At 48.0% G+C, this 114,953-nt stretch carries 114 protein-coding genes and 6 tRNA genes (1 of these 120 only partly in view); 78 read left to right on the forward strand and 42 right to left on the reverse strand.

What is annotated here, in order from left to right; genetic code table 11:
- Nucleotides 1-1,091 carry the 3' portion of an FAD-binding protein gene (locus A1s21148_RS01715; protein ID WP_095670768.1) on the forward strand. Its footprint begins 145 nt before the window's first position, so only the last 1,091 of its 1,236 coding nucleotides appear in the window; the start codon falls outside the window, past its left edge; the stop codon is at nt 1,089-1,091.
- Here the strand turns inward: A1s21148_RS01715 and A1s21148_RS01720 are convergent.
- Both A1s21148_RS01720 and A1s21148_RS01725 read right to left on the reverse strand, forming a co-directional pair.
- Nucleotides 1,088-1,774 (reverse strand): response regulator transcription factor, encoded by a 687-nt coding sequence (locus tag A1s21148_RS01720; RefSeq protein WP_095670769.1) that lies wholly within the window; start codon nt 1,772-1,774, stop codon nt 1,088-1,090. The two genes, A1s21148_RS01715 and A1s21148_RS01720, sit on opposite strands and share 4 nt — an antisense overlap.
- Nucleotides 1,771-2,832 carry a sensor histidine kinase gene (locus tag A1s21148_RS01725; protein WP_095670770.1) on the reverse strand — a complete coding sequence of 354 codons (1,062 nt, stop codon included), beginning with the start codon at nt 2,830-2,832 and terminating at the stop codon, nt 1,771-1,773. Before A1s21148_RS01725 ends, A1s21148_RS01720 begins: the two co-directional genes overlap by 4 nt.
- 101 nt (nt 2,833-2,933) lie before the next feature.
- Between A1s21148_RS01725 and phoU the strand changes: the two genes are divergently transcribed.
- The 6 genes from phoU (at nt 2,934) to A1s21148_RS01755 (ending at nt 8,290) form a co-directional block, all read left to right on the forward strand.
- Nucleotides 2,934-3,584, forward strand: a complete 651-nt coding sequence (phoU, locus tag A1s21148_RS01730) for a phosphate signaling complex protein PhoU (RefSeq protein WP_190276904.1) — start codon at nt 2,934-2,936, stop codon at nt 3,582-3,584.
- 1 nt (nt 3,585) lies between these two features.
- Nucleotides 3,586-4,566, forward strand: coding sequence for a phosphate ABC transporter permease subunit PstC (gene pstC / locus A1s21148_RS01735; protein ID WP_190276905.1), 981 nt, complete (start codon nt 3,586-3,588; stop codon nt 4,564-4,566).
- A complete protein-coding gene (pstA, locus tag A1s21148_RS01740; RefSeq protein WP_095670772.1) occupies nt 4,563-5,603 on the forward strand; it encodes a phosphate ABC transporter permease PstA in 1,041 nt (346 codons plus the stop codon). The genes pstC and pstA overlap by 4 nt, the downstream gene beginning before the upstream one ends.
- On the forward strand, nt 5,603-6,478 hold the full coding sequence (gene pstB, locus A1s21148_RS01745) for a phosphate ABC transporter ATP-binding protein PstB (RefSeq protein WP_095670773.1): 876 nt from the start codon (nt 5,603-5,605) through the stop codon (nt 6,476-6,478). Before pstA ends, pstB begins: the two co-directional genes overlap by 1 nt.
- A 117-nt stretch (nt 6,479-6,595) precedes the next feature.
- Nucleotides 6,596-7,741: a substrate-binding domain-containing protein gene (locus A1s21148_RS01750; RefSeq protein ID WP_095670774.1), complete on the forward strand. Its 1,146-nt coding sequence runs from the start codon at nt 6,596-6,598 to the stop codon at nt 7,739-7,741.
- Between the two features lie 72 nt (nt 7,742-7,813).
- The gene (locus A1s21148_RS01755) at nt 7,814-8,290 is read left to right on the forward strand and encodes a GNAT family N-acetyltransferase (protein ID WP_095670775.1); all 477 of its coding nucleotides are present in this window, start codon (nt 7,814-7,816) and stop codon (nt 8,288-8,290) included.
- Here the strand turns inward: A1s21148_RS01755 and A1s21148_RS01760 are convergent, their stop codons facing one another.
- The gene (locus A1s21148_RS01760; protein ID WP_095670776.1) at nt 8,291-9,733 is read right to left on the reverse strand and encodes an aminotransferase class I/II-fold pyridoxal phosphate-dependent enzyme; all 1,443 of its coding nucleotides are present in this window, start codon (nt 9,731-9,733) and stop codon (nt 8,291-8,293) included.
- A 57-nt stretch (nt 9,734-9,790) separates the two neighbouring features.
- Here A1s21148_RS01760 and gabT point away from each other — a divergent pair, with 57 nt between their 5' ends.
- Genes gabT through A1s21148_RS01775 form a run of 3 tightly spaced genes read left to right on the forward strand, consistent with a single transcriptional unit; the run spans nt 9,791 to nt 12,339 of the window.
- The gene (gene gabT / locus A1s21148_RS01765) at nt 9,791-11,131 is read left to right on the forward strand and encodes a 4-aminobutyrate--2-oxoglutarate transaminase (RefSeq protein ID WP_095670777.1); all 1,341 of its coding nucleotides are present in this window, start codon (nt 9,791-9,793) and stop codon (nt 11,129-11,131) included.
- Between the two features lie 32 nt (nt 11,132-11,163).
- Entirely contained in the window at nt 11,164-11,775 is a 612-nt protein-coding gene (locus A1s21148_RS01770; RefSeq protein WP_095670778.1) for a trimeric intracellular cation channel family protein, read from the forward strand.
- The gene (locus tag A1s21148_RS01775) at nt 11,776-12,339 is read left to right on the forward strand and encodes a GNAT family N-acetyltransferase (protein WP_095670779.1); all 564 of its coding nucleotides are present in this window, start codon (nt 11,776-11,778) and stop codon (nt 12,337-12,339) included.
- Here A1s21148_RS01775 and tgt read toward each other — a convergent pair.
- Nucleotides 12,336-13,589, reverse strand: a complete 1,254-nt coding sequence (gene tgt / locus A1s21148_RS01780) for a tRNA guanosine(34) transglycosylase Tgt (RefSeq protein WP_190276906.1) — start codon at nt 13,587-13,589, stop codon at nt 12,336-12,338. The two genes, A1s21148_RS01775 and tgt, sit on opposite strands and share 4 nt — an antisense overlap.
- A 32-nt stretch (nt 13,590-13,621) precedes the next feature.
- Here tgt and A1s21148_RS01785 point away from each other — a divergent pair, with 32 nt between their 5' ends.
- Complete coding sequence (locus A1s21148_RS01785; RefSeq protein WP_095670780.1) at nt 13,622-14,863, forward strand: MFS transporter; 1,242 nt, start codon at nt 13,622-13,624, stop codon at nt 14,861-14,863.
- Nucleotides 14,864-14,907: 44 nt separating this feature from the next.
- Here A1s21148_RS01785 and A1s21148_RS01790 read toward each other — a convergent pair whose 3' ends face one another.
- Complete coding sequence (locus A1s21148_RS01790; RefSeq protein ID WP_095670781.1) at nt 14,908-15,444, reverse strand: hypothetical protein; 537 nt, start codon at nt 15,442-15,444, stop codon at nt 14,908-14,910.
- 68 nt (nt 15,445-15,512) lie between these two features.
- Between A1s21148_RS01790 and A1s21148_RS01795 the strand changes: the two genes are divergently transcribed.
- The 5 genes from A1s21148_RS01795 (at nt 15,513) to A1s21148_RS01815 (ending at nt 21,550) form a co-directional block, all read left to right on the forward strand.
- Nucleotides 15,513-16,499, forward strand: coding sequence for an ABC transporter permease (locus A1s21148_RS01795; protein WP_095670782.1), 987 nt, complete (start codon nt 15,513-15,515; stop codon nt 16,497-16,499).
- 145 nt (nt 16,500-16,644) lie between these two features.
- A complete protein-coding gene (locus A1s21148_RS01800) occupies nt 16,645-18,399 on the forward strand; it encodes an ABC transporter substrate-binding protein (protein ID WP_095670783.1) in 1,755 nt (584 codons plus the stop codon).
- Between the two features lie 156 nt (nt 18,400-18,555).
- Nucleotides 18,556-19,551: an ABC transporter permease gene (locus tag A1s21148_RS01805; protein ID WP_095670784.1), complete on the forward strand. Its 996-nt coding sequence runs from the start codon at nt 18,556-18,558 to the stop codon at nt 19,549-19,551.
- Nucleotides 19,548-20,582 (forward strand): ABC transporter ATP-binding protein, encoded by a 1,035-nt coding sequence (locus A1s21148_RS01810; protein WP_095670785.1) that lies wholly within the window; start codon nt 19,548-19,550, stop codon nt 20,580-20,582. Before A1s21148_RS01805 ends, A1s21148_RS01810 begins: the two co-directional genes overlap by 4 nt.
- Complete coding sequence (locus tag A1s21148_RS01815) at nt 20,579-21,550, forward strand: ABC transporter ATP-binding protein (protein ID WP_095670786.1); 972 nt, start codon at nt 20,579-20,581, stop codon at nt 21,548-21,550. The genes A1s21148_RS01810 and A1s21148_RS01815 overlap by 4 nt, the downstream gene beginning before the upstream one ends.
- Before the next feature lie 2 nt (nt 21,551-21,552).
- On the opposite strand, the gene A1s21148_RS01820 is transcribed toward A1s21148_RS01815, so the two are convergent.
- Both A1s21148_RS01820 and A1s21148_RS01825 read right to left on the reverse strand, forming a co-directional pair.
- Entirely contained in the window at nt 21,553-22,707 is a 1,155-nt protein-coding gene (locus A1s21148_RS01820) for a zinc-binding dehydrogenase (RefSeq protein WP_095670787.1), read from the reverse strand.
- A 29-nt stretch (nt 22,708-22,736) separates the two neighbouring features.
- Nucleotides 22,737-24,689 carry a M13 family metallopeptidase gene (locus A1s21148_RS01825; protein WP_095670788.1) on the reverse strand — a complete coding sequence of 651 codons (1,953 nt, stop codon included), beginning with the start codon at nt 24,687-24,689 and terminating at the stop codon, nt 22,737-22,739.
- 76 nt (nt 24,690-24,765) lie between these two features.
- Between A1s21148_RS01825 and A1s21148_RS01830 the strand changes: the two genes are divergently transcribed.
- Nucleotides 24,766-25,248 (forward strand): MarR family winged helix-turn-helix transcriptional regulator, encoded by a 483-nt coding sequence (locus tag A1s21148_RS01830; protein WP_095670789.1) that lies wholly within the window; start codon nt 24,766-24,768, stop codon nt 25,246-25,248.
- 44 nt (nt 25,249-25,292) lie between these two features.
- On the opposite strand, the gene A1s21148_RS01835 is transcribed toward A1s21148_RS01830, so the two are convergent.
- The 3 genes from A1s21148_RS01835 to panB form a co-directional block, all read right to left on the reverse strand.
- The gene (locus A1s21148_RS01835) at nt 25,293-25,679 is read right to left on the reverse strand and encodes a hypothetical protein (RefSeq protein ID WP_095670790.1); all 387 of its coding nucleotides are present in this window, start codon (nt 25,677-25,679) and stop codon (nt 25,293-25,295) included.
- A 232-nt stretch (nt 25,680-25,911) separates the two neighbouring features.
- Entirely contained in the window at nt 25,912-27,192 is a 1,281-nt protein-coding gene (locus A1s21148_RS01840; RefSeq protein ID WP_095670791.1) for an MFS transporter, read from the reverse strand.
- Nucleotides 27,193-27,197: 5 nt separating this feature from the next.
- Nucleotides 27,198-28,016, reverse strand: coding sequence for a 3-methyl-2-oxobutanoate hydroxymethyltransferase (gene panB, locus A1s21148_RS01845; protein ID WP_095670792.1), 819 nt, complete (start codon nt 28,014-28,016; stop codon nt 27,198-27,200).
- Nucleotides 28,017-28,107: 91 nt separating this feature from the next.
- On the opposite strand from panB, the gene A1s21148_RS01850 reads away from it, so the two are divergent.
- The 7 genes from A1s21148_RS01850 to A1s21148_RS01880 all read left to right on the forward strand — a co-directional run bounded on the left by A1s21148_RS01850 (nt 28,108) and on the right by A1s21148_RS01880 (nt 36,279).
- Entirely contained in the window at nt 28,108-29,772 is a 1,665-nt protein-coding gene (locus tag A1s21148_RS01850; RefSeq protein WP_095670793.1) for an NAD+ synthase, read from the forward strand.
- A gap of 79 nt (nt 29,773-29,851) precedes the next feature.
- Entirely contained in the window at nt 29,852-31,144 is a 1,293-nt protein-coding gene (locus tag A1s21148_RS01855; protein WP_095671794.1) for a glutamine synthetase family protein, read from the forward strand.
- Nucleotides 31,145-31,180: 36 nt separating this feature from the next.
- Nucleotides 31,181-31,945, forward strand: coding sequence for a heliorhodopsin HeR (heR, locus tag A1s21148_RS01860; RefSeq protein WP_095670794.1), 765 nt, complete (start codon nt 31,181-31,183; stop codon nt 31,943-31,945).
- 30 nt (nt 31,946-31,975) lie between these two features.
- Nucleotides 31,976-32,929 carry a Gfo/Idh/MocA family protein gene (locus A1s21148_RS01865; RefSeq protein WP_190276907.1) on the forward strand — a complete coding sequence of 318 codons (954 nt, stop codon included), beginning with the start codon at nt 31,976-31,978 and terminating at the stop codon, nt 32,927-32,929.
- 162 nt (nt 32,930-33,091) lie between these two features.
- A complete protein-coding gene (gene leuA / locus A1s21148_RS01870) occupies nt 33,092-34,819 on the forward strand; it encodes a 2-isopropylmalate synthase (RefSeq protein WP_095670796.1) in 1,728 nt (575 codons plus the stop codon).
- Between the two features lie 14 nt (nt 34,820-34,833).
- A complete protein-coding gene (gene recO, locus A1s21148_RS01875) occupies nt 34,834-35,565 on the forward strand; it encodes a DNA repair protein RecO (protein ID WP_095670797.1) in 732 nt (243 codons plus the stop codon).
- Nucleotides 35,566-35,568: 3 nt separating this feature from the next.
- Nucleotides 35,569-36,279: an isoprenyl transferase gene (locus tag A1s21148_RS01880; protein WP_095670798.1), complete on the forward strand. Its 711-nt coding sequence runs from the start codon at nt 35,569-35,571 to the stop codon at nt 36,277-36,279.
- A 70-nt stretch (nt 36,280-36,349) separates the two neighbouring features.
- Here the strand turns inward: A1s21148_RS01880 and A1s21148_RS01885 are convergent, their stop codons facing one another.
- A complete protein-coding gene (locus A1s21148_RS01885) occupies nt 36,350-37,087 on the reverse strand; it encodes a ZIP family metal transporter (RefSeq protein WP_095670799.1) in 738 nt (245 codons plus the stop codon).
- A gap of 32 nt (nt 37,088-37,119) precedes the next feature.
- Between A1s21148_RS01885 and A1s21148_RS01890 the strand changes: the two genes are divergently transcribed.
- The 10 genes from A1s21148_RS01890 to A1s21148_RS01935 all read left to right on the forward strand — a co-directional run bounded on the left by A1s21148_RS01890 (nt 37,120) and on the right by A1s21148_RS01935 (nt 46,172).
- Entirely contained in the window at nt 37,120-37,395 is a 276-nt protein-coding gene (locus A1s21148_RS01890; protein ID WP_095670800.1) for an antibiotic biosynthesis monooxygenase family protein, read from the forward strand.
- Nucleotides 37,396-37,454: 59 nt separating this feature from the next.
- Nucleotides 37,455-38,834, forward strand: a complete 1,380-nt coding sequence (locus A1s21148_RS01895) for a glycine--tRNA ligase (protein ID WP_095670801.1) — start codon at nt 37,455-37,457, stop codon at nt 38,832-38,834.
- Nucleotides 38,835-38,837: 3 nt separating this feature from the next.
- Entirely contained in the window at nt 38,838-39,974 is a 1,137-nt protein-coding gene (dusB, locus tag A1s21148_RS01900) for a tRNA dihydrouridine synthase DusB (protein WP_095670802.1), read from the forward strand.
- Nucleotides 39,971-40,594, forward strand: a complete 624-nt coding sequence (locus A1s21148_RS01905) for a YdcF family protein (protein WP_095670803.1) — start codon at nt 39,971-39,973, stop codon at nt 40,592-40,594. The genes dusB and A1s21148_RS01905 overlap by 4 nt, the downstream gene beginning before the upstream one ends.
- A 4-nt stretch (nt 40,595-40,598) precedes the next feature.
- Nucleotides 40,599-41,828: a deoxyguanosinetriphosphate triphosphohydrolase gene (locus A1s21148_RS01910; RefSeq protein ID WP_095670804.1), complete on the forward strand. Its 1,230-nt coding sequence runs from the start codon at nt 40,599-40,601 to the stop codon at nt 41,826-41,828.
- A 28-nt stretch (nt 41,829-41,856) separates the two neighbouring features.
- Nucleotides 41,857-43,704 carry a DNA primase gene (dnaG, locus tag A1s21148_RS01915; protein ID WP_095670805.1) on the forward strand — a complete coding sequence of 616 codons (1,848 nt, stop codon included), beginning with the start codon at nt 41,857-41,859 and terminating at the stop codon, nt 43,702-43,704.
- A gap of 55 nt (nt 43,705-43,759) precedes the next feature.
- Nucleotides 43,760-43,835: transfer RNA gene (locus A1s21148_RS01920), tRNA-Asn, on the forward strand.
- A 37-nt stretch (nt 43,836-43,872) separates the two neighbouring features.
- Complete coding sequence (locus A1s21148_RS01925) at nt 43,873-44,727, forward strand: Rieske 2Fe-2S domain-containing protein (protein ID WP_095670806.1); 855 nt, start codon at nt 43,873-43,875, stop codon at nt 44,725-44,727.
- 56 nt (nt 44,728-44,783) lie between these two features.
- Nucleotides 44,784-45,899, forward strand: a complete 1,116-nt coding sequence (locus A1s21148_RS01930; RefSeq protein WP_095670807.1) for a S1C family serine protease — start codon at nt 44,784-44,786, stop codon at nt 45,897-45,899.
- Nucleotides 45,900-45,935: 36 nt separating this feature from the next.
- Nucleotides 45,936-46,172 carry an ACT domain-containing protein gene (locus A1s21148_RS01935; RefSeq protein ID WP_095670808.1) on the forward strand — a complete coding sequence of 79 codons (237 nt, stop codon included), beginning with the start codon at nt 45,936-45,938 and terminating at the stop codon, nt 46,170-46,172.
- On the opposite strand, the gene galK is transcribed toward A1s21148_RS01935, so the two are convergent.
- Genes galK through glpK form a run of 3 tightly spaced genes read right to left on the reverse strand, consistent with a single transcriptional unit; the run spans nt 46,169 to nt 49,940 of the window.
- Nucleotides 46,169-47,302 (reverse strand): galactokinase, encoded by a 1,134-nt coding sequence (gene galK / locus A1s21148_RS01940; protein WP_095670809.1) that lies wholly within the window; start codon nt 47,300-47,302, stop codon nt 46,169-46,171. The two genes, A1s21148_RS01935 and galK, sit on opposite strands and share 4 nt — an antisense overlap.
- Nucleotides 47,289-48,401, reverse strand: coding sequence for a galactose-1-phosphate uridylyltransferase (galT, locus tag A1s21148_RS01945; RefSeq protein ID WP_095670810.1), 1,113 nt, complete (start codon nt 48,399-48,401; stop codon nt 47,289-47,291). Before galT ends, galK begins: the two co-directional genes overlap by 14 nt.
- 39 nt (nt 48,402-48,440) lie before the next feature.
- A complete protein-coding gene (glpK, locus tag A1s21148_RS01950; RefSeq protein ID WP_095670811.1) occupies nt 48,441-49,940 on the reverse strand; it encodes a glycerol kinase GlpK in 1,500 nt (499 codons plus the stop codon).
- A 50-nt stretch (nt 49,941-49,990) separates the two neighbouring features.
- Here glpK and A1s21148_RS01955 point away from each other — a divergent pair, with 50 nt between their 5' ends.
- Entirely contained in the window at nt 49,991-51,652 is a 1,662-nt protein-coding gene (locus A1s21148_RS01955) for a glycerol-3-phosphate dehydrogenase/oxidase (protein ID WP_095670812.1), read from the forward strand.
- Here A1s21148_RS01955 and A1s21148_RS01960 read toward each other — a convergent pair.
- From A1s21148_RS01960 to A1s21148_RS01975, 4 genes are all read right to left on the reverse strand, one after another.
- A complete protein-coding gene (locus A1s21148_RS01960) occupies nt 51,649-53,271 on the reverse strand; it encodes a glycoside hydrolase family 25 protein (RefSeq protein WP_095670813.1) in 1,623 nt (540 codons plus the stop codon). The two genes, A1s21148_RS01955 and A1s21148_RS01960, sit on opposite strands and share 4 nt — an antisense overlap.
- The gene (locus A1s21148_RS01965; protein WP_095670814.1) at nt 53,268-53,540 is read right to left on the reverse strand and encodes a hypothetical protein; all 273 of its coding nucleotides are present in this window, start codon (nt 53,538-53,540) and stop codon (nt 53,268-53,270) included. Before A1s21148_RS01965 ends, A1s21148_RS01960 begins: the two co-directional genes overlap by 4 nt.
- A 37-nt stretch (nt 53,541-53,577) precedes the next feature.
- Complete coding sequence (locus tag A1s21148_RS01970) at nt 53,578-54,252, reverse strand: response regulator transcription factor (protein ID WP_095670815.1); 675 nt, start codon at nt 54,250-54,252, stop codon at nt 53,578-53,580.
- Nucleotides 54,253-54,333: 81 nt separating this feature from the next.
- Nucleotides 54,334-55,173, reverse strand: coding sequence for an ADP-dependent NAD(P)H-hydrate dehydratase (locus A1s21148_RS01975; protein ID WP_095670816.1), 840 nt, complete (start codon nt 55,171-55,173; stop codon nt 54,334-54,336).
- Nucleotides 55,174-55,229: 56 nt separating this feature from the next.
- On the opposite strand from A1s21148_RS01975, the gene A1s21148_RS01980 reads away from it, so the two are divergent.
- Both A1s21148_RS01980 and A1s21148_RS01985 read left to right on the forward strand, forming a co-directional pair.
- A complete protein-coding gene (locus A1s21148_RS01980) occupies nt 55,230-56,207 on the forward strand; it encodes a Gfo/Idh/MocA family protein (RefSeq protein ID WP_095670817.1) in 978 nt (325 codons plus the stop codon).
- A gap of 3 nt (nt 56,208-56,210) precedes the next feature.
- Complete coding sequence (locus A1s21148_RS01985) at nt 56,211-58,103, forward strand: acetoacetate--CoA ligase (RefSeq protein ID WP_095670818.1); 1,893 nt, start codon at nt 56,211-56,213, stop codon at nt 58,101-58,103.
- On the opposite strand, the gene A1s21148_RS01990 is transcribed toward A1s21148_RS01985, so the two are convergent.
- The 4 genes from A1s21148_RS01990 to iolC are packed head-to-tail and all read right to left on the reverse strand — an operon-like array spanning nt 58,084 to nt 62,018.
- Entirely contained in the window at nt 58,084-59,253 is a 1,170-nt protein-coding gene (locus tag A1s21148_RS01990) for a Gfo/Idh/MocA family protein (protein ID WP_095670819.1), read from the reverse strand. The genes A1s21148_RS01985 and A1s21148_RS01990 overlap by 20 nt on opposite strands.
- A complete protein-coding gene (gene iolB, locus A1s21148_RS01995; RefSeq protein WP_095670820.1) occupies nt 59,254-60,153 on the reverse strand; it encodes a 5-deoxy-glucuronate isomerase in 900 nt (299 codons plus the stop codon). It abuts the gene before it with no gap.
- A 15-nt stretch (nt 60,154-60,168) separates the two neighbouring features.
- The gene (locus A1s21148_RS02000) at nt 60,169-61,062 is read right to left on the reverse strand and encodes a Cgl0159 family (beta/alpha)8-fold protein (RefSeq protein WP_095670821.1); all 894 of its coding nucleotides are present in this window, start codon (nt 61,060-61,062) and stop codon (nt 60,169-60,171) included.
- Nucleotides 61,059-62,018: a 5-dehydro-2-deoxygluconokinase gene (gene iolC, locus A1s21148_RS02005; RefSeq protein ID WP_095670822.1), complete on the reverse strand. Its 960-nt coding sequence runs from the start codon at nt 62,016-62,018 to the stop codon at nt 61,059-61,061. Before iolC ends, A1s21148_RS02000 begins: the two co-directional genes overlap by 4 nt.
- A gap of 71 nt (nt 62,019-62,089) precedes the next feature.
- Between iolC and A1s21148_RS02010 the strand changes: the two genes are divergently transcribed.
- From A1s21148_RS02010 to dgoD, 4 genes are read left to right on the forward strand one after another with little or no spacing between them, the layout of a single operon-like run.
- The gene (locus A1s21148_RS02010) at nt 62,090-63,088 is read left to right on the forward strand and encodes a Gfo/Idh/MocA family protein (protein WP_125932380.1); all 999 of its coding nucleotides are present in this window, start codon (nt 62,090-62,092) and stop codon (nt 63,086-63,088) included.
- A gap of 4 nt (nt 63,089-63,092) precedes the next feature.
- Nucleotides 63,093-63,953, forward strand: coding sequence for a 2-dehydro-3-deoxygalactonokinase (locus A1s21148_RS02015; protein WP_095670824.1), 861 nt, complete (start codon nt 63,093-63,095; stop codon nt 63,951-63,953).
- On the forward strand, nt 63,950-64,585 hold the full coding sequence (locus A1s21148_RS02020; protein WP_095670825.1) for a bifunctional 4-hydroxy-2-oxoglutarate aldolase/2-dehydro-3-deoxy-phosphogluconate aldolase: 636 nt from the start codon (nt 63,950-63,952) through the stop codon (nt 64,583-64,585). The genes A1s21148_RS02015 and A1s21148_RS02020 overlap by 4 nt, the downstream gene beginning before the upstream one ends.
- 49 nt (nt 64,586-64,634) lie before the next feature.
- Nucleotides 64,635-65,819 (forward strand): galactonate dehydratase, encoded by a 1,185-nt coding sequence (dgoD, locus tag A1s21148_RS02025; protein ID WP_095670826.1) that lies wholly within the window; start codon nt 64,635-64,637, stop codon nt 65,817-65,819.
- Nucleotides 65,820-65,822: 3 nt separating this feature from the next.
- Here dgoD and A1s21148_RS02030 read toward each other — a convergent pair whose 3' ends face one another.
- The 3 genes from A1s21148_RS02030 to A1s21148_RS02040 all read right to left on the reverse strand — a co-directional run bounded on the left by A1s21148_RS02030 (nt 65,823) and on the right by A1s21148_RS02040 (nt 69,008).
- On the reverse strand, nt 65,823-66,713 hold the full coding sequence (locus A1s21148_RS02030; protein WP_223299409.1) for a carbohydrate ABC transporter permease: 891 nt from the start codon (nt 66,711-66,713) through the stop codon (nt 65,823-65,825).
- A complete protein-coding gene (locus A1s21148_RS02035) occupies nt 66,700-67,581 on the reverse strand; it encodes a carbohydrate ABC transporter permease (RefSeq protein WP_223299410.1) in 882 nt (293 codons plus the stop codon). The genes A1s21148_RS02030 and A1s21148_RS02035 overlap by 14 nt, the downstream gene beginning before the upstream one ends.
- Before the next feature lie 101 nt (nt 67,582-67,682).
- Complete coding sequence (locus tag A1s21148_RS02040) at nt 67,683-69,008, reverse strand: ABC transporter substrate-binding protein (protein ID WP_095670827.1); 1,326 nt, start codon at nt 69,006-69,008, stop codon at nt 67,683-67,685.
- A gap of 232 nt (nt 69,009-69,240) precedes the next feature.
- On the opposite strand from A1s21148_RS02040, the gene A1s21148_RS02045 reads away from it, so the two are divergent.
- Complete coding sequence (locus tag A1s21148_RS02045) at nt 69,241-70,266, forward strand: LacI family DNA-binding transcriptional regulator (RefSeq protein ID WP_095670828.1); 1,026 nt, start codon at nt 69,241-69,243, stop codon at nt 70,264-70,266.
- Nucleotides 70,267-70,282: 16 nt separating this feature from the next.
- Here the strand turns inward: A1s21148_RS02045 and A1s21148_RS02050 are convergent.
- From A1s21148_RS02050 to A1s21148_RS02080, 7 genes are all read right to left on the reverse strand, one after another.
- Nucleotides 70,283-70,359: transfer RNA gene (locus A1s21148_RS02050), tRNA-Ile, on the reverse strand.
- A 29-nt stretch (nt 70,360-70,388) separates the two neighbouring features.
- Nucleotides 70,389-71,015, reverse strand: coding sequence for an HAD-IA family hydrolase (locus A1s21148_RS02055; protein ID WP_095670829.1), 627 nt, complete (start codon nt 71,013-71,015; stop codon nt 70,389-70,391).
- The gene (locus A1s21148_RS02060; RefSeq protein WP_095670830.1) at nt 71,012-71,356 is read right to left on the reverse strand and encodes a lycopene cyclase domain-containing protein; all 345 of its coding nucleotides are present in this window, start codon (nt 71,354-71,356) and stop codon (nt 71,012-71,014) included. Before A1s21148_RS02060 ends, A1s21148_RS02055 begins: the two co-directional genes overlap by 4 nt.
- A 179-nt stretch (nt 71,357-71,535) precedes the next feature.
- A tRNA-Ile gene (locus A1s21148_RS02065) sits at nt 71,536-71,612 on the reverse strand.
- Nucleotides 71,613-71,641: 29 nt separating this feature from the next.
- Nucleotides 71,642-72,268, reverse strand: a complete 627-nt coding sequence (locus A1s21148_RS02070; protein ID WP_095670829.1) for an HAD-IA family hydrolase — start codon at nt 72,266-72,268, stop codon at nt 71,642-71,644.
- Entirely contained in the window at nt 72,265-72,609 is a 345-nt protein-coding gene (locus A1s21148_RS02075) for a lycopene cyclase domain-containing protein (protein ID WP_095670830.1), read from the reverse strand. Before A1s21148_RS02075 ends, A1s21148_RS02070 begins: the two co-directional genes overlap by 4 nt.
- On the reverse strand, nt 72,606-72,923 hold the full coding sequence (locus tag A1s21148_RS02080) for a lycopene cyclase domain-containing protein (protein WP_095670831.1): 318 nt from the start codon (nt 72,921-72,923) through the stop codon (nt 72,606-72,608). Before A1s21148_RS02080 ends, A1s21148_RS02075 begins: the two co-directional genes overlap by 4 nt.
- Before the next feature lie 102 nt (nt 72,924-73,025).
- On the opposite strand from A1s21148_RS02080, the gene A1s21148_RS02085 reads away from it, so the two are divergent.
- Nucleotides 73,026-73,976 (forward strand): Brp/Blh family beta-carotene 15,15'-dioxygenase, encoded by a 951-nt coding sequence (locus A1s21148_RS02085; protein WP_095670832.1) that lies wholly within the window; start codon nt 73,026-73,028, stop codon nt 73,974-73,976.
- A gap of 20 nt (nt 73,977-73,996) precedes the next feature.
- A complete protein-coding gene (locus A1s21148_RS02090) occupies nt 73,997-74,560 on the forward strand; it encodes a M23 family metallopeptidase (protein ID WP_095671797.1) in 564 nt (187 codons plus the stop codon).
- A 55-nt stretch (nt 74,561-74,615) separates the two neighbouring features.
- Here the strand turns inward: A1s21148_RS02090 and A1s21148_RS02095 are convergent, their stop codons facing one another.
- Nucleotides 74,616-74,819 carry a cold-shock protein gene (locus A1s21148_RS02095; protein WP_017955223.1) on the reverse strand — a complete coding sequence of 68 codons (204 nt, stop codon included), beginning with the start codon at nt 74,817-74,819 and terminating at the stop codon, nt 74,616-74,618.
- A 286-nt stretch (nt 74,820-75,105) separates the two neighbouring features.
- Between A1s21148_RS02095 and A1s21148_RS02100 the strand changes: the two genes are divergently transcribed.
- From A1s21148_RS02100 to A1s21148_RS02110, 3 genes are read left to right on the forward strand one after another with little or no spacing between them, the layout of a single operon-like run.
- Entirely contained in the window at nt 75,106-75,630 is a 525-nt protein-coding gene (locus tag A1s21148_RS02100) for a DUF3145 family protein (RefSeq protein WP_095670833.1), read from the forward strand.
- Nucleotides 75,631-75,669: 39 nt separating this feature from the next.
- Complete coding sequence (locus A1s21148_RS02105; RefSeq protein WP_095670834.1) at nt 75,670-76,434, forward strand: SIMPL domain-containing protein; 765 nt, start codon at nt 75,670-75,672, stop codon at nt 76,432-76,434.
- 9 nt (nt 76,435-76,443) lie between these two features.
- Nucleotides 76,444-76,986 (forward strand): cupin domain-containing protein, encoded by a 543-nt coding sequence (locus A1s21148_RS02110; protein WP_095670835.1) that lies wholly within the window; start codon nt 76,444-76,446, stop codon nt 76,984-76,986.
- A gap of 3 nt (nt 76,987-76,989) precedes the next feature.
- On the opposite strand, the gene A1s21148_RS02115 is transcribed toward A1s21148_RS02110, so the two are convergent.
- From A1s21148_RS02115 to A1s21148_RS02155, 9 genes are all read right to left on the reverse strand, one after another.
- The gene (locus tag A1s21148_RS02115) at nt 76,990-78,381 is read right to left on the reverse strand and encodes an acyl-CoA carboxylase subunit beta (protein WP_095671798.1); all 1,392 of its coding nucleotides are present in this window, start codon (nt 78,379-78,381) and stop codon (nt 76,990-76,992) included.
- Nucleotides 78,382-78,391: 10 nt separating this feature from the next.
- Nucleotides 78,392-79,627, reverse strand: coding sequence for a beta-ketoacyl-ACP synthase II (gene fabF, locus A1s21148_RS02120; protein WP_095670836.1), 1,236 nt, complete (start codon nt 79,625-79,627; stop codon nt 78,392-78,394).
- A gap of 9 nt (nt 79,628-79,636) precedes the next feature.
- Entirely contained in the window at nt 79,637-79,885 is a 249-nt protein-coding gene (locus A1s21148_RS02125) for an acyl carrier protein (protein WP_095670837.1), read from the reverse strand.
- A gap of 117 nt (nt 79,886-80,002) precedes the next feature.
- The gene (locus A1s21148_RS02130) at nt 80,003-81,025 is read right to left on the reverse strand and encodes a beta-ketoacyl-ACP synthase III (RefSeq protein WP_095670838.1); all 1,023 of its coding nucleotides are present in this window, start codon (nt 81,023-81,025) and stop codon (nt 80,003-80,005) included.
- Between the two features lie 16 nt (nt 81,026-81,041).
- The gene (locus tag A1s21148_RS02135) at nt 81,042-81,956 is read right to left on the reverse strand and encodes an ACP S-malonyltransferase (RefSeq protein ID WP_095670839.1); all 915 of its coding nucleotides are present in this window, start codon (nt 81,954-81,956) and stop codon (nt 81,042-81,044) included.
- 72 nt (nt 81,957-82,028) lie between these two features.
- On the reverse strand, nt 82,029-84,080 hold the full coding sequence (glgX, locus tag A1s21148_RS02140; RefSeq protein ID WP_223299438.1) for a glycogen debranching protein GlgX: 2,052 nt from the start codon (nt 84,078-84,080) through the stop codon (nt 82,029-82,031).
- Nucleotides 84,017-84,952 carry an SGNH/GDSL hydrolase family protein gene (locus A1s21148_RS02145; RefSeq protein WP_223299412.1) on the reverse strand — a complete coding sequence of 312 codons (936 nt, stop codon included), beginning with the start codon at nt 84,950-84,952 and terminating at the stop codon, nt 84,017-84,019. Before A1s21148_RS02145 ends, glgX begins: the two co-directional genes overlap by 64 nt.
- Nucleotides 84,953-84,954: 2 nt before the next feature.
- Nucleotides 84,955-86,109 carry a glycosyltransferase gene (locus A1s21148_RS02150; RefSeq protein WP_095670841.1) on the reverse strand — a complete coding sequence of 385 codons (1,155 nt, stop codon included), beginning with the start codon at nt 86,107-86,109 and terminating at the stop codon, nt 84,955-84,957.
- The gene (locus tag A1s21148_RS02155) at nt 86,106-87,290 is read right to left on the reverse strand and encodes a glycosyltransferase family 4 protein (RefSeq protein ID WP_095670842.1); all 1,185 of its coding nucleotides are present in this window, start codon (nt 87,288-87,290) and stop codon (nt 86,106-86,108) included. Before A1s21148_RS02155 ends, A1s21148_RS02150 begins: the two co-directional genes overlap by 4 nt.
- Nucleotides 87,291-87,420: 130 nt before the next feature.
- Here A1s21148_RS02155 and A1s21148_RS02160 point away from each other — a divergent pair, with 130 nt between their 5' ends.
- The 31 genes from A1s21148_RS02160 (at nt 87,421) to A1s21148_RS02305 (ending at nt 114,884) form a co-directional block, all read left to right on the forward strand.
- A complete protein-coding gene (locus A1s21148_RS02160) occupies nt 87,421-88,203 on the forward strand; it encodes an electron transfer flavoprotein subunit beta/FixA family protein (RefSeq protein WP_095670843.1) in 783 nt (260 codons plus the stop codon).
- A complete protein-coding gene (locus tag A1s21148_RS02165; protein WP_095670844.1) occupies nt 88,200-89,153 on the forward strand; it encodes an electron transfer flavoprotein subunit alpha/FixB family protein in 954 nt (317 codons plus the stop codon). The genes A1s21148_RS02160 and A1s21148_RS02165 overlap by 4 nt, the downstream gene beginning before the upstream one ends.
- A 26-nt stretch (nt 89,154-89,179) precedes the next feature.
- Nucleotides 89,180-90,313: a cysteine desulfurase family protein gene (locus tag A1s21148_RS02170; RefSeq protein WP_095670845.1), complete on the forward strand. Its 1,134-nt coding sequence runs from the start codon at nt 89,180-89,182 to the stop codon at nt 90,311-90,313.
- A complete protein-coding gene (mnmA, locus tag A1s21148_RS02175; protein WP_095670846.1) occupies nt 90,310-91,383 on the forward strand; it encodes a tRNA 2-thiouridine(34) synthase MnmA in 1,074 nt (357 codons plus the stop codon). Before A1s21148_RS02170 ends, mnmA begins: the two co-directional genes overlap by 4 nt.
- Complete coding sequence (ligA, locus tag A1s21148_RS02180; RefSeq protein WP_095670847.1) at nt 91,380-93,404, forward strand: NAD-dependent DNA ligase LigA; 2,025 nt, start codon at nt 91,380-91,382, stop codon at nt 93,402-93,404. Before mnmA ends, ligA begins: the two co-directional genes overlap by 4 nt.
- Before the next feature lie 9 nt (nt 93,405-93,413).
- Nucleotides 93,414-93,551: a hypothetical protein gene (locus A1s21148_RS07505; RefSeq protein WP_190276908.1), complete on the forward strand. Its 138-nt coding sequence runs from the start codon at nt 93,414-93,416 to the stop codon at nt 93,549-93,551.
- A 24-nt stretch (nt 93,552-93,575) separates the two neighbouring features.
- Entirely contained in the window at nt 93,576-94,130 is a 555-nt protein-coding gene (nadD, locus tag A1s21148_RS02185) for a nicotinate (nicotinamide) nucleotide adenylyltransferase (protein WP_095670848.1), read from the forward strand.
- Complete coding sequence (rsfS, locus tag A1s21148_RS02190) at nt 94,117-94,494, forward strand: ribosome silencing factor (RefSeq protein ID WP_095670849.1); 378 nt, start codon at nt 94,117-94,119, stop codon at nt 94,492-94,494. Before nadD ends, rsfS begins: the two co-directional genes overlap by 14 nt.
- Entirely contained in the window at nt 94,484-95,152 is a 669-nt protein-coding gene (locus A1s21148_RS02195) for a histidine phosphatase family protein (RefSeq protein ID WP_095670850.1), read from the forward strand. The genes rsfS and A1s21148_RS02195 overlap by 11 nt, the downstream gene beginning before the upstream one ends.
- A 21-nt stretch (nt 95,153-95,173) precedes the next feature.
- Nucleotides 95,174-95,246, forward strand: a tRNA-Ala gene (locus A1s21148_RS02200).
- A 48-nt stretch (nt 95,247-95,294) separates the two neighbouring features.
- Complete coding sequence (locus tag A1s21148_RS02205) at nt 95,295-96,209, forward strand: oxidoreductase (RefSeq protein WP_095670851.1); 915 nt, start codon at nt 95,295-95,297, stop codon at nt 96,207-96,209.
- Nucleotides 96,210-96,228: 19 nt separating this feature from the next.
- Nucleotides 96,229-98,709, forward strand: a complete 2,481-nt coding sequence (gene leuS / locus A1s21148_RS02210; protein ID WP_095670852.1) for a leucine--tRNA ligase — start codon at nt 96,229-96,231, stop codon at nt 98,707-98,709.
- A gap of 69 nt (nt 98,710-98,778) precedes the next feature.
- The gene (locus tag A1s21148_RS02215) at nt 98,779-99,393 is read left to right on the forward strand and encodes a ComEA family DNA-binding protein (RefSeq protein ID WP_095670853.1); all 615 of its coding nucleotides are present in this window, start codon (nt 98,779-98,781) and stop codon (nt 99,391-99,393) included.
- Between the two features lie 62 nt (nt 99,394-99,455).
- On the forward strand, nt 99,456-101,567 hold the full coding sequence (locus A1s21148_RS02220) for a ComEC/Rec2 family competence protein (protein ID WP_095670854.1): 2,112 nt from the start codon (nt 99,456-99,458) through the stop codon (nt 101,565-101,567).
- Nucleotides 101,568-101,614: 47 nt separating this feature from the next.
- Nucleotides 101,615-102,565 carry a DNA polymerase III subunit delta gene (holA, locus tag A1s21148_RS02225; RefSeq protein ID WP_095670855.1) on the forward strand — a complete coding sequence of 317 codons (951 nt, stop codon included), beginning with the start codon at nt 101,615-101,617 and terminating at the stop codon, nt 102,563-102,565.
- Nucleotides 102,566-102,696: 131 nt separating this feature from the next.
- Complete coding sequence (gene rpsT, locus A1s21148_RS02230) at nt 102,697-102,966, forward strand: 30S ribosomal protein S20 (protein WP_095670856.1); 270 nt, start codon at nt 102,697-102,699, stop codon at nt 102,964-102,966.
- A gap of 49 nt (nt 102,967-103,015) precedes the next feature.
- A complete protein-coding gene (gene lepA, locus A1s21148_RS02235) occupies nt 103,016-104,893 on the forward strand; it encodes a translation elongation factor 4 (RefSeq protein ID WP_095670857.1) in 1,878 nt (625 codons plus the stop codon).
- A 2-nt stretch (nt 104,894-104,895) separates the two neighbouring features.
- Nucleotides 104,896-106,014, forward strand: coding sequence for a radical SAM family heme chaperone HemW (gene hemW, locus A1s21148_RS02240; RefSeq protein ID WP_223299413.1), 1,119 nt, complete (start codon nt 104,896-104,898; stop codon nt 106,012-106,014).
- 22 nt (nt 106,015-106,036) lie between these two features.
- A complete protein-coding gene (locus tag A1s21148_RS02245; RefSeq protein WP_095670859.1) occupies nt 106,037-106,375 on the forward strand; it encodes a DoxX family protein in 339 nt (112 codons plus the stop codon).
- A gap of 34 nt (nt 106,376-106,409) precedes the next feature.
- A complete protein-coding gene (locus A1s21148_RS02250; RefSeq protein ID WP_095670860.1) occupies nt 106,410-107,150 on the forward strand; it encodes an HrcA family transcriptional regulator in 741 nt (246 codons plus the stop codon).
- On the forward strand, nt 107,151-108,251 hold the full coding sequence (gene dnaJ, locus A1s21148_RS02255; protein WP_095670861.1) for a molecular chaperone DnaJ: 1,101 nt from the start codon (nt 107,151-107,153) through the stop codon (nt 108,249-108,251).
- Nucleotides 108,251-108,970 (forward strand): RsmE family RNA methyltransferase, encoded by a 720-nt coding sequence (locus A1s21148_RS02260; RefSeq protein WP_095670862.1) that lies wholly within the window; start codon nt 108,251-108,253, stop codon nt 108,968-108,970. Before dnaJ ends, A1s21148_RS02260 begins: the two co-directional genes overlap by 1 nt.
- Nucleotides 108,971-108,986: 16 nt before the next feature.
- Nucleotides 108,987-109,334, forward strand: coding sequence for a histidine triad nucleotide-binding protein (locus A1s21148_RS02265; protein ID WP_095670863.1), 348 nt, complete (start codon nt 108,987-108,989; stop codon nt 109,332-109,334).
- An 18-nt stretch (nt 109,335-109,352) separates the two neighbouring features.
- A complete protein-coding gene (locus A1s21148_RS02270) occupies nt 109,353-110,336 on the forward strand; it encodes a PhoH family protein (RefSeq protein ID WP_095670864.1) in 984 nt (327 codons plus the stop codon).
- Nucleotides 110,337-110,349: 13 nt separating this feature from the next.
- Entirely contained in the window at nt 110,350-110,787 is a 438-nt protein-coding gene (gene ybeY / locus A1s21148_RS02275; protein ID WP_095670865.1) for an rRNA maturation RNase YbeY, read from the forward strand.
- Nucleotides 110,784-112,064, forward strand: a complete 1,281-nt coding sequence (locus tag A1s21148_RS02280) for a hemolysin family protein (protein ID WP_095670866.1) — start codon at nt 110,784-110,786, stop codon at nt 112,062-112,064. Before ybeY ends, A1s21148_RS02280 begins: the two co-directional genes overlap by 4 nt.
- Entirely contained in the window at nt 112,057-112,395 is a 339-nt protein-coding gene (locus A1s21148_RS02285) for a cytidine deaminase (protein WP_125932381.1), read from the forward strand. The genes A1s21148_RS02280 and A1s21148_RS02285 overlap by 8 nt, the downstream gene beginning before the upstream one ends.
- A gap of 9 nt (nt 112,396-112,404) precedes the next feature.
- Nucleotides 112,405-113,193: a fumarylacetoacetate hydrolase family protein gene (locus tag A1s21148_RS02290; protein ID WP_095670868.1), complete on the forward strand. Its 789-nt coding sequence runs from the start codon at nt 112,405-112,407 to the stop codon at nt 113,191-113,193.
- Entirely contained in the window at nt 113,190-114,662 is a 1,473-nt protein-coding gene (gene gltX / locus A1s21148_RS02295; protein WP_095670869.1) for a glutamate--tRNA ligase, read from the forward strand. Before A1s21148_RS02290 ends, gltX begins: the two co-directional genes overlap by 4 nt.
- Nucleotides 114,663-114,691: 29 nt before the next feature.
- Nucleotides 114,692-114,763, forward strand: a tRNA-Gln gene (locus A1s21148_RS02300).
- A 48-nt stretch (nt 114,764-114,811) separates the two neighbouring features.
- Nucleotides 114,812-114,884, forward strand: a tRNA-Glu gene (locus A1s21148_RS02305).
- Nucleotides 114,885-114,953 lie beyond the last annotated feature (69 nt).

The following is a 114,953-nucleotide window of genomic DNA, read 5'->3' on the forward strand; positions in this document are numbered from 1 at the left end:
ATACTTCTGCAACGGCGATCACCTTTGAGAACATGCCTTCAGATATTGATATCAATAAAGAGAAGAAAACTGTCCGAGTTCCAGCAGGAATGAAATACGGAGAGCTAGCAGTTGCTCTACACGATCGAGGCTGGGCGATACATAACATGGCTTCGCTTCCTCATATATCTGTTGCTGGTGCTGTTGCGACAGCAACCCACGGATCTGGCGTTGGAAACGGTAATCTTGCGACAGCGGTTGAAAGCCTAGAACTAGTTTTACCTGATGGATCGCTCAAGCGAATTTCTAAAGGCGATGCAAGTTTTGAAGGTTCTGTAGTCGGCCTAGGTTTAACTGGCGTTGTAGTTAATTTAGATCTGGCAATTGAGCCGACATTTAATATTGCACAAACTGTTTATCGCGGAATGTCTCGCGAAAGTTATGCCGCAAACTTAGATGAAATCATGAGCCTTGCCTACAGCGTTAGTTACTTCACCACCTGGGCTGCTGCAGGCGGGGGAGAAGTCTGGGCAAAGTTTAAAGCTGGAACTACTGCACCAACAGACTTTTTTGAGGCGTATCCAGCAACATCAAACCGACATCCACTGCCAGGGCTTGATCCAGAACCGTGCACCGAACAGATGGCTGTAAGTGGACCATGGCATTTGCGTTTGCCGCATTTCAAGATGGAGTTCACCCCAAGTGCTGGTGATGAAATTCAGAGCGAGTTCTTCGTTGCACGTAAAGATGCACCTGCGGCGATCGCTGCACTTGAGAAAATTGCGCCACAGATAAATGAGATTCTCTGGGTAACCGAGATCCGCGCCATTGCCGCAGATGATCTCTGGATGAGCCCGCACTACCAGCGCGACTCAATTGGAATTCATTTTACGTGGAAGAAAGTTGATGCGGTCTATGAAATGGTTAAAGTTGTCGAAGCAACGCTTGCGCCATTTGGCTATCGCCCACACCTAGGTAAGGTCTTTTCGGCTAGCCCTGATTACTTTAAATCGGTTATGCCGAAGTTCGATGATTTCAAGAAGCTCGTAACGGAAATAGATCCAACTAATAAATTTGGTAACGAGTTCACTAATCGGCTGATCGGCCGTTAAATCTCGAGTTTGTAACCTAAGCCTCGGATTGTATGAATAATCTTGGGATTTGCTGGATCTTCCTCGATTTTCGCGCGCAAGCGCTTGATGTGTACATCCAAAGTTTTGGTATCGCCGAAGTAATCATTACCCCAGACGCGATCAATCAACTGGCTACGAGTCAGAACTCGGCCGCTATTGCGCATTAGAAACTCAAGAAGCTCAAACTCTTTGAGTGGGAATGTGACCGCGACTGAATTAACTGTTACTTGGTGCTTATCCAAATCCATGCGCACTGAACCAGCAGTTAAGAGTGCACCTTCTTCGATTCCAGCGCTCTCTCCAGAGTTACGGCGCATTACCGCTTTCATTCGCGCCAGCAATTCTCGCGAAGAGTATGGCTTTGTTACGTAATCATCGGCGCCTAGTTCCAGCCCGACGACCTTATCGATCTCAGAATCTTTGGCGGTCAACATAATTATCGGTACTTGTGAAGTTGAGCGAATTACGCGACAGACTTCAGTACCAGAAACCTCAGGAATCATCAGATCTAAAAGAATCAGATCTGGATTAAAGGTTTGGAAGCGCTCAATTGCTTCGGCGCCATTTACCGCTACTTCGACTTCATAGCTCTCTTTTTTAAGAAGATACGCCAGAGCATCGGAGAAGGAGATTTCATCTTCAACAATCAGAACTTTTGTCATGCTTCATCCTCTTTAATTGATTGAATTGGAAGCCGGATTGAGAATGTGCTTCCCACATTCTCTGAACTCCAGACTGAAATTTCTCCGCCGTGCTTTGAAATGATGTGTTTAACAATTGATAACCCCAAACCGGTTCCACCGGTCTCGCGTGATCGAGCAGGATCTACACGATAGAAACGTTCAAAAATTCTTTCAATTTCAGCATCGGCGATACCGATTCCTTGATCTGCCACTGAAACGGTCACAATATTCTGATCAATACTTGTACTTACAGAAACTTGAGTATCTGGTGGTGAGTAATTAACCGCATTCTCAATCAGATTATGAACCGCCATAGTTAGCTGCTCGCGGTCTCCCAAAACACGACAATCAGCACCTTCAGCAAACGTTAGAGCGATTTTTCTAGAATCCGCGGTAGTTCGGCATTGGTCTAGCGCTTCTTTCAATAAGTCATTAACCGAAAGCGACTGTGCTTCTTGCAGTGGATCAGAATCTTGAACGCGGGAGAGTTGAATAATCTCTTGCACCAAATCAGTTAAACGTTTTGCTTCAATTTGCATTCGGCTAGCAAATTTAGTTACCGCTTCTGAGTCATCCTTGGCGCCGAGCACCGCTTCACTAAGCAAAGAGAGAGCGCCAATTGGTGTCTTTAGCTCATGGGAAATGTTTGCCACAAAATCTCTACGAACTTCATGGACACGTTGTGCTTCACTTTCGTCACGAAGCAGTACAAGTACTAAGTTGTCTTCGGAAAGTGGAATTACATTTACTGTGATCTCGCGCTTTCCTTCACCAATTGGCCCGCGTGCAATCTCAACGGTGCCGGTCTGCTTTAAATTTGTACGTCGAACAACACGGATCGAGGCCAGGAGCTCTTCACTCTGAATTCGGCCATCTTTCAAAACTCCAAGATTTTCTGCTTCGTCGTTGGCATATACGGGGATCTCACCCGGGGCGAGAATAAGGCTGGCGCCATCGAGCTGGCTTAGGGTTCTGAGCAATAACTCAGGCAGTTCACGCCCGTCGTGTTCAGCCAAACTCTTCTCGCGGCGCCACATGTCTAAACTCTATAGCCCCAGCGCATCTGATTCTAAGCAGTTCACCTTGCGTTAACCATCTCTTGGGCAGCCGTTAATCCCTTGCGCCTAGCGTGCGCACCATGCCTTTAATTAGATCTACATTCCAGGACGAACTAGATGGCGTCTCCCAAACTCTCTTTGACCTAAGCGTCATGGTCTCCGACTCAATGGCGAAAGCAACTCGCGCCATCATGGAGAAGAATTTGCCGCTTGCCGAAGAAGTCATTTCTTTTGACGAGAACATCGACACCATCCAACATGATTTAGATGCGCGAATTATCGACATCATTGCGCGTCAACAACCAGTGGCGTCAGATCTTCGCGCACTAATTACCGCGCTGCGCATGTCTGCAGACCTAGAACGTATGGGAGATCTTGCACATCACGTTGCGAAGATTGTGCGCTTGCGCCATCCAGAGCCAGCCGTGCCGGATGCCGTATTGAAATTGGTTGAAGCTATGGGTGTTGCCGCAGAGAAAATCGCAACAAAGACCGGAGTCGTTATTTCAACTCGCGACACCGTGATGGCTGCTCAGCTTGAAAAAGACGACGACGAAATGGACTTGCTCCATCGCCAATTGATCTCAGCTCTAATCGCTCCAACTTGGGAACATGGAGTTGAAACTGCCATTGATTTAACTTTGCTGGGTCGCTACTACGAGAGATATGCAGATCATGCGGTTTCAGTTTCACGCCGCGTAATCTTTTTGGTAACTGGAAAGTTTGCCTAAAGTGTCACAAACAAAAACGATTCCAAGCCCTCGAGAACTTTCAACCGAACCCCGTCGTTCGGATAAGGTATTTCGTGGAATTGTTACTAGTGGAGGTCTTTCTTCGCTAGTAATTTTAGGATTGATTGCGCTCTTCTTGTTCTATCGCGGCTATGAAGTCTTGCGCGAAGAAGGCTTGAGCTTCATAACAAGTGCAGATTGGTCGATCACGCTCGATGAGTCGGCCAATGTTGTCGAAAGTAATTTTGGTCTTTCTGCAATGCTCGTTGGAACCATTCTCTGTGCGCTGGTTGCCGTTGTAATTGCTGTGCCAATCTCGGTTTTTTCAGCTCTATTTTTGAACTTTTACGCACCACAGTGGATGAAGAAGATCCTGGTTGCGGTCATCGACATGATGGCTGCCTTTCCTTCAATTCTCTTCGGTATCTGGGGCTTCTTAGTTTTAATGCCTAGCGTTGAATACTGGGGAAAGCTAATAAACAAGTACTTAGGTTGGATTCCTCTCTTTGAAGTAAATCCATATTTCTTTACGCGCTCACCATTTGTTGCAGGTGTAGTTCTGGCGATCATGATCATTCCAATCATCACATCTGTCTCACGCGAAATATTTGCCCAGGCACCGCTTGATCGAATCCAAGCAGCATTTGCACTTGGTGCAACTCGTTGGACAATGATTAAAGCCGTTGTGATTCCGCATGGTCGAAGCGGTGTAGTTGGTGGAGCGATGCTCGGCCTGGGTCGCGCAATGGGAGAAACTGTCGCCGTATTTACAGTGCTAAATATTGTCTTCCAGATTAACTGGTATGTCTTGCTTGGCGCAGGTGGAAACGTTGCATCGCTAATTATTCTTAAGTTCAACGAAGCTAGCGAGTATGAAATCAAAGCTCTAATGGCTGCTGGTTTGGTGCTCTTCTTCCTTACTCTTTCAGTAAACGCAGTCGCAAATGTGATTGTTAAGCGAACAGGAAAGTCCGGACGATGAGCGCTGTAGCTACTCCACAGAAGCCTTGGGCGAAGAAGCCTGCTGATCGCATTCGCGAGATCTCATTTCTTATCGGCTCGTTAGCTTTCTCGTACGGATTTGTTGCCGCAACCGAGATGAAAGGAAAGTTGGCCTACGGCTTTATCTTCTTCGTGGCTTATGCAGTGCTTTCATCTACTTACTCTTTTCTTACCAGAGGCGCACCCGCGGCCAAAGATGCTTTTGTTAGAACACTCGTTGCCTTAGGCGCAGTCTTAACAATCATTCCAATCGGCAGCATTCTCTTTACTGTGCTCCAAAAAGGCCTGCCAGGCCTGCATTTCGGGTTACTTAGCAATGACATGTCTATGGCAACTTCGACAGATCCAATTGCCACAGGTGGCGTCTTGCACGCAATCACTGGAACGCTAACTTTGGTTGCACTTGCCTTGGTAATGAGCGTTCCGCTTGGAATTTTGACAGCGCTTTATCTAACTGAAATTAAGGGCAAATTTGCTGGACCAATTAGATTCTTGGTTCAAGCAATGTCGGGTGTCCCTTCAATTGTCGCCGGCCTCTTTATTCTCTCTGCCGTTCTCTATCCAATAACAAAAGGTTTTTCTGCGTTGATGGGCGCTTTAGCGCTGACTATCTTGATGATCCCAACGATTGCTCGAACATCAGAAGAAGTTTTATTGCTTATTCCAAATGATCTCCGTGAGGCCGGGACAGCATTAGGCGGAACTCAGTGGCGCACGGTTGCAATGATCGTCCTGCCCGCAGCGCGAAGCGGATTGATGACTGCAGTGATTTTGGGTGTTGCTCGTATCGCTGGCGAAACCGCCCCACTCCTATTGTTAACAGGTGGTGGCGACAAGGTAAATCCAAATCCATTTAACGGCTCGGTTGGATCTCTTCCTTATTACATCTGGAAAGCCTTTAACGCTGGTTCTCCTGAAGCGATTACACGCGCTTGGGCGGGGCTATTAGTTCTGATGATTCTAGTTTTGCTCCTCTTCACAGCAGCACGCGCCCTAACTTCACGAAAGGTTTCCTAATGATCCAGACTCCGGAAAGTGAGAAAGAAATGTCAACTCCTGCGCAACCTAGTTCGCTAGCAAGTGTGGCTAATGCAAAGGCGCCACGGACTCAAGCCAGCACCGCGCAAGGCACTGGTCTAGAAACTCGCGGCATTCACGCCTGGTTTGGAAAGAACCACGTTCTCTCAGATATCAACCTAGATTTCACAGCAGGATCAGTGACAGCGCTGATCGGACCTTCTGGTTGCGGCAAGTCAACATTTATCCGCACGATCAACCGCATGCACGAATTTATTCCTGGCGCAGCGATGGCAGGTGAAGTACGACTCGATGGCAAAGATATTTATGCACCGGGCGTTGATGTTACGAAGATTCGTCTACAGATCGGCATGGTTTTCCAGAAGCCAAACCCATTCCCATCAATGACTATCGGTGAGAACGTACTTTCTGGTTTAAAGCTGGCGCAACTTAAGGTAGATAACAAGGAAGAACTTCTTGAGTCTTGCTTAGTTCGTGCTGGGCTTTGGAATGAAGTAAAAGATCGTCTTGATGCACATGGTGGATCACTCTCTGGCGGTCAGCAGCAGCGTCTCTGCATCGCTCGTGCGCTTGCAGTAAGCCCGCAGGTACTTCTGATGGATGAGCCTTGCTCGGCTCTTGATCCAGGATCAACCTTGCGCATTGAAGAAACCATCCGCGAACTCTCAGATTCAATGACAATCGTGATCGTGACTCACAATATGCAGCAGGCAGCTCGCGTATCTGATTACACAGCATTCTTCTTATCCGATGGTGGACCTGGCGAGATGATCGAAGTCGCCCGCACAAGTGAGATCTTCTCCCAGCCAAAGGATCAGCGCACGGAAAATTACGTCACCGGCCGCTTCGGTTAGTAGTTACCTGCTGTTCACCTAAAGGTTGACCAACGTTTGCCTCAAAGAACCAAGTAGTTAACCCGGGATACATAGTTTTCTCCTTGTTCGTCACCTATTTCAAACAAGGGGAAATTAATGAAAGTTTCAATGCTCGCAAAATCTGCAGCAGTAGCACTTGCCTTTGGGTTGGTAACTTCAACTCCAGCTCACGCAGTTGATCTATCAGGTTCAGGCGCATCATTTCCTGCGCTTCTAATCGAAGCTTGCAAGGCTCCATTTGCAACAGCTTCAGGACATTCATTTACATACGCATCATCTGGTTCAGGTGCAGGTCGCACGAACTCAGATAGATCTGTCGGAGATTTCTGGTTCTCAGATGCAGCACACACAGCAGCAACCAAGCGCGCGAGCATTATTCACGCACCAGTAGTTGCAGCACCAATTGGAATTCTTCACAATCTTCCATCACGTAACACACTTTCACTTTCAGCATCGACAATCGCTGGAATTTTCTCCGGAGCAATCACACGTTGGAACGATCCAGCGATCGTGAGAGATAACAACCGTGCATACGACAAAATTGTCTACAAGACAAAGAATGGCGCTGTGGTTAAGGATTCAAAGGGCGACCCAATCGTTGCCAAGAAGATCGCAACTACAACTCGCTACACACTTCCAGATAAGCCAATCAAGGTTGTCTACCGTTCAGATTCATCAGGTACAACAGAGAACTTCACTAACTACCTAAATAAGTCAGCCCCAACAGTTTGGACTAAGGCTAAGGCTGCAGTCTTCACAACTTCATTCCCAGGAAATATCAACTCACCCGAGAACTTGGGCCGCATCGTTGGTGCTGCATCGTCAACTGGTGTTTCACAGCTTGCTGGAAAGACACCTTACTCAATCACATTCGCTGAAGTTAATTACGCTGTTGCAAATAGACTCAAGGTTGCAAACGTAATTAACCCAGCAGGCAATGCTGTTGAGCCAACATCAGTAACAACATCTGCATTCTTGTCACAGGCAACAATTGATGCCAACGGAATCATGTCATTTGATTACGCGACAAAAGAGGCTGGTGCCTACACGCTAGGTATTGTCTCGTACATGTTGGTTGATACAAACTACCCAGATAAGAACAAGGCGGCTGCTGTTAAGTCACTTGCATCATTTATCTTGAGCCCAGCATGCGCTAAGGACAAGGGAGAAGCACTTGGCTTCAGCGTTCTAGATGGTGAATTCCTAAAGAAAGCTCAGTCACTAGTAGCAAAGATCGGTTGATTTTTAACCTATCCACGAGGGGAGAACGGCCAGGGAAACCTGGCCGTTTTTCTTTTCCCCTAAACTCAACTCATGCTTATCCGCCTAGCAACACCTGAAGACACATCAGATATTCACCGCTTGATATATGAGCTTGCGGTCTACGAAAAAGCACCTGATGAGATGGTTGCAACGATTGAGCAAATAGAGCAATCCTTATTTAACAGCCACCCAGTTGCCTTCTGTCACGTTGCTGAAGTTGAAGGAAAAATTGTTGGCATTGCGCTCTGGTTCTTAAACTACTCAACCTGGCTCGGCAAACCTGGCATTTATCTAGAAGATCTCTTCGTGCAGCCGGAATATCGCGGCCATGGAATCGGTAAAGGATTTATGAAGACCTTGGCTCAGCTCTGCGTTGAACGCGGCTATGAGCGTTTCCAATGGTGGGTGTTGGATTGGAATGCCCCATCAATTGATTTCTACAAATCACTTGGTGCTGTGGCGATGGATGACTGGACTGTCTTTAGACTGTATGGAGATGCGTTAAAGAAATTTGCAAGCCAGGCGTAATTACTTCTTTACGACTCTGTAACTCTTTAGCGTTGGATCAGTGGCGTAAGCAATGCGAACGCCCGCTTTTTGAGAGGCACTTAGCCCGCTAACAATCTGCTCTGTTAGAACTTCACCTGGAGCAACAACTGCCACCCCTGGTGGATATGGAGCGATGAGATCTGCTGAGATCCGACCAATCGCATCACTTGAGCTAACCATTTCGGTCTTTGCAAAATAAGCATCACGCATCGAAGTTGCAATCTGTGGCACAACTGACCAACTAAGCGCGGTTGCGCTCTGTCGAGGTGCGTTCTGTAATTTTTTAAGAATTGGTACTAGCGTCATGGCAAGTGCCTGGAAATCTTCTTTGGTATCGGCCAAGGTTGCTAAGAAAACTATGGTGTCGTTATCTGCCATTTCAACGCGAATGCCTTGCGCAATCAGCGCGCGCTCTATTTCTACCCCTGCAGCGCCAAGTTGTTGCACGCGAAGCACGATCTTTGCCGGATCGAATCTTCCCGCAGGAAAGTCACTTGGATTTAAGAAAATTGGTAGGTCAAAGTTTGCCTGTACCGCTAATTTAAATTGCGCCACATTTTCAATCAGGGCGCCTAGTAATTCAGGGCCGCGAGTTTGTAGCAGCGCCCTCACGGCATCAATTGATGCCAGGGGGGCACCAGCTGGAGAAGTCGTGTGCGTAGTTTCAAAGCTCTGCTCAAGTCTTTCGGCGCTAATAAATTTAGTTTTAGCAAGCAGCAACGCAGAGGCGCTATATCCAGGCAGCGCCTTATGAACGCTAGTAATTAAAGCATCTGCACCCTGTGCAATAACGTGCTGTGGCAGGTCGGGATGGAATCCAAAATGTCCACCCCAAGCGGCATCAACGATTACTGGGATTGATTTTTCATGCGCTGCGGCAATTAAAGGTTTTAAGTCAGAGAGTGTTCCGAGATAACCAGGTTCGGTTAACAAAATTGCGATTGGGCTCTCTTTGAGAACGCGTTGTAATTCAGTTACGGCAATTCCAATTGGCACACCTGAGGCGCCATCAAGTTCGGGGTTCATCCAAATTGGTTCAAGCCCTGCAAGTACTAACGCGCTGAGAACTGAGCGATGAGCGGTGCGCGATACCGCAACTTTATCTCCAGGTTTTCCAAGCGCCAGGATCACTGCTTGATTGGCGTGGGTTGAACCACCTGTTGAAAAACGGGCAAAATCTGCGCCCCAGAATTGCGCTGCAATCTTTTCTGACTTTGCCAAAATCTGATTGGTTAATTTGATTTCATCTAAGCCACCGTAAAGTGGAATATCAGAATCAACGACGGCGCCTAATCCGACATCAATTTGGGAGGCTCTTTGTTTATGTCCAGGGATTGTGAAGGGAGTGTGATCTGCCTCAAAGTAAGTCAGGTATGCATCAAGCAGCGGAGCGCTGCGACGTAGTTCATTTCTCTTCTCCACTATCCGAGCCTAACTCGTTGCGCCGCAGAAGTTAAAAAGAGGCTCTACAATTTATCCATGACCGCAAAGGACCCTCTCCCGCAATCACGTCACTTGGCTACCGCTATTCCAGGGCCAAAATCGCAGGAGTTAATTGCTCGTCGTAAAGAGGCAGTTTCAGCAGGGTTAGGCATGGCAATCCCAGCGTTTATCGAACGCGGTGAAGGCGCAATCCTGCAAGATGTAGATGGCAATCGCATTATTGATCTGGGTGCAGGAATAGGCGTTGTAAACGTTGGAAATGCTGCACCGCGCGTTGTGAATCGCGTGGTTGATGCCGTGCAGGCGTTTACACATACCAACTTCACGACCGCTCCATATATGGGTTATGTCGAAGTCTGCGAGGCGCTTAATCGTTTAACGCCAGGCACACACAAGAAGAAATCTATTTTGCAAAACTCTGGCGCCGAAGCTGTTGAGAACGCGATCAAGATTGCGCGCCATTCAACTAAGCGCCCAGCAATTATCGTCTTTGAACATGCCTATCACGGCCGCACCAACTTAACGATGGCTCTAACCGCCAAGAACGTTCCTTACAAAGAAGGTTTTGGTCCTTTCGCCAACGAGATTTATCGCATGCCGATGCCTTACTCATTCCACTATGAAGGCAACCTGGCAACTATGGCGCAGGATTACCTGGATATCGTGACTTCAAAGATTGAAAAAGAAGTTGGCGCTCATAACGTTGCAGCAATAATTATCGAACCAATCATGGGCGAAGGTGGATTTATCGTTCCACCTAAGGGATTCTTGTCAGGACTTTCAAAGTTTGCAACTGATCACGGAATCGTCTTTATCGCTGATGAAGTTCAGACAGGTTTTGCGCGCACCGGCAATATGTTTGCCTGCGAAGATGAAGGCATTGTTCCTGACATGATCGTTACCGCAAAGGGAATCGCAGGTGGTTTGCCACTTGCTGCTGTTACTGCGCGCGCGGAAATTATGGATTCATCACACGTTGGTGGACTCGGCGGAACTTACGGTGGAAACCCAATCGCATGCGCAGCAGCTCTCGGCGCGATCGAAACTATTGAAGAAGAGAAACTTGTCGAACGTGCACGTCACATCGGAAAGATTCTTAACGAATCACTGACTGCGCTGGCCAAGAAGTATCCAATCATTGGTGAAGTCCGCGGACGCGGTGCAATGCAGGCGATCGAACTTGTTGAAGCCGGAACAAAGACCCCAAACCCTGCTGCAATGGCTGCGGTAATCAAGTATTGCCAGAGCAAAGGCGTTCTCATTCTCACCGCCGGCACATATGCAAATGTGATTCGCTTCTTGCCACCGATCGTCATTAGCGATGAATTGCTCAAGGATGCACTTGGGGTTTTAGAAGAAGCTTTCGCAAGCCTCTAATTAATTGCGATTAACGCACTTATACTCTTTCAGTGGATCTAGAACTCTTAGTAAATATCCTTGACCTGGCTGGCACCTTTGCCTTTGCCCTGGTTGGTGCGCGTATCGCCGCGGATAAAGGTTTGGATTACGGTGGCATCGCATTTATCGCCGCTATCGCATCACTTTCAGGTGGAACTTTCCGCAACCTGCTTTTGGGGGAGCGGCCACCTTGGGTTTTACACACCTGGTTATTCGCAGGCGTTGTAATTGCAGTCTTAATTACTTTAGTCATTAAACGAACCAATCCAGTAGGTCGATTTGTACTTACTCTCGACACAATTGGTTTAGCAGTTTGTTCAGTTTCAGGTGCGCAATTTGCACTAACCCACGGAGCGCCATTTCTGGCGGCGGTATTCCTCGGGCTTATTGGCGCCGTAACCGGCGGTTTGCTGCGAGATGTACTTTGCCAAGTTGAGCCAGTTTTGCTGCACCGTGAAACTATCGGCACATCTTGTTTAGCAGGATCACTCGTCTACGTCACAGGCGACTACTTTGAATTGAACTCTGGTTTTGTCGCACTTTCAGCAGGCCTAGTTGTAATAATTGTTCGTGAACTTTCTATCCGCTTTGACTGGCATCTGCCAAAGGTGGGCGCGCGTTAAGTGAATTTGAAAGAACCGGTTATCTCAACAGCAAGACTTGAACTGCACCATATCTCAGCGGATCGACTGATAGATCTCTTTGAAAAACGTGACGACACCTTCGCTCTCGTCGGTGAAACTTTCACTAATCCGCTTCGCAACTTAATTGACTTTCAAGGACCACTTGCTTGGCGCGTTCCACAAGTAAAGGCAGATCCAGCAACTAATAAATGGTTTGTGCGTTGGATTGTTCTAAAGGAGAACCGCGAAGTCATCGGAAGCACCAGTTTTCATGGCACACCGGATGCGCAGGGAATGATGGAGATCGGTCTTGGCATTGAGACCCAATATCAGAACCAGGGATACGCGAAAGAAGCGCTGTTGGGAATGTGGCGCTGGGTCTTAACTTTTCCGGAAGTGAAGACGCTGCGATACACGGTCAGTCCCCAAAATCTTCCCTCAATAGCAGTGATCAAATACTTCGGTTTTGACTTCAAAGGACAGCAGATTGATGAAGAAGATGGTCCGGAAGATATTTACGAGATGGATCGTGAAACTTTCTTAAAAAAGTGGGGCGCTAATTAATCGCGAGATTGACCGGATCTATGGGTGTAGCGCCCTAAGAATTCATTCTTCATATCTATAAAGTTGCCATCAATTAACGCCTGACGCATCTGATCAACTAAGCGAACCACAAAACGTTCGTTATGGATTGTGGCTAGAGTTGCAGCAACCATCTCTTTACCGCGGAATAAGTGGCACAAGTAAGCACGCGTGAAATTGGTGCAGGTATAACAATCGCACTCGTCATCAATCGGATTGAAGTCGCGTACGTATGGTGCATTAGAGAGATTAAAGCGACCTTGCATTGTGTACACAGCGCTAGAACGTGCGATACGTGATGCAAGAACACAGTCGAAGGTATCTACGCCATTTTCCACTCCGACAAATAAATCTTCTGGCGCACCAATGCCGAGTAAGTGTTTCGGCTTATCTTCCGGCAAGGTGCTATTTACCCAACCAACGATTGTGCCAAGAGATGATTTATCTAGCGCTCCACCAATACCGAAGCCATCGAATTCGATTCCTGAAGATGACATCGTTCCTAAATCGTGCGCTGCTTTCTTACGGAGATCTTCATATTGCGCACCTTGAATAACGCCAAAGAGCGCCTGGTATGGCTTATCGCTGCGGACATCAGTTAAACGCTTATGTTCATCTAAGCAACGAATCGCCCAGTCGTAGGTGCGCTCCATCGCGAGCTCTTGGTAAGGACGGGTGTTGTGCAACGTTGTGCATTCATCGAAAGCGAAGATTATGTCAGCGCCAATTTTATGTTGGATCTGCATGGAAATTTCAGCGGTGAAGCGATGCATCGAACCATCGAGGTGCGATTTAAAGGTAACTCCATCATCGTCTACGTGGGCTAAACGCTCTTTATTTCCAGCGATAACTTGATCTGATCGGAAAGTCTTGGCATCCATCGCTAAAACTTTTTTAAATCCAACACCGAGTGAGAGGACTTGAAAGCCTCCGCTATCGGTAAAGGTTGGCCCTGGCCAATTCATAAATTGGGCTAGGCCACCTGCCTCATCTAGAACATCAGGGCCGGGCTGTAAATAGAGGTGATAAGCATTGGCCAATAAAGCTTGTGCGCCAAGATCTTGCATCGCTGCAGGTAGAACTGCTTTAACGGTGGCCTTTGTGCCAACTGGAATAAATGCTGGAGTTTGAATATCGCCATGTGGAGTAGAAAGTGTGCCAACGCGCGCCAGAGAATTTTCTGCTCTCTTCTTTATCTCAAATGAGAAGTTTTTTGCTGCTGGAGTCGACACAAGCGTTATTGTCTCAGATATAGACTGCCCTGATGTTCGCAGGAAAAGCGCCCTTTCAAGAGTTCACTTCTCTTTTAAATCCGCATTCGCGACGCATTGTTGCGGGAATCGCTCTCAGCGCTATCGGTCGCGGTATGACGCTTTCGCTCTTGATGGTTTATCTCCACGATATCCGGGGTTTCTCTATCGCATTTGGCGGCGCAGTAATGGCGTGGGGCGCACTCTTTGGGATTATCTGCACCCCACCACTTGGGTCACTGGTCGATCACATCGGACCAAAGAAAGTAATGCTCGCCGGTCTTGTGATCTCCGGATTTTCAGCCCTTGCCTTCGCTTTCGTAACAACTCAAGCACATGCGTTAATTGCAATAACTTTATTCGCTTTTGGTGGTCAATGTGTTTGGCCTTCGCAGATGGTGATTTTAACTCGCGTTACTCCACTAAAGGATCGAACCAAAATCTTTGGTTTTAACTTTATGTTGATGAACCTTGGTCTCGGTATCGGTGGATTTATATCGGCTCTGATTATTCGCGAAGATTCGATTCTCTCTTATCAAATTATGTACTTTATTGATTCTCTTACTTATTTTGTCTTTATCTTCTTTATTTGGGGGCTTAACACCCCTCATGCCGGCAAATATGTTGCGAAAGAGCATGAGCCCGAGAAGGGGAGCTATCGAGAGCTATTTGCGATCAAAGAGTTGTCGATCCTGACTATCGCAGGAATCATACTTTTAACGTTCGGCTACGGACCTTTGCAATCAGGGCTACCAATTTATGCGACGCAATATCTTGATTTGGCGCCGAATTGGTTGGGGATCATCTTTGGCGTAAATACCTTTGCAATTGTGGCCTTCCAGCCGCTAGTTCTAAAGTTGATCGCTAATTATTCGAAGTACACCGCGCTGATTTCTGTAGGAGTTATTTGGGCGTTTTCTTGGCTAGCCGTTGGTATTTCGCCATACCTGTCAATGTTTATGGCCGGGATCGCACTTTGTGTAAGTCAATTGATCTTCGCCTTCGGTGAGATGGTCCACGCACCAACTAGCCCGGCGTTAACGCAAGAACTTGCTCCTGAACATATTCGTGGTCGCGCAAGTGCGCTAACTAGTTTGCAGTGGGGAATTTCTGGAATTGCAGGTCCAGCCGTTGCCGGACTAATGATCGGTGCAAATCTAGAACAGCTCTGGGTTTTAACCATGGCGATCGGGGTACTTGCACCAATTCCTTTATTTGCTTACTTAAAGCGCTCCACAAATAAGGCAAAGAAATAGCCCGCTCACGCAGATCGCGTGAACGGGCTAAGTTCCCTAAAAATTTAAGCGAGTTTTCCAGTAACTTCAATTACATTTGTTAGGCCGTTAGAAAGCGTTACTGAGATTTCTTCGCCACCCTTACCTGGGCAAGAAAGTCCCCAAGAGAACTTGGCAGTTGCACCAGCAGCAAGCGGAGTAGTTGGTGCGCCCTCCATCTGATTATCGCCATCGAAGATATCGACACATTCGCCAGTGGTTGTTGAACCCTTAACAATTAGCGTTGCTAAATCTAAATCTGCAGCTGAGCCATTTTCAACGGTTACGTTGAATCGCTCGTTGGTCTGGCCAGGCAGCATTCCGGAAGCGAATTTTCCAGGTGTGAAGCTAGAAGGTGAGGAAAGTGTGTATGAAACTTTGTCTGGAGTTACGACAGGAGCATCAAATCCGCCAGTTGCTTGCGGTGCTTCTTCAACTTCGGTAACGAGCGTTTGATCGTCGACCTGAGCTGCCTCATCAGATCCACCGCATGCAGAGAGGGTTAGCGCTAGGACGATAGCTGCGCTGGCAGTTGCAAAGTTCGTAGATTTAGCATTAAACATTGAGGCCTCCAAGAGAAATTTCATTACGCAGGTGACTATTTACTAGCCCTAAGTATAGAGTAGCCCGCATGTCTCTCAACTCAGCAACTAACTCAGAAGTTGATGCACCAATTAGCGCTAGCCCTGCAATCGCTGGCCGTAGCCCGCGCCAGATCGCATGGAGCCGCTTTAAGCGAAATAAAGTAGGCATGACAGCAGCAGGAATCAGTATTTTCCTGCTGAGCATGTCGCTCTTTGCGCCAATCGTGTGCCGAGTTTTGGGGATCAATCCGAACGACCTAAACCTTGAAGGTTTAAATAGCAGTGGTATTCCAACGGGTGATTTAGCCGGCTTTAGCATGGAACATCCACTTGGCGTAATTCCCGGAACGGGTCGCGATTTACTGGCCCAACTTCTTTACGGTTCACGTATCTCATTTATGATCGCAATTCTTACAACTGCAACTGCGCTAACTATTGGTTTCTTCGTAGGAATTGTTGGTGGTTATTTCCGCGGCCGCGTTGATGGATACCTCGGTCGCTTTACTGACTTCCTTCTCGCATTCCCAGCTTTCTTTATGATCGTTGCACTTAGCGAACCAATGGTCGATCGCATTGAAAAATTCGGAATTGCAGAAGGCAATGGCGCTCGCGTTCTCTTCTTAATCCTCTTCTTATCTTTCTTCGGATGGCCGGGATTTTCTCGACTAATTCGTTCACAGGTTCTCTCACTTCGTGAACGCGAATTCGTAACCGCTGCACAAGCAATGGGTGCAACCCGTCGTCGAATTATTCTGAAAGAACTTGTCCCTAATCTTTGGGCGCCGGTAATTGTGGTTGTCTCGCTTTCACTCCCTGGCTACCTCGCATCGGAAGCGGTCTTCTCATTCCTAGGTCTGGGTGTTCAACCACCAGCATCTACTTGGGGCATCCTGCTTTCTAATGCCACCCGCTTCGTAACCGTTATGCCGAGCTTCTTCCTAATTACAGCAGCCTCCCTAGTCATCGTAGTTCTGGCCTTTAACTTGGTCGGCGATGCGCTGCGCGATGCGCTAGACCCAAGAGCCGACAAATAACAACCGCGTAACGATTTATCTAGGGGGCTTAAATCACCCCTGCTCCTACCGCCGAGTATTCACTTTTCGGACATTTTCTGCTTAACTCAATCCACTCGTAGTGCGGGTTTGCCCGCCACTACATCCCAATCGAAAGGATTACGGAATGAGCCCTCGTTATGCTCTTCGTCGTGCCGTAGTTGTTGCATCTGCAAGCGCTTTGCTTCTTGGAACCGTTGTGGTTGCTGGAACAAACGCTGCATCTGCTGCAACAACACCAAAGACAGGTGGAATTCTCACTTTTCTTGAGCACGAACCACGTCTTGATCACCTAGATCCAAGCCGTATCTACACCGGACGCGACCTCGCGTTTATGAATTCATTTCACACTCGTACTTTGGTTGCATACAACCCAGTCCCAGGTGCTGCAGGAGCAAACCTTGTTCCAGATCTAGCAACAAACACTGGTGTTCCAAGCAACGCTGCTAAGACATGGAAGTTCACACTTCGTCCAGGCACAAAGTTTGAAGATGGAACTCCAATTACATGTGAGCATGTCCAATACGGTACATCTCGTGTATTCGCACAAGATGTAATCAACAACGGACCTACTTACTTGCTTTCATGGCTTGATATTCCAAAAGATAAAGATGGAAATTCAATCTATGTTGGTCCTTACAAGAGCACCAAGGCAGCACAAGCTGCTTACAACAAGGCAGTCTCTTGCTCAAGCGACAACCGCACAATTACTTTCCAACTGAACAAGTCAATTGCTGACTTCAACTACTTGGCTACATACGGTGTTATCTCACCTATCCAAAAGAAGAAGGACACAGGCGATAAGTACGACCTAAACCCACAGGCAACAGGTCCGTACAAGATCGTTGAAAACAGCAAGACACAGCTTCGTATGGTCCGTAACGCACAGTGGTCAAAAGCATCTGACCCAGTACGTACTCCATACCCAGATGAAGTAATCATCCAGTTCGGTCTTGATGAAGAAGTAATCGACCAGATCATGTTGGAAGACACAATTCCTTCAGCAATGAACTTTGGTGGACCACTTCCTTCAAATAAGGACAAGTTCTTCACCGACGCAAAGTTCAAGAACCGTCGTATGAACAACTCAGATCCATACGCCATCTACATCGCATTTAACGTGAAGGCAATGCCTTGCTTGGAAATCCGCCAAGCGATGTACCACTCACGTGATGCGAAGGCTCTTCTTGACTACGCAGGCGGCCCAACTTATGCAGGTTCATATGCAACCGGCGTAATTAGCCCACTCGTAGCAGCTGACTACGCACCTACCAAGGTCGTAGGTCCAGGAAGCCCAGATTTCAAGCCTGAAGGAAATATCGTTAAGGCGAAGGAATTGATGGAAATCGCAAAGACCAAGTGTCCTGCTGATTACAAGAAGGCAACTGAAGAAGGCATCACAATGGATGTTCGTCAGTCTGTAACACTTAACGACACAATTCCAATCAACGAGGCTGCATACGCTCGCGCTGGAATCAAGGTTAAGTGGAACATCATCAGCTCTGGTTACTACTCAACAGTTATGAACCCTGACAAGCAGAAAGATATGTCTGCTTCTGGTTGGGGTGCTGACTGGGCAAATGCTTCAACAGTTATTCCAGAACTATTTGCATCATTCGGTGGATTTAACCTTTCACAGAACACTGCAGATCCTGCTTACAAGGCCTTTGAAGATAAGGTCAACATTGCGATGAAGACAACCGATCGCAAGAAGCAAGCAGTAATGTGGAAAGAACTAGATGCATATGCAATGAAGCAGATGTGGGTATTGCCAACAACGTTTGGTAAGGCTCAGGAAGTTTGGGGCTCACAGCTTGCAAACGTCTTCTTCTGGGTACCTCAGGGTAACCCTGCATACGGAAAGATCTGGATTAACAACTAATCCAAATCTTTACCTGCAAGCGCTTTAAATAGCGCAAATAGCAGTAGAGACAGGTACTTCCGGCGCTAAGCAATTGGCGTCGGAAGTACCTTCTTACTGGTAGGTTCAACTTTCTTAAAAGTTAAAAATTAATACACGCAAGAAGGGATTGAAGAGATGTTGAAATTCATCGGGCGCCGCGCAATATTTGCAGCGTTCACAATCCTGATCGTCTCAGCCGTTGTCTTTGGAATATTCTCTCTGCTCCCATTTGATCCAGCCGCTCTGACTTGTGGTCAGCGTTGTACAGATCAGATCGTTGAAGCAAATCGAGTTCGTCTAGGTTTTGATAAACCAATTTACGAGCAATATTGGCTCTTCCTCTCTGGAATCTTTCTCGGACGCACTTATGGCGCCGGAAGTGCAGCCTTTACTTGCCCAGCACCATCCTTTGGATATTCATTTAACGAAAATGCTTGCGTTACCAACATGCTGGTTGAGGCTCTGCCAATCACAATCAGCTTGGCAATCGGTGCGCTTCTGCTCTGGCTCACAGTTGGAATTGGCCTGGGCATCGTTGCAGCTAAATTTAAAAACCGTTGGCCTGATACAAGTTCATCAGTTTTCGTACTTCTAGCAACATCACTTCCTACTTTCGTTACAGGCCTTGCTCTACTTATCTGGGTTTCTATCAAGTGGAAGCTAATTCCCCTTTCCTTGCAGGGTTACACCTCAATCCTCGATAACCCATTTAAATTTGTTGAGTATTTCATCTTGCCGTGGATCACCTTGGCAATCGCCTATGCCGCGATCTACACCCGCTTTACACGTGCTGCACTTCTTGAAACGCTGGGCGAGGATTACATCCGCACCGCTCGCGCTAAGGGCGTTGGCGAACGCGTCGTCTTCTTTAAGCACACACTTCGTGCGGTGCTGGCCCCTTTGATCACCTTGGCTGGTCTCGACTTTGCCGGACTAATTGGTGGAGCGATTATTACCGAAACGATCTTTAACCTGCCAGGACTTGGCCGCCTTACGCTTCGCTCGGTTTACGAATTCGATCTATCTGTTGTTCTTGCAACAACTATCTTGGCAGCAGTAGTTGTCATCGTAATGAACTTGATCGTAGATATGTTGTATGCAGTTCTTGATCCACGGGTGCGCATCACATGACCGAGCTTCTTCATATTCAGGACTTACACGTCTCCTTTAAAACCGATGATGGCTTGGTCCGCGCCGTAGATGGCGTATCGCTAACTCTAAATGCCGGTGAAACCGTTGCCATCGTGGGCGAATCTGGCTCCGGTAAAACCGTTACCAGCCTTTCTGTGATGGGGCTTCATAAAAAAGGATCAGCCCAGATCTCGGGATCAATTTCACTAAATGATGGCGGGACCTTTAAAGATGTTGTCTCGCTAAACGATGATGCGATCCGCGATATCCGTGGGCGCGCAGTTGCGATGATCTTCCAGGATCCCATGTCCTCACTCCATCCTTTTTACAAGATCGGCAGCCAGCTTGCTGAGGCTTACTTGGTTCACAATCCAGGTAAGAAGAAAGAGGCGATGGCCCGCGCAGTTGAGATGCTTGATCTCGTTGGAATTCCAGAGCCAGCAAAGCGCGCTGTTGAATTTCCACACCAATTTTCGGGCGGTATGCGCCAGCGCGTAATGATTGCAATGGCTTTGATGAACTCACCACAAATCTTGATCGCCGATGAACCAACAACCGCTCTAGATGTAACGGTGCAGGCTCAGATCTTGGCGCTACTTTCCAAGCTTAAGAAAGAATTTAACATGGGTATCTTGTTGATCACCCACGACCTCGGTGTTGTTGCACAAGTGGCCGATCGCGTAAATGTTATGTATGCAGGGCGCATTGTTGAAGAAGGCCCAGTAGATGACATCTTCTACTCACCACTTGCTCCTTACACACTCGGACTCCTTAAATCAGTGCCACGAGTTTCATCAAAGAACGAACGCCTCAAGGCGATTCCAGGACAGCCACCTTCACTAATTAACCTGCCAGTTGGTTGCCCATTTGCACCACGCTGTGAGTACAAGCAACATTCATCAGAATCTGGTTGTAACTCAACTAAGCCGGAACTAATCGGCACCTCAGCAACTCATCGTTCTCGCTGCCATATCCCTGAAGCCCTGCGCAATGATTTATTTGCTAAAGAGTTAAAGGAGTTACAGTCATGAGCGATGTAATTCTAAAAGTTGATAATTTGGTCAAGCACTTCCCAACTGGCAAGGGCAAGCGTGGCGAAAAGGAAGTTGTAAAGGCTGTCGACGGCATCTCCTTCGATTTAAAGGCTGGCGAAACTCTTGGCCTGGTAGGCGAATCTGGTTGCGGTAAGACAACTGCCGGCCGCACAATTTTGAAGCTAACTGAACCAACTTCTGGAAAGTTAATCTTCGAAGATCAAGACATCACCGATTACAGCGCAACCAAGATGCGCGCAATCCGCGCCCAGATGCAGATCATCTTCCAAGATCCATACTCTGCGCTAAATCCGCGTCAGACAATCGGCAAGATTATTTCTGCACCATTTGAAATCCAAGGAATTACTCCACCGGAAGGCGTTAAGACTGCCGTGCAAAACCTAATGGCGCGCGTTGGTCTAAACCCAGAGCACTACAACCGCTACCCACACGAGTTCTCAGGCGGACAGCGCCAGCGCATCGGTATCGCTCGTGCAATCGCGTTAAAGCCACGTTTTATCGTTGCCGACGAACCTGTTTCAGCACTGGATGTTTCGATCCAGGCCCAGGTAATTAACTTGTTAGAGGATCTGCAAGAAGAAGAGAAGATCAGCATGGTCTTTATCGCCCACGATTTATCTGTGGTGCAACATATTTCAGATCGCGTGGCAGTTATGTACCTCGGCAAGATGATGGAGATTGCAGCGACTGCTGATCTTTACGATAAGCCGCGCCATCCTTACACAACAGCGCTTCTATCTGCGGTGCCGCTGCCAGATCCACGATCTGAACGCACCCGCGAACGCATTATCTTGACCGGTGATCTACCTAGCCCAATTAATCCACCATCGGGTTGCGTCTTTAATACCCGTTGCTGGAAGGCGCAAGATAAGTGCCGCACCGAAGTGCCACAGTTGGTACAGCTCGGGGCTTCACAAGTGGCCTGCCACTTCCCTGAAAACTAGTTTTAAAGCCAGGGATTGATTACAACTTTTCCTGATTGCGGCGACATCGACATCTGCATCGCTTCATCTGCCTGATCTAATCCAAATTCATGGGTCACCAAATCTGCAAAAGGATATTGCTTGGCGTATTTATCAAAGAGTTTCAGTGACGGCCCATAAGCATTAATAGGGTGGTTAGAAAGCCCGATCAATCTGACATTTTTACTCAGCACATGGCGGTGCATGCTTATCGATACTTCTCCAGTATCCGCGAAGTTACCCATCTCAAGGAGTGTGCCACCGCGGCGTAGCATCTCGATTCCTTCAATAACCGGTTCTGGACGATTGGTCATATGTAAAACCACATCTGCTCCGATGCCACCAGTTAGTGAATGGATAAGTTTTAGACGCTCGCTCTGACTTGTCTTATCTACATTGATTGTTAAATCGGCCCCAAATTTCTTAGCAAGATCTAAGCGGTAGTCAGATTTATCTATACAGATAACTTTTCCGGCACCCATGATTCCCAATTTAGCCACATGCAATAGCCCCAGTGGTCCTACGCCAAAGACCACAACGGTATCGCCACTAGTAAAACCTTCAATTGAGTAAGAACTAAAATCCTTTAATTTATCTAACGATGCAGCACAGGCCATTAACTCAGCAAGAACCGCTACTTTTGGCGAGATATTCTCGGGAACCTTATAAAAGAACGTTCCTGGCTTGAAATACATGTATTCGGCCCAACCGCCCAACAGGTGCGGCCATTGCGCACTTGTAAAACTATTTCCGTAGCACTGGGATTTAGAACACCAGCTATAGCCTTGGATATGAGTGCAGTAATAACATTTTCCGCAGATCATGTCTGGGCACATGACAATTCGATCACCGACTTTTACAGGCGCTTGGTAGAAATCGCCTGATTCCTCAATGGCTGGGCTTAACTCTTCAATAACTCCAACATTTTCATGGCCTTGAATAATTGGAAACGGGGTATCGGTCTCTGATTCGGTACCGGCATATTGTTTGGTCTCACCTTGGTAGGTGTGCTTATCGGTGCCGCAGATGCCAGAGAGCTCCACTCGCATAAGTAGCGCCCCATCTTCTAACTTGGGGCGGTCAAATGTTTGAACCTCATAACGGCCCGGAGCTACTAGAACGGCGGCGCGAATCTTCATACCGATAAGTTAGACCTTTTGTGAGGCTGTTACCAGATTTCTACGCGATCCTTTTCAGCCAGCCATAACTTGTCGCCTGCGGTTACTTCAAAGGCTTCATAGAAATCGCTGATATTGGCAACGATCGCGTTGCAACGAAACTCATATGGAGAATGCGGATCAGTTGCGATGCGACGGCGCAGTTCTTCGGCACGAACCTTGCCGCGCCATGCTTGCGCCCACGATAAGAAGAAACGTTGTTCTCCCGTTAAACCATCGATTACAGGCGCTGGAGCGCCCTTTAGAGCCAATTTATAAGCCTTAAAGCCGATTGCAAGGCCGCCCAGGTCTCCAATGTTTTCTCCGACCGTTAGAGCGCCATTTACATGGATATCTGGGGTCTCTTCTGGATAAAGGGCATCAAATTGTTTGATCAACATATTGGCGCGCTTTTCAAATTCGGTGCGATCGGATTCGGTCCACCAATCGATCATGTTTCCATCGCCATCGAATTTAGAACCTTGGTCATCAAAGCCGTGGCCGATTTCATGGCCGATAACCGCGCCGATTCCGCCGTAATTGGCTGCGATATCGGCTTCCAAATCGAAGAACGGTGGCTGCAAGATAGCGGCCGGAAAGACGATCTCGTTCTGGATCGGGTGGTAATACGCGTTAACAGTCTGTGGGGTCATTAGCCATTCGGACTTATCAACTGGCTTACCGATCTTGGCTAATTCGATATCGCGCGAGAACTTGGTGATCCGGCCAATGTTTCCAAAGAGGCCATCGCGGGTAATAGTTAGCGCCGAATAATCGCGCCACTTATCGGGATAGCCGATCTTTGGTGTGAACTTTCCTAACTTATCTAAAGCCTTGGCTTTGGTTTCTGGGCTCATCCAAGAAAGTTCGTTAATGCTGATTCGGTAGGCCTCGATCAAGTTATCAACTAGTTCGAGCATTGCGGTTTTAGCTGCCTCTGGGAAATGGCGCTGTACATAGATGCGGCCGATGGCTTCGCCAAGTGCGCCTTCTACAAAGGAGATAGCGCGCTTCCAGCGAACCCGGATTTCAGGGGTGCCCGATAAAGTCTTGGCGTAGAAATCAAAGTTCTGATTTACAAATTCGTCAGGCAGGTATGCCGCAGCTCCTGAAATTAACTGCCACTTCATCCACGCCTTCCATGGGTCGGGATCAAAGTTTTCGAGGATGCTAGATAGGCCAGCAAAGAACGGTGGCTGTTGAACAACTAACTCGTCAAAGGCCGCCTTTGGAATCTGGCTGAACTCAAGCCAGGTCGCCCAATCAAAGTGTGGGGCAAGGGCGCAGAGCTCTTTAAAGGTCATCTTGTTATATGTCAGTTCGACATCGCGATCTTTAACCTGATCAAAATGGTGTGATGCAATTTGGGCTTCTAGGGCGTAGATCTTTTCTGCTAAATCTGCACCGTTATCAATCTTGGCCAGCGCAAACATTTTGGCGACGTGGAATTTAAAGGCTTTGCGAATTTCTTCATATTGTTCTTCGCGGTAGTAAGCCTCATCGGGCAGAGATAGGCCACCTTGTCCCAAATAGATAATGTTCATTTCGGAGTTCATGGCATCGCCGTAAATTCCAAGACCAAATGCGCCACCTAGCCCGCGCATTTCTAGATCGGCCATCGTCTTAATAAATTGATCACGAGTTTCGATGCGATCGATTGCGGCGAGATCTTCAAGCAGGGGAGTAATGCCGGCTTTGGTGATCGCATCAGTGTCGAGGAAGCAGTCATATAAATCGCGAATCTTCTGGGCATCGCCTTCGCCTTTGGCGGTCTCGATGATTTCGCGGACCTGGGCTTCAGCCTCTAAATAAAGTTGGTAGGTAATGCCATCGGAGGAGCGATCTTGTGGGATCTCGTGGTCCTTGAGCCAGCGGCCATTGAAGTAGCGGTAGAGATCATCTTGGGGGCGAAAAGTTTTATCGATATGTGAAGGATCGATCCCACTACGTAGCTGCTTAGTCATGACTTCCTTTGTTCTCGTAACCGTCAAATAAGTAGTTGAAAGTTCAACTTTGCGGTAATTAACGTATGATTGCCCAATGGCACGGCAAAACGCTACCTCACCTCGCTGGCTCAACGCTGCTGAAATGAAGGCTTGGCGCCGCTATATCGTGGCTAGCCGGCGATTGCTCGAAGCCCTGGATTTAGACCTAGCCCACCATGAACTTTCGATGGCCGATTACGAGATTTTGGCTCAATTAAGTGATGCCCCAGAACGCCGGATGCGTATGTCAGAGCTAGCCGATGTGGCGATGTTGTCGCGCTCGCGCCTTTCGCATCGCATGAAGGTAATGGAGAAGGCCGGCTGGGTAAAGCGTGAGGCTTGCCCTATAGATAAGCGCGGATATTTTGCGGTGATGACCGCTAAGGGTTGGAAGGCGATCGTTGCTGCGGCCCCGGACCATGTAGATAGTGTGCGCTCACGTTTTGTTGATCATCTATCGAAGGGCGATCAAGCGGCCCTTGCAGAAATTTTTGAGCGAGTATCAGAATCGTTAAGAAAAGATTTAAAAGATAAATAAAAAACCCGCCACATAAAGTGGCGGGTTTTTTATTAAGTAATGAATTACTTAGCTGCTGCCTTCTTGCGGCGGCGCTTCTTTGGAGCAGCTGCTGGAGCTGCTGCCTTCTTGCGGCGACGCTTTGGAGCTGCCTTCTTAGCTGCTGCCTTCTTGCGACGCTTTGGAGCTGCCTTCTTAGCTGCTGCCTTCTTGCGACGCTTCTTTGGAGCTGCCTTCTTAGCTGCTGCCTTCTTGCGACGCTTTGGAGCTGCCTTCTTAGCTGCTGCCTTCTTGCGACGCTTTGGAGCTGCCTTCTTAGCTGCTGCCTTCTTGCGACGCTTTGGAGCTGCCTTCTTTGCTGCTGCCTTCTTGCGGCGCTTCTTTGGAGCTGCTGCTGGAGCTGCTGCCTTCTTGCGACGCTTCTTTGGTGCTGCTTTCTTAGCTGCGGCCACGTACTTCTCCTATCGGAATGGTTCGGATCCGTCACCCAAACCTGTTCGTGGATAAGTGTGACGGAAATGTAAAAATATTGCTAGTACATAGCGCGAAAAAACGGAGTGCGTGTCGCAATTTATTTTTTTATTTTTTTGTGCATTTAAGAAAAAATAATGGAAATGATTTACCGATTGGTAGCCGTTTTTTAAGAAAATCTAGAAAATCTAGAAAAATTGACCCGATTTTTTCCTATTTTTCATCTTCGGCGCGAATTCTGCGCATTTCAACGGCATATTCGTTCGTTTCAGAGTCATATTTTCGCAATTTCGGCAGGCAAAGGGCCAAAATTGCGACCGAAACTATGCAGAGAACCCCTCCAAAAGTTACTGAGAAGTTCAATGTGGTAACCGCCGCCATCGATGCCGCACGCATCTGGCCGGCTAGTGGGCCAATTGAATATGAAAGTAGTTCGATCCCTGCAAGGCGTCCGCGGTATCCATCTGGAATTGTTTGGTTCCAAATTACTCCACGGAAAAGCGCACTGACCATATCGGCGGCCCCGGCCATGGCAAGAAATAGCAGAACCAGAATCAAGGAATTGGATAACCCGGCAAATGCAATCGCTGCGCCCCAACCGATAGCCGCCCAAATAACCGCCCGTCCATGAAAACGATAGGTGCGCGTCCATCCACTTGTCAGAGTTACTGCAACCGAGCCAACGGTTCCGGCGGCATAGAGCAGACCGAGCGCCCAAGGTGCGCCAAGTTGGTCTGCCCAAAAGGGAAAGAGCGCAATTGGCATCGCAAAGAACATCGCTGCTAAATCAACTAGGTAAGTTCCCATTAAATCTTGGCGACTAAATGCATAACGCACACCCTCAATTAACCCTGCCAGAGATGGCTTTTGCGCCTCTGGATTGGCAGGCACGTTTTTAACGCGCATCAGAAATGCGAGAGAGATAAAGAAAGTTGCGATATCTGCGATGTACCCAACTGAAACGGAGAAGGTTGCAATTAAAACTCCACCAATTGTTGGACCGATGATCACACCGAGCTGCCAACGCAGTGACATCAACGCACTTGCCGCCGGAAGATCGGCATGGCCAACTAGCCGCGGCAAGATGGCATCGGCGCTGGGGCGTTGCAGGCCATTGACGGCGGCAAATAAACCGATGACGACATAGATCAGAATTAGATTGGGGTTGGGAGAGATGGCGTTGACCAACAAGATTGCGACCAGTACCAAGGATGCAAACTCGGTCGCCCAGATCATCTTCTTGCGATCGACGTAATCGGCTAAGACCCCGCCATAGAGCCCAAAGAGAATCAGCGGCACGATTTCGACCACCCCTGAGATACCAACTGCGATGTAAGAGTTGGTCATCTCTTTGATCTGAAACGGGACGGCGACGTAAGTAATCATCGACCCGAGGTAGGTAATCAGGCCAGAGGCCCACAAATTTCGAAAATCTGGGTATTTTTTGAGCGGAGTTAGATCAATCGCAAATTTTGAACGCTTATCTTCTTCCACGTGGGTTAGTTAAAGGTATTTTCGGCGCCAGGGAAAGTTCCCCCACGCACATCGGCGGCAAATTCTTGGGCGGCTGCCGAAATTTCAGAACGCAAGTTTCGATAAGCCTTGGCCAACTTTGGTGGATTGGCAGTTAGCCCAACTAAATCTGTCCAGACTAAAACTTGGGCATCGCAGTTAACGCCGGCGCCGATTCCGATAGTTGGAATCGAAAGTGCGGCCGTTATCTTTGCGGCAAGTTCTGCTGGAACGAGTTCTAAGACAATAGCGAAAGCGCCCGCCTTTTCCAGAGCGAGCGCGGCCTGCAAAATCGCCTCCCCATCTTCACGACCTTGGACGCGATAGCCACCAAGTTGGTGAAGTGATTGTGGGGTAAGGCCCAAGTGGCCCATGACCGGAATGCCGGCGGCGGTTAACTTTTCAACAGTTGCCAAATGCGCACCTTCTAGTTTTACCGCCATCGCGCCAGCCTCTTTAAAGAAGCGGATCGAAGTTGCCAGCGCTTGCTCAGGTGATGACTCGTATGAACCGAAGGGAAGATCTGCAACAACAAGTGCGCGCTTTGATCCGCGCACCACGGCGCGAGTTAGCGGAATCATTTCATCGACGGTGACTGGGATGGTGTTCTCTTCGCCCAGAAAATTATTGCCGGCGCTATCGCCGACCAATAGAACAGGTATGCCAGCGGTATCGAAGATCTCGGCGGTCATCTGTTCGTAAGAAGTGAGCATCGCCCACTTTTCGCCGTCGGTCTTGGCCTTCTTTAAATCGAGAATCGTGACGCGACGATGTGCCGCCCCACCGTAAAGGGTCGTTGTACTCATCTGTTCCTCCAGCCTCGAAGCTTCGCGAGAAGTCTCCGGGTCTTATCTATTGAGGGTTCTGGGACTAAGGGTATTCCATTACTCTTGAAGAATGAAGTTGCGAGTAGCCCTCGCCCAGGTCAACCCAACAGTTGGTGATCTGGTGGCCAACGCTGCCTTGGTGCGCACCAACTTCAAGACCGCCCAAGATGCAGGCGCGCATATCGTTGTATTTCCCGAGATGGTTTTGACGGGATACCCAGTTGAAGATTTAGCGCTCCGTCCATCTTTTCAACTAGCCAGCCAGAGAGCCTTAACTGAAATAGCCGGTCAATTAACTGGTGGATGTGTGGCGATCGTTGGTTATTTAGATCAAGTAAATGGCGCCCCACAAAATATGGTTGCCGTCATCAGCGATGGCCAGGTCACAGCGCGCTATGCCAAGTGCCACCTTCCCAACTACGGCGTCTTTGATGAATTCCGCAACTTTGTTCCGGGAGATCAAACTCTGTTGGTGCGCATCCATGGCGCAGATATCGGAATCGCAATCTGTGAAGATCTCTGGATCGATGGAGGAATTACCGCCCAACTTGCTGATCGCAAACCTGGGCTAGTTATCGTTCCTAATGGTTCGCCATATGAACGCGCTAAAGATGACACACGTTTAGCTCTGGTAACCAAGCGCGCTCGCCAAGCCAAGGCGCCATTGGTCTATGTAAATATGACCGGCGGCCAAGATGATCTGGTCTTTGATGGCGACAGCATTGTGGTTGGCGCAGATGGTGCGGTCATTGCGCGAGCACCACAATTTGAAGATGGCATCGCGGTAGTTGATATCGATGTTGCAACCAAGACAAGTTCACCAGATGTGATTATCTCCGAAGATGAAGTCAGCGTTGATCGCGCCCTGATTCCTGGTGTGGCTGTTCGCCTTGATGACCGTGAAGAAATTTGGAACGCGATAGTTGTGGGCTTGCGTGACTACGTTGAGAAGAATGGTTTCCGTAGCGTTGTCGTTGGTTTATCGGGCGGTATTGATTCGGCGTTAGTTGCAGCCTTGGCTGTCGATGCACTTGGTGCCAAGCGAGTAAATGGCGTTGCGATGCCAAGTAAATACTCATCCGAACATTCAATCTCTGATGCCCAAGCTTTCGCCGATGCCACCGGTATTCACTTCCGCACCGTGCCAATTGCGCCGATGGTTGATGCCTATATGAATAACCTGGTTTTAAAGGGCGTTGCTGAAGAAAATCTGCAGGCCCGTGTTCGCGGAACAACGCTGATGGGGATCTCAAATCAAGAAGGTCATTTAGTTTTAGCAACCGGCAATAAATCAGAGCTCGCCGTTGGTTACTCAACGCTTTATGGTGATGCCGTGGGCGGCTTTGCCCCAATTAAAGATATTTACAAGACCGATGTCTGGGCGTTATCTCGTTGGCGCAATGAAATCGCGCGCGCCCGCGGTGAGGCCGAGCCAATTCCGGTTAACTCAATTGAAAAAGAGCCAAGTGCAGAGCTTCGCCCTGGCCAAAAAGATACTGACTCACTTCCTGATTACTTATTGCTAGATCGCGTCTTAACGGCATACGTAGATGATGATCAAGGCTCAGCGGCGTTGATTGCGGCAGGCTTTGATGAGGCTTTGGTTCGTCGCGTAATTGCGATGGTCGATAAGGCCGAATACAAGCGCCGCCAATATCCACCTGGGCCAAAGGTTTCTAAGCGAGCGTTTGGAAAGGATCGCAGACTTCCAATGACTTCGCGCTGGGCTGAATAAGGGCCACGTAACACAGCCGTAACTTTGACTTGGCAAGATCTGGGGTATGACTTCCCACGATTCACATCCTGATTCACAGATGAGCAAGCAACAAGAGTTCGTGCTTCGCACTATCGAAGAACGCAATATTCGTTTTATCCGTTTGTGGTTTACCGATGTCTTGGGATATTTAAAGTCTGTTGCAATTGCACCTGCTGAGTTAGTTAACGCCTTCGAAGAAGGAATCGGTTTCGATGGTTCAGCGATTGAAGGCTTTGCCCGTGTTACCGAATCAGATATGTTGGCAAAACCTGATCCTGCAACATTTTCGATCTTGCCATGGCGCACTGAAGCCCCAGGTGCAGCACGTATGTTCTGTGATATCACCATGCCCGATGGTTCACCTTCACATGCTGATCCACGCAACGTACTTCGTCGCACTTTAAACAAGGCAGCCCAAATGGGTTACACCTGTTACACACATCCCGAAATTGAATTCTTCCTGTTTAAAAATTCACCAGTAAAAGGCGAACAACCAGTACCGGTTGATCAAGGTGGATATTTCGATCACACACCAGCTGTTGTGGGACATGACTTCCGTCGCCAAGCGATCACTATGTTGGAGGCGATGGGAATCTCTGTCGAATTTAGCCACCATGAAGGCGCGCCAGGCCAACAGGAGATCGATCTACGTTATGCCGATGCTTTAAGCACCGCGGATAACATCATGACTTTCCGCCACGTGATTAAAGAAGTTGCACTTGAACAAGGTTTCTACGCATCTTTTATGCCTAAGCCATTTACCGAGCATCCAGGCAGCGGAATGCACACCCACGTCTCGCTCTTTGAAGGCGAGAAGAATGCTTTCTACGATGCATCAGCCGAATTTAATTTATCTAAAGTTGCCCGCTCATTTATCGCCGGCATCTTGAAGCATTCATCTGAAATCACTGCAGTAACAAATCAATGGGTGAACTCATATAAGCGCCTGCAAGGTGGGGGAGAAGCGCCTTCACTGATTTCTTGGGGACATAACGATCGCAGCTCGCTAGTGCGTATCCCGATGTATAAACCAAATAAAGAGAATTCAACTCGTATCGAATTTCGTTCTCCTGATTCTGCATGCAATCCATATCTGGCATACGCGGTGATGTTGGCTGCTGGCTTAAAGGGAATAGAAGAGAAGTACGAGCTGGTCGATAACGCCAACCCCGAATCACTGCCGGCTAACTTAAATGAAGCAATTGGGGTTATGGAGAAGAGCGCACTGGTTCGTGAGACTTTGGGCGAGCATGTCTTTGAATATGTACTGCGCAATAAGCGCGCCGAATGGCAGGACTATCGCCGCCAGGTCAGCGCTTACGAGTTAGACCGTTATTTACCTGTCCTTTAACGCCTAATTAGCCCTAAGGGCTGTTACTTTATTGGCATGGCTAAAGAGATAACAGATAACGGTTTACGTCGCATCAATTTATTTGCTGGCGTTCTTCACCTCGCGCAGATGGTGGCAGTACTTGCTCTCGCATCAGATTTCACGCTTCCAATCACTGCGCGATACATGTCTGGTCCACCTGGAAGCACCTACGGAGACCTAATCGTCTTATGGGATGCACCACTTGCAATTGGTGTTGCAGTGTTCTTGGGATTGTCTGCTCTCGCCCACTTTATTGTCATTAGCCCGAAGTTCTTTCCGCGGTATATAGCAGGACTTGCAGCGCACCGAAACTTCTTCCGTTGGGTTGAATATTCAATTAGCTCTTCAGTAATGATCGTTCTGATCGCACAAGTAACTGGAATTTCAGAGGTAACAGCGCTTATCTCTATCTTCGGTGTTAACGCTTCGATGATTCTCTTTGGTTGGTTGCAAGAGAAATATGAAGAGCCTGGCAGCGGTGGATGGGTTCCATTTATCTTCGGTTGCATCACCGGCATCGTTCCTTGGCTAGCACTCGTCTTCTATGTCTTTGCTATCGGTGGGGCTGGCGAGAATAAGGCGCCAACCTTCGTCTACTTCATCGTCTTCACCATCTTCGTTCTATTCAACTCCTTCGCACTTGTTCAATTTGTTCAATATAAGAAGATCGGCAAATGGTCGGATTATCTTCGCGGAGAGCGCACCTACATCACGCTTTCACTAGTTGCTAAATCACTCCTTGCGTGGCAGATCTTCGCCAATACACTTATCCCCGTATAGAGATTTAATTAAAATTTTATTGGAGGATACGTGTCACTACGTTGGGGTTATCTAGGAGCAGGTGGAATTGCTGACATCATCGCGACAGATTTTGGCCATGCTGGTTTAAAGATCCAAGCAGTTGCAACGCGCGATATGGCGCGCACCAACGCCTTCGCCGATAAGTTCAATATCCCAAACCGCCATCCAGATTACGCATCTCTGGTTGCAGATCCTGAAGTCGATGTTATTTATATTTCTACCGTTCAGACCTTGCACCGCGATCATGCGCTCTTAGCAATCGAAGCCGGCAAGCATGTCTTGCTAGAAAAACCTTTCACCATGAACGCTGCAGATGCTCATGAAATCTACGCAGCAGCTAAGCGCAAAAATGTCTTTGTCATGGAGGCGATGTGGACTCGTTTCTTGCCAACTATGACTGCAGTATTTGCCGCGATTAACGCAGGAGAAATTGGCACACCACACTTTGTCTATGCCGATCACAGCCAGTATCTGCCAATCGAAAGAGCACCGCGTCTTTGGAATCGCGAACAAGGTGGCGGTGCGCATTACGATCTCGGAATTTATCCAATGCATATGGCAATTCGCACCTTAGGTTTCCCAGATTCAGTTAGCGGAAAATCGATCATGACTGACACCGGGGTTGACTCTGCAACGGCTGCTGTATTGCAATACAACAACGGCAGCCTGGCGCTGATTAACTCTTGCATGACAATGGCAGGCACACTCACCGCGGCAATTCACGGCGATAAAGGTCGCATTGAAATTGATGGTTGGTTCTTCGAACAGACCACATTTAGCATCTTCGATAATAAGCATCAGCTAGTGCGCACTTATGAAGAGAAAATTGCGGGACGCGGAATGCAATATCAAGCAATTCACGTTGAAGAGTGCATCGCTAAAGGGCTAACTGAAAGTCCAATTCTTAGCCTTGCTGAAACTGTAAAAATTATGGAAGTTATGGAGCAGGTTCACGTCTTTTAAGCCTGGCTTGCCCGTATCTGACTAATCGCGTTACTATTTATACATGACACTTCGCAGCCTCCTCCTTCGCTGCCGTGGCGGGGCCAAGTAACCGGTCCCCTCGCCGCGGGGTTTGTCGCACCGGTAAAACCCGACAAAACCCAAAAAATTAGGAGTTAAGAAATGTCTCAAGATAAGAATTTCCCTGATCAAAAACCTTCCGCGATGCCCGTGCATCGTTATTCATCATTTATTCCAGTAGATCTCAAAGATCGCACCTGGCCAACTAAGCAGATGACCAAGGCGCCGCAGTGGTGTTCGGTTGATCTTCGCGATGGCAATCAAGCGTTGATCGATCCCATGGATACACCACGTAAATTGGCGATGTTTAAGCTTTTGGTAAAGATGGGCTACAAAGAGATCGAAGTTGGTTTCCCATCTGCATCACAAACTGATTTTGATTTCGTTCGTAAAATCATTGACGAAGATATGATCCCCGATGATGTTGTCATCCAGGTTCTTACTCAAGCCCGCGAACCGTTAATCCGCCGTACCTATGAAGCGATCAAAGGCTCTAAGCAAGCGATCGTCCACCTTTATAACTCAACATCTACTCTGCAACGTCGCGTGGTCTTTGGCCTAGATAAAGAAGGCATAAAGAAGATCGCAACTGATGGTGCGCAACTCTGTCTTGATCTGGTTTCAACTGTGCCTGGCACCAAGGTTTCCTTTGAATATTCACCTGAGTCATATACCGGCACCGAACTTGAATTCGCAGTTGAAGTTTGCAACGCGGTAAATGCGATCTGGAAGCCAACTCCGCAGTGGAAGACGATCATGAACTTGCCAGCAACAGTTGAGATGGCAACGCCAAATGTTTACGCCGATTCGATCGAGTGGATGTGTCGTAACCTGGTAAATCGTGAGAGCGTAATTGTTTCACTTCACCCACATAACGATCGTGGCACCGGTGTTGCAGCAGCAGAACTTGGTTATTTAGCAGGAGCAGATCGCATTGAAGGAACGCTCTTTGGAAATGGAGAGCGCACCGGAAATGTTTGTCTGGTAACTCTTGGTATGAACTTGGTTTCACATGGCATCGATCCGATGATCGATTTCTCAGATATCGATGAGATCCGCCGCACCGTGGAATATGCCAACCAACTTCGCGTTCCAGAACGCCATCCATATGGTGGAGATCTAGTCTTCACCGCCTTCTCTGGTTCGCATCAAGATGCGATTAAGAAAGGCTTTGAGCACCTTGAAAGAGATGCGCAGGCGGCGGGCGTTGATAAAGATAAGTTCACTTGGGCGATTCCATATCTTCCAATTGATCCAAAAGATATTGGTCGTTCATACGAAGCAGTTATCCGCGTTAACTCGCAATCTGGCAAGGGTGGAGTTTCTTATCTGATGAAGCACGAGCATCATCTTGATCTGCCACGTCGCCATCAAATTGAATTTAGTCGCGTTGTGCAGGCTAAGACAGATACTGAAGGTGGCGAGATTACTTCAGATGCGCTGTGGCATATCTTCGAAGATGAGTATCTGCCAACTGAATCTGCGCCTTGGGGACGTTTCAGACTTAAAGGACTTTCGCAGACTTCAGTATTAAATGAAGATGTTCACCTAACTGTGACAATTCTTGATCGCGGTGAAGTTAAAGAACTTTCTGGCCAAGGCAACGGTCCAATCGCTGCCTTCTGCAATATCTTGCAGAACTACGGCGTAGATGTTCGAGTCCTTGATTACTACGAGCATGCACTTTCTGCCGGTGGCGATGCATCAGCTGCTGCCTACCTGGAGTGCTCAATCGGTAGCGAAGTTTTCTGGGGCGTCGGAATCGACCCAAACACCACAACTGCTTCACTTAAAGCGGTCGTGTCTGCAATAAATCGCGCTATTCGCTGACTACCTTTACCTTCGTGAGCCTTTATCGTGACGAAGCAATTATTTTGCGCACCCAGAAGTTGGGTGAAGCAGATCGCATCATCACGCTCTTAACTCGCGAACATGGTCGCGTTCGTGGCGTTGCCAAAGGCGTTCGCCGCACCATGTCTAAATTCGGAGCGCGCCTTGAACCCGGTAGCCATGTAGATATCCAACTTCATAAAGGGCGCACCTTCGACACGATCACCCAAGTTGAAGCGATCAATAATTACGGTGAAGCGCTAACTGATGATTACCAGCGCTGGACAATCGCATCAGCGATTCTGGAAACGGCGGAACGTTTTACTTCGCAGGAATACGAACCAGCGTTGCAGGAATTTCAATTAGTTGTTGGTGGCATGAAGGCGCTAGCCGAAAATCGTTATGACGCATCGCTTATCTTGGATGCATTCTTACTGCGCTCACTTGCTATCGGTGGCTATGCGCCATCGACTACCAATTGTTCGCGCTGCGAAAAACCCGGACCACATCGTTACTTCTCGCTAGTTGGTGGGGGATCTGTATGTATGGAATGTCGCCCATCGGCATCGGCAACTCCCGCCCCTGAAACCCTGCAATTACTCGGCGCTCTTTTGAGTAGTGATTGGGATGTTGCGCAAGCAAGTGAACCGCGACATCGCCGCGAGGCTAGTGGTTTAGTCATTGCTTACTTACAATGGCATCTCGAACGTGGCCTACGAAGCCTGCCGATCGTGGAGAGAGTTTAAGAGTTGAGTAAAAAGATCGAGATCCCAGAACACATCGCAATTGTGATGGATGGCAATGGCCGTTGGGCAAAAGATCGCGGACTTGCGCGCACCGCAGGACATGAAGCAGGCGAGAAAGTTCTATTTGATTTAGTCGAAGCAGCAATTGGTTTTGGCGTGAAAGAGTTAAGCGCGTATGCCTTTTCCACCGAAAACTGGAAGCGCACCCCTGAAGAAGTTAAGTTCTTGATGGGCTATAGCCGCGATGTACTGCGCCGGCGCCGTGATCGTTTAAATGAGATGGGTGTAAAGATCCAATGGATTGGTCGCCCGCAGCGTTTATGGAAATCAGTTATCTCTGAGCTAGAAGAGGCGCAGGAGTTAACAAGGAAGAACAAGACCTTAACTTTAAATATGTGCGTGAACTATGGGGGACGCTCTGAACTCGTTGATGCCACAACTGCACTGGCGCGCGATGTAAAGCGCGGCAAGTTAAAGCCCGATGCGATTACTGAAAAGACGATTGAGAAATATCTTTACTCACCGAAGATGCGCGATGTTGATTTGTTCTTACGTTCATCAGGGGAGCAGCGCACCAGCAACTTCTTACCGTGGCAATCGGTCTATGCCGAATTCGTCTTTATGGATGTCTTATGGCCGGATATGACGCCAAAGCAATTATGGAAAGCTATTGAGATTTATTCGGAGCGAGATAGAAGATTCGGAAAAGCGTAGCGATTTCCGAATTGATTGAAATGTGGGAAGGCTTGACCTTCCCAACAGTGGAGATTGCGGAAAAGCGCAACTACTCAATACTGGAGACGACGCCCCACATGATTACTACGCCAAGAAGTGTGGCAAAGAATGTCCATCGCGATGAATGGCGAGAGTGCGCTTCCGGCAAGATGTGAGAAGTCGCAAGGTAGATAACAAAGCCAGAGAAGAGCGCCAAGTAAAGCGCAAGTAAAGAATCATTTAGTGCGAGATAAGAACCAACCGCTGCTCCACCGATACGCGCGACTGCGTCGAGTCCGAGTAGGCGCAAACTCTTCTTGGTCCAGTGGCCACTCTTCACAATTAGCGAAACAGTATTTAACCCATCGCTAAATGCGTGCACCATGATGGCAAGAAATACTGCGTAACCAAGTGAGTTGCTGACTTTAAATGCAACACCTAAACCGATGCCATCGAGAAATACGTGGCCGCCCATTGCAACTGCACCGAGTGTTCCAGCGATGTTGTGGTGTTCGTGATCGTGACCGTAATCCGATTCGGCCGGTTCGTGGCCGCCGAAGATTCCTTCAATAATATGTAGAGCCAAAAAGCCGACAAGTATTGCCACTGAAACTTGTGGAACACCCAATATCGAATCGGTATTCATCTCAAAGACTTCAGGAAGTAGGTCAAAGCCAACTAAGCCGAGCAGAAGTCCGGCTGATAGTCCGAGGACTAAGTGGAAGCGGTCATTAGATTTGAGAGCAACATATCCGCCAAAAAAAGTCGCCAGTACGGTAATTGCCGCAAAGGCGATCGCCATGTTCATGCGGAAAGGATATCGCTATTACTGTTATGCCTATGATCGCTATTGCACGCTTTGAAGTACCCCTTGCTGAGAGCACAGCCTTTGCTGGTGAGATAAAAATCGCCTATGAAGCCCTTGCATCCTGTGCTGGATTTATTGATGGTGAGTTTGGGCAGAACCTTGATCAATCAACTTTATGGGCTCTTGTTACACGTTGGGAAAATGTTGGTAGTTATCGACGTGCGCTAAGCGCTATGCGTACAAAGTTGGAGGCGATTCCTTTACTTGCGCGCTCAATTGATGAACCAGGGGCCTACGAGATAAACTAAGTCCACGATAGCAACGCCCGTTGTGATTCGCCGACAGCCAGCCGGATGGAGTTCTTGAAATGGCCGTAGATCGTTTAGAAAATATTGTCTCCCTCGCCAAGCGACGTGGATTTGTTTATCCCTCATCTGAAATTTACGGCGGACTTCGCGCCTCTTGGGATTACGGCCCGCTCGGCGTTGAACTTAAGAACAATGTAAAGCGCCAATGGTGGAAATCCATGGTGATGGGTCGCGAAGATGTTGTCGGCCTCGACTCATGTGTGATCTTGGCGCGCGAAGTTTGGGAAGCATCTGGACACGTTGCAACCTTTAGCGATCCGCTTACCGAATGCACTGCTTGTAATAAGCGTTACCGCGCAGACCATCTTGAAGAAGCATATGAAGCAAAGCATAAGAAGAAGCTTGAATCACTTGCCGATATGAACTGCCCAGCTTGCGGAAATAAAGGCCAGTTCACAACTCCAAAGCAATTCTCAGGTCTGCTAAAAACTTTTCTTGGACCAGTTGAAGATGAATCAGGTCTTGCTTATCTGCGCCCAGAAACAGCGCAAGGAATCTTTATCAACTTTGACCAGGTAATGACGACATCACGTCGCAAGCCACCTTTTGGTATCGGCCAGATCGGTAAATCTTTCCGTAACGAAATTACCCCTGGAAACTTTATCTTCCGTACGCGCGAATTCGAGCAGATGGAGATGGAGTTCTTCGTAGTACCTGGAACCGATGAAGATTGGCACCAGTACTGGATCGATACTCGCCTGGCTTGGTACAAGGATCTGGGGATTAATCCAGATCGTCTGCGTATCTACGATCACCCAAAAGAGAAGTTATCTCATTATTCAAAGCGCACAGCCGATATCGAATACAAGTTTGAATTTTCTGGCACTGAATGGGGCGAGCTTGAAGGTATTGCTAACCGCACCGATTTCGATCTAAAGGCGCACTCTGCTGCATCAGGTAAGGATCTTTCTTACTTCGATCAAGAGAAGAACGAACGCTGGACACCATATGTAATCGAACCCGCAGCAGGTGTAGACCGCTGCGCACTTACATTCTTGATGGACGCCTTCACGGAAGATGAAGCGCCAAATGCCAAGGGCGAGATGGAAAAGCGTGCGGTACTTAAGCTCGATCACCGTTTAGCTCCAGTGAAGGCGGCGGTATTGCCACTTTCACGTAACGCCGATCTTTCGCCAAAGGCGCGCGATCTCGCTACGCAATTGCGTAAGAACTGGAATATTGATTTTGATGATGCTGGTGCAATCGGTCGTCGCTACCGTCGCCAGGATGAAATCGGTACTCCATATTGCATCACCATCGACTTTGAGACACTTGATGATCAAGCTGTAACAATCCGCGATCGTGACACTATGGCGCAAGAGCGAATTGCTATTGATCAAGTAGAAGCTTGGCTTGCTCCTAAACTTTTGGGTTGCTAATTCGTGTCGTTAACCCTGCCGCTTGCAAGTGGTGACCATGTAATTGATCCACCGGTAGTCCTTGCGCCGATGGCGGGTATTACCAACTCTGCTTTTCGCGCGCTCTGTCGCGAACAAGGAGCTGGGTTATTTATCTCTGAAATGGTTACTGCACGCGCTTTAATTGAGAGAAGGCCGGATACCTTGCGCATGATCGCTCCCGGCGCCGGAGAATGGCCGCGTTCGGTTCAGTTGTACAGCGTTGATCCGCACACGATGCGCGCCGCAGTAACCATGATCGGTAAAGAGAATTTAGCCGATCACATTGATATGAACTTTGGTTGTCCGGTTCCGAAGGTGACTCGCAAAGGTGGGGGAGCAGCGCTGCCTTACAAGCGAAAGTTATTTTCATCTATTGTTGATGCAGCAGTGCAAGCGGCAAAACCATTTGGTATTCCAGTGACTGTAAAGATGCGTATCGGTATTGATACCGATCACCACACATATTTAGAAGCTGCCAAGTCAGCATCAGATAGCGGCGTTGCCTGGGTTGCACTGCATGCGCGCACTGCAGAACAAATGTATGAAGGAAAAGCTGATTGGTCGGCGATCGCGCGTTTAGTTGAACACTTAAAGCCAACCGGAACTCCTGTACTTGGAAATGGCGATATCTGGTCGGGCGCCGATGGCATAGCGATGATGGAACAGACAGGTTGTGCCGGCGTCGTTGTTGGTCGCGGATGTTTAGGGCGCCCTTGGTTATTTGCCGATCTTGTTGAATCCTTTAAAGGCGGCGATAAGCGAGTCCTACCATCGCTCTTTGAAGTTCGCGAAGTTATGTTCCGTCACGCTGAATTAATCGTTGATTACTTTGAATCAGAAGATCGTGGTTGTCGTGACCTGCGCAAACATATGGCTTGGTATTTAAAGGGCTTTAGAGTTCCAAGTGAGCTTCGCCGCCAATTCGGAATGCATTCATCTCTAGCCGAACTTCGCACTTTGCTAGATCAGTTAACAGATCAGCCATATCCAGTTGAAGTCGCTGAAAAGCCACGTGGTCGCGTTAGCCATGGCCGTCCGCCAACTCTGCCTGATGGTTGGTTGTTAGATCCAGATGAAGATGTTTCAGTTGAATTAGAAGATGCGTTTTCGGGCGGATGATCTTCTTTAAAATAATTCGCCGCGTAATTGCTGCAGTACTTTTGATTGTTATCGCTGTACCTCTGTACGCGTTAGGCGTGACCTGGCAAGCAGCAAATAATCCGCTGACTCGCAAGGGCGATGTAATAGTTGTATTAGGTGCAGCGCAATTAAATGGACGACCAGGTGAAGTTCTAGAAGCGCGTCTGCAAGAGGCGAAACGAATTTATGAACTCGGTCTGGCTCCACAGATTATTACCGTTGGTGCCGGCGCTCCTGGTGATCGCACAACGGAAGCAGCATCTGGAAAGTATTGGTTATCAAATAATGGTGTTAAGTCGCGCAATGTAACTTCGCTCGAAGTTGGACGCGATACTTGGGTCTCAACTGAAAACTATGTAAAGTTTATGAAGGTCAAAGATTGGAAAGATGTAATCATCGTTACCGATCCATTTCATTGCCGCCGTGCAATGACGATGGCTAATGATTTAGGCGTGGTCGCAACCTGCTCGCCAGTAAAGACTGGTCCAAACTCCTTGGAGAATTCCGGAAAGCGCTATTTAGTGCGGGAAACCGGGGCTTATCTCTCGTATGTGACCTTAGGCAGACGCGGCATTCATATCAGCGATCATTTAGGGTAGGGCTATGAGCAGCGGTACAGAGAATTACTCAGAGAAAGATCAAGAGCGTTTTCTCTTTGAACCTGCCAAGCGCCCTGGCCGAACCGAATTTATGCGCGATCGCGCACGCGTTATTCACTCAGCAGCGCTGCGTCGCTTAGCTGCAAAAACGCAAGTAGCTGTTCCTTGGGAGAATGATTTTCAACGTACTCGCCTTTCACACTCTTTAGAATGTGCGCAGATTGGTCGCGAACTCGGTGAATCACTTGGTGCAGATCCCGACTTACTTGAAACTGCTTGTCTCTCGCATGATTTAGGCCATCCACCATTTGGCCACAACGGTGAAGAAGCGTTAGCTGAAGTCGCTAAAGATTTTGGTGGCTTTGAAGGAAATGCTCAGAGCTTTCGCTTACTTACTCGCATTGAAGCAAAGACTGTTGATGAAGATGGTTCAAGTGTTGGCTTGAATTTAACTAGAGCATCACTTGATGCGGCAACAAAATATCCCTGGCCGCGCGCGATTAACCCACGTAAATTTGGGGTCTATGACGATGATGTCGAGATCTTCAATTGGATGCGCCAAGGTGCACCATCTGATCGTAAATGTATCGAAGCACAGATTATGGATTGGTCCGATGACTGTGCTTATTCGGTACACGATCTAGAAGATGCGATATTTGTTGGACAAGTTAAGGTCGATAACTTTGAACGCGACTTCGATATCTTGCATAAAGAGATGTGCGATGGTTATGGCTCAACTGCAACTAAAGATGAAGCAGCAGCGGCTTTGCAACGTCTGCAACAACTTTTTTGCTGGCCGCGTTATTACGATGGCAGCCATCGCTCACTTGCTCGCCTGAAAGATTCAACTTCACAACTCATCGGTCGCTTTGTGCTTGCCGCCGAACTTGAAACTCGAAAAGTCCACGGTAATGGTGCGCTCCGCCGATACGATGCAGATCTAGTTATTCCACGCGAACAAGAAGTGGAAGTAGATTTCCTGAAGGCAGTGGCCGGTCATTACTTAATCAACGCTGCAATTTCGCAAGAGCGTTATGCCAAGCAGCAGATCGTTATTAAGGAGCTAGTTGAGATGTTGCATAAGCACGCTGCAACTTCACTGGACTCGATCTTCGTTAAAGATTGGGAACGCTCCAGCGATGAGACCGCGCGCATGCGCATCATCATCGACCAAGTGGCTAGCCTGACCGACCCCGGCGCCTACGCGCTCCATGCCCGCTTGAGCGCGCTCTGATATCGGTCTAGAGAGATAACATGTATTTATGAGCGGACGCATTAAGGAAGAAGATGTTGCGCATGTGCGCGAGCGCTCACCTATCGATGAAGTCATCGCAGATTATGTACAACTCAAATCTGCCGGTGGCGGTCAGAAGAAAGGGCTCTGTCCTTTCCACGATGAGAAATCACCTTCATTTCATGTAACCCCAAGTAAAGGCTTCTTCCACTGCTTTGGTTGTCAGGCAAGTGGCGATGTAATCGCTTTCTTAATGAAGATAGATCACTTGAGTTTTACCGAAACTATTGAACGCCTTGCTGATCGTATGGGCTATCAATTGCGCTATGAGCAAGGAAATTTCACACCAGCACCCGCCGGCAATCGCTCTCGCTTAATTGCTGCAAATGCACTGGCCGCAAAGTTCTACCAAGAACAGTTAAATACTTCACCACTTGCCGCACATGCACGCGAGCTAATGACCAAGCGTGGATTTGATAAAGGCGCCTGCGAAACTTTTGGAGTTGGTTACGCCCCAGATGAGTGGGATGGCCTAACTAAGTTCTTGCGCGAACAAGGATTTACTATCGATGAACTTGAAACTGCAGGGCTTTCTAAGATGGGACAGCGCGGACCGATTGATAAATTCCGCAATCGCCTTACCTGGCCGATTAGAGATATCTCTGGCGACGTCGTTGGTTTTGGTGCGCGAAAGCTCGCCAGCGATGAAGAAGATCAGGGTCCTAAGTATTTAAATACATCTGAAACCCCGATTTATAAGAAGAGCCAAGTCCTTTACGGCCTTGATATGGCGAAGAAAGAGATCGCCAAAAAGCGCCAGGTTGTAATCGTTGAAGGCTACACAGATGTAATGGCAGCGCAGTTAGCTGGAATAACGACGGCAGTTGCAACTTGTGGCACTGCATTTGGTGCAGACCACATCCGCATCATCCGCCGTTTACTTATGGATGACGATGCTTTCCGCGGAGAAGTTATCTTCACCTTCGATGGTGATGCGGCAGGCCAAAAGGCTGCGATGCGCGCCTTTACAGAAGATCAAAAGTTTGTAACTCAAACCTTTGTGGCCGTTGAGCCAAATGGGTTAGATCCATGCGATCTGCGCCAACAGAAAGGCGATCTAGCGCTACGCGATTTGATTGCTAAGCGCGTTCCGCTATTTGAGTTTGCGATACGTACTGAGCTTGCGCTTCATAAATTAGATTCGGCTGAAGGTCGCGTTAACGCGCTAAATGCAACTGCGCCGTTAGTTGCGCAGATTCGCGACAAGTCACTTCGCCCCGAGTACACACGTTTGCTTGCTGGTTGGTTAGGCGTTGAAGTCGAGACAGTTTCATCTGCCGTTGCGCAAGGTGTTAAGCGCCAGCCACAACAGAGCGCGCCAGTTGTAAATGGTGAAGAAGAAGCGCCACAAGTGCAGTGGCGCCCAAATCCACAAGAGCCGCGTTTAATTCTGGAACGTGAAGTATTGAAGGCGCGTCTGCAGATGCCATCTTTGATATCAAATTGGCGAGAGATTGAAAGTGGCGCCTTTACACATCCGGCCTACATTCAATTGGCGCAGATAATTGCTGCAGTTGATGAGCAGAGTTCGATTGAGATTGAACAAATCTCAGATGAGAATATGCGCGCGCTCTTTACCGAATTAAATGTCGAGCCGATTCGCGCCGATGGTGAGGTCACTGGCCATTATGTAGAAAGCATTGTTGCGCGCCTGCGCGAAGTTGGAATCTCGCGAGCGATCGCAGAACTTAAATCTTCGCTGCAACGGTTAAATCCTGTAGAAAATGAGCAGGAGTACAACCAAGCCTTCGCTAGCCTGGTGGCCCTTGAGACCACCCGCCGCGGTCTGCACGATCTCGCGCTTCGCTCGATTTAGACCCACTGCGCCTCGTGCGCTAGAGTGTGCGCCTGCACGACAAGTTGTAAATCTTTGCCCCATAGCTCAGTTGGTAGAGCGCCGAACTGTTAATTCGGATGTCCCTGGATCGAGGCCAGGTGGGGCAGCCAGCAAGAGATTTAGACCTTAAGGGTCTAAATTGAGTTTATGAAGTTAAAAGCCTCATGGAGCAATCAACTCTGGCCGCTGCGCGTTATGCGCCTCTGGCTTGGAGCTACTTGGATCTATGCCGGTTGGGATAAGGCAAGTGATCCCGGATTTTTAACTTCTGGTTCGCCAACATTTATCGGATCACAACTTGCTGCATACGCGCAAAATTCACCGATTGATTTCTTACTCAATAAAATTTTAGATCACGCAACTCAGGTTGGTATTTTGGTGATGGTTGCCGAATTTGCAATCGGCTTTGCAACACTTCTTTGGATAGCGCCAACATGGGCAGCCTTTGGCGGTTTTTTAACCTCCCTATTTCTATGGCTGTCTAGTACATGGAACGTTCAGCCATATTTCTTAGCAAGCAATTCGGTCTACACGGTTTTTTGGTTCACTTATTTCTTATTCCTCTACGGCTCTCGTCGCAAGAGCAATATCTCAATTGATCGCCGCGGCTTTATCCGCGTTTCATCGATTGCCGCACTAACCGTTGTGGGTGTTGGTCTTGGACGCTTGTTCCCTAAGAAAGCGGCAGCGGTGAGTGCTGGCCCCGCAAAAATCATTGAAGACGCGTCACTAGCGGTCGGTAAGATACATAACTTCACTTCTAAATCAGGTTCACCTGCAGTTTTATTTAAGAGTAAAACGGGAGTTTATGCATATTCAGCAGTCTGTACCCATGAAGGATGTACCGTGCAATACAACTCAGCATCTAAGAATCTGCAATGCGGATGCCATGGTGCGGTATTTGATCCAGGAAATGATGGAACAGTTGTGACAGGCCCTACAAATAAGCCGCTACCTAAGATTAAGGTAGCCGTTGAAGGTGCCTGGATCGTAGAAGCCTAATAATCTTTACACCGAAATCACAGGATTCGCTAAGAAATAAGAGAGATGATCAAGCCATGAAAATCACACGCACACCTCTAAAAGTAACTATCGCTTTTGTTGCCGGCGCTCTCTTGGCCGGAACCGTTGCAACCGCCGCGACCACAACTTCCGCAGGCAGCGTTGTAGTTTGTGCCGACAACCGCACCCAGGCTTTGACTTTAGCCAAGAGCAACTCTTGCCCTGTAAACAAGACTGCAATCGAAATTGGCAATAACTCTATAAATGCCAAGACAATTTCAGCGCTAGTCACACCATCTGTGGTTTCAATCTCCGTAAAGACTGCATCAGGCGGAGGAACCGGATCAGGATCGATCTATAAATCCAATTCGACTATTAGCTACATCATCACCAATAACCACGTAGTTGAAGCAGCCGCAACTAGCGGCACAATAAAAGTTGAGTTTGCTGATGGCAGTGAAATTGCTGCAACTATTGTGGGCCGTGATCGCATGTATGACATCGCCGTCTTGCAGGTAAAGAAGGGTAATTTGCCAGCAATTGCACTTGGTGATTCTTCTAAGATCAGCGTAGGCGAAGAAGTTTTAGCAATTGGTTCACCGCTAGGGCTTGCAAATACCGTAACCCAAGGAATTATCTCTGCCCTTAATCGCCCAGTTACAGCTGGAACAACTGATTCCACATCTTATGTAAATGCGATTCAAACTGATGCGGCAATCAATCCAGGTAACTCTGGTGGTGCACTCGTTGATGCGCAAGGTCGAATCATCGGCGTTAACTCTGCAATTGCCACTCTCACTTCAGGTGGAGTCAGCGGCAGCATCGGCTTGGGATTCTCAATTCCGATCAATGAGGCAAAGCGCGTTATCGATGAAATCATTGCAACTGGCAAGTCAACACGTCCAGTGATGGGCGTTGTCTTCGATGATGTAACAGCAGATACCCAAGCAAAGATCTTGCAGTTAACTCCTGGTGAGGGCGCAGAAAAGGCTGGCATCGTTGTTGGTTCCATCATCAAATCAATCGATGGCGTAAAGATCGCCAATCGTGATGCTGCCATTGTGAAGATCCGTTCGTACGCACCAGGTGCAGTTATTACAGTGGTAATGACCTTGCCTGATGGATCATCAAAGACCTACAAGGTCACACTCGGAACAGCTCCCGCGGTTTAATTCACCTAAAAGTTAGGTGCGCGGTAGCCTTCACCCATGGCGTTATTTAAGTTAGAGATCTCTCTTCCAGATCGCCCAGGTGCGCTTGGGTTGCTGGCATCTGCAATTGGCGCAGCCGGTGCAGATATCCGTGGCTTAACTGTTCTGAAATCTGAGGATGGCCGTGGTTTTGACGAAGTAACCGTTGCCGTTCCGGGAACTGATCCAACAGATTTGCTTGAGGTACTTGGCGCCATTGGTGGAGTTGAAGTTATCTCAGTTAACGCTCTTTAATGACTAATTAGCCCTGCACCACTACTTGGTAGAGAAGTGAAAAATCTTGGTTCAGTAAAACCTGCTGAATTAAACGCCGCAGATATCGCCACTTTTGCTTGATCAATATCGGCAACTTTAAAGAGCGCTATAGCGCTTCCCCCAAAACCGCCACCAATCATTCGCCCGCCCAGTGATTTATTGGCGAGAGCGGTTGCAACAGCGAGATCTAATTCGGGGCAAGATATTTCAAAGAGATCACGTAACGATGCGTGTGATTGGGTCAATATTTCGCCAACTGATTTGAAATCAGAGCGTTTAAGGTGTGCGACGCATTGGTGCACGCGGGCAATGTCATTTACAACATGTTCGGCTCGCATATATTCAAGTTCTGTTAACTTGCCGCGAGAACTTTCTAATTGCGACACTGAGCAATCCCGTAGCGCTTTTATGCCGAGTTTTGCCGCTGCAGATTCGCAAGAAGCGCGTCGTTCGGCGTAACCACCATCGACTAGCGCGTGATGGGCGCGGGTATCAATAATTAAAAGCTCTAGGCCAGAACTTGCTAGATCAAAAGGAATTTGTTCGGTGCTTAGGTCGCGACAATCAAGTAGGAGCGCGCTACCTGCCTGCGCCATTAGCGATACCGATTGATCCATGATTCCGCAGGGCATTCCTACATAGTCATTTTCAGAACGTTGCGCTAAACGCGCCAGATCAGGTAGCGATAGATCTGCTGCAAATAATTGATTAAGTGCGATTGCAATTGAACATTCCAGCGCCGCAGATGAAGATAAACCTGCGCCGAGTGCGACTCGGCCATCTACCAAAATATCTAAGCCAGTGGTTATGCGATCGCCAAAGGCCCAGATAACTCCCAAGATGTAACGTTCCCAATCGCCAGCTTTATCAGGAGATATCTGATCAAGAGAAGTTTCAATTATTTCACCGGGACGTTGTGCTGATGCGATTCGGATCTTTCGATCGCTGCGTCGGTTAATAGCTGCATAGGTTCGATCGCTGATAGCAAATGGCATAACAAAGCCATCGCAATAATCGACATGTTCGCCTATTAAATTAACGCGCCCCGGCGCCTCGGAAATTATTTCTGGTGCTTGCCCAAAGAGCGCTGTGAAATCAGAGCTCAACATCTCGCAACTGACCTGCAGATTGTTCAGGCTTTAGATCCATGATGAATGCACCCATCGCAGATTCGCTACCTGCTAAATACTTTAACTTTCCGGGTGCGCGGCGCACGCTAGTGATCTGCCAATGCAGGCGCAGTAAATCGCGACCTTCGCGCACCGGTGCTTGATGCCAGGTTGCGATGTAGGCCATATCAATTCCGAAGACGCCATCTAAGCGACGCATAACTTCTAACGAAATCTCTGGAAAAGCATCTGCTTGTTCTGGAGTTAGTTCAGCCAAGTCCGCAACTGGATTAAGCGGTGCCACATGTATTTCAAATGGATATCGAGCAGCATATGGAACAAAGGCTACCCAGTGAGCGTTCTTAGCAACGATTCGAACCTGGTCTTTTAATTCGCGGGCAAGCACATCATCAAATAAAACTTTGCCGGTTTCATCCATATATTTGCGTGCAACTGCCAGCATCTTCTGAACTCGCGAAGGCAGATACGAATAGGCATAAATTTGGCCGTGTGGGTGAGAGAGAGTTACGCCAACTTCTTCACCACGATTTTCAAATGGTGCGATGTGATGGATATATGGCTCTTGTGAGAGTTCGCGCACGCGGTCGATCCACGCTTCAAGCAGAACGCGCACGCGTTGTGGCGTTAAATCTTTAAAAGAACCGCCATGGTTATCGGTAAAGCAGATTACTTCGCACTTTCCCGCAGCGGTTCCGGCATCTGTTTCTGGCCCGACCATATCGGGGGCGGCCCAATCACCCTCTGGTTTGCGCAGCGAAGGTGAGCGGTTATCAAAGACCACAACTTCATAATTTGTATCAGGAACTTCGGTAAGTAGTTCACCTTTAGTTGGACAGAGCGGACATAACTCTTTCGGTGGCAAGAAGATCCGCCCCTGTCGGTGCGCCGCCATTACAACCCATTCATTTAGCAGCGGATCAAGGCGAAGTTCGCCGATGCCAGGTTGCTCTTCCTTAGGGCGCTGATCTTGCGCTGAGCGAGATTGACCTTGCGAGTCGTAATACCGAATAGTGCGGCCATCTGCCATCGCTAAATTGTTGCGAATAACTCCAGCGCTTAGCTTTTTCTGCTCGCTCATAATGGGTTAACTCTAAGCCTTAACGGGTGCGATTTAGCGTTATTCAACCCAGTTAAAGGTCCGCTCCACTGCACGTTTCCATTGCGCTGCGCCAATGGTTCGGGTTTTCTCATCACTTTCTGCCTGCCATCGCCGATCTTGGCGCCATTGCGCTTTAACTTCATCTGTTGATTTCCAGAAACCAATTGCTAAGCCCGCTGCATATGCCGCACCGAGCGCCGTGGTCTCGGTAATCAAAGGTTTAACGATATCTATGCCCATTACATCTGCTTGTAATTGCATACATAGTTGATTTGCAGTTATACCGCCATCAACTTTCATCTCAGTCATTGCAATGCCGCTATCTGCAACCATCGCTTCCATGATCTCCATAGTTTGATAGCAAATCGCATCCAAAGCAGCACGGGCTAGGTGTGCCTTAGTTGTGGCGCGAGTTAGACCAACAATTACTCCGCGCGCATCGCTGCGCCAATACGGTGCAAATAAACCAGAGAAGGCGGGCACGAAATAAACACCACCAGAGTCTTTAACCTGTAGCGCAAGTGCTTCGACTTCAGATGCAGATGAAATTATTCCGAGTTGATCACGTAACCATTGAATAGCTGAGCCAGTTACCGCAACTGAGCCTTCAAGAGCATATTGAGCAGGTTGGTCGCCGAATTTGAAGCAGACTGTTGTTAAGAGACCATGTTTGGAGCGAACTATTTCAGTTCCGGTATTTAGCAGCGCAAAGTTACCGGTGCCATAAGTAGTCTTGGAACTTCCCTTTTCAAAACAGGCTTGGCCAACCATGGCAGCATGTTGATCGCCAAGAATTCCTGCAATAGGAATTTGGGCTGCAAAGGGACCGCTCTTAATAGATTCTCCATACACTTCAGATGATGATTTGATCTCAGGCAAAATTGCTAATGGGATATCAAAGATCGCCAGCAGCTCGCTATCCCAAGCAAGAGTCTGCAAGTTCATAAGCATGGTGCGCGATGCATTTGTTACATCTGTTATGTGCAGACCGTCAGATAGATTCCAAGTGAGCCAAGAATCAATCGTGCCAATCCGCAGGGTTCCTGCGGCTAGCGCCCGTTTAACCGAATCCACATTATTTAGCAGCCAATTGATTTTGCTTGCTGAAAAATATGGCGCAATCGCAAGGCCGGTGCGGCTAGTAAGGAGTTCTTTATCTGATTGAGATAGGCCATCTAGGAAATCAGCGGTCCGGGTATCTTGCCAAACAATTGCGTGATGTAGCGCTTTACCGGTCTGCGCATCCCAGGCCACGATCGTTTCGCGTTGATTGGTAATGCCGATCGCGCTTATCTCTATTGAATCCAGACTGGCCTTTTTTTCAGCGGCAGCAATTGCTTCTTTGATCACCGATTGTGTGTTCTGCCAGATCTCACCAGCATCGTGCTCTACCCAACCAGGGTGAGGGGTGAATTGTTGGTGTTCCTTTTGGGCTATAGCAATAACAGCGCCTGATTTATCAAAGATCATGCAACGAGTGCTGCTCGTTCCTTGATCAAGACTGGCTATATATGACATATCCTTAAGCCTATAACGAAAGTATTCGAGACGGTAGGGCGGGAGAGTAAATGTTTGATTCGCAGTTAAATCCTGCGCAACGTATCGCCGCCCTTAAGTCTTTGGCATCAGATGAATTCGATGTATTAATTATTGGCGGGGGAGTCACCGGTGTTGGTGCAGCGTTAGATGCCGCATCACGCGGATTAAAAGTAGCTCTCGTAGAAAACCAAGATATTGCAGCCGGTACATCAAGCCGCTCAAGCAAGTTAATTCACGGTGGCCTTCGTTACCTCGAACAATATGATTTCAAGTTAGTCCGCGAAGCGCTGCATGAGCGCGAGTTAATGGTTTCATCCTTAGCACCGCATCTAGTTAAGCCTGTTGGATTTTTATATCCGCTCCATGAAAAGTATCGCGAACGCACCTATGTCGGCGCCGGCCTTGCTCTCTACGATGTGCTCCGTGGTTTTCAGCGCGCACTTCCTTGGCATAAACATTTAAGTGAAAAGAAGATCGCAACTATCGCGCCATCTTTACGTGGCGATCTAATCAACGGCGCAATTAAGTACTTTGATGCTCAAGTAGATGATGCTCGTCACACCTTGGTGGTCGCACGTACCGCCGCACGTCACGGTGCAATCATCGCCACTCGTGTGCAATGTGAGGAGCTAATTCGCGATGGAAAGCGCGTAGTTGGTGCAAAAGTTCGCGACCTTAACTCTGGCAAGAAGATAACTGTTAGCGCCAAGGTAACTGTGATGTGCGCAGGCGTTTGGAGCGATGAACTCCATGAGAAATTTGGAATTAAACCTGGCTATAAAGTTGCCATGAGTAAAGGCGCTCATATCGTGTTGCCCAAGAGTGCGATTAAATCTGAGGCCGGAATCATTCTAAAGACTTCAGTTTCAGTCTTATTTATTATTCCTTGGGCCGATAAATGGATTGTCGGTACAACAGATACTCCATATAAGGCAGATCGCACCAACCCGGTCGCCACAAAAGAAGATGTTGAATACATAATTGATCAGGCAAATCGCGTTCTACACCCCAAAATTGATGCCGCGGATATTCTCGGTGTTTATGCTGGCTTGCGTCCGCTGGTGGCTAACGCAGCAGGATCCACAACTACAAAACTCTCACGCGAACACACTGTCGATCGCCCGGTCCCAGGATTTGTAAGTATCGCTGGCGGCAAGTACACCACCTATCGCGTTATGGGTAAGGATGTTATTGATCTAGCCGTTAACGATCTACGCCGGATCGTTGCTGAATCAATTACCGAGAAATTACCTGCAATTGGCGCTGATGGTTACTTTGCTCTAGTTCAGCAGAGTGCGCAGTTGGCGCAGATGAGTGGCATAGCGCAAACAACAATTACTCATCTCCTAGATCGCTACGGATCGCTAATTAACGAAATATTTGAAATCATCGACGCAGATAAGAAGATGGCAGAACCGCTCACGCCAGAACTTGCCTATCTAAAAGCAGAGATCATTTATGCAGTAACCCATGAAGGAGCACAGAGCGTTGATGATGTTCTCTCGCGCCGCACGCGAATTGCATTTGAAGCAAGCGATGGTGGCGAAGCGATTGCCGCAACAGTTGCCACGCTGATCGCACCGATATTGGGTTGGGATGCCGCGGCGAAGAAAGCTTCAGTTTCCGAATTTACAAGCCATTTAAAGAACGAACGAGCAGCGTTAGATAAATTGCTTACTCGTACTCGCTAATTCTTTATCTGATTCCTGCATCCATCAGTAGTTGGCTTCTTTGTAGGAGCAACAGTTGGCTTCGGAGTAGGTGTTGGTAGGTTTGGATCTCCTGGCAAAATCGATAGCGTAATTGGTGATCGACTTTCTGCGTGGGTACCAGTTGCATCTTTAAATCCGATTCGCCCGGTCCATGTTCCCGCAGGTATTCCCTTAATAGTTAGCTTCCAAGATCCGCTAGTTGATCTAACCACCGTTTGAACTGGCTTAGGTTCGATTGGATTATCGGAGTTGGTATAGAAACGAACTGTGCCTGTAACAACGGGTTTTCCATCTGGGCGAGTTACATCAACCTCTAACGTCACAGGTTTATCACTGGTCGTAAATTTCACATTCTTAAATACCAATGTGCTTGTTTCATTGATTGGCATCTGATCAACTACTTCAGGAAACCAACTGCCCTTGACCAAATCTAGGAAGGCGCTTGGCTCTCCTCGGAATACATTTAAATCAAGGCGCGAACCGGGAACTCCATACTTTGGTGCGATACCGCAAGATGAGTATTGCCAGATGATCCATTGTGATGAGCAGTTAGCAGCGGTCCAAGAGTGCACATAGCAACCGCCCTCCTTAAGCCCAGGCTGTCCAAGTGGATCGGCAGGGTCAATTCCATATTGCGCTAGCCAGAGTGGATATTGGCGCAGCTCGTTATCACGGACCATCGCACCTTCCAGGAAGCTCGGGTATGAATACAAGATTGGCATGCGGTCTGTTTTTTCGCGCAGCACCTTAAGGAAAGTTTTTGCCCAGAGAGTTATCTGTGCCTTTGGTAGGTATCTGGCACAAGTTTTCCCAGACAGACGCACACAGTTATTCTCTAAATCGAGTGCGTAAGGAAGGTCGCGATCGTTGTAGCCGCCAAGTGCGCCGAGGCGCCAGATAACTTTCTGCGCCTGGGTTTGCGCATCCGTGATTACTTCAGCATCTGTCTTTACATCTGGCAAAACAGCATAATGGTAGAAACCGGTATACATTCCTGCAGCCTGCGCGGCCAATCTATCCATGATCACATATTTCAAGGCAAGTGCATCTGCTTCATCGCGAGAATCCGATGCTTTGATCATTACAAAGCGCATTCCAGCACTGTACTTCTTAACAAAATCAATCGGTGCGCCATTTGGATGTTGCCAGCGACTTACATCAGAGCCGTGGATTCGCCCACCTGGACCGAGCTGATCAATCATTACTGTTGATGAAGCGCTAGAAATTTCAGGAACAGAGCGGACTGTTATCTCACGGATATTTGAATAAATACTTTTTGAGCCTATTTTTACCTTCGCACGGTATTTAACTTGGGCATTTAGCGCGGTGGCGACAGCGACAACTTTCCAAGTTCCAACCCGTGCACTTCTTGTTGAAAACCTCGTATCTTGCCATTTGCCATTTAACTGGATCTGGATCTCTACTTTTACCGCAGATTTTGCTGGCTTTAAATTTCCATAGAGAGTAACAACTGGTTCTTCGCCGCCCGGAGTTTGAAGGACAGTCAAACTCAACTTCGATGTAGCAGCGTTAGTTGAAACAGTTTGAATTGAGAAGAGCGCAAGGCTCATGACAAGCACCGAAATTATTTTTTTCATGCTAATTCCTCAATTTCAATCGACGTAGATAGAATTTCTTGGATTGAGGCTTTAAGTGAGTTCTCTAGCTTTACTCGAGTAGGAGAGTATTCGTGCCCGCCAGAGAATTTGCGGGCATCAGAGAAATCTAATTTCAAGGTAGTTCCATCGAATTCGGCAAGGCGAGCATCGAAGTAGGCGATCCAAGCTACGCGATCGTGCGACTCAAGATGGTCCAAAACATCATTCCACCGGCTACGAAGTTCAGCCAAAGAAAGGGAAGTCGACATGGCACAAACTTTAGTGGGTGCGTTAAATATGTTAGAGCTAGTGGCGCGGTGCGCCGATCCATTTGAAGTACTCACCCGTTAAAACAACGCGAAGATTCTGAGTTCGATCTGGGAGCACTTTCAGATGTTGTGCGATTCGGGCAACTATCTGCTCTACAGATTTCTCGCTAACAAATCGAACCCTTGCTATCTCAGAGTTACTTAGCCCGTTAGCCAGTAAGCGGAATGTCTCTATCTGGATATCTGTGAATTCATTGAGAATGGATGTAAAAGAGTTCTCGTGCAGAGAGCCATGGCTATCTACCCAGGACATCTTCTCTTTGGCATCTACGGCAGCAATAGAACGCAAAATCGCGTGGCTAACAACCGTAAGGTCTGCGATTGATTTCTTTAATATTACTTGCGCACCTAATGGAATCTGCTTCTCTAAAAGTCCAAGTAAACGCAGATCCGGGCATGCAGTCATTAAAACGATTCCGAGAGATGGGTTTACCTTTCGAAATTTGTTAACCAGCTTAAGTGCTTCTGCACCAGAGAACTGCAAATCAATTAGTACAACTTGAGGGGAGAGAAACTTGTAGAGATTATCTGCGATCTCATCAGTTCCTGCCTCGGCGACAACGTTTACAGATTGCAAACGAAGGGCGGCGCTCAGAGTAGCTAACTCGAATGCGTCGTCACTTGCAACGAGAACTGTTGGGGAAATGGCCACATCTCAAGGTAGTGCATAGGTGATGTCGGGGTGATACGGAAATTAAATAAATATAAAATAAATAAAAATCTGGGGCTAGCCCTACTTTAGTATTTTTCTAATTGCATCGGGAATAAATTCAATGATTGATGTGGCAGAAATGGGGGAACCCAGAGATGCCAAAAGTGCGGCGCTGTTATGAATAAATGCGCCAGTTGCAGCAACGCGCGCTAAATTATTTTTATCATTTAATATTTCGATGTAATTTGTGGCAACAAGCGCGCCAATTATTCCCGCGAGTACATCTCCACTTCCAGCTGTGGCAAGCCACGGTGTTGCTTTAGGAAGTTCAATTAAAAAATCTGGTTGCGCAATATAGGTGGTTGAACCTTTCAAAAGTACTGTAACACCTAACTTCTCAGTAGCAATCATTGACCACTTCTTGGGATCCGCTTCAATCGCCTCTGATGAGACCTGAATTCCGCGCTTCACAAGTAGCTTTGCGAGTTCTCCAGCGTGAGGTGTTATCAAAGTTGGCTGAGATAACTTCCCGGCCCAGTCCAGCGCGCCTGCATCAAGAACTGTCGGCACGCTCTGTGCGCTCATTAACTTAAACCAGCGATGGCGTAGCCAGGTTGTGTAGTCGCTATATTTTTTATCGCTCACACCTGATCCAACGAGCCAAGCATCGACCTTTCCTGGTTGAACCAGAGCCTCTGGAGTAGCGTGCAGGACAAGGTGAGCCAGTCCAGATGAACTATGGAAGCGCAGAACCCCAAGGCCAGTAGCCAGCGCTGCCTTTGAAGTTAATACAGCAGCGCCTGGAAACTGCGCAGATCCAGTTATTACTCCCAGCGTTCCGCGAGAATATTTATGATCTAACGCGCTTGGAACGATGATGTGCTTCTTTGAATCTTTAGCAGTCCAACGTTGGCTCTTCATGAACGCTATCTTACGCCTGATTGGCTAAAGCCAAATTTGCAAGTATTGTCCCCGTTATGGAAAAAGGACTCGGAAAAGTACGTTGGGGATTTATCGGCGCAGGTTACATTGCAAAGTTAGCGCTATATCCAGCCTTACTAAACTCAAAAGATGGTGAGATCTATGCCGTTGGCGCAAAAGATCGCGAAAGAGGGCTAGCACTTTCTCCTTCTGGTTTGGTTTACACCGACTATGACGAACTCCTTGCTGATCCAAAGGTAGAGGCGATCTACATTTCGCTTCCAAATTCACTTCACATCGAATGGTCAATCAAAGCGATGCGCGCTGGAAAACATGTGCTCTGCGAAAAGCCTGCCGCGATGAACGTTGCACAGCTAAAGGAAGCAATTGCTGTTGCAAATGAAACCGGCTTGATCTTTATGGAGGCGAGCTGGAACCGCTGGCATCCGCGCACTCTGCGCCTTAAAGAGATTGTTGATTCAGGTGTGATTGGTGAAGTAAAGACAATTCGCTCCGCATTTACTTATGATGGTTTAGATCCTGCAAATATCCGTGCGATCTACGAACTCGGTGGTGGCGGGCTTTACGACCTTGGACCTTATTCAGTTGCCGCTCCAATATGGTTAATGGACTTTGCACCAGTAAGCAATATAAAGACAGATGTGAAGTGGCATCCAGGTGGATGCGACGAAACCGTTACGACTTCATTTGATATCGGTGGAGCACATGCGCAAGCGCTAACTTCGATGAATACTCCCAACACTCTTTACTTTGATGTGGTTGGCACAAAAGGTCGAGTCTCAATGACCGGAAACGATGCCTTTAACTCGCATAACAAAGCCAGCACACTGGAAGTTGAAGTTGATGGAAAGGTAACGGTTGAAAACTTTGCCGCCTGCGATCCTTATCAACTAATGGCAGATGCCATGTCGCGCCGGATTCGTGGGGGAGAAGGCTGGCTTATGCCGCATTCTCAATCGATTGCTTTCGCAGAAGTTTTTGAACGAGCCTTTGAGGTAATGGGACGACCTTAATTAATGTCTTCACCTCTTTGGAGCCCAGATAAATCCAATAACCCTTCACTCATTAAATTAAATGAGCTGGCAAAGGCGAAGGATTTTTCAGAACTTCATAAATGGTCGATAGATAACTCTGCTGACTTTTGGCGCTTTGTTGTAAGTGATTCAGAAATAGTCGGCGATTTTGGAGATACTGCAATCTCTGGCTCTGGTTTTTTTCAGACTGAATTCTTTCCAGGTGCAAAGTTAAATGTGGTTGATACCTTACTCAAGGGAGATCCCGACCAAATAGTTATAACTGAGATTTCGGAATCCGGGCAGCGTCGCACATTTACAAGAGGTGAAGTCAGGAAGTTAGCTAACCAAGTCGCACAGTCGCTAGTGAGCGCTGGTGTTGTAGAAGGTGATGTAGTTGCAGCCTGTGTAGCAAATACCGCCGATGTGGTTTCTTTTGCGCTCGGTGCGCTAAAAATAGGTGCGATCTTCTCGAGCACTTCTGCGGATTTTGGTGCGGCAACTGTTTTAGATCGTTTTCAGCAAATATCTCCAAAGGTGCTGTTAGTTACTTCAGGCTATGAGTACAACGGCAAGGAGATAGATTGTTTAGAGAAAATCAGCGAAATTGTTGCTGGCTTGCCTTCGCTGGTTAAAGTCGTTTCTATCGGATCAAAACCTAATCCTTACCTTTCATTTAGCGAATGGCTCAGCGCAAGTGATGGAACGCCTGAGATATCAGTTAAGGGTTCCTTTAGCCGCCCCGGATTTATCCTCTTTTCATCTGGAACTACAGGTAAGCCAAAGTGCATTGTTCATAGCGCAGCAGGTGTTCTGCTCAAGACTTTAAGCGAGCAGCGCTACCACCTAGATATTCGCGATGGGGATAAAGTCTTTTACTTCACGACTTGTGGCTGGATGATGTGGAACTGGTTGGTTGCCTCCCTTGCAACTGGCGCTGGCATTGTTTTATTCGATGGAAACCCAATGTATCCAGCACCAGAAAGGCTCTTCGATATCGCAGAAAAAGAAGAGTTAACCTTTCTTGGAGTTTCTGCAAAGTACATAGATTCTTTGCGTAAGATCGAACTTAAGGCGAGCCATTCGCATAACCTTTCAAAGTTAAGAACTATTGCCTCAACTGGTTCACCGCTTAGCCATGAAGGCTTTGCATACATTTACGAATCAGTTTCACCTGCTGTCCACTTGGCATCAATTTCTGGTGGCACAGATATTTGTGGCTGCTTTATGTTGGGTTGGCCCGAACTTCCGGTATTTGCGGGACAGATACAGGTGCCTGCACTCGGCATGGATGTGCAAGTTTTGAATTCGGATGGAAGTCTGACAAAGCCTGGAGATAAAGGCGAGTTGGTTTGCGCCAACACATTTCCCTCTGCGCCACTTTTCTTCTGGGGAGATAAAGAGAATGAGAAATACATCGCTTCTTACTTTGAAAAGTTTCCAGATATCTGGACCCATGGCGACTTTGTTGAGCCAACCCAAGAATCTGGTTTCATCATGCATGGCAGATCTGATGCGACTCTAAATGTTGCAGGTGTTCGAATCGGAACTGCTGAGATCTATCGCATTACCGAGGAGTTTGAGGAAGTTCTAGAAAGTTTGGCGGTAGCTCAGAAATACGAGAGCGATACGCGAGTACTTCTCTTCCTTAAGTTAAAAGCAGGCTCCGAACTGACAGATGCCTTTTCCGATCAAATAAAGCAAGCGCTAAAGCAGAAAGCGAGCCCGCGCCATGTGCCGGCACTGGTATTGAAGGCGCCAGATTTTCCTAGAACTAAGAGTGGAAAATTGGTAGAGCTAGCGGTTACGAGAGCGGTAAATAAAGAGCCAATCGATAACTTAGGAGCGTTAGCCAATCCTGATTGTCTGGATTGGTTTAAAGACTTAAATCTTTAACGCGCTCCCAAGTACGTGAACTCCAAGAGTTAATCAGCGCTTGCTGAACGCTGACCACATCAACTGCCTCTTTAAAGCTCTGTCCGAACTTCGTACCTTCAGCGATTGATTGCATAAAAGAATAATCTTCAATCGCAACGAGATCTTCAAAACCAATCGCGTTAGCTTGTCCCGGAACGAAAGCGCCATGGAATGGGAAGCGATCTCCGCCATAAATAGTGGTGTAGCCAGTGTTTAAAGAAGTACCTAGCTCGTAATATTGAAGTTCATTGATCTTCTCTAAGTTCCACATCAGCGAGCCCTTGGTGCCGTAAATTTCAAAGGCGTTCTGGCTCTCTGGACCAACGACTGTGCGGCTTACCTCAAATGTTCCTGTTGCACCGTTTTCAAAAGTGCATAGCATCGACGCAAAGTCTTCGTTTTCGACATCGCCCTTTGGGTCGGTTGCCTTACCGCGTGAGTAATGTCCAGCGTTGCCACTTGGAAGTGGGCGTTGCTTAATCGTTGTGTTCTGCATTCCAACTACTTCGGAGATGCCACCAACTAAGAACTGCGCCATGGAAACGCTATGGCTAAGAATGTCACTTGAAACTCCATAACCAGCATCGGCAAGTTTAAATCTCCAAGTTAGAAGACCGAGTTCATCACTGCCATACATACTTAAGAAGCGACCACGGTAATGTGTAATTTCGCCAAGTGCACCACTGGCAATGAGATTCTTTGCATGAAGCACTAGCGGTGCCCAAACATAGTTATATCCAACGCCAGTTGGTACGCCAGCGGCAGTGGCTAACTTGTATGCCTGAACTGTCTGTTCTGGCTTTCCACCAATTGGCTTCTCGCTAAATACTGCTTTGCCAGCTTTAGTCGCCGCTTCGATCATTGGAAGGTGCAACATATTTGGCGCGGTTACCCAGACAGCATCAACATCATCGGCTGTTGCCGCCTCCATCCAATCGCCTGTTGCGCGCTTGAATCCATAGTTCTTTACTGCGCTCTCTTGGCGCGCGGGATCTACATCAGCACAGACCTGCAAGATAGGTTCAAATGAACGATCTGGAAATAGTGAAGGAATGCGTAGCGCAGAACGTGAATGCGCCTGTCCCATCCAACCTAAGCCAAGGACGGCGATGCGGATCTCTCTCTTCATTTACTTACCTTTCCATACTTTCCCATTGGCGGAAGTCATTGGACAACGTGGATCTTGTACTTGATCGTTCCAGGAATCGCGGATCCAGTGATGCGCTGGATCATCACAGAAAGCCATGCTGCGCTCTGGTGCAGGCCCGGCCATAACGTTTAAGAAATACATTGGATATTCAGGTGAGGCAATTGATGGGCCGTGAAAACCGTGAGGCACAACGTAGGTATCTCTATCGTGCAAGGTAACGGTTTCATCGACTGTCTCATCAACGGTGTAAACGTGGAAGAAGCCAACACCTTCAGGGTCTCCGTGATCTGATCCTTCTTTACCGATCTGGAAGTAATAAACCTCTTCATTAATTGTTGGGCAACCAGGGAACTTATCATGGCGATGTGGAGGCCATGAAGAGAGATTTCCACCTGGTGTTAGTACTTCACAAACAAGAATCTTGTGGCATTGGGTGAAACTAGTTGGCGTTGCAATGTTATTTACCTGACGAGTTGCCTTACCTGATCCGCGTACTTCAACCTGAACTTGTTCTGCAGGTGTGTAGCAGACTGGGAATTTCTCACTCGCCTGCGCCGTAAGCAGTGCGATCTCACCAGATTTACCGCTAAATGAAACCTTTGAACCAACTGGGAGATAGATCCAATCTGAAACTGCTGCAAATACACCAGTTCTACCTTTGAGAGTAAATGCCTGGCCATCAACCGATACTGAAACGTTCTGGGCTGAGAGTGGAAGTAGAACGCCTTCGCGGCCACTTAACTCAACGTTAAACTCAGATTTAGTTGCGAAGTTGTAGGTATAGAAACCGCAGTATTCCCAGCCAGAATCTTGTGGTGATAGTGAGATTTCATGTTCAGCAGTCTTTAACGTGCCCGCAGGTTTATACCAATTACTCATTTGATTTATCCATTTCTAGCTGTTTTTTCTGACCATTTGCGCGGCACGTGCAACTGCTGCTTCTACATCTAACTCATCGCCAAACAATAATGCGCGCCCCGGTACTAAGCCGCGGATGTTTGGAACTTTCAGAGCGTTTTCCCATTTAGCAAAGACATCTTCCCAATTACTGCCGGGATCTCCACCTAACAATAAAATTGGGCAGCTAGTTGCCGCCGCAACTTTTTCTGGGTTGGTTGGCGCAGGAATTTTCAACCAGGTAAATGCTGAAGATGAGCCAAGTCCAGAGGCGATAGAAACGACTTTGATTAACTTCTCTTCAGAAGGATCAAGTACCGCTCTGCCGCTTTCATTCTTTATATATGGAAGTGGCTCAATCATCGAAACGAGTTCAAAATCTGCAAGTTGTGTTGTAACGGCAGCAACCATCTCGATTGTTCGCGCGGTGCCAGGATCGGTCTCATCGATGCGCAGCAAAGTCTTTCCACCATCTAGCCCCATGCTGCGAATATGTTCGGCATCGTAGGCAGTTAGGCGATCATCTAGTTCCCATGAAGCGCCAATGATTCCGCCGCGGTTCATAGTTCCGATCGCGACTTTGCCTTCTAAAGCACCGAGCCAAGCCAATTCTTCGAGAATATCCGCGCTAGCCATTACTCCATCAACGCCTGGAAGAGATAAACCTCTAACCAACTTATCGAGCAGAATAAATCGATCTGCGATCGCCGTTGGATTATTTCCTGCGGCGATGATGCCGCGCGCGGTGTGATCGGCTGCGAGCAAGAGCAAGCGACCATCTTTACCTGCAACGCTGCGACGTGATCTCTTCTTTAGAGCAAGTTGGAAAGATTTAGGGTTATTGATGCGCGCTTCAATTAGTTCGAGATAACGCTTTTGCTCTAACTTCACCGATTGCTCCCCATCTCTTCAATAAATTTATTTAAAATCTCTAGCGTTGGCATGGCATCTGCGCACATTAACTCAGATGCTAAATAGGCACCAGCAGCATTTGCGAAAGCACCGAACTTTTCCAGATCCCACCCGCTTAGTAACCCATGGATTAACGCCCCACCGAAGGCATCTCCGGCGCCCAACCCACAAACCAACTTTATTGGTAGCGGCTTAACGACATGAACTTTATCTTTGGTAGCAAGCAAAACTCCATCGCCGCCCATCTTCACAATCGCTAATGAGATGCCGCGATTTAATAAGTCATCTGCCGCCCTATTTGGATCGGTAATACCCAGCGCAACATCGCATTCAGCAATATTTCCAATAGCGATCGTGCAATGTGAAAGTGCGCGTTGCGCAGCAGCCCGAGCATCTTCTCTGCTCTTCCAGAACGATGGTCGATAATCTAGATCGATAATGGTTTCTTTTGCGCGGCCTCTTATCTCAAGCCAATGGAAGATACTTTCGGCAGTCGTTCCTTGAGAAAGCGCGCAGGCGCTGACCCAGAAGTTCTTAGCGCTCTTAAGGGTTGGGTCATCAATATCTGAGGTGATGAGTTGAGTATCAGGTGCTGACGGCTGGCGATGGAAAATTATCTTCGGATCTTCAGGTGGATCTTGTGAGGCAAGAACGACGGGAGTAAGTCCGCTTTCTGCAACCTTTACAAAACTTGTGTCGACGCCAAAACTTTGCAGCTTATTAAGTACAAACTCACCAAGTGGATCTACGCCAACCTTGGTAACAATCGCGCTCTTATGGCCGAACCTTGCCGCGGCGACTGCAACATTTGTAGGAGATCCACCAATAGATTTTTGAAATGTCTGCGGCTGGCTAAAGGAAGTGTTTATCTGCTCTGAGAAAAGATCGACGCTTATTCGACCCACCGTTAATAGGTCGAGAGCGATTGTCATCATTTCCTAACTTAAAAGAACGGGGGAGCGCTTCATTATTTATAGCCCAAACTATATAGTGAAGGTCTTGCTTAGTGGAATACGGAGTAGTCCAGCAGATGAGAATTGCAGTCATTGGTGCTGGTCGAATGGGCGCTATTCGCGCCGAAGATTTGCTTTCAGGTGGCGCTGAAGTAACTCTCTTTAACCGCAGAGATAACGTGGCGAAAGAGTTAGCTCAGAAATTAAATTGCAGTTCTGCGGAATATGCAGATCTTCTAAAACTAGATTTTGATGGATATGTCGTGGCGACCGCGACAAATTCGCACATTGCAATTTTGGATCAGTTGATTCCGCTTGGAAAACCAATACTTTGCGAGAAACCAATCTCACTTACCGTCGAAGAGACAGATTTAGTTATTGAGAAAAGTAAAAAGCATGGAACAGAAATCCAGGTTGGATTTCAGCGTCGCTTCGATCCACCGATTTCCGTCGCCGCGCACAAAGTTTCTTCGGGCCAGGTCGGAACGCTCTACGCGATGCACATGTACGCACACGATCACCAACCTTCCACCTTGGAATTCCTAGAAGGCAGCGGCAGTATTTATCGAGATCTGCATGTTCATGATTTCGATCTTGTCAGGTGGATTACGCAAAGCGAGATAAAAAAGGTCTATGCGTCACAGGCTGTGCGTGAACATCAACAATATGCCAAGTACAACGATGCCGATGTATCGCTAATTTCTTTAACCACCGAATCTGGAGTTCAAGTAGCAATTACCGGTACCCGCCATAATCCTGTTGGCCACGATGTTCGCTTTGAAGTATTTGGTTCTAAAGATTCAATAGCCGTGGGGCTAAATCTAAAGACACCTATTCACGATATTGAAGGCGAGATTAGCTTCAGCGAAATCAGGTACACCGGCTTTATCGAACGCTTTCGCCAAGCCTTTGCCCAAGAATCTCACGCCTTCATTGAATTTGTGGATGGAAAAACTGCCAACCCTTGTCCACCTATAAATGCGCGTCAAGCACTACGCGTTGCAATTGCTTGCGAAGAATCAATTCTTAGTGGTTCTGCAGTAGAATTGTAATCTGATGAAGTTTGTAGCGATCGACTGGGGAACTTCATCCTTTCGCGCTTGGTTGATTGAACACGATCAAATCTCTGACAATATTCAAACAGATCAAGGCGTAAAGAACTTCGCCGCCGGCGCCCATTCTGAGTACCTCACCGATGTCTTGGGTAAGTGGCAGGGCCAGTTTCAATTCATCATCGCAATAGGAATGATTGGTTCAAATATTGGTCTACACGAGACAAATTTCTCTCAATTGCCGATTGATATCGATGAAGTAAGCAACTCGCTTATTCAAGTTCCAAATTTTGAACCAGCGCTTTTTATCGTGCCAGGTGTTTCAAAGGTTGGAGATGTGATGCGTGGTGAAGAGTCACAATCTCTTGCTTCAGGGCTTGAAAACGGCCTAGTGATCTCACCTGGGACGCACAGTAAATGGGTTGAAATCAAGAGCGGAAAAATCACAGATTTTCGAACCTATATGACTGGGGAGCTTTTCGAACTCTTGAGGAATCACAGCACGCTTTCAAAGGCAACTGAATCATCTGCGAAATTAGTAGCCTCCGAAGATTTTATCGAAGGTCTTAAGGCAGACAGTTCTGATCTAACTCATGACTTATTCTCAATTCGAGCCAATTGGATACAGGGAAAGTCTCAGGATGCATCGCGCGAATACCTCTCTGGGCTATTGATCGGTGCCGAAATAAAGTCTGCAAAGAGTTGGTGTCAGGCAAGTGAGGCCAAGATCGTCGCATCTGATTCTCTTGCCGAAATCTATATATTGGCGCTTTCGCACTTTGGAATTAAAGCAACCGTTGAAAATAGTGGACAACTAATCAATTACTTCGTAGCGCTAGCGAAAAAGGTGGAGAGTAAATCATGAATACATCCGAGCAACTCTTTAGTAATTTGAAAACTGCTCCAATTATCGCAATTCTTAGGGGAGTAACTCCGGATAAAATCTTGGAAGTGGGAGACCTGCTAGTTTCTGCAGGCGTTAAAGTTATCGAGGTTCCGCTAAATAGTCCCGAAGCCTTTTTAAGTATTGAAACCCTACGTGGCCATCTTTCGCCAGATATCACAGTTGGCGCAGGTACTGTCTTAACAGTCGGCGATGTAGAAAAGATTGCCAAGGCAGGTGCTGAAATTTGTATCAGCCCAAACCTTGATTTAGAAGTTGTTTCAGCTGCCCAAAAACTTGGGCTGATTCCAATTCCCGGAGTAGCAACTTCTTCGGAGTTCTTTGAAGCCTATAAGCATGGCGTCAGAACTATGAAGTTATTCCCTTTCTCTAATCTAGGCGTTCCATTTATGAAAGCTCTGCAATCTGTTTCACCAAGAGATGCACACTTAATTCCAGTTGGCGGAGTTTCTGTTGAAGATACCTTTGAACTTGTTCAATCAGGTGCGCTTGCAGTTGGTATCGGTAACTCACTTTATGATCCAAAAATATCAAACGATGAATTTATTGAACGCTGTTCAAGTACCAAGAAAGTAATTGCTAGATTTGCTTGATTAAGGTTATTGCCAAGATTAGACTTCAAGGAAAATATTGGGGGATATCTTGAAAGTTACTAAGTTCGAACTATTTTTCGTTGCGCACCGTTGGTTATTTCTCAAGATAGAAACCGATGAAGGTATTTCCGGTTGGGGCGAGCCTGTACTTGAGGGCAAGGCGCTCACCGTAGCCACAGCAGTCGACGAATTGATGGACCACGTAATTGGTAAAGATCCATTCCAGATCGAACGTCACTGGCAGAGAATGAAGAAGGGTTCCTTCTATCGTGGAGGCGCAATCATGGATTCGGCCATCTCAGGCATTGATCAAGCGCTCTGGGATATAAAAGGCAAAGCTCTAGGTGTACCTGTTTATCAATTACTTGGCGGACAAGTTCGCGATCGAGTGCGCATTTATGGCCATGTTGGTGGAGTTGGCGGAAAAGATGGATACACCCACAATCCAATCGCCGAAGATATTAAAGAGATCTTGGCTAACGCCGATACTCAGTTAGCAAGAGGCTTAACCGCACTTAAATTTGCGCCTTCTGATGGCTTAGAACATATAGACACCGCGCAAGAGCTAAAGAACATCGTTGCTCGGGTTACTGCAGTTAGAGAACATGTCGGCGATAAAATCGATATCGCACTTGATTTCCATGGCCGCTTTAGCCTTGCTATGGCTCGCAGAGTCTTCCCTTACCTAGAGCCATTGAATCTTTTATTCATTGAAGAACCTGTTCTTCCTGAATTTTCTGACAAGTTTGATTTGATCGTTGCTTCTACTTCTACCCCGATTGCAACTGGAGAGCGCCTCTTCGATCGAAAAGATTACAAAGATGTGCTTCGCTCTGGAATCGCCGTTGCTCAGCCTGATTTAAGTCATGCTGGCGGCATCTCTGAATGTCGCAGAATTGCAACAATGGCTGAAACTTACGATGTCGCTGTTGCTCCGCACTGCCCACTTGGACCGATCGCCTTAGCAGCATGCTTGCAATTAGATTTCGCTACACCGAACTTCTTGATTCAAGAGCAAGTTCTTGGCCTTGGTCGCGGCAATAACGGTTCGCTCATGAAGTATTTAGTTGACTACTCCGTCTTTGATGCACCCGATGGTTATATCGAATTGATGACTAAACCAGGTTTAGGTATTGAAGTCGATGAAGCAGAGGTTCGTAAGGCCGCTGAAAACGGCCATCGTTGGCGCAATCCTGACTGGACGCACCACGATGGATCACTTGCAGAGTGGTAAGACTTACTCTTTAACCGCTCCGGCTGACAGGCCGCTAATGAAATATCTATTGAAGAAGATAAAGATGATTGTTAGCGGAATTAGCGCATATAACGATGCTGCCATTAACTGCGCCCAATCGATTCTATATTCGCCAACTAGCTGACCGATGCCAACCGGCACTGTCTTCATCTCTTCATCTTGGGTTAGAACAAGTGCAAATATGTACTCGTTCCAGCCAGATATAAATGAATAGATTGTTGTTGCAGCAAGTCCTGGCCAGGAGAGCGGAAGAATCACGCTACGGAAGATTCTAAAGCGCCCTGCGCCATCGATCTGTGCCGCAAGATCTAGATCTTTGGAAATTCCGTCGAAGTAACCACGCATCATCCAAGTACAGAATGGGATGGTAAAAGAGACATAGGTAATGATTAGCGCCGCATGGGTGTTAATCAAACCGAAGGTCATATAGATCTTGTAGAAAGGAATCAACAACATAATCGATGGGAATAGCTGGCTAGCGAGCAGAAAAGCCATAAATGTTCCGTGGCCTCTAAATTTAAATCTTGATAGCCCATAAGCCGCAAATGCCGAGAATGTAACGGAGATGAAGGTTGCGGCGCTAACGACTATCAGCGAGTTGCGGAAGTAGGCCAAGAATGGGTGATCAATCCAAACCTGTTTGAAGGCATGAAGCGTTGGATTCTCAGGAATAATCTGAGGAGGAAGTGAGAAGAGATCCTCTTCATTCTTTAGGGATGTGGAAATAATCCAAAGTATTGGAAAGAGGATGAGTGCAGAGAAGAAGAAAAGAACGCTATAACTTGTGAGGTTGGTTATCTTGCGAGCGACTTTTACATCGCTCATTAGCCCGTACTTCTTCTCGTTAGCCATCGGTTCTTTAATCATTGTCATTGCGAATCGCCTTTGAGTAGAAGTAACTTGCGGCTAAGAGAATAGTCAAGATAATTACAGACTCAGCGGCAGCTTTACCGAAGTTGAAGTCTCCAAAGGCCTGCTGATAAATACTGATAGAGACAACCTTGGTTGACCCGGCAGGTCCACCAGAAGTCATCAGCCAAATCACCGTGAAGTGCTTAAACCACCAAGCAGTTTCAAGGATGCAGGTAACTAAAAATATTGGGCGCAAGCCTGGAAGAGTTATATGTCTGAACTGCTGGATACGAGTTGCGCCATCGATTGCAGCAGCCTCGTAACGCTCTGAAGGGATGTTCTTCATGCCAGCCAACATCATAATCATGACGATTGGATAGCCTTTCCAGGTTGCAACGAAGATAACACCGACTAGGGCAGAAGTGCTCGAATCGAACCAGGAAACATCAGAATCAATCAGACCGACGGTGTTTAAAATGTAATTGATAAGCCCATATGTTGGGTTAAAGAGCCACTTCCAGATAAGCGCAACAACGACCTCAGGCAGTAGCCAAGGCAGCATCAAAATAATTTTAAAAGTTGTAGCAAATTTAAGATTCTGATTCAAAATAACAGCCAGTAGAAGGCCGACCACAAAGTTACCCACCACTACAAAGAAAGCGAAGGTTAAGCTGATCTTAAGCGAGCTTAAAAATTCTGCATCTGTCAGTAGTTCTGCGTAATAACGGGCACCAACAAACTTCCATTCACTGATTAGGTTGGTGCGCTGCATACTGATGAAAATCGCATAGCCAAGTGGATAGATGATCAAAGAGAAAACAATTAATAAAGTGGGCAAAGTGAAGAAGTAGCCGGAACGGCTTTCCCGCTTTTTAAATGCGCTTTTCATATTCCCTCTCTTAAGAAAATTTAATGTGCTGAAAGAGTGACATCGGGAAGAGAATTTCTTCTCTTCCCGATGTCACATTCCCTCAATTAACAGACAGACGGTTACCCGTTATCAGCGATAATCTTTCGCGCTTTTTCAGCCTGTTCTTTAGCGATCTGATCAATCGTCTTATCACCCTTTATCGCCGCCTGATAGGCAGGAGATGCGAGAATTGCGATTGAGTTGTACCAAGGAATTTGTGGGTTAGAGAAGACTTTGCCTTCTCCCGCCTTCACAAAGCCAAGGCTCATTTCTGAGTTAACTTGTGGATCAGCCTGTGCATCCAAACGAGAAGGAATGCGGTAGGTAACGTCGTTAATGCGAAGTTGATTTTCCTTATTCAAAAGGAACTTCATATACGCAATAGCAGCCGCACGGTGCTTACTCTTTCGAGCAATCGCATAACCTGACTGGTTCAAGCTAGTAGTTGCAGAAACTCCGGCTGCTGCAGGAATTGGCGCTCCGGCCAACTTACCTTTAGCTGCTGGGTTAGCTGTCAGGGCAACGCCAATTGTGTGAGGGCCAGTGATCATCATCGCTGCTTGTCCCTTACCAATCTGTACAGATGCTTCTGGGTATCCAGTTTGGAATTGTCCTGGAGGAACGCAACCGACATCAACTGCATCCTTGTAAAGCTTAAGTGCAGCTTTCCATCCTGGAGAGTCAATCTGAGTTACCCATTTGCCTGATGAATCCTTGCCGACATCTACTGCTCCCATGTTGCGAGCAATTGTGTTAAATCGACCTTGACCAGAACCATTGTCGGTTCCAACCATTGCCCATCCATATTGATCGATCTTTCCATCGCCATCAGTATCTTTTGTAAGAGCCTTACATACTGTGATGAACTCTTCGAATGACTTAGGTGGCTTTACGCCAGCCTTAGCAAAGAGGTCTGTGCGATACAAAATCGCTGTTGGAATGCTAAACCAAGGTGCAGAATAGATTTTTCCGCCGATAGTCATTTCGCCAACATTTTCCTTAGCAAAACCATCTATGTAATCTTGACCTAGAGCAGCGCGGAGTTCCAGAGGAATATTTAGAGCTGCCATCTTTACTGTATTAACAGCATCGGATGCATACATATCTGGGACGTTGCCAGCAATGGCCATTGCAGTGAGCTTTGTTACCAAATCGTTTGCTGGAACGCCAACAAACTTAATCTTTGTCTTTGGGCAAGCCTTCATGAACTTATCGGCAATTTCTTGCTCCACAGCTCCATCTGGCTTCTCCAAAATAACAGTTGATAGAACCGTTAAAGTTCCGGTAAATCTTGGACAGAACGAGGGGGTTATTGCAGCAGAAGCGGAGTTCAATGAAATTGTTCCGCTTACAGCAACGAGAGTTGCAGAGGCAACTGCAATAAACTTCCGTTTAGTTGCGCGCATTGTCGACCTTTCTCTTCAAGTTGATTTCCAAATGCATAGTCAAATTACTGCACAAATTGTTCAATAACTAGCAATTAAAGAAAAAATTTTTGTTATAAAAACAAAGGGTTGAAACGTTCAAAATGAAGTTCCATTTTGAACTGTTCAACCATGCATCGAATTACGGGGTGTATTCCATGCTTAAAAATAGCCTTTCCTTGACTTATCACCCCGTAGGGCGAAAAATTCCCACATGACAGTTAGCGTCCGCCACGTAGCACGCAGGGCCCGAGTCTCAATCGGAACTGTCTCCAATGTTCTTAATCGCCCCGAAATAGTTGCCCCAGCTACCTTGGTAAAAGTGCAGCAGGCGATGGATGAACTTGGATTTGTTTCGAGTAACTTTGCAAAAAAGATTCATTCATCAAATTCAAAGACCCTTGCTCTCTTACTGCCGGATGTCTCAAACCCACTTTTCACTGAGATAGCCCGTGGCGCTGAGGATGCAGCAAATCAAAATGGCTACTCCTTATTCTTGTGCAACCACGATCACTCGCATGAGAAGGAACGCAAGTACATTCAAACTTTAGCTGGACAAAATGTGCAAGGCATCATGATCTGGCCTACCCGTGGCAAAACTGACAACCTTGATTTCCTACGTTCAAATAACATCGCAGTAACCTTGATTGATACCAACCGTTACTTCGATGTCCATTGTTCTGCCAAAGTTGATGGCATAAGAGGTGGACATGTTGCGATTGGACACTTAGTAGATCTAGGGCATCGCGATATAACTTATGTTTACGAAAACACCATCAATCAATTTATTGAAAGAGGCGAAGGCGCAAAGCAAGCGGCCGAAGAAATGGGTGCCAACCTTAGTTTTATTGAAATTCCTTCACCAACAACTCATGGGGGAGAGTTAGGCGCCAAGAAGTTCCTTGACTCTAAATCTAAATCCTCCGCCGTCTTCTGCGGAAATGACTTGATCGCACTTGGCTTTATGCGCGGTTTAATTGAAGCGGGAATAAGGATCCCAGAAGATATTTCCGTGATGGGATTTGATGATATTGAACTTGCACCTAACGCCTTAGTACCGCTCACGACCGTTGCACAGGATGGATACCAACTCGGCTACACCGCAACAGAGCTGGTGATTCAAGAATGTGAACTACCGGATACCCATATCCATCAACATGTACTTTTCCAACCAGAATTAGTCGAACGCTCTTCGACCGCTGAGCACCCAAGCGTTCGCGAGAAAATCTCAATCGCTTAACTGCAGGATCTGAGTCTGGTGGGACGGGTCGGACTTGAACCGACGACGACCGAATTATGAGTTCGGGGCTCTAACCAACTGAGCTACCGTCCCTAGTGGGGTTAACGCGAACTTTACTGTACTTAGAGACCGGCTTTGCCGAGTAGTTCGTTTAAGTGTTCTAAATGATGATCTGCGTGCGGAAGTTCTTCGCGGGTATGGGTAGTTAGTACGCCAGCAACAGTGCAACCAGCGCCTTTCGCTGAAGTAACTCCGCCAGGTGCATCTTCAATCGCCCAGCAAATATTTGTTGGAAGACCCAATCTTTCAGCCCCGAGAATAAATGGTTCAGGGAAAGGTTTTCCGCGAGTTACTTGATCAAAGGTGACTGAATTAGCAGGCATCGGAATCTTTCCTGCGCGAGTACGAGCAATTGCTAAATCAGTTGTGCAAGAGGTAACGATGGTCCAAGGAATCTCACGATCATTTAGTTCGGCAAGTAGTTCAAGTGCACCTGGTACGGCATGTACTCCATCGATATCTGCAATTTCTAGATCGGTGACGCGGCGAATCCATTTTTGGATTTCGGCTTCTTCGCGATCGGCCAAGACTTTCCTTAAAGTTTGTTCGGCTGGAACACCGTGATGACCGGCAAGTGCTTGCAATGGAATACCGGCTTCATTGGCCATAGTGATCCAAGAGTTCATGACTGCTTCTTGGGAATTAACCAAAGTGCCATCTAGATCAAAGAGAAATCCAATTTTGCTCAATTACTTGGCTCGATCTTATTTTTCTTATCAGGGCGTGGATCTTGTTGCATGCCGCGACGTCCCCAGAACTCCCACATATCCATGGTGCCAAGAAGTAGTGCGAATCCGAAGAGCAGATCTTCGGCAGGTGCGGAAAAGATACGAAGCCCAACGATTGCATCAGGGCTATACATAACGATGTTGCGCGATGTGAGCCACCAATTTGTTAAGAATTGAAAGGGCAAGATGATTGCATAGCTTGTCCAGAATGCTGGGCGAGTAAGAAGTGAGTTTTTGAAGAGGAAGAGATCGGCCATTACCGCAACGGCAAAGGCGGTTATCGCAATATCGCTGTAGTTCATTTACCGAACTCATCTTTACGCCAGTGAGGTTTCACCGGTGATTCAAGAATGTGAACTACCGGATACCCATATCCATCAACATGTACTTTTCCAACCAGAATTAGTCGAACGCTCTTCGACCGCTGAGCACCCAAGCGTTCGCGAGAAAATCTCAATCGCTTAACTGCAGGATCTGAGTCTGGTGGGACGGGTCGGACTTGAACCGACGACGACCGAATTATGAGTTCGGGGCTCTAACCAACTGAGCTACCGTCCCTAGTGGGGTTAACGCGAACTTTACTGTACTTAGAGACCGGCTTTGCCGAGTAGTTCGTTTAAGTGTTCTAAATGATGATCTGCGTGCGGAAGTTCTTCGCGGGTATGGGTAGTTAGTACGCCAGCAACAGTGCAACCAGCGCCTTTCGCTGAAGTAACTCCGCCAGGTGCATCTTCAATCGCCCAGCAAATATTTGTTGGAAGACCCAATCTTTCAGCCCCGAGAATAAATGGTTCAGGGAAAGGTTTTCCGCGAGTTACTTGATCAAAGGTGACTGAATTAGCAGGCATCGGAATCTTTCCTGCGCGAGTACGAGCAATTGCTAAATCAGTTGTGCAAGAGGTAACGATGGTCCAAGGAATCTCACGATCATTTAGTTCGGCAAGTAGTTCAAGTGCACCTGGTACGGCATGTACTCCATCGATATCTGCAATTTCTAGATCGGTGACGCGGCGAATCCATTTTTGGATTTCGGCTTCTTCGCGATCGGCCAAGACTTTCCTTAAAGTTTGTTCGGCTGGAACACCGTGATGACCGGCAAGTGCTTGCAATGGAATACCGGCTTCATTGGCCATAGTGATCCAAGAGTTCATGACTGCTTCTTGGGAATTAACCAAAGTGCCATCTAGATCAAAGAGAAATCCAATTTTGCTCAATTACTTGGCTCGATCTTATTTTTCTTATCAGGGCGTGGATCTTGTTGCATGCCGCGACGTCCCCAGAACTCCCACATATCCATGGTGCCAAGAAGTAGTGCGAATCCGAAGAGCAGATCTTCGGCAGGTGCGGAAAAGATACGAAGCCCAACGATTGCATCAGGGCTATACATAACGATGTTGCGCGATGTGAGCCACCAATTTGTTAAGAATTGAAAGGGCAAGATGATTGCATAGCTTGTCCAGAATGCTGGGCGAGTAAGAAGTGAGTTTTTGAAGAGGAAGAGATCGGCCATTACCGCAACGGCAAAGGCGGTTATCGCAATATCGCTGTAGTTCATTTACCGAACTCATCTTTACGCCAGTGAGGTTTCACCGTTGTTACGCCTTCAATGGTCATGATTGCAGCCATCGGAATAACGATAAAGAATAGGTACTCCTCAAGTGGAATGTTTAGTGGACCAACGATGCCGAGCATCTGATCGCGATCAAAGAACCAGTGTCCCTTTGAAATTGCATATGCATCCCACAATAAAAACAATGAACTAATTGGGAGAACACTGAGGATTACTCTCTTAATTCGGCGAAGAACACCAACTTTAAGCGCGATCTCTAACCAGAAGGATCCACAAACAGTAAAGATGAGCATCGCCATGTAACTCCACTTTTGCACGGGTAGATCTTCTCATGCAGAAACCGAAATCACCGGGCACGTTTTGGTAGTGTTACAGATATAACTCACAGGAAGGGGCCAACGATGCGTGAAATAGAGCTCGACCTTCTTCTAAAAGTTCGAAAGTATTCGCGTTACGCCGTTGGCGTCGCAATCGTTCTCTCTTTCGCCTTTGCACGGATTATTGAAGAGTCAGAGATTACCTGGCAGGTTGTTATCGCTCTCATCGCCTTGGCGATAGGAATTCCACATGGGGCGCTCGATCATTTGGTCACCTTGCCGCGCAGCAACTTTAAGAAGATGGCGCTATTCATAACGCTCTATGTTGCAGTTGCAGTGCTTGCTGTCATCGCGCTCCTCACCTGGAATGTGGTCGGATTCATTCTGGTTGTAATTATGAGCGCAGTGCACTTTGGCATAGGCGATGCGGCATTTATCTCAGAGATTGATCGCCGCAGCGAAGAGACGAAGCGCTTTCAGAAATATCTATATGCAACAGCTGCCGGAACCCTTCCCGTGGTTATTCCTTTAGTTAGCGATAAGAGCACTTCGGCGCTTGAAAAGGTAAACCCAGCGCTGGTCGATTGGCACCAAGGCTTAAATAACGACCTGATGCTTTGGGTAATGCTGATAACCGCATTCGCTCTTCTTCGCTTGGTACAACGCCGCCGCGATGGTGAAGCGATTGATTTAGTTCTGCTTTATTTATTGGCGGTTACCGCACCACCATTGGTTGCCTTTGCAGTTTATTTCGGATGCTGGCATGCCATGCGCCACACAGCACGATTGACTTTGACTTTGCCATCTTCACAGGAGGCGTTTACCAACGGCAGCGCTAAACGCGCATTTATTCGTGCAGTATTGCCAGGTACTCCAGCGCTCGTGGGCACATTTGTCATCGCAGCGTTGATAGTTCTGCTTCGTGGTGACTCGCTCGATGATCAATTCTTATGGGTATCACTCGTTGTTGTTTGGGCTTTAACTGTTCCGCATATGGCGGTAACAGCGCGACTTGATCGAAAGGCTTTAAATTGAAGTTACTGATTGCGCTAGCGATGGTCTTTATCTCCGCCGCCCCAGCAAACGCTGCGCCAAATTATATTTTCCCAGTTGCCGATTGCGCTGTTAAATATGTAAAGGCCCATCACGACTATGCAGCAAATGATATTGAGGCTAAAAAGGGATGCAAGTTTGTCTCACCAGTAAATGGCGTCATCGATGAAGTTAATCGCGTTGATAACTGGAGTGGTAAAACTAACCTGGGTATTGATCGCGGTGGTTTATATGTATCTGTAATCGGTGTTGATGGAGTTCGTTATTATGGCTCGCACTTAACTTCGGTTGTCGCATCGATTCAACCGGGCCTTACTGTGAAAGCTGGGCAAATTCTGGGAAGAGTTGGCTCAACTGGTAGCGCACGTGGAACATCACCACACCTTCACTTTGGAATCTCTTGGCCAACGCCAAGTGAGCCAAATGTCTGGTGGGTACGTCGCGGAGTTGTTGCGCCTTGGAAATACTTGGATGCCTGGAAAGTTGGAAAAGATTTTTCGCCGGCTAAGGCAGTTGCTGCGGCGCTTGCTAAGAACGGTGAGATTCCACCACTTCCTAAGAAGTAAATAAAAAAATCCCCCACCGCTTTCGCGATGGGGGATTTTAGTAAACTAAGTGTTATTAGTTAGCGTTCACTGCATCGGCCTGAGGACCCTTTGGACCCTGTACGACCTCGAATGAAACTGACTGACCCTCTTCAAGGGACTTGTAACCGTTTCCTTGGATTGCTGAGTAGTGAACGAATACATCTTGTCCGCCACCATCAACTGCAATGAAACCGAAACCCTTTTCAGAGTTGAACCACTTAACTGTACCTGTTGCCATGTTTTACTTTTCCTTCGATATGTGGGTGTTTAAGAAATCCTCAAACACGGTCTTCCTCTTGCGCCAGCGATACCGAGCAAAGCACTACTGCCATGAAACGGGTCCTGATTAAGCGTCCGACTAAGGAAAAGGGTACTGCCTACACACGAGTACACCTAACTGTGGTCTAGACAGTTACGCCTAAAGGGAGCAAAATTGGGTATCTAGATAGTAAATAGCAAGCGTTTATGCCGCTGGGGAAGGTCGCATAGCGCGGTCTTGCTAGGTACTTACTAGGAGTTTGTAAATGCAAGAGCTACATCCATCTGGCCAGAACAGAGACCGTTTAAAGGAATCTGTCGCCGGTTTACTTGTCATACATAGCGCACCTAATGCGCTGCGCCCACATATCGAATGGGGCTTGCAATCAATCTTAGGTACTTGGCTTACTTTGCAATGGCGCGATCAACCATGTGCACCAGGAACATATAGAACAACTGTTGAATTTCGAGATGTGCGAGGAAGCGCTGCGAAGATTGCATCTGCACTTCGTGGCTGGCACTACTTGAGATTTGAAGTTCGCGAAGAATCCGAACTCGGGGGAGAGTTTTATCGTTCTACCCCCGAGCTCGGAATTCATCGCGCAAGTATTGATGGACTTGGAAATATTGTCGTGACCGAACATCAAATTACGGAAGCGCTCGCCAAAGGTTTTGATGATCTCTCAATTCGCGATGCGATCGACGAAATTCTGGGAAATCAATGGGAAAGAGAGTTAGCCCCATTTAGAGAAGTGGAAATCGATCAAATTATTCAACTCCGGGCCATATAGATTTCTTTTTAAAGTATTTGAAGTAGATATACTTTAGCCATGACAATCCCAGAGAGCCCGATAATCCAAATCGAACGTCGTAAGGCGATCGCTTTATTTGCATCTGTATTAATCCTTGCAGTTGCTTTATTTGGAGGTTTGGTAAAGATCGGTTGGGGTATCTCTGCGCGCACTGATAGCGGAATCGTTGTAACTGGTTCGGCGCGCACTGAAGCTGTCGCCGATAACGCGGTATGGACTCTCTCTGTCTCACTTTCGCGCCCTAAGGTTGCCGATGCTGTCTCTCAGGTAGGAAATGACGTTGCCGCAGTTACTAAGTATTTAACTGATGGCGGAATTCCGGATGAGGCTCTCACCCTAGGGCCTGTTTCAACATATGGCCAAGAAGAATGGGTCAACGGAAATTCAACTGGTCGTATTCTTAACTACCGCGCAAGTCGCGATGTCACCGTGCGCACCAAAGATGTTGAGTTGGTCTCTAAACTTTCCCAAGGCATCGGAAGAATTTTACAATCAGGTGTAAATGTAAATAACTACGGTCCTCAGTATTACATCTCGACGCTGGCAGAACTTCGCCCACAGTTGTTGGAAGAAGCGATGAAAGACGCCAAGGTTCGCGCGGTTGCAATTACCAAAGCAGTTGGTAGCCATGTTGGCGTCGTAACTGGAGTCAAGAGTGGTGTGTTCCAGGTGACCACACCTGACTCAACAATGACTTCAGACGGCGGCACATATGACACAACCACGATCAAGAAGACTGTCACATCTACTGTTTCAGTTACCTTTACCGTCAATAACGACTAAAGTTTTTTCATGACTTCACGCCCCGAAGAGTTAATTGCCTATTTCGGCATGAAGCCCTTACCGGTTGAAGAGACTTACTTTATTAATACCTATATCTCTGAGGCCAAGACTGCTGAAGGCGGTCCTGCTGGCACTGCAGGTTTAGGACTTTACTTAACCGCGCCACGCAGCGCTTCTACTGCACACGTCCTTACTTTCGATGAAGTCTGGCATTTCTATGAAGGCGATCCTGTTGCACTTTACGAATTTCATCCTGACGGAACAGCGCGCACAATTTTATTGGGACGCGATATCGCTGCAGGTCAAGTAATGCAGCACACCATTAAGGCCGGAGTCATCCAAGCCGGTGAAGTTGCACCCGGTGGTACCTGGTCACTCTTTGCCTGCACTATGTCGCCAGGATTTAACGCAACATGTTTTGAGGGTGTAACTAAATCTGAACTCCGCGGCAAATATGCGGGATACGAAGAAATAATCGAACGAATGGGCGTTCCTGATGGACATGAAACTTCGCTACCTGCAGATTACGTAAACGAGCGCTTTAAAAGCTAGTTGTTAAAGCGGGATATTTCCGTGGTCACCGCGGCGATGTGGCGCTGCAGCAATAGTTCTTGCAAGCGCAGATCTTGTAACTTTCGGATCGATGATTTCATCAACCGCACCGATTTCAACAGCGCGGGCAACTCCACCAGAAATCTTGTCGTGTTCTGCAGCAAGTTCTAACTCCATCGCCTCACGTTGTTCGGGGGCAAGATCGGCAAGTATGCGACGGTGCAGAACTCGCACTGCAGCAACTGCGCCCATCACCGAAACCTCTGCGTTGGGCCAAGCAAATACTCGCGTTGCACCAAGTGATTTAGCGTTCATCGCCACAAATGCACCACCGTATGCGCGCCGTGTAATCAAAGTTACGCGCGGGACAACTGCTTCACCGAAGGCGTGCAATAACTTAGCGCCACGTCGCACCGCGCCTTCCCACTCTTGACCGGCACCAGGTAGAAAACCAGTAACGTCGGCGATAACAATTAGCGGAATTCCAAAGGCATCACAGGTGCGCACAAAGCGCGCTGCCTTCTCGCCAGCTGCTGAATCTAAAACACCACCTATATGTGCTGGATTATTTGCGATAACGCCAACGCTGCGCCCGCCAAAGCGACCCAGCACTGTTGTCATATTCTCGGCCCAGACAGGTAGCAGCTCTAACTTCTCGCCATCTTTATCCAAGATCGCATCAATTAGTGGATGGACTTCATAACTACGTTTCGAAACTGGCGGAACAAATACCGAAAGATCTAGATCTTCTAAATCAGTATCCATATGGCCTTGATTGGCAAAGAGCGCTGTGACATCACGGATCTCATCAAAGGCTTCTTGTTCAGAGGATGCGATCACATGTGCAACGCCGCTATTTTTACTGTGTGCCTCTGGGCCGCCAAGGGAAGCCATATCCACATCTTCACCGGTTACCGATTTAACAACGTCGGGACCGGTAACAAAGATTCGACCTTCAGGTGCAAGCACAACGATGTCGGTAAGAGCGGGTCCGTAAGCACCACCACCGGCAGTTGGTCCAAGAACAAGAGAGAGCTGTGGGATGCGACCACTAGCCAGAATCATTGATTGAAAGACTTCACCGAATGCATCAAGGGATGAAACCCCATCACTTAAACGCGCACCACCTGAGTGCCAGATACCAATGATCGGTAATTGCTTGGACATCGCCTCTTTATAGGCTTCGACAATAACTTTGGAGCCAGCTACTCCGAGTGCGCCGCTTTTAATTGTGGCATCAGATGCAAAGACAACAACGCGATTTCCTTTAATTGCGCCAGTTGCTGCGATCATTCCGCAATCGGTGCGTTCAACGAGTAGAGAGACGCTACCTGGATCGAGTAAACGTTGAATTCTTAATTCAGGATCGCGCGGGTCGACCTCTTTGTGGACCATAAAAATCAGTTTATAGAGTTGCGAAAGCCAATACAACGTTGTGGCCGCCAAAACCAAAGGAATCATTGAGCGCTGCGATTTGTCCAGCAGGCAATGAGCGTGGAGTGTCGCGCACCACATCGATAGTTACTGCAGGATCTAAATTCTCAATATTAATTGTTGGAGGAGCAAGACGTTCTTGCAGCGCCTTAACAATGAATACAGATTCAATTGCACCTGCGCCACCAAGAAGATGCCCAGTCATTGATTTAGTCGCAGATACCGCAACATGATCTGAATCAGGGCCAAGTGCTAAGCGCAACGCATTTGCTTCAGCGACATCGCCTGCTGGAGTGGAAGTCGCATGAGCGTTTAAGTGGACAATATCTTTTGTCGAAAGATTGGCATCTTTAAGTGCAAATTTAATTGCACGCTGCACACCCGAACCATCTGGGTCAGGAGCTGCGATGTGATAACCATCTGAGGAAAGACCTTGGCCAACTAGTTCGCAGTAAATCTTAGCGCCGCGTGCTTTAGCGTGCTCGTACTCTTCAAGAATTAATATTCCGCCGCCTTCACCGAGTACAAAACCATCACGGTCAGCATCGTAAGGACGTGATGCGCGCTCTGGCGCATCGTTACGGGTAGAAAGCGCTTTCATTGCAGCAAAGCCAGCCATTGGAAGTTGGTGAATTGCTGCTTCAACGCCGCCGCTAACAATTACATCGGCGCGATTTGAGCGGATCATTTCAAGTGCATAACCAATTGCTTCAGCACCCGATGCGCACGCGCTAACAGGTGTGTGGACTCCAGCACGTGCTTGCAGTTCTAGGCCAACGTTTGCAGCAGGACCATTAGGCATCAACATCGGAACAGTGTGTGGACTGACTCCGCGGGCGCCCTTCTCTTTCAAATTATCGAATTGATCGAGCAAGGTAATAACGCCACCAATGCCGGAGGCGATTACTACGCCGAGTCTTTCCTTATCAACATCTGGCGTACCTGCATCTTTCCAGGCTTCACGGGATGCAATGAGAGCAAATTGTTCTGAGCGATCAAGGCGGCGCATTTCTACGCGCTCCATCTGATCGGCAGGTTCTGTAGCAACGCGCGCTGCGAAGTGCACAGGTAAGAGCTCGCGCCAATCTTCAGTGAGAAGACGGACTCCGCTCTTTCCGGCGATTAGTGCAGCCCAAGTCGATGCAACATCTCCACCAAGTGGAGTAGTTGCACCAAGACCTGTGACGACTACGCGACGTTGAGACATTTAAACTACTTATACGGCAGCGCTAACGATGAAGTTAACTGCATCTCCTACTGTTGCAAGATCAGTTACCTTCTCGTCAGGAATCTTCACGCCAAAGCGCTCTTCGCAGGCAACTACAACTTCGACCATGCTAAGTGAATCTACTTCTAGGTCGTCAGTGAAGTTCTTATCGAGTTCGATTGATGCAGCTGGAATACCAGCAACTTCTTCAACGATCTCTTTGATTCCTGCAAGTACATCTGCGGCTAAAAGTGCCATTTGTTTATTCCTTTTCTTTTCTTAATTCTTGCTTTTCTCTTTTGAGTCCAACAGGTTGTAATTCTCTCTGATTAGATGCGCTACTTCCTAGTAATTCGAAGGCTTATCGGCAGAAAATTATGGTTTAGGGGGTAATTTCACAACTTGCCCCGCGTAAACGAGACCTGCGCCATATCCGATCAAGAGCGCAATCTTGCCGTGAAGTTCTGGGTGTTTTGCCAGGAGCGCATCCATCGCAAGAGGGATTGAAGCCGCAGAGGTATTTCCATTTGTGCGAATGTCATCTGCAATCACAACTGACTCTGGCAGCTTCATCTCTTTCGCCATAGTTTCGATGATGCGCACATTTGCTTGGTGCGGAATAAATGCATCAATCTCGTTTACAGATAAGCCGGCTGAATCAAGTGCCTTAAGCGCTGCCTTACTCATTGAGAACACGGCCCAGCGGAAAACCTTCTGACCTTCTTGCGTAATATTCGGCCACTTAACATCTGCCTTAGTTAATTGAGTTTCAGTGTTGCGAACGTCAATCCATGATGGATTCATCAAGATGGCATCGCGGTTTTCTGAATCGGAACCCCATTCAACTGGGCCGATGCCTGCTTCAGTTGATTCGCCAATGACAACAGCGCCCGCACCATCGGCGAAGATAAATGCCGTTGCGCGGTCTGTTGGGTCGGTGAAATCTGAAATCTTTTCTACGCCAATTACGAGAACTTTCTTTGCGCTACCGGCGCGCACCATGTCGTGTGCCATGGCAACTCCATAACAGAACCCAGCGCAGGCAGCACTTATGTCGAGCGCAGCCGCAGTTGGATTTCCCATCCGTTGAATAATCGCTGTAGCTGCAGAAGGTGCTTGGTGCGGATAAGTAATGGTTGCCACAATGACGGTATCAATATCTTTGATTGCAAGTTTGGCGCGAGTAAGTGCCTGTTCTGCTGCACCGATCGCCATATCAACAACCGATTCATCTGCGCTAGCAAAGCGACGAGATTCGATGCCGGTGCGCTGCACGATCCATTCGTCACTGGAATCAATTAAATCTACGATCTCCGAGTTTGGAACAAGGCGAGATGGGCGATAAGCACCGACCGATAAAATCGTGCTCTCGCTACCAGTTTTTACTTTGATCGCCATCGCTCTACCTTAACTCTTAATTACTTACTTCTTGGTTATGTCGCAGTGCAAATTCATCAGCTAGCACAAGATCAGCAACTGCCTTGAGCGCAAAGGTTTCAACAATTGGCACCGCACGCTTTAACAAGCCAACTAGCGTTCCAGCAGGTGGAACTTCTAGCGCACCAGATACGTTCTCGGAGAGCTTTGTCATACATAGATCCCAACGAACTGGGTTAGAGATCTGCGCAACGATGCGATCTAAGATTTCGCGTCCATCACGAATTACCGCACCATCTTTATTGGAGATAACACCACACTTTGGATCTTGCACCTCAAGTGAAGCAGCAAGCGCGCGAAGCGGTGCAACCGCAGGTTCCATATAAGAAGTGTGAAATGCGCCAGCCACGGCAAGAGCGCGCACACGTGCACCTTCGGGTGCTAATTGTGCAAGCGCATCTAAATCTCCCGCAGCAACAATTTGTCCAGCGCCGTTATCGTTTGCCGCGACCAATCCAAGATCAGCAATTGCACGAAGTACGACTTCACGATCGCCACCTAAGACTGCCGCCATGCCGGCTGGTTTAACGGCAGCGGCTTTCGCCATTTCAATTCCGCGAGCGCGTACCAACTTCATGGCATCTACTTCGCTGATTACTTGCGCTAAGGCAGCAGCGGTAATTTCACCAACTGAATGACCTGCGACAAATGCAAAGTCATTTCCTTTATTGAGCGCGCGAGCACCAAGCAAGCCTGCAGCAACAATTAACGGTTGGGCATTGGCAGTGTCTTTAATTTCATCGGCATCAGCAGTTGTGCCTAGGCGAACTAGATCAAGTCCGATTTCATCCGACCATTGAACTAAGAGCGCTTTGCTAGATGGCTCTTCAATCCAAGGTGCCAACATTCCCGGCGTCTGGGCACCTTGACCCGGTGCAACTAATGCGAGCATGGTTCAGATTTTAGGTGAGCGTGATGTTTACTACCTAGTACCTGCGCATTTCTAGCGCGGTTAATTACAAAATTAATTGCGTGTTACTAGCCACACCTGTGCACAATGCGCTGCCACATCTACTTTGCTGGCTGGCGGACGAATGATCGGTTCGTGTGTTTGCACCGGTGTTGCGGCATCAAAGATTCTGCGGAATGAGTGTCCCCAGTTTTCATCGGGCAAGGTAAATGGTGTCTCTGATTTAGAAGAGTTAAGAAGTAATAGAAGTCCGCGCTCTGAACCAGCTTCAATAAATACTGTCAGGCTGCGCTTTTCACCATCTTGCCAGTGGTCTTCATGCATCTCATGACCGCCAAGTGAGAACCACGCAATATCTTTTCGTTTCGTTCCGGCATCGACTGTGCCGGTAAAGAATTCGTGCGCCACACCTTCTAGGTATTGCTTACGAATGTGGGCAAGTTCGGAGACTGCGTCAAAGAGATCAGATTCTTCTTCATTTAACTTCCACTTATTTGCCCAACCGCCCATGAAGTTCGCTTCACTATCTTCCATAAGCGGGCTCATATCTCGCGGCAGCGAGTAACCATTATTAGAACCGTTTTGAGTACGACCAATTTCATCGCCCATAGTCATCATCGGCACACCTGAAGAGAGAAGTAGCGTTGCCATCATGGATTTCTTTAATTGATGACGGTGAGCTTCCACTAAAGGATCATCGCTAGGGCCTTCAACGCCGAGATTCCAAGAACGGTTGTCGTTATGGCCATCTTTGCTATCTTCTTGATTCGGGCCGTTATGTTTATCTTGATACATAACTAAGTCGGCCAAGGTAAAGCCATCATGTGCGGTGATGAAGTTAATTGATGAAGTTGGCCCGCGATAATAGAAAATATCGCTTGAGCCACTGATGCGCGATGCAATATCAGCAACGCCTTCGCCGTAACCGCGCGCTAAATCACCTAACCAGAATTGACGTACCGAGTCGCGATAAGCATCGTTCCACTCGCGCCACGGATGCGGGAAATCACCTAGCGAATAACGAGTTACATCCCAAGGCTCAGCGATCATCTTAAAGTTACGTAAAACTGAATCTGCTTCGATAGCTGACATAAGCGATGAGTTAAATGCGCTGTGGCTGGTGTAGAGCGCTGCCGCTAAATCAAATCGAAAGCCATCAACGCCAATTACTTCAACCCACCAACGAAGTGAATCAACAATATGGCGTACTGCATGTGGATTACTGCTGGCTAAGGTGTTACCACATCCGGTTACATCGATGTAATTGCCTTGGCTATCTTGGCGATACCAAGCTTTATTGTCGATACCTTTAAAAGATAACGTTGGTCCACCGACTCCACCTTCAGCGGTGTGGTTGTAAACAACATCGAGAATTACCTCAATATCGTTCTCATGTAAGCGATCAACAGCTTCTTGTAACTCTGAAATCGGATCTGCTGTTGCCGCGTATGCGCCATGCGGTGCGCTAAAGGCAATTGCGTTATAGCCCCAATGGTTTTTTCGGCCACGATCCCAGATTGATGGTTCGGTTAGATAAGAATGTATTGGCAGAAGTTCAAGTGCGGTAACACCTAATTTCTTTAGATGCGAAATCGTGCTGGGATGGCCAAGTGCTTTATATGTCCCGCGTTCGTTCGTCGGGATCTCTTCATTCTTTGCCGTTAAACCTTGAACATGTGCTTCATAAATCAAAGTGTTAGCCCAAGGAACTAGCGGGCGATGGATCTCGCGCACCGGATGGTTTGTAACAACGGAATAAGGAACCGAGCCTGCGCTATCGCGATCATCGCGCACCGTGTTATCGCCACTTCCGATTGCATCACTTGCTACATGCCCATAAATTTCTGGAACATATTCCAATTGGCCATCTAGTTGATGGGTATATGGATCAATCAAAAGTTTTGCGGCGTTAAAACGCACACCATTTTCAGGTTGCCATGGACCGTAGACGCGGTAGCCATAACGCTGGCCGGCTTTTACTCCCGCTAAGTAGCCGTGCCAGATCGGGCCGTTGCGATGTGACATCGCAAAGCGAGTTTCAACTAACTTGCCATTGACCTCATTGAAGAGGCAGAGTTCGATGGCATCTGCGGCGTTAGACCAGATTGCAAAGTTTGCTCCACCATCTGTAAGTGTGGCGCCGAGGGTGCGAGGGTCGGCTGGGAGCATGGGCTTATCTTGCCCTGCAAGCCTTTAAATTGGGAAACTAGAACTGCAAATTTCTGGCGAATTATGAAGATTATCTCAGCAGCGCTAAGCAAGAGAAGCCCAGGTAGCAGATCAACGCTGCGCTTTAAAAACCATGGGGTGCCATTTTTTAACATCCAGATAATTGAATCGCGACGGCTCCGATTGTTTACGGCATCGATCTTTACTTCACCGATTTCATAACCACGATGAGTTAAGAGGTTGGCATATTGTGCAGCGATAAATTGATGGCCTAATTTGCTTGGGTGCATACGATCCACATGCCATTTCTCGCGCGCATAAATATCCTGCAACGAGCGAGTCTCCATCAGTACTGCTCCAAAAGTTTTGCCAAGGGCTCTTGTAGATGCATTTACCGCGGCAACTCTGCGACGGCAGATTCGCCCGATTAGATATGGCATAGGTACGATCTTGGTTGGATCATGAAGTTCAAGCAACATAATTGTGCAACCCCTAGCTACAAGTTCTAGCAAAGTCTTTCGCAGGTTCTCTGCAAACTTCTGTGGGTTGAAGTTGCTGCGCAAGAGATCATTTCCACCCACCACAACTGCTACTAAATCTGGGTTATGGAGCAAAATCTTGGGAAGTTGTTCCTCCAATACTTCAGTCGACCTTGCACCCGGGCGAGCAGCATTGATAAAGATGAGCGGTTCTTGAAAAGATTTAGCGAGGTGATAACTCCAACCTAGGTTGTTGCCATGACCGTCAGAATCGCCAACACCGGATGCTGCGCTATCGCCGATAACTGCAAAGGTAAGAGGCGCGCTCATGGTTAAGCCGCTCTCAGAGCTTGGAGGTTTGGCTTCTTACCGAGTGAAAGCATCTGCGAAATAGTTGAAGACCAAGGGAAGTTCTCTGCCTGGTGGTGGCAGCGACTGCGCAAGGTGTTATCTGTCTTCAACTTACCAATTAGCGTTTCGATTGCATCAGCAAAGTCAGAACCGTTATTTGCTGCCACTTGTCCAACAAAATCTGCAGAGCCAACACTGTCAATGAGGAGGAATTCACCGACCGCACTTGTTTCTGAGGCAACAACCGGTGTTCCGCTGGCTAAAGATTCAAGGGCCGATAAGCAGAAAGTCTCGATTGGTCCAGGTGCAATTGAGATATCGGCTGAAGCGACAACCGATGCGAGATACTTCTTATCAGAGATATAGCCAAGAAAAGTTACAGGAATATCGCGGGAAGATTCGTAAAGTTTCTTATGTAGCGGCCCAGTTCCAACATAGATTAGACGCGCATTAACTCCGCGCTTTAACAGCTCGCGCAGGGCTTGGATTGATCGCTCTGGCTTCTTCTCTGGTGAAAGTCTTCCGCAATGAACGAGAAGTATTTCGCCACCCTTTAAAAGTTTGGTGCGAAGCTCAAGATCGCGATTCTTTGGTGAGAAAGTCTTTAGATCAACGCCCAGGGGAACTTGAATCAAGTTCTTAGTCCCTATGGCGAGAAATTCTGAAGAGGCAAATTTAGTTGTGGCAATTACATAGTCAAATGATTTGGCAAGCCGTTGGTTATGCCAGGCAACGAACTTCTTGGCAGAGAATGGTAGGTATGTCTTGATTAATCCGCGCAAAGTTTCGTGGCTAAATACCAACGTTGTGATCTTGCGTGACTTCGCCCAACGCCCAACGCTGGAAAGAGTAAATCGATCAGATACTTCGATGCGATCAGGTGAAAGCGCAAGCAACATATTTCTAATCTGACGATTTGATTTAATGATGCGGTATCCACCTGTAAAGGGAATAACTAGAGATGGAACTGTAATTCTGGTTCCATGCGGCGTCTTTTCGTGATGCAGACCAGCGCCGGGAACTATGTAGGTAAATTCATGGCCCTGGCTTGTGTATCCAGTACCGAGATTATGAAGCGTGGTCTTTATGCCACCCGACTTAGGGCCATAGAAATTGGCGATGTGGATAATCTTCATGCGACCAGATCTTTCTGTGATGCAACAAAGCGGATAGTTTCTCGATAGCGCTTAATAAGTTCTTCATTTATCTGATCCCATGTTCGATGTTCTACGGATTTACGTGCAGCTTCTTCCATTAGATCCCGCGCTGGATGCTCGGCAAGAGTGAAGACAGATTCCAAAAGTTCATGCGAGTTTGCCGTGTCGATTAAAAGCCCGGTTTTACCGTGTTCAATCAGATCTGTAGGACCACCGGTATCGGGGCCAACTACCACTGTTCCAGAGGCAAGTGCTTCTTGAATAGCCTGACAGAAAGTTTCATGTTTGCCGGTATGAACAAAAACATCAAGTGCTGCTACATGTCGCGCTAGGTCTGCACCAGACTGATATCCCACAAAGATTGCGTTGGGAAGATCGTTTTCTAACTTAACTCGCGCAGGTCCATCGCCCACAATTACCAATTGGAAATCTGGGTGGCGATCGATAACCTCTAGATCACTTACTCGCTTCTCGTTTGCAAGACGCCCCACATAACCAACTAGATATTTAGGTGACGGTTTTCTGCCCCGAGTTATAAGAAGTTCGCTACGGAAATCTGCATCAAATTTAGAAGGCTGGAAGTTTTCAATGTTTACTCCACGCTGCCAGAGCTTTACATTTTTAACTCCAGAGTTTTCAAGATCGCGGCAAGCCCAAGATGAAGGCGCAAGGGTGAGGTCGGTAGTCGAGTGAATTCGTGCGACCCAGCGCTTCAGAGTCGCATGGGCAATTGTTAAACCGTAATGACGAGCAAAGCCGGCGATATCAGTTTGATAAACCGAAACAGTGGGTATGCCGGCCTTCTTTGCTAACCGTGCAACGTAATGGCCTAGGAAGATTGGTGAAGCTAGATGGATTACATCTGGTGCAAAGCCTTCGATAAATGGTTCGAGAGTTCGCTGCGGAAGTCCCATCGGAATCAACTTCTTCATATCGATACTTGGAACGTGCTTAATCTTGTATCCGCAATATTCCTTGGGCGCGTTCTCGCTCTCAGGTGCGATAACCAGCACTTGATGTCCTTGTGATCTGCAGAATTCGAGAAGGCGGAGTACTGAGTTGGTTACGCCATTAACTTGCGGGAGGAAGGCCTCCGTTACGACAAGTATTCGCAGAGGGTTGGCGTCTTTAACTTCCAAAGCCTCTCTAAATTCCAACATGGTTCACAGGTTGAAGGTTAAAACCAACTTAATGGAACCTGTGAGGTTAAGTGTTGGCAAATGAGAGATGAAGTATTGGTTGAGGGTTTTGCCCTAGCGGAAAAGGCTACTGGTCGGTAACATCTGCGCTATGAAGATCGCCGTATGCGTAAAGCAGGTTCCAGATTCATGGGCCGAGAAGAAGATGGTCAATGGAGTACTCGATCGCGAAAGCGTTGATGCAGTACTTAATGATCTAGATGAATATGCCGTTGAAGAAGCGCTGCGTATCGCAGAAGCTCACGGCGGCAATGAAGAAGGCGGCGCAAATACCGTCACGGTGATTTCGATGGGACCAGAACGCGCAACTGAAGCAGTTCGCAAAGCACTTTCTATGGGTGCAAACGATGCAATCTTGGTAACTGACGGCGCGCTCGCCGGCGCAGATGCGCTCGCAACATCTGCAGTTCTCGCCAAAGTGATTTCAGATGGCGGTTATGACTTAGTAATTTGTGGAACTGAATCAACTGATGCGCGCATGAGCGTTGTACCAGCGATGATCAGCGCTCGCTTGGGTTGGGCACAGTTAACTTTCGCTTCCAAGGTAACAGTTGATCCTGCAGGATCAGTTGCAATTACCCGCGTAACTGAAGCTGGCGTTGATCAAATCTCTGCGGCATTTCCTTGCGTGATTAGCGTTGTTGAAAAGATCAACGAACCACGTTACCCATCATTTAAGGGCATCATGGCGGCGAAGAAGAAGACAATTGAACAGAAAGATTTAGCAGCAGTTGGCGCCAGCGCACAAAACGCTTGGTCACAAGTAAGCGATGCAACCCCGCGCCCACCACGCGCTGCGGGGTTGAAAGTAACCGATGAAGGTAGCGGCGGCGAAGCGCTAGTTAACTTCCTAGCAGAGAAGAAGTTGATATGAGCAAAGTATTTATTCTTGCTGATTTTTCAGGAGAAAAGGCGAGCAAAACAACGGCAGAGCTAGCAACCGCTGGTGCGCGCATTGGTTCAGTAACCGCAGTTGTTCTCGCTGCTGCTGGTAAAGGGGCAGCACTTGCTGCAACTGTAAATCAAGGTCCTATCGCCAACGTTCTGGTTATCGAGTCAGATGACTTCGCACAATTTGGTGTTGCTGCATCTGCCGATGCTTTAGCGAACTTAATCAAAGAGAATTCTCCATCTGCAGTGCTTATTGCATCTCATGCATTCGGTAAGGAAGTTGCCGCCCGCGTTGCAGTACTTACTGAATCCGGAATCATCACAGATGCCGTGGATGTCTCAGCAGATGCCACTGCAACTCAGTTGGTATTCGGTGGTTCAACAACAGTTCACTCAAAAGTTTCACACGGAACACCAATCATCACAGTTCGCCCAAATAGCGTGGAAGCAGATCTAACTGCTGCAACACCTGCAATCGAGAACGCAGCTGCTGCTATTTCAGATGCGGCGAAGAAATCTAAGATCTCTTCTTCACAACCTCCTGTTAAAGGTGGCCGTCCTGAGTTAACTGAAGCAAACATTGTTGTTTCAGGTGGTCGTGGCACAAATGGAGATTTCGCAGCGGTTGAAAAATTCGCTGACGAACTCGGCGCCGCAGTTGGTGCATCACGCGCGGCAACTGATGCTGGTTGGTATCCACATTCACATCAAGTCGGACAGACCGGCAAGAGCGTTAGCCCACAGTTATATGTGGCTTGCGGAATTTCAGGTGCGATCCAACACCGCGCAGGTATGCAGACATCTAAGACGATCGTCGTCGTAAATAAAGATCCTGAAGCACCGCTCTTTGATATCGCAGATTTCGGCGTTATCGGCGATCTCTTCAACGTATTGCCGCAGGCTACGCAGGGCATCTCAGCGAAAAAGGGTTAATTACCGTCGTCAACTAGACTGCTCCAATGAGCGTCTACCTAGATCATGCGGCAACTACGCCGATGGCTGATGCTGCAATTGCAGCGATGACTAGCTCACTCTCCAAGATCGGCAACCCTTCGTCACTTCACACACAGGGTCGCGCGACTCGAAAAGATGTAGAAGATGCGCGCGAAGTAATCGCCAAAGCAGTTGGCGCCATGCCTTCCGAAATCATCTTTACCGGTTCTGGCACCGAAGCAGATAACGCCGCAATAAAAGGTTTGTTCTGGAAATCTGGCAAGAAAGTAATTGTGATTAGCGCTGTTGAACATCATGCGGTTCTAGATCCGGCGCGTTGGTTGGTCGAACATGAAGGCGCCGAGCTAATTGAAATCCCAGTAACAAAGTCAGGTTTAATTGATCTAGGCTTTCTAAAGGATTTAATCACAAAGCGCGGCAACGAGATCGCTTTGATTTCAGTTATGCACTCCAATAACGAGACCGGTGTAATTCAACCGGTTGGCGAAGTTGTAAAGATCGCCGGAGATATTCCAGTCCACACTGATGCGGTTCAATCATTTACCAAGACGCCACTTTCTTATAAAGATCTCGGCGTAATGTCGATGGCGCTTAGCGCTCATAAAGTTGGTGGACCACTTGGTATCGGAGTCCTTGTGCTTCGTCGCGCCTTTGAAATTCCGGCGCTCTTGCATGGCGGGGGACAAGAGCGAGAAATTCGCAGCGGAACTTTAAATGCGCCATCGATCGTCGCATTTGCCGCAGCTGTAGAAAGTTCAAATTACGATTCTGCGCGAGTAAGCGCCCTACGGGATCGATTTGAAAGTGGGCTTCGTGCGTCAGTGCCTGATGCTTACATAAATGGTGTGGATGCACCGCGCCTGCCTGGAATCACCAACGTCACCTTCCCCGGAACACAGAGCGATTCTCTTCTCTTGTTAATGGACTCTGAAAAAGTTTCTTGCTCAACAGGTGCTGCATGCAGCGCAGGTGTGCACCGCCCTAGCCATGTCTTACTTGCGATGGGCCACACCGAAATAACTGCACAATCTTCACTACGTTTTTCTTGCGGCGCCACCTCAACCGAATCCGATATCGATTTCGCCTTATCTGTCCTTCCCACCGTTATTAATCGCGGCAGAGCGGCGGCCTCCAAATGAAGATAATCGCAGCGATGAGCGGTGGCGTTGACTCTGCAGTTGCAGCAGCGCGCGCAGTTGAAGCAGGACACGAAGTAATTGGTGTGCATTTAGCGCTTGCTTCAAACCCACAGAAGTATCGCTCCGGTGCGCGCGGGTGTTGCACCATTGAAGATTCACATGATGCTCGTCGCGCCGCAGATAAGATCGGTATTCCTTTCTATATCTGGGATATGGCTGAAGAATTTCATCAAGGCGTTGTTGAAAACTTCCTCGCTGAATATGCAGCGGGTCGCACACCTAACCCATGTCTACGTTGCAATGAGAAGATTAAATTTGCCGCAGTGCTAGATCGCGCAAAGGCGATGGGATTTGATGGCGTTGTTACTGGGCACTATGCGCGCACCCAAGAAGGTCCAATGGGCCGAACCCTGCACCGCGCAATTGATCCACTTAAAGATCAATCTTACGTTTTAGCAGTTTTAAACACCGAACAAATTAGCGGTGCGATATTTCCATTAGGCGATACTGAAAAAGTTGATATCCGCATTGAAGCCGAAGCACGTGGATTAGCAGTTGCGCAAAAGCCCGATAGCCACGATATTTGTTTTGTTCCTTCCGGTGATAACGCTGGCTGGTTACGCGATCGCTTAGGAAGTGAAATAGGTCCGATCGTTGATCAAACAGGTACCAAGATCGGCGAACATAAAGGCGCTTACACATACACAATCGGCCAACGCAAAGGTTTGGGACTTACCGTTCCAACTGCCGATGGTTCACCACGCTTTGTATTAAAGATCGAACCTGTTACAAATACTGTCGTTGTCGGATCTCGTGAAGAGTTAGCAGTTAGCCAATTGCAAGGCGAGAAAACTATTTGGTGCGGTCCAGCCATTGATGAGAAACCACTTCGCGGTTTTGTTCAGGTTCGCGCCCACGGTGCACCACTTGATTGCACTTATTACTATGCAGATGGCCGTTTAGTTGCAGATTTAGATAAGCCGCTACTTGGTATCGCCAATGGCCAAGCGATGGTTATTTACGATGGTGATCGCGTGGTGGGTTCAGCAACAATTTGCGAGAGCGCATGAGCAATCAAGCACGCCACCGCATCACCGAGTTAACGAACGAAATCCGCGATCACCAATTTAAATATTATGTTTTAGATTCTCCAACAATTACCGATGCGCAATTTGATGCGCTGCTAAAAGAGTTAGGGGCACTAGAAGCCAAACATCCTGAGCTCCTTGCGCCTGATTCACCGTCTCTAGGCGTTGGCGGAGGATTTGCGACAACCTTTGATCAACACGATCACATCGAAAAAATGATGAGCCTTGATAACGTATTTGATACTCAGGAGCTTGCCGCTTGGTTTGATCGCGTTGAAAAAGAGATCGGCGAAACTTCTTACCTGTGTGAGTTAAAGGTAGATGGCCTTGCGATCAACTTACTCTTTGAAGATGGCCAGCTAACCCGCGCACTAACTCGCGGCAATGGTGTTACTGGTGAAGATGTAACCCTTAACGTTAAAACTATTAAGGGTTTGCCACACGCGCTAAGCGGCAAGAAAGTGCCAACCCGTATTGAAGTCCGCGGTGAAGTCTTCTTCCCCCTTGCAGCCTTTCAAGAGTTAAATGATGGTTTAGAAGAATCCGGTAAATCACTCTTTGCCAATCCACGCAATGCGGCCGCAGGTTCACTTCGCCAGAAAGATCCACGCGTTACGGCATCGCGCCCGCTCAGCGTCGTTGTTCACGGAATCGGTGCGCGCGAGGGACTTGCCTTCACCGAACAATCTGCAGCCTATGAAACTTTAAAAGGCTTAGGTCTACCTACAAGTGAGCGTTTTAAAGTCTGCGGCTCGCGCGCTGAAGTTGAGAAATTCATTGAGTATTACAACGAACATCGCCACGATGTTGAACACGAGATTGATGGCGTGGTTATCAAAGTAGATTCAATTGCAGAACAAGAAAAACTTGGGTTTACATCTCGCGCACCGAAGTGGGCGATCGCTTACAAGTATCCGCCTGAAGAGGTCACCACAAAGTTATTAGATATCAAGGTCAGCGTTGGTCGCACAGGTCGCGTCACACCTTTTGCATATATGGAACCCGTCAAAGTCGCTGGTTCAACGGTTACTAATGCGACTTTGCATAACGCGCAAGAGATCGAACGCAAAGGTGTGTTGATTGGCGACGTTGTAATCATTCGTAAAGCCGGCGATGTCATACCTGAAGTCCTCGGCCCAGTTCTTGATAAGCGCACCGGAAAAGAGCGCGCCTTCGTAATGCCAACGCAATGCCCTGATTGCGGTTCTGCGTTGCGTGCGATCACCGAAGGCGATGTTGATATTCGCTGCCCGAATACCCAGAGCTGTCCAGCACAGTTACGTGAGCGCATTTACTACATCGGCTCACGTGCCGCGCTAGATATTGATGTGATGGGTTATGAAGCAGCAAACGCGCTATTAACCGATGCGATCATCGTTGATGAATCAGATCTATTTGGTTTAACAACAGAGAAGTTAATGCGCTCTGAATTCTTTACCAAGAAAGATGGCAGTGCAGGAAAGAATATTGAAAAGTTACTGGCCGCTCTGGAAGAGGCGAAGTCACGTCCACTTTGGCGGGTAATAGTTGCGCTATCTATTCGCCATGTTGGACCAACAGCTGCACAAGCTTTAGCAAATACCTTTGGCGATATGCACGCGATCGCTAAGGCAAATGCGCAAGAACTTGCTGACATTGATGGCGTCGGCGAAACAATTGCCCAGTCAATCATCGAATGGTTTGCCGTTGATTGGCACCGCGAAATTATTAAGAAATGGGAGAAGGCCGGAGTATTAATGCAGGCGCAAGCGGCTGCAGATCTTCCGCAAACTTTGGCAGGGCTTACCTTTGTTGTTACTGGCGGGCTAGAGAAATTCACACGCGATTCGATCGCCGAAACAATTACCGCCCACGGCGGAAAACCTGCAAGTTCGGTCTCTAAGAAAACAGATTATGTATTGGTCGGCACAGATCCCGGATCTAAGTTGGCCAAGGCCCAAGAACTCGGCGTCACCATCATCGATGAGGCGCGCTTTTTAGAATTACTAGACGGGCGGGGGTAGTCTGTACCCATGATTAACCAATCGGCTTTGACCAACCTGGCCTCTGAAACCGTACGCGAACTTCCTGCATCTCCTGTTGCTTTCGGCGTCGGCACATTTATCGTCTTTGTAGTCTTTCTCTATCTAGTACTTCGTCTAGATCAATAATTTTTCTCACTAGGGAAATTTCATTTGGCAAAGATCGCTATCTACGGCGGAACATTTGATCCTATTCATTTAGGTCACCTTCACGTAATAACCGAACTATTAACTCGCGAGATAGCAGATCGAATTCTTTTAGTTCCAGCAGGACAGCCCCGCTTGCGAGATCAAGAACCAGTTGCAGCAGGTTCAGATCGTCGCGCAATGTGCCAGGCAGCGTTAAAGGATTTAGCTCCTGAAATTGCTAGCCGCGTAGAAGTAAATCCAATTGAAATTCTGCGCTCCGGCCCGAGTTACAGCATCGATACCGTCTTCGCTGTTGCCCAGACTTATCCGGGAGATCAAATACTTTTGATTTTAGGCACAGATGCCTTTAGCAAGATCGCAGATTGGCATCGCAGCAAAGAATTACAGGATATGGTCGACTTCATTGTTATCGATCGCCCAGACTTTCCAGGTTCGCCGAATCTGGATATCAATGCGCTCAACGTATCTGCAACTGCGGTACGCGCTGGTGAGATAGAAAGTGTTTCACCGCAGGTAGCCGCTTATATAAAGGAGCACAACCTCTATGCCAGCAAGTAAGAGCGTTACAGAGTTAACTCAAGTTGCAGCCCGCGCTGCCGCTGAAAAATTTGGCACGGAGATGATCGCTATCGATCTTTCAGATCAGATGGTTCTCTCAGAAGTATTTCTCATTATTACCGGTGCAAATATCCGCCAAGTCGATGCCATTGCAGATGAGGTTGAAGAAAAACTCCGTTTGATTGGTGAGAAGCCGGCCCGCCGCGAAGGCACCGACGAATGGGTGTTGCTTGATTATTCAGATCTAGTTGTACATATCCAAAGTAGCGAACTGCGCCGTTATTACATGCTCGATCGCCTCTGGAATGATTGCCCAACAATTGAACTCGATGTCGTAAAGGAAACTGTGGCTGATGGCAGGTAAGAATAATCGCATTCTTCTCTGGCGCCATGGCCAGACTGATTGGAACGTTGTAAACCGTTTTCAGGGACACTCTGATATCGAGTTAAATAACGTTGGAATTTATCAAGCGCAGCTTGCCGCACCGATTATTGCAGGCATGGAGCCAACTGCAATTTTAAGTAGCGATTTGTCTCGTGCTCGCGTTACCGCATCAAAACTTGGCGAGATCGTAAATATGGAAGTGCTAGTTGACGAACGTTTACGTGAAACCAACGGGGGACACTGGGAAGGTAAGACCGGCGCTGAAAATCGCGCGGCAGATTTAGAAAATTTTGTGCGTTGGATCGATGGAAACGATAACCCTGCAGGAACTATTGGTGAGAGTCGGAGCCAAGTTGCAGCGCGTGCAAGTGCAGCAATCGATGAGTTCTTAGGCGATAAAGAGAATCAATTAATTGTTGTTGCAACACATGGCGGTACTGCGCGTTGTTTAATCGGTCATTATCTACATCTACCGATGGCGCATTGGGGAAAGATCGGCGGGCTTTCAAATGCGCGCTGGTCTATTTTGCAGACTAGCCCTAAGGGTTGGCACTTAGCCGAACATAACGCCGGCTCTATCTTGGAGCCGGTATTCGGTGAAGAATCTGGCGCTGATGTGCCAGATCACGTGCGCTAGAGTTACCCTCTCGTACAGCACGGGGATATGGCGCAGTTGGTAGCGCGCTTCCATGGCATGGAAGAGGTCAGGGGTTCGAATCCCCTTATCTCCACTCAAGTTATTTAAAATATTTAATTTAAATGAAAAGAATGGAAAGTAAATGTCTATCGTCACCACAATTCCACGTGGCTGGAACGCATCAGACATCGGTGATCTCACTGGCAAATCTTTCTTAATCACAGGTGGCACCAGCGGTATCGGGAAAGAGGCCGCGCTCGAACTTGCTCGCGCAGGTGCACACGTAACAATTACCGCACGTGATGCCGCCAAAGGTTCTGCAGTTGTCGCCGAGATCGCTAAAGAACGCGTTGACTTCAAGCTCCTTGATTTAGCAGACCTAGCATCGGTTAAAAAATTTGCTAAGGAATTTACCAAGCCAGTTGATGTGCTGATTCTTAACGCAGGCGTTATGGCGACACCGTTTTCGCTAACTAAAGATGGCTTTGAAATGCAGATGGGCACCAATCATTTGGGTCACTTTGCGCTAACTGGTTTACTGCGTGAAAAAGTTAGCGAAAGAATCGTTGCTGTTTCTTCACAGATGCATCGCGCTGCCCGCATCTCTGGAATATCTTCAGATGAGCTACGCAATCGCTCTCGCGGAATCGGCGCCTACAACCCTTGGTCGGCATATGCCTTAAGCAAACTTGCTAACTTACTTTTCATCCATGAATTCGAACGTCGCAGCAATCGCAATGGCTGGAATATCGAAGCAGTGGCTGCTCACCCAGGTTATGCCGCAACCAATTTAATTAGCGGAGCATCTGTACAAGATCGCGCTGGCGCACTTGCCAATGCGCTATTTGCGCAGAGCGCCGGACGTGGTGCGCTACCAACGCTCTGCGCCGCAACTTTTCCAGGGTTATATGGCGCCTCATATATCGGGCCTGATGGATTTATGGAGATGCGCGGTAATCCCAAACTCACCCGCGCCGCTGCAATTGCATATGATCAACAAATAGCTGCGCAATTATGGAGCGTTAGCGAAGAACTGACTGGCGTTACTTGGGGCTAAAGCCCGATAAACTAAGTTAATGACCACTTCACGCGATGAACAAACGCATGCTGCGTATGACTTCGCCTATGTGCAAGAGAAGTGGCTTCCAGTTTGGGACAAATTAGAGCCATTTAAATCAGGTCGCGCCGACGATAAGCGCCCTAAGAAATATGTCTTGGATATGTTTCCTTATCCCTCTGGTGATCTACATATGGGCCACGCTGAGGCATATGCACTCGGTGATGTGATTGCGCGTTACTGGATCCAAAAAGGTTTTAACGTCATGCACCCAATTGGTTGGGATGCCTTCGGTCTACCAGCTGAAAACGCAGCAATTAAGCGCAATGAAGATCCGCGCATCTGGACCTACGAAAATATTGCAACGCAGAAAGCATCGATGCGTCGTTACGCATGTTCTTTCGACTGGGATCGCGTCTTTAACACATGCGATCCTGAGTACTACAAATGGAACCAATGGTTATTTATCGAACTTCATAAACGCGGTCTTGCTTACCGTAAAGATAGCGCCGTTAACTGGTGTCCAGGATGTCAGACAGTTCTTGCCAACGAGCAAGTAGTCGCTGGCCTTTGCGAACGCTGTGACACAGCAGTAACCAAGAAGAAGTTAAATCAGTGGTATTTCAAGATCACTGATTACGCCGATCGCTTGCTCGATGATATGAAAGAGCTCGAAGGTAAGTGGCCAGATAAAGTCCTTACGATGCAGCGCAACTGGATCGGTCGCTCACAAGGTGCCAACGTTAACTTCGTTATCGAAGGCCGCACAGAACCTGTAACGATCTACACAACCCGCCCCGATACTTTGTACGGCGCAACCTTTATGGTCGTTGCTGTTGACTCTGAGCTCGCGGCAGAACTTGCTAGCGGCACACCTGCTGAAAGTGAATTTAAAACGTATCTTGAATCCGTAAAGGCGGCCTCGGATATCGATCGCCTGGCAACAGATCGCCCAAAGAGCGGTGTCTTCTTGCAGCGTTATGCGATCAACCCAGTAAATGGTGAGAAGTTACCGATCTGGGCATCAGATTATGTTTTAGCTGATTACGGAACCGGTGCGATCATGGCCGTTCCAGCACACGATCAACGCGACTTAGATTTTGCCCGCGCCATGAAACTTCCAGTGCGCGTTGTTGTGCAAAGCGATGAAGAAGATCCAAGCGTTTCAGGCGTTGCCACAACAGGCGATGGAAAGATGATTAATTCAGGTTCTTTAAATGGACTTAACAAAACAGACGCAATTACTGCAATCAATAAGCAGTTAGAGGCAGATGGACTTGGAAAATCAGCACGTAACTACCGTCTGCGCGATTGGCTTGTTTCGCGCCAGCGTTACTGGGGCACACCAATTCCAATCGTTCACTGTGAAAAGTGCGGCGAAATTCCGGTTCCAGCAGATCAACTGCCACTCACTCTTCCTGATGCTAAAGGTCTTGATCTAAAGCCGAAGGGTCAATCACCACTTGCTGCAGCAACTGATTGGGTTAATACCTCTTGTCCAAAGTGCGGCGCAGCAGCGCTTCGCGATACTGACACGATGGATACCTTCGTTGATTCTTCTTGGTACTTCCTGCGTTATCCATCTTCAACTAACCATAACGAACCATTCTCACGCGCCGATATCGATACCTGGTTGCCAGTTGATCAATATGTTGGTGGCGTAACCCATGCAATCTTGCACCTGCTTTATTCACGTTTCTTCACAAAAGTTTTGCATGACATCGGAATGCTTGGCTTTACCGAACCATTTACCCGCCTGCTAAATCAAGGCATGGTTGTTATGGATGGTTCTGCGATGTCGAAATCACGTGGCAACTTGGTTCGTCTCTCTGATGAACTCGAAAACCATGGCGTCGATGCGATCCGTTTATCAATGGTCTTCTCAGGTCCGCCTGAAGATGATGTTGATTGGGCCGATGTTTCACCATCTGGTTCGGTTAAATTCTTAAGTCGCGCTTGGCGTTTATCGGGCGATGTCACATCACAGCCGGGCGTTGACTTCGCATCTGGCAATATCGCACTTCGTAAAGCAACGCATAAAGCTTTGCACGATGCCGCATTCGCCGTTGAATCCTTCCGCTTTAACGTTGCCATCGCGCGCGTTATGGAGTTAGTAAATGCAACGCGTAAGGCGATTGATTCAGGTCCAGGAGCTGCAGATCCTGCAGTTCGTGAAGCAGTTGAAGCAATTGCGATCATGCTCTCACTTGTTGCTCCATTTACCGCTGAAGAAATGTGGGATCGCCTAGGCCATAAGCCAGCGATTGCAACTGCCGGATGGCCAGTTGTGGATGAAAAACTATTGGTTGCAGATGCGGTTGAAGCCGTTATCCAGATCAACGGCAAGATCAAAGAGCGCATCGAAGTTCCACCAACAATTACCGATGCCGAGATCGAAGCGTTAGCGCTAGCCCACCCAACAATTGCCGCTGAGTTAAATGGTGCAACGCCGAAGAAAGTTATCGCGCGCGCTCCAAAGATCGTAAATATCGTTCTTTAGATCGTTATTTAGCCACAACCTACTTATCTTCTTTTATCAACAAAGTTAAAGCCCTGCACAATCTGGGCCATGAATTCCATACTTGAAAACTTTCGCTCCTGGTGGAGCCATATCTCCTTCACCTCGCCCCAGAAACGCTCACTGCTCGCGCTTTCTGCAATTGTTGTTGCAACATCTGCCTTCTTTGTAGTCCGCGGCACCTCGCAAGAAATCGAAGTCGTTGCACCCGAATTAACTATGGTCGAAAGCGTTACGCAGGTAACCGTTGATGTCGCAGGCGCCGTTGTAAATCCCGGCGTTTATTCACTGCCAATTAATTCACGAGTAATTGATGCGATAAAGGCGGCCGGCGATACCGTTAAGGGCGCCGATGTTTCAGATATAAATCTGGCGCGCATCATCAAAGATGGCGAACAGGTTTATATATATCCACCGCAGAAAGGTGGCAGCGCTGCGCGCGTATCGCCACAGCGCGCCAAGGCGAAGCTAACCGGCCCAATTTCGCTAAATCGTGCCAGTGCAAAAGAGCTTGAATCACTTGATGGAATCGGCCCCGTACTTGCCGCGCGCATCGTTGCCTATCGAAAAATAAATGGACCGTTCTTAACAGTTGAAGATCTGCTTAAGGTCTCTGGGATAGGCACTGCAAAGTACGGGCAATTTAAAGAGAAGTTACGCGTCTAATTGATTACCGCGCCTTAGCTTTAGGAGGGGCGGTTTGGGTTGGTGCACTTACGCAAAGTTGGATGGCGCCGTGGCGAATTTCCCTCGGCGCCATCTGCTTTGTTTTGCTGGCGATTTCACAGAAGAAGCGCCGGGTAATCGTTCTGGTAATTGCGCTGACTTTGGGTTCAGTGGTTATGTCGATGCGCCAGCAGAGTCTGGAATCGAGCGCGGTTGCCAATTACTTTCAAAGCACCGTTGAAGTAAGGGCGCAAATAACTACCGATCCACAGCGCACTGCTAAGCGGGTAAGCGGACAGAACTTCTTGCCACCGAGTTATAGCTTTCTGGCATCGCTACGGCAGATTGATAGCGGTAGCGAAAAGTTCAATCTGCGAACACCGGTGCGGATTATTACTTCCGATAAGAGCGTGGTTGGCCTGCTTCCTGGTCAGTGGATTTCCTTGAGTGCCAGCGTCTTGGAAAGTAAAGAGGCGCGCACTGGTGCGCTCTTGATTGCACGCGGTTCGGTTACAGCAACTACCGAAGCAAGTTCATGGGCGAAATCTTTAGCGGCGATCCGTTTAGGACTTCGCAACGCAAGTGGTTCAGGAGATGGCGCATCGCTTATCCCCGGAATGGTTCTGGGGGATACCTCACTGCAGAGTGATCAATTCAAGAGCGATATGCGCAGATCTGGGTTAACGCATCTAGTCGCAGTAAGCGGTGCCAACTTTGCAATCGTTTCGGCATTTGTCTTATGGTGCATGCAATTTCTCTTTCGCAGTATGCGTTTTCGCATTATTGCCACTGCGATCGCGCTTATTTGTTTTATCGCACTGGTTCGTCCATCGCCATCGGTTCTGCGTGCTGCAGCAATGGCTGCGGTGTTACTTATCTCTTACGGAACCAGACGCGGTGCTGATTCATTGCCGGCGTTGGGATTTGCGATCGCACTGGTTGTTGTCGGTGATCCGTGGCAGGCGCGCGAACCAGGTTTTGCGCTCTCTGTTCTGGCAACTGCTGGTTTGCTGCTCTATGCACCGCGGGTTACCAATTTCTTCGCACGTGGTGTGCCGAAGTTATTGGCACAAGCTGCTGCGCCACCGATTGCAGCGATGGTCTTCTGCGCGCCTGTCATCGTTGCTTTATCTGGCTTTCTATCTCCCGCTTCGTTATTTGCAAATCTCTTTGCCGCACCTGCCGTCGCACCGATTACGATCACCGGCTTTATCGCAGCGCTGATTTCACCGCTCTTTCCGCAACTTTCTACCTTGCTAATTACCTGCATTAAACCTTTAGCGATCTGGATCGCCTGGGTTGCAGATTGGGCCGCCGGTTATCGCGTCTTAACTCTGCAGAAAGGATTGATTGGCTTTCTAGTTATTGCCGTTGTTATTGCGCTCTTCTTGCTTGCGCCAAAGCGGTTGGTAGCAACCGTTGTTATCTTGGTAGTGAGCCTTTCCTATCTGCAACGCTTTCCAGCAGGGGATTGGCAGGTTGCCAATTGCGATATCGGACAAGGCGATGGCGCCGCAATTAACTTGGGCGACCACCGCGCAATTGTTATTGATACTGGCCCCGATCCGGAAGCGATTGATCGTTGTTTAAAACAACTTGGTGTACGCGAGATTCCACTTTTGATAATTACCCATGGCCATGCCGATCACATCGCAGGTTGGCCAGGTGTAATCAAGGGGCGCAAGATTGACCTGACTTGGTATCAAAATGTAAAGCGTGGTGCACGTGCGCAATTGCAAAGCACACAAGGCCCAGTTGATATTGAAGTCTTATGGCCAGATTCCGGAATTTACGATCCTAATAACTCAAGTATCGCGGTACGTATTACAACTTCGGATTACACACTCTTTGCTGGTGGAGATATGGAGCCGTTATCGCAGAGTTTGATCGCATCAACTACAAGTGAAGTCGATATCTATAAAGTCTGCCATCACGGTTCGGCATATCAAGATGAGATCTTTACCAAGGCGCTCTCGCCACAAGTTGCGATGATTAGCGTTGGCGCGGGAAATAGTTATGGCCATCCGGCGCCTGCCACCCTTGAACTATTGGAGGCGACAGGCGCTAAAGTACTGCGTACCGACAGAGATGGCGCGATCGCAATTAGCGCCCGTAACCATCGCCTTAAGGTGCGAACCAGCAGATCAAAGTTAACCTTTCTCCGTTGGGAATGATTTTCTAAAAGAATTTAAGAAGAATTTAAGAGGAAAGGAGCCAAGCGATGAACGATTTCTATCTCATCCTTGGCTCTGAAGCAGCGCTGGCAGATCGCGCGCTCTCTAAAATTTCTGCACAGTTAAAAGAGGAGAAAGCGGAAGTCACCACCATCTCTGCTGCAGATGCGATTGTCGGAGATATCTCTGATGCACTTGCCCCTTCGCTATTTTCCGAACGCCGCGCGCTAATCATTAAAGATCTGCAAGATCTACCTGAAGAATCTCGCGATGAAATAACTCGTTATCTACCCGAACCAGATGCCACAACTACGGTGATCTTCATTCATAAGGGCGGCGTAAAGGGTAAGGCGCTCCTTGATGCGATTAAGAAAGTTAAGCCAGAGATAATTGCCTGCGAGCCGCTAAAGAAAGATGCCGAGAAAGAGCAATTTGTCAAAGAGTTATTCCTGGATTCTGGCCGCAAGGCATCACCTGGCGCAGTTGCCGCCCTTGTCGGCGCACTCGGTGGTGATATGCGCGAGCTACAACAAGCAGTTTCGCAGATCGCACTCGATGCACCTGCGGGAGTAATTGATGAAAAATACATCGATGAATTCCACCAAGGCCGCGTTGAGACAACTGGCTTTGATGTTGCTGATGCAACTATTGATGGCAACTTACCAACTGCCTTAATTTCACTGCGCAGCGCAATTGAAACTGGCACAGATCCAGTAATGGTTACATCTGCAATCGCTTCCGCACTTCGCAGCCTGGCAAAAGTTTCTGGTTCTGCCACTGGTGCTAAATCTTTCGAACTTGCCGGACAACTCGGTATGGCGCCCTGGCAGATTGATAAAGCCCGTCGCCAATTGCAAGGTTGGACGCCGCGCGCACTTTCCAAGGCGGTTCAAGCGATCGCTCTGGCAGATGCACAGGTAAAGGGAGCAGCGACAGATCCGATCTATGCCCTCGAAAAAGCCTTGGCCACGATTACCGCTGCTCGCGCTGCTAGATAACTCCCAGATAAGTCCTAAGTCAGGCGGGGATTTCAACCCAATTTGAGCCTGCGCCCCCTGCGCTGATAACCTACGCACCTGCCTGATTACCAAAAGGGTCATCAAAGCTTTCAACGTTCGGAGTAATACACGTGGCAAATATCAAGTCGCAGATCAAGCGCGTTAAGACCAATAACAAGGCGCAAGCTCGCAACAAGTCTGTCTCTTCATCTGTAAAGACCGCTGTTCGCAAATTCCGCGAAGCAGTCGTAAAGGGCGATGCAGCAACAACCACGACTGAACTCCGCGCCGCTTCAAAGGCTCTAGACGTTGCAGTAGCAAAGGGTGTTGTTCACCGTAACACTGCGGCAAATAAGAAGTCATCAATGGCTAAGGCAGCTGCCAAAGCCGGCGCTCGTTAATTTTCTTTCCACCAGAATTAAAGCCCAAGTTAAGTTAGAGGTCGCATAAGTGCCTGCAATTCCAATTGCCAAGGCTCCGCAACCGGCAGCGACAAACCCCGCGCAGATACGTAACTTCTGCATCATCGCCCATATCGATCACGGCAAATCAACGCTGGCAGATCGCATGCTCGGCATCACCGAAGTTGTAGAAGCTCGCAATATGCGCGCGCAATATCTAGATCGCATGGATATCGAACGCGAACGCGGCATCACCATTAAGTCGCAAGCAGTTCGTCTGCCATGGCGCAGCGGTATCGATGGCCAGGAATACATCCTAAATATGATCGATACTCCTGGGCACGTTGACTTTACCTACGAAGTTTCGCGCTCGCTCGCTGCATGCGAAGGCGCAGTGTTGCTCGTTGACTGCGCACAAGGAATCGAAGCGCAGACTCTTGCCAACCTTTATTTGGCGATGGAGAACAACCTAACGATTATTCCGGTTCTAAATAAGATCGATCTCCCAAATGCGCAGCCCGAAAAGTTTGCGGCAGAACTTGCTCGCTTAATCGGTTGCCAACCAGAAGATTGCTTACGCGTCTCTGGAAAAACTGGCGATGGCGTTGCCGACCTTCTAGATCAGATCGTTGCGCAGATTCCCGCACCAGTTGGCGATGCCAACGCACCTGCGCGCGCACTTATCTTCGACTCTGTATATGACTCATATCGCGGTGTGGTTACCTATGTTCGCGTTATCGATGGACGCCTTAATCCACGCGAACAGATTCAAATGTTCTCAACTGGCGTTCGACATGAAGCACTTGAAGTCGGCGTTATCTCACCAGAGCCACTACCCAGTAAAGGTTTAGGCGTTGGCGAAGTAGGTTATTTAATTACCGGTGTAAAAGATGTTCGACAGTCACGTGTTGGTGACACTGTCACTAACTATCAAAACCCAACAAAGACCGCACTTGCTGGTTATAAAGATCCGAAGCCAATGGTCTTCTCTGGTCTATTTCCACTAGATGGCGCAGATTTTCCTTTACTTCGCGATGCGCTAGATAAATTGCAGTTAAACGATGCAGCCCTTGTTTATGAACCAGAGAGCTCTGCAGCACTTGGCTTTGGTTTCCGCTGCGGTTTCCTCGGTCTTTTGCATATGGAGATCGTGCGCGAGCGTCTAGAGCGCGAATCCGGGATCAGTTTGATATCAACCGCCCCAAACGTGGTCTATCGCGTGATGCTAGAAGATGGCAAAGAATTTATCGTTACCAATCCGTCAGAATTTCCTGATGGCAAGATCAATTACGTCAAAGAACCGATCGTAAAGTGCACCATCCTTGCGCCATCTGAATACATCGGAACCATCATGGAGCTCTGCCAAGAACGTCGCGGCACGATGCAGGGGATGGATTACATCTCGGAAGATCGCGTGGAAATTCGCTACACCTTGCCACTTGCTGAAATTGTCTTCGATTTCTTCGATCAACTAAAGAGCCGCACCAAGGGTTATGCCTCACTTGATTATGAAGAACTCGGTGACGAAGAAGGCAATCTCGTTAAGGTCGATATCTTGCTCCAGGGCGAGGCAGTAGATGCCTTTAGCGCAATCGTTCACCGCGATAAGGCTTACTCATATGGCGTGATGATGACCGGCAAACTTCGCGAACTTATTCCGCGCCAACAGTTCGAAGTTCCTATTCAGGCTGCTATTGGTTCACGCATCATCGCGCGCGAGAGCATCCGCGCGATCCGTAAAGATGTTCTTGCTAAGTGTTACGGCGGAGATATTTCACGTAAGCGCAAACTTCTGGAAAAGCAGAAGGAAGGTAAGAAGCGCATGAAGATGGTGGGACGCGTTGAAGTTCCGCAAGAAGCCTTCGTTGCCGCCCTCGCCACAGATGCTGATATCGAAAAGATTAAAGCCGCGCGTAAGCAAGACTGATCGTGCTCTCATTCTACGTACATATCCCGTACTGCATTAAGCGCTGCGGATATTGCGACTTCAATACCTACACGCCTACTGAGCTACAGGATGGCGCAACCCTTGAGATCGTCTCTAACGATTACATCGATGCGGTTCTGCGTGAATTAGAGAGCGCACCTAAAGACCAAGTCCCAACAATTTTCTTCGGGGGAGGCACGCCTTCGCTATTGCCCGCCCATGATCTAGGTCGAGTAATCACCGCGATTAAGGCGCGCAATGGTTTAACTGCTGATTGCGAGATTACGCTTGAGGCAAATCCAGATTCGGTAACGCAAGAGAAGTTAGCTGCCTATCTCGCCGCAGGCTTCAACCGCATCTCATTCGGAATGCAATCTGCGCAACCTCATGTTCTAGCGGTGCTTGATCGAACCCACAATCCGGCCAATGTAAAGCGCGCAGTTGATATGGCGCGAGCTGCAGGTTTTCAAAGTATTAGCGTTGATTTGATTTATGGAACTCCTGGTGAATCACTGGAGGATTGGCGCAGCACCGTAACTGAGGCGCTCTCGCTGGATATCGATCACATCAGCGCTTATGCGTTGATTGTTGAGACAGGCACCAAACTTGCGGCGCAGATCAAACGTGGTGAGTTAACTATGCCAAATGATGATCTGATGGCAGATATGTATTTGTTGGTTGATCAGATGTGCAATGACGCAGGTTTGAATTGGTATGAACTATCTAACTGGGCAAAGCCTGGCAAAGAGTGCTTGCACAATATTGCTTATTGGAAGAGCGCTAATTGGTGGGGTCTTGGGCCAGGAGCGCATTCACATGTTGATCGCAAACGATTCTGGAACGTTAAACATCCAACTGCTTACAAACAGAAGTTATTTGCTGGTGAGTCACCAATTGCAGATTCAGAGGATTTAACTGCTGAACAATTGCGCGAAGAATCAATTATGTTGGCGATTCGTATGCGCACTGGTTTAGCGCTCTCGCTATTAACTGATGCCGCCAAAGAAAATTTAGAAGCCTATAAATCATCAGGCCATCTAGAGATAGTTGGCGATGCAATCCAGTTAACTGCACAAGGTCGGCTGATCGCTGACCGTTTAGTCCGAGAGGCGCTGGCCTAAGCGCCTGTAGTACCTTTAGCCCATGACTACTAGCGCAACGATCATCCTGGCATTTCTCGCCGTCGTATTTGTTATCTCTGGCCTTTCCAAAGCCAGCGGCAACGAGAAGGGGCTATCTGGCACCCGCGATGTAAATGTTAAAGATGGACTCGCGCGCGTAATCGGTTTCTTTGAAGCGCTATTGGCGCTTGGCCTAATCCTCGGCCTCAAGTGGAATTGGATGGCGTACTTCCCACTAGTTGGACTCTGGTTCTTTATGGCCGGTGCCATCTTTGTTCACTTCAAAGCAAATAAGGCGAAGACTGCTTTCCCTGCCTTCTTCCTCTTAACTTTAATTTCTATCGCGCTAGTTTTGATCTAGAGACTAATAAGAGAAAAGAACTATAGAAAAAGCTATGCAATCACAACGCCGACTCGAGATTTTGCGCGCCATCGTTGATGAGTACGTAGCTACCCAAGAACCCGTGGGTTCTAAGGCGATTGCCGATAAAACTTCTCTAGGGCTCTCGCCTGCAACAATCCGCAATGAGATGGCGGTTCTGGAAGATGAAGGGCTAATCACTCATCCGCATACATCGGCCGGACGTATTCCAACTGATCTTGGTTACCGAGTCTTCGTAGATAAGTTGGCAACGGTGAAGCCGATGTCATCTGCCGAACGCCGTGCGATTGAAACTTTTTTAGATGAAGCAAACAACTTGGATCAATTGATGAAGAGATCTGCAAAGTTGTTGGCAGATCTAACCAAGCAGGTTGCAGTAATTACCTATCCCATAACTGGCGAAGGCGCCGGTAGCGAAAAGATGACTATTTCTGGAACCGCCAACTTGGCGCGTTCTGGTGAAGATTTAGGAACATCTCTCTCACCAATTCTTGAAGCACTTGAAGAGCAAGTTGTTCTGCTTCGCTTACTTGGCGATGCCAATGACACCGTTAAGGTGCGAATCGGCGGCGAACAAAGTGAGAGCAATTTACGTCAAACATCCCTTGTCACAGTTGGTTATGGCGCAGCGGAGTCTCCAGTTGGAGCGCTCGGTATTCTTGGGCCAACGCGTATGGATTACGCAGGCTCGATGGCAGCAGTCTCTGCAGTTGCTCGTTATGTTGGGCGTTACATTACGGAAGGCCCACAATAAATGGCTGATCATTACCAAACACTTGGCGTTGATCGTGGGGCAAGTTCAGACGAAATTAAAAAGGCTTATCGCAAAATTGCGCGCGAACTGCATCCCGATGTAAATCCTGATCCTGCAGTACAAGATAAATTTAAAGAAGTAACTGCCGCCTATGAAGTTTTAAGTGATCCGCAGAAACGTCAGTCATATGACATGGGCGGTTCTGGTTTCGGTGGTGGATTTGGTGGCGGTGGATTTAGCGACATCATGGATGCCTTCTTCGGTGGCGGTGGAAACCGCGGACCACGTCCACGTATGCGCCAAGGACAAGATGCCTTAATCCGCGTTGAAGTTGATTTAAATGAAGCCTGCTTCGGAACTGAACGCGACATCTCGGTAGAAAGCGCAGTCGCCTGTACCAAGTGCAACGGACAGGGTTCTGCCGATGCTTCAGCACCTGCAATGTGTCAGGTATGTAAGGGTCGCGGCGAAACCCAACAAGTTCAGCGTTCCTTCTTAGGACAAGTTATGACTTCGCGTCCATGTTCTGCGTGTCAGGGCTTTGGCAGCGTAATTCAAAATCCTTGCCGTGAATGTGCTGGCGATGGCCGCGTACGCGCTCGTCAAAATATAAACGTCAAAATTCCCGCAGGTGTTGAAACCGGCAACCGTATTCAACTAGCCGGTCGTGGTGAAGTCGGAGCCGGTGGCGGACCTGCAGGAGATCTCTACGTTGAAATCGTTGAAGCAGAACACCCATTCTTAATTCGCGATGGCCACAACCTGCATTTAGCAATCGAAGTTTCATTTGCTGCAGCTTCTCTTGGTACCAAAGTTAAAGTTGAATGTTTAGATGGCGAGATCGAAGTAGAAGTTCGCGCCGGAACACAGAGCGGGGCAACGATCCCAGTTCGTGGCAAAGGTATGACCCGCCTGCGCGCTGCAACCCGTGGAGATTTAATTGTTCACGTGGAAGTGCAAACTCCACATAAGTTAAATCGTGAACAAGAAGAACTACTCCGTAAATTTGCTACAGCGCGTGGTGAAAAGCCTGGCGATGTAAAGATCAAGGGACTTGAGCAAGGATTCTTTAGCAAATTTAGAGATGCCTTCGGTCGCTAATGCTTAGCCTCTTCTTCGTCGCCGATCTTCCTACGATAGTAGGCAGTACTTACCAATTCGGGGGAGATGAAGCAGCGCACGCAATTCGCGTCCTGCGCACCCAAGTTGGAGATTCACTTGCCCTATCTAGTGGGCAAGGTGGCTGGTCGGTTGTAAAGGTGTTAACTGTTGGCAAGAAAGATATGACGGTGCAAGTCTTATCAACCGGATTTGAAGATAAGTTGTGTGTTGAACTACATGTCGCACAGGCGCTCACCAAGGGCGATCGCATCAAGGAATCTATTGAGTTAAATACTGCAGGCGGCGCTGATGTGATTCTGCTCTGGGCTGCGGCGCGTTCGATCGGCAAAGGTTCTCCAGATCTAATGCAGAAGTTAGCCACCACTGCGCGCGAGGCAAGTAAACAAACGCGTCGTAATCGAATTCCATTTGTGATGGGCGTATTAGATGCCGCAAAGATTGCCGCCGAAATTCCAAATTATGATCTGGTAATTGTTTTGCACGAAGGCGCACAACGTAAATTCACTGAAGTGATTAAACCGGGTTCGCAGAAAGTTCTAGTCATCATTGGTCCAGAAGGTGGGCTAACCGATGAAGAAGTCGCGCTCTTTACCAAAGCTGGTGCGCAAGTTGCGCTACTTGGTCGCCCAATTTTCCGTTCGGCTCATGCCGGAATGGCTGCGTTATCAGGCTTAAACGCAGCTTTGAGAATTTGGTAAAGGTATAGTCGCACTCATGGCACTTGATCCAAATTGCATCTTCTGCAAAATTATTGAGGGACAGATTCCAGCCGAGATTGTTTATCGCAGTGAGAACGTTGTTGCATTTAACGATTTAAATCCGCAGGCACCAACTCATGTGCTTTTGATTCCGACGGTGCATACTGAAAATGCGGCAGTTCTTGCCAAGATGTCACCAACGATTACCGCAGATCTTTTCACCGCAGCCGCCCATATCGCCGCCGAGCGCGAGCTAGATGGCTACCGCACCGTCTTTAATACCGGCGCAGATGCTGGGCAGACCGTCTTTCACGCTCATTTACATTTGCTGGGCGGGCGTGGGCTCGCTTGGCCACCCGGTTAAAAGTAGTATCAGCGATATATGGAACGCACTTTAATAACCGTCCCACCAGCGATTCCGATGGTCTCACTCATCGGAGCAAACGATGCCAACTTACGAGCGATCGAAGCGGCTTTCCCAAGCGTTAACATCACAGTTCGCAGTAACGAGATAACTCTGCGCGGACCACATATTGATTGCTTAGCAATTGAAAAGTTATTTGCTGAAATGACGCTGGTTATCCGCTCTGGTCAATCTTTAACAGTTGATGCCGTTGCGCGCAGTATTGCGATGCTCGGCCAAGAACCTGCGCAAAGCCCGGCCGAAGTCTTATCTTTAAATATTGTCTCTAACCGCGGTCGCACCATCAGACCAAAGACGGCAAATCAGAAACACTATGTTGATGCGATTGAAGATAACACCATCACCTTTGGAATTGGTCCTGCCGGTACCGGTAAGACTTATCTAGCAATGGCGAAAGCGGTTGCTGCCTTGCAAGCCAAGAAGGTAAATCGCATTGTGCTTACGCGCCCGGCAGTTGAAGCTGGCGAAAGTTTAGGATTTCTTCCTGGCACCTTAAGCGAAAAGATCGATCCGTATCTGCGCCCGCTCTTTGATGCGCTGCATGACATGATCGATGTTGATTCGATTCCACGCTTGATTCAGACCGGGGTTATCGAGGTAGCACCGCTTGCATACATGCGCGGTCGTACCTTAAATGATTCATTTATCATCTTAGATGAAGCGCAGAACACCACACCTGAGCAGATGAAGATGTTCTTAACCCGTTTAGGTTTTGGTTCCAAGATGGTTGTTACAGGCGATGTAACGCAGATCGATCTTCCAAATGGAGCAAAGTCAGGGCTTCGCGTCATCACCGATATCTTGCAAGATATTGATGACATCGCATTTATGGAGCTAACCGCAGAAGATGTGGTTCGCCACCGCTTGATCGGCGATATCGTCAAGGCTTACGAGAAATTTGATGCGGCAAAGGCTGCACCTCGTAATATCCGAAACTCCTAATTTAAAACCACTTATGACCATAGAAATCACCAACAAATCTGGCGAACTTGTGCCCACAGATCAAGTGCGCGCCCTGTTGACCCAGAGCCTGGTGCAGTTAAAGCTAAACCCAGAATGCGAAGTTAACTTAGTTTTTGTAGATGAAAACGAGATGACTGAACTACATATTAAATGGATGGATGAACCAGGTCCTACCGATGTTCTCTCATTTCCTATGGATATGCCGGCAGCGCCAGGCGATGCGGTGACGCTTGGAGATATTGTGATTGCGCCAACTGTGGCAGCGCACCAGGCAGCAACTGCCGGACACTCTGCCGAACACGAAATCTTTATCTTGGCCGCACACGGCTTGCTACATATCTTGGGTTATAACCATGCCAACAAGGAAGATGAAAAAGTTATGTTCGACCTACAAGAAGATCTAGTTAAGAACTGGCAGGCAAGTGCATGAATGCGGTAAATATCAGCGCCATCGTTGCTCTAATTGCATTTGCAGGTTTTTTGGCTGCATCTGAATCAGCGCTGACTTCTATCTCACGCGTCTTAATTGAAGAGCTTGAAAGCAAGCGTGGGGGACACCTTCTAAAGAAGTACTCACAACATCCTTCGCGCTATCTCAATGTTTTGCTGCTTGTCCGCAAGATCTGCGAATTCACCGCAGCCGCGCTTCTAGCAGTTGCGCTCTTGCGCGAATATTCATCTGCACAAGCGATGATCGCAACTGTTGTCATCATGGTTGTTCTCTCATACGTAGTCGTCGGCGTTGGTCCGCGCACACTGGGTCGCCAGCAACCACATAAATGGGCGCGCGCCGGAATCTCTGTCGCTTACTTCTTAGCCTTTATCTTGGGTCCAGTGACAAACCTGCTTATTGCAATCGGTAACGCGATAACACCAGGTAAGGGTTTTCGTGATGGCCCATTTACCAATGAAGCAGAGCTTCGCGATCTAGTAGATCAAGCGCACGAGCGTGGCTTAGTAGAATCAGATGAACACGAAATGATCAACTCTGTATTCGAACTCGGCGATACCTTGGTGCGCGAACTCATGGTTCACCGCACAGATATGGTCTGGATCGAAGGCGATAAGACTCTCCGCCAAGCGTTATCTCTGGCACTTCGCAGCGGTTATTCACGCGTTCCTGTAGTCGGTGAAAACCTCGACAAGATTGTTGGAATTGCATACGTTAAAGATTTAGCAAAGCGTGCACTCGATCACCATGAAGCAGAGACAACTGAAAAAGTTGAGCAGCATATGCGCCCTGCAGTGTTTGTTCCCGAGATCAAGATTGCGGCCGAGCTGCTAAAAGAGATGCAGCGCGATCAGATCCACTTGGCGATTGTGGTTGACGAGTACGGCGGTACCGCCGGAATCATCACGATCGAAGACATTATTGAAGAGATCGTCGGTGAGATCACCGATGAATTCGATGATGGCGATGAAGCATTTACTTGGATCAATGAAGATAAGGCGCGCGCGAAGGCAACGCTACATATTGAAGATCTAGCCGATGAGTTAAAGATCGAGATCGATAAAGAAGACTTTGAAGATGTCGACACTATTGGTGGCTTGATGGCGCAGAAGTTGGGGCGCGTTCCGATCGCGGGCAGCACGATTTCTATGCTGGGTTGGTCGATTACATCTGAGCGTCCAGTTGGTCGCCGTCGTAAAATAAGTTCGGTAATAATTGAGCGAGTTAAAAATGGCGAGGTTGATGAACATGAGTAATTCGGATTCAGCCAACCTCTTTGAAAATCCAGAAGATCAAAAGTTAGCAACTCTTGCTACATCAACTTTGGCACGCTCTGGTGCTAAACAAGCTGCCGCTCTGCGCGATTCAACAGGGCGTACCTATGTTGCAATAAATGTGGCATCACCTGAATTAACTCTCGATGCAGTTGAAGCGGTATTTGTTGTCGCCTTGGCATCACAGATTTCTGGAATTGAAGGCGTTGTCTATGCAGGTTTGCCCGATGCCAAAGTTGCGGTAATCAAGGAACACTCAGCGCAAGCAACGCTCTTTCATATCGATGCAAGTGGAAGTGTGACAAGGGCGTAAGATAGCCCAATGCGTATTGTTCGCTTCTCACCAGGTCCTGAATCAGGTTTAGGTACCGACCCGTTATTCGGCATCCTCGAAGATGACAATCAGATCAGCGTTATTTCAGGCGATCCGATCTATCACGGCGTTACCAAGACAGCGGCAAAGGTCGAGCTAACTAAGGTTCGCCTGCTTGCCCCAGTTATTCCGCGCAGCAAGATCGTTGCAGTTGGAAAGAACTATGCCGATCATGCAAAAGAGATGGGCTCGGAAGTTCCGAAAGAACCAATCATCTTCTTGAAACCAAATACTTCCGTAATCGGCCCCGGCGACACAATTGTCTGGCCCGCTATGGCGCCAACAATTGATTACGAAGCAGAACTAGCAGTTGTTATCGGTCGCGTCTGCAAAGATGTTCCAAAAGAGCGTGTGCACGAAGTCATTTACGGTTACACCTTGGCAAATGATGTTACTTGCCGCGAACTACAAAAGAGCGATGGTCAGTGGGCGCGCGCTAAAGGCTTTGATACCTTCTGCCCAATTGGTCCGTGGATTGAAACTGATTTTGTTCCAGGAACTCAACGCATCTTCTCTAAGGTAAATGATGAAATCCGCCAAGATGCAACCTTGGATCAGATGATCTTTAGCGTTGCCGATATCGTGGTCTTTGTTTCACAGGTCATGACCCTTTTGCCGGGCGATGTAATCATCACTGGAACCCCAGCAGGAATTGGACCGCTCATCGAACGTGGCAACGTCGTTGTCGGAATCGATGGACTTGGCCAACTAACAAATAAGGTGAGTGCAAAACCGTGAGTACTAATACAACTGCTAAAAAGGTAAAAGTACGTTTCGCACCTTCACCAACTGGCGACCTACACGTCGGAAATATCCGTACCGCCCTTTTTGATTGGGCTTACGCACGCCACACAGGTGGCACATTCTTATTCCGTATTGAAGATACCGATACAACTCGCGTTACCGATGAATACATCCAAGCAGCGATCGATACTCTGAAATGGCTCGGCTTGAATTGGGATGAGGGTCCAGAAGTCGGTGGCGAAAATGGCCCTTACTTACAATCGCAGCGTTTAGATATCTACGCACACTGGGCGCAGAAGTTTCTTGATCAGAAAGATGCTTACCACTGCTACTGCTCACCAGATGAGTTAGAGGCGGTACGCGAAGCACAACGCGCTGCAAATGTGGCACCTGGTTACAACGGCCACTGTCGCGAGCTAACTGCTGATCAAATCGCAGCGTATAAAGCACAGGGACGTGAAGCAGTTGTCCGTATGCGCATGCCTGATGGCTCAACCACATTTACCGACGAGATCCGTGGTGACGTCACTTTCGATCACAAATTCGTACCTGACTTCGTTCTAGTTCGCGCCGATGGTTCACCGCTCTACACGCTGGCTGTTGCCGTCGATGATGTTTTGATGAAGGTAACCCACGTACTGCGCGGAGAAGATCTACTTTCCTCAACCCCACGACAGATCCGCGTTTACCAGGCGATGGGCGTTGCTATTGAAGATTACCCAGTCTTTGCACACCTGCCATTCGTTATGGGCCAGGACAATGCCAAGCTGTCTAAGCGCAACGGTGAAGTTTCGATTGCTTGGTATCGCGAACAAGGTTATTTGCCAGAGGCGATCTGTAATTACTTAGCGCTGCTTGGTTGGTCACCTGGCGATGATCGCGAAAATGTCACGATGGCTGAACTCTGCGAACTCTTTACCATAGATAAGGTGCATTCATCACCTGCACGTTTTGACATGAAGAAGTTGGAAGCGATCAACGGCGACAAAATTCGTGCGCTAACCCTTGATGAATTCCTTAAGTGGTCGCTGCCATTCTTAAATAAGGCAAATGTGATCACCGGAAGCGATTCTGAGATCGCACTTGTTAAGCAGGCGCTGCCGCTTATTCAAGAGCGCATCGTTAAGTTGGATGAAGTTCCTGCGATGTTGCGCTTCTTATTTGTTAAGGATTTCAAAGTTGAGGAAGCATCGCTTTCAAAGGTTACCGATAGCGCATCAAAGGACGTGTTAAAGCGTTCACTTGCTGAGCTAACACCGCTTACAACTTGGAACCACGAGAGCATCGAAGCCGCACTTCGCACATCACTTATTGAAGAGATGGGGCTTAAGCCACGCATTGCATTCGGTGCAGTTCGTATCGCAACAACCGGCAGCACCATTTCACCACCGCTCTTTGAGTCGATGGAGTTGCTCGGAAAAGATGCGTCGCTGGCTCGAATTTCAGCGGCGATAGCGCTTTAATTTTTGGGGTATTCTTACCCCTGTTGTAATGGGGTATGGGGTAATTGGCAGCCCTGCTGATTCTGGTTCAGTAAGTCTAGGTTCGAGTCCTGGTACCCCAGCGCAGTACCCAAGCACCACCGCAATAAAGAGCAGTAAAAATGTACTAGGGCCCCGTCGTCTAGCGGCCTAGGACTCTGGCTTCTCAAGTCAGCTACGAGGGTTCGAATCCCTTCGGGGCTACAAAAGCAACAGAGCGCCAACTGGAGTTAACCTTCAGTAGGCGCTTTGTTCATTTTTTTGAAGTCTGTA

This window comes from Candidatus Planktophila lacus (genome assembly GCF_002287925.1).
Classification (GTDB): domain Bacteria; phylum Actinomycetota; class Actinomycetes; order Nanopelagicales; family Nanopelagicaceae; genus Planktophila; species Planktophila lacus.

Excerpts from the sequence above, each read along its gene's own strand:
- A1s21148_RS01930 (WP_095670807.1), top strand. The coding sequence starts at position 44,784 with ATGAAAATCACACGCACACCTCTAAAAGTAACTATCGCTTTTGTTGCC.
- A1s21148_RS02045 (WP_095670828.1), top strand. The coding sequence starts at position 69,241 with ATGACAGTTAGCGTCCGCCACGTAGCACGCAGGGCCCGAGTCTCAATC.
- A1s21148_RS02290 (WP_095670868.1), top strand. The coding sequence starts at position 112,405 with ATGCGTATTGTTCGCTTCTCACCAGGTCCTGAATCAGGTTTAGGTACC.
- A1s21148_RS01790 (WP_095670781.1), bottom strand. The coding sequence starts at position 15,444 with ATGTTTAATGCTAAATCTACGAACTTTGCAACTGCCAGCGCAGCTATC.
- galT (WP_095670810.1), bottom strand. The coding sequence starts at position 48,401 with ATGAGCGAGCAGAAAAAGCTAAGCGCTGGAGTTATTCGCAACAATTTA.
- A1s21148_RS01800 (WP_095670783.1), top strand. The coding sequence starts at position 16,645 with ATGAGCCCTCGTTATGCTCTTCGTCGTGCCGTAGTTGTTGCATCTGCA.
- A1s21148_RS02105 (WP_095670834.1), top strand. The coding sequence starts at position 75,670 with ATGACAATCCCAGAGAGCCCGATAATCCAAATCGAACGTCGTAAGGCG.
- pstB (WP_095670773.1), top strand. The coding sequence starts at position 5,603 with ATGATCCAGACTCCGGAAAGTGAGAAAGAAATGTCAACTCCTGCGCAA.
- A1s21148_RS01975 (WP_095670816.1), bottom strand. The coding sequence starts at position 55,173 with ATGAAGAGCCAACGTTGGACTGCTAAAGATTCAAAGAAGCACATCATC.
- A1s21148_RS02085 (WP_095670832.1), top strand. The coding sequence starts at position 73,026 with ATGCGTGAAATAGAGCTCGACCTTCTTCTAAAAGTTCGAAAGTATTCG.
- A1s21148_RS02075 (WP_095670830.1), bottom strand. The coding sequence starts at position 72,609 with ATGAACTACAGCGATATTGCGATAACCGCCTTTGCCGTTGCGGTAATG.
- pstA (WP_095670772.1), top strand. The coding sequence starts at position 4,563 with ATGAGCGCTGTAGCTACTCCACAGAAGCCTTGGGCGAAGAAGCCTGCT.
- mnmA (WP_095670846.1), top strand. The coding sequence starts at position 90,310 with ATGAAGATAATCGCAGCGATGAGCGGTGGCGTTGACTCTGCAGTTGCA.
- fabF (WP_095670836.1), bottom strand. The coding sequence starts at position 79,627 with ATGTCTCAACGTCGCGTAGTCGTCACAGGTCTTGGTGCAACTACTCCA.
- A1s21148_RS02170 (WP_095670845.1), top strand. The coding sequence starts at position 89,180 with ATGAGCGTCTACCTAGATCATGCGGCAACTACGCCGATGGCTGATGCT.
- heR (WP_095670794.1), top strand. The coding sequence starts at position 31,181 with ATGGCTAAAGAGATAACAGATAACGGTTTACGTCGCATCAATTTATTT.
- A1s21148_RS01885 (WP_095670799.1), bottom strand. The coding sequence starts at position 37,087 with ATGAACATGGCGATCGCCTTTGCGGCAATTACCGTACTGGCGACTTTT.
- A1s21148_RS01810 (WP_095670785.1), top strand. The coding sequence starts at position 19,548 with ATGACCGAGCTTCTTCATATTCAGGACTTACACGTCTCCTTTAAAACC.
- A1s21148_RS01785 (WP_095670780.1), top strand. The coding sequence starts at position 13,622 with ATGTTCGCAGGAAAAGCGCCCTTTCAAGAGTTCACTTCTCTTTTAAAT.
- A1s21148_RS01720 (WP_095670769.1), bottom strand. The coding sequence starts at position 1,774 with ATGACAAAAGTTCTGATTGTTGAAGATGAAATCTCCTTCTCCGATGCT.
- A1s21148_RS02040 (WP_095670827.1), bottom strand. The coding sequence starts at position 69,008 with ATGCGCGCAACTAAACGGAAGTTTATTGCAGTTGCCTCTGCAACTCTC.
- A1s21148_RS01955 (WP_095670812.1), top strand. The coding sequence starts at position 49,991 with ATGTTTGATTCGCAGTTAAATCCTGCGCAACGTATCGCCGCCCTTAAG.
- A1s21148_RS02285 (WP_125932381.1), top strand. The coding sequence starts at position 112,057 with ATGAGTAATTCGGATTCAGCCAACCTCTTTGAAAATCCAGAAGATCAA.
- galK (WP_095670809.1), bottom strand. The coding sequence starts at position 47,302 with ATGTTGAGCTCTGATTTCACAGCGCTCTTTGGGCAAGCACCAGAAATA.
- A1s21148_RS01905 (WP_095670803.1), top strand. The coding sequence starts at position 39,971 with ATGATCTTCTTTAAAATAATTCGCCGCGTAATTGCTGCAGTACTTTTG.
- leuS (WP_095670852.1), top strand. The coding sequence starts at position 96,229 with ATGACCACTTCACGCGATGAACAAACGCATGCTGCGTATGACTTCGCC.
- A1s21148_RS02090 (WP_095671797.1), top strand. The coding sequence starts at position 73,997 with ATGGTCTTTATCTCCGCCGCCCCAGCAAACGCTGCGCCAAATTATATT.
- A1s21148_RS01755 (WP_095670775.1), top strand. The coding sequence starts at position 7,814 with ATGCTTATCCGCCTAGCAACACCTGAAGACACATCAGATATTCACCGC.
- A1s21148_RS02205 (WP_095670851.1), top strand. The coding sequence starts at position 95,295 with ATGTCTATCGTCACCACAATTCCACGTGGCTGGAACGCATCAGACATC.
- A1s21148_RS02195 (WP_095670850.1), top strand. The coding sequence starts at position 94,484 with ATGGCAGGTAAGAATAATCGCATTCTTCTCTGGCGCCATGGCCAGACT.
- dnaG (WP_095670805.1), top strand. The coding sequence starts at position 41,857 with ATGAGCGGACGCATTAAGGAAGAAGATGTTGCGCATGTGCGCGAGCGC.
- A1s21148_RS01990 (WP_095670819.1), bottom strand. The coding sequence starts at position 59,253 with ATGAAGAGAGAGATCCGCATCGCCGTCCTTGGCTTAGGTTGGATGGGA.
- holA (WP_095670855.1), top strand. The coding sequence starts at position 101,615 with ATGAACGATTTCTATCTCATCCTTGGCTCTGAAGCAGCGCTGGCAGAT.
- A1s21148_RS02060 (WP_095670830.1), bottom strand. The coding sequence starts at position 71,356 with ATGAACTACAGCGATATTGCGATAACCGCCTTTGCCGTTGCGGTAATG.
- A1s21148_RS01795 (WP_095670782.1), top strand. The coding sequence starts at position 15,513 with ATGTCTCTCAACTCAGCAACTAACTCAGAAGTTGATGCACCAATTAGC.
- A1s21148_RS01850 (WP_095670793.1), top strand. The coding sequence starts at position 28,108 with ATGAAGTTGCGAGTAGCCCTCGCCCAGGTCAACCCAACAGTTGGTGAT.
- gabT (WP_095670777.1), top strand. The coding sequence starts at position 9,791 with ATGACCGCAAAGGACCCTCTCCCGCAATCACGTCACTTGGCTACCGCT.
- A1s21148_RS02150 (WP_095670841.1), bottom strand. The coding sequence starts at position 86,109 with ATGAAGATTATCCACATCGCCAATTTCTATGGCCCTAAGTCGGGTGGC.
- A1s21148_RS02015 (WP_095670824.1), top strand. The coding sequence starts at position 63,093 with ATGAAGTTTGTAGCGATCGACTGGGGAACTTCATCCTTTCGCGCTTGG.
- A1s21148_RS01980 (WP_095670817.1), top strand. The coding sequence starts at position 55,230 with ATGGAAAAAGGACTCGGAAAAGTACGTTGGGGATTTATCGGCGCAGGT.
- A1s21148_RS02245 (WP_095670859.1), top strand. The coding sequence starts at position 106,037 with ATGACTACTAGCGCAACGATCATCCTGGCATTTCTCGCCGTCGTATTT.
- A1s21148_RS01960 (WP_095670813.1), bottom strand. The coding sequence starts at position 53,271 with ATGAAAAAAATAATTTCGGTGCTTGTCATGAGCCTTGCGCTCTTCTCA.
- A1s21148_RS02130 (WP_095670838.1), bottom strand. The coding sequence starts at position 81,025 with ATGGCGATCAAAGTAAAAACTGGTAGCGAGAGCACGATTTTATCGGTC.
- A1s21148_RS01725 (WP_095670770.1), bottom strand. The coding sequence starts at position 2,832 with ATGTGGCGCCGCGAGAAGAGTTTGGCTGAACACGACGGGCGTGAACTG.
- A1s21148_RS02165 (WP_095670844.1), top strand. The coding sequence starts at position 88,200 with ATGAGCAAAGTATTTATTCTTGCTGATTTTTCAGGAGAAAAGGCGAGC.
- iolC (WP_095670822.1), bottom strand. The coding sequence starts at position 62,018 with ATGATGACAATCGCTCTCGACCTATTAACGGTGGGTCGAATAAGCGTC.
- A1s21148_RS01750 (WP_095670774.1), top strand. The coding sequence starts at position 6,596 with ATGAAAGTTTCAATGCTCGCAAAATCTGCAGCAGTAGCACTTGCCTTT.
- A1s21148_RS02135 (WP_095670839.1), bottom strand. The coding sequence starts at position 81,956 with ATGCTCGCATTAGTTGCACCGGGTCAAGGTGCCCAGACGCCGGGAATG.
- leuA (WP_095670796.1), top strand. The coding sequence starts at position 33,092 with ATGTCTCAAGATAAGAATTTCCCTGATCAAAAACCTTCCGCGATGCCC.
- A1s21148_RS01910 (WP_095670804.1), top strand. The coding sequence starts at position 40,599 with ATGAGCAGCGGTACAGAGAATTACTCAGAGAAAGATCAAGAGCGTTTT.
- A1s21148_RS02035 (WP_223299410.1), bottom strand. The coding sequence starts at position 67,581 with ATGAAAAGCGCATTTAAAAAGCGGGAAAGCCGTTCCGGCTACTTCTTC.
- A1s21148_RS02250 (WP_095670860.1), top strand. The coding sequence starts at position 106,410 with ATGCAATCACAACGCCGACTCGAGATTTTGCGCGCCATCGTTGATGAG.
- A1s21148_RS01935 (WP_095670808.1), top strand. The coding sequence starts at position 45,936 with ATGGCGTTATTTAAGTTAGAGATCTCTCTTCCAGATCGCCCAGGTGCG.
- A1s21148_RS02260 (WP_095670862.1), top strand. The coding sequence starts at position 108,251 with ATGCTTAGCCTCTTCTTCGTCGCCGATCTTCCTACGATAGTAGGCAGT.
- A1s21148_RS02125 (WP_095670837.1), bottom strand. The coding sequence starts at position 79,885 with ATGGCACTTTTAGCCGCAGATGTACTTGCAGGAATCAAAGAGATCGTT.
- A1s21148_RS01830 (WP_095670789.1), top strand. The coding sequence starts at position 24,766 with ATGGCACGGCAAAACGCTACCTCACCTCGCTGGCTCAACGCTGCTGAA.
- A1s21148_RS02280 (WP_095670866.1), top strand. The coding sequence starts at position 110,784 with ATGAATGCGGTAAATATCAGCGCCATCGTTGCTCTAATTGCATTTGCA.
- A1s21148_RS01895 (WP_095670801.1), top strand. The coding sequence starts at position 37,455 with ATGGCCGTAGATCGTTTAGAAAATATTGTCTCCCTCGCCAAGCGACGT.
- A1s21148_RS02020 (WP_095670825.1), top strand. The coding sequence starts at position 63,950 with ATGAATACATCCGAGCAACTCTTTAGTAATTTGAAAACTGCTCCAATT.
- ybeY (WP_095670865.1), top strand. The coding sequence starts at position 110,350 with ATGACCATAGAAATCACCAACAAATCTGGCGAACTTGTGCCCACAGAT.
- A1s21148_RS07505 (WP_190276908.1), top strand. The coding sequence starts at position 93,414 with ATGATTAACCAATCGGCTTTGACCAACCTGGCCTCTGAAACCGTACGC.
- glpK (WP_095670811.1), bottom strand. The coding sequence starts at position 49,940 with ATGTCATATATAGCCAGTCTTGATCAAGGAACGAGCAGCACTCGTTGC.
- A1s21148_RS02215 (WP_095670853.1), top strand. The coding sequence starts at position 98,779 with ATGAATTCCATACTTGAAAACTTTCGCTCCTGGTGGAGCCATATCTCC.
- A1s21148_RS02095 (WP_017955223.1), bottom strand. The coding sequence starts at position 74,819 with ATGGCAACAGGTACAGTTAAGTGGTTCAACTCTGAAAAGGGTTTCGGT.
- A1s21148_RS02155 (WP_095670842.1), bottom strand. The coding sequence starts at position 87,290 with ATGTTGGAATTTAGAGAGGCTTTGGAAGTTAAAGACGCCAACCCTCTG.
- A1s21148_RS01890 (WP_095670800.1), top strand. The coding sequence starts at position 37,120 with ATGATCGCTATTGCACGCTTTGAAGTACCCCTTGCTGAGAGCACAGCC.
- A1s21148_RS02145 (WP_223299412.1), bottom strand. The coding sequence starts at position 84,952 with ATGAGCGCGCCTCTTACCTTTGCAGTTATCGGCGATAGCGCAGCATCC.
- dnaJ (WP_095670861.1), top strand. The coding sequence starts at position 107,151 with ATGGCTGATCATTACCAAACACTTGGCGTTGATCGTGGGGCAAGTTCA.
- A1s21148_RS02160 (WP_095670843.1), top strand. The coding sequence starts at position 87,421 with ATGAAGATCGCCGTATGCGTAAAGCAGGTTCCAGATTCATGGGCCGAG.
- A1s21148_RS01805 (WP_095670784.1), top strand. The coding sequence starts at position 18,556 with ATGTTGAAATTCATCGGGCGCCGCGCAATATTTGCAGCGTTCACAATC.
- A1s21148_RS02270 (WP_095670864.1), top strand. The coding sequence starts at position 109,353 with ATGGAACGCACTTTAATAACCGTCCCACCAGCGATTCCGATGGTCTCA.
- A1s21148_RS01925 (WP_095670806.1), top strand. The coding sequence starts at position 43,873 with ATGAAGTTAAAAGCCTCATGGAGCAATCAACTCTGGCCGCTGCGCGTT.
- panB (WP_095670792.1), bottom strand. The coding sequence starts at position 28,016 with ATGAGTACAACGACCCTTTACGGTGGGGCGGCACATCGTCGCGTCACG.
- A1s21148_RS02265 (WP_095670863.1), top strand. The coding sequence starts at position 108,987 with ATGGCACTTGATCCAAATTGCATCTTCTGCAAAATTATTGAGGGACAG.
- A1s21148_RS02080 (WP_095670831.1), bottom strand. The coding sequence starts at position 72,923 with ATGGCGATGCTCATCTTTACTGTTTGTGGATCCTTCTGGTTAGAGATC.
- A1s21148_RS02030 (WP_223299409.1), bottom strand. The coding sequence starts at position 66,713 with ATGACAATGATTAAAGAACCGATGGCTAACGAGAAGAAGTACGGGCTA.
- A1s21148_RS02100 (WP_095670833.1), top strand. The coding sequence starts at position 75,106 with ATGCAAGAGCTACATCCATCTGGCCAGAACAGAGACCGTTTAAAGGAA.
- iolB (WP_095670820.1), bottom strand. The coding sequence starts at position 60,153 with ATGAGTAATTGGTATAAACCTGCGGGCACGTTAAAGACTGCTGAACAT.
- A1s21148_RS01815 (WP_095670786.1), top strand. The coding sequence starts at position 20,579 with ATGAGCGATGTAATTCTAAAAGTTGATAATTTGGTCAAGCACTTCCCA.
- A1s21148_RS02115 (WP_095671798.1), bottom strand. The coding sequence starts at position 78,381 with ATGGTCCACAAAGAGGTCGACCCGCGCGATCCTGAATTAAGAATTCAA.
- A1s21148_RS01965 (WP_095670814.1), bottom strand. The coding sequence starts at position 53,540 with ATGTCGACTTCCCTTTCTTTGGCTGAACTTCGTAGCCGGTGGAATGAT.
- A1s21148_RS01985 (WP_095670818.1), top strand. The coding sequence starts at position 56,211 with ATGTCTTCACCTCTTTGGAGCCCAGATAAATCCAATAACCCTTCACTC.
- A1s21148_RS02110 (WP_095670835.1), top strand. The coding sequence starts at position 76,444 with ATGACTTCACGCCCCGAAGAGTTAATTGCCTATTTCGGCATGAAGCCC.
- A1s21148_RS01855 (WP_095671794.1), top strand. The coding sequence starts at position 29,852 with ATGAGCAAGCAACAAGAGTTCGTGCTTCGCACTATCGAAGAACGCAAT.
- A1s21148_RS02220 (WP_095670854.1), top strand. The coding sequence starts at position 99,456 with ATGGCGCCGTGGCGAATTTCCCTCGGCGCCATCTGCTTTGTTTTGCTG.
- rsfS (WP_095670849.1), top strand. The coding sequence starts at position 94,117 with ATGCCAGCAAGTAAGAGCGTTACAGAGTTAACTCAAGTTGCAGCCCGC.
- A1s21148_RS01825 (WP_095670788.1), bottom strand. The coding sequence starts at position 24,689 with ATGACTAAGCAGCTACGTAGTGGGATCGATCCTTCACATATCGATAAA.
- ligA (WP_095670847.1), top strand. The coding sequence starts at position 91,380 with ATGAGCAATCAAGCACGCCACCGCATCACCGAGTTAACGAACGAAATC.
- phoU (WP_190276904.1), top strand. The coding sequence starts at position 2,934 with ATGCCTTTAATTAGATCTACATTCCAGGACGAACTAGATGGCGTCTCC.
- A1s21148_RS01820 (WP_095670787.1), bottom strand. The coding sequence starts at position 22,707 with ATGAAGATTCGCGCCGCCGTTCTAGTAGCTCCGGGCCGTTATGAGGTT.